Annotated in this window: 112 protein-coding genes, 2 tRNA genes and 1 pseudogene (2 of these 115 running past the window's edge); 46 read left to right on the top strand and 69 right to left on the bottom strand. The window is 64.5% G+C overall.

From position 1 onward, the window contains the following. Positions 1-413, top strand: the 3' end of a protein-coding gene (locus AAEO60_RS07445; protein WP_341673019.1) for a class I SAM-dependent methyltransferase. 502 nt of this gene lie to the left of the window's left edge; the window shows 413 of its 915 coding nt (coding positions 503-915); its start codon lies off the left edge, out of view; its stop codon occupies positions 411-413. A 141-nt stretch (positions 414-554) separates the two neighbouring features. Here the strand turns inward: AAEO60_RS07445 and AAEO60_RS07450 are convergent, their stop codons facing one another. Both AAEO60_RS07450 and AAEO60_RS07455 read right to left on the bottom strand, forming a co-directional pair. Continuing rightward, positions 555-3,443, bottom strand: coding sequence for a TonB-dependent receptor plug domain-containing protein (locus tag AAEO60_RS07450; RefSeq protein ID WP_341673020.1), 2,889 nt, complete (start codon positions 3,441-3,443; stop codon positions 555-557). 237 nt (positions 3,444-3,680) lie between these two features. Continuing rightward, positions 3,681-4,589: a CmcJ/NvfI family oxidoreductase gene (locus AAEO60_RS07455; protein ID WP_341673021.1), complete on the bottom strand. Its 909-nt coding sequence runs from the start codon at positions 4,587-4,589 to the stop codon at positions 3,681-3,683. Between the two features lie 109 nt (positions 4,590-4,698). Here AAEO60_RS07455 and AAEO60_RS07460 point away from each other — a divergent pair, with 109 nt between their 5' ends. Together AAEO60_RS07460 and AAEO60_RS07465 are read left to right on the top strand one after the other, a co-directional pair. Beyond that, positions 4,699-5,721, top strand: a complete 1,023-nt coding sequence (locus AAEO60_RS07460) for a methyltransferase (protein ID WP_341673022.1) — start codon at positions 4,699-4,701, stop codon at positions 5,719-5,721. 308 nt (positions 5,722-6,029) lie between these two features. Continuing rightward, the gene (locus AAEO60_RS07465; protein ID WP_341673023.1) at positions 6,030-6,884 is read left to right on the top strand and encodes a hypothetical protein; all 855 of its coding nucleotides are present in this window, start codon (positions 6,030-6,032) and stop codon (positions 6,882-6,884) included. A 374-nt stretch (positions 6,885-7,258) separates the two neighbouring features. Here AAEO60_RS07465 and AAEO60_RS07470 read toward each other — a convergent pair whose 3' ends face one another. The 4 genes from AAEO60_RS07470 to AAEO60_RS07485 all read right to left on the bottom strand — a co-directional run bounded on the left by AAEO60_RS07470 (position 7,259) and on the right by AAEO60_RS07485 (position 14,564). Next, on the bottom strand, positions 7,259-7,582 hold the full coding sequence (locus AAEO60_RS07470; RefSeq protein ID WP_341673024.1) for a DUF6481 family protein: 324 nt from the start codon (positions 7,580-7,582) through the stop codon (positions 7,259-7,261). Between the two features lie 101 nt (positions 7,583-7,683). Further along, complete coding sequence (gene lepA / locus AAEO60_RS07475; protein WP_341673025.1) at positions 7,684-9,501, bottom strand: translation elongation factor 4; 1,818 nt, start codon at positions 9,499-9,501, stop codon at positions 7,684-7,686. Positions 9,502-9,562: 61 nt separating this feature from the next. Then, positions 9,563-11,809, bottom strand: coding sequence for an EAL domain-containing protein (locus AAEO60_RS07480; protein ID WP_341673026.1), 2,247 nt, complete (start codon positions 11,807-11,809; stop codon positions 9,563-9,565). A gap of 115 nt (positions 11,810-11,924) precedes the next feature. Beyond that, complete coding sequence (locus AAEO60_RS07485; RefSeq protein ID WP_341673027.1) at positions 11,925-14,564, bottom strand: EAL domain-containing protein; 2,640 nt, start codon at positions 14,562-14,564, stop codon at positions 11,925-11,927. A gap of 323 nt (positions 14,565-14,887) precedes the next feature. Between AAEO60_RS07485 and AAEO60_RS07490 the strand changes: the two genes are divergently transcribed. After that, positions 14,888-16,204, top strand: coding sequence for an FAD-dependent oxidoreductase (locus AAEO60_RS07490; protein ID WP_341673028.1), 1,317 nt, complete (start codon positions 14,888-14,890; stop codon positions 16,202-16,204). Between the two features lie 430 nt (positions 16,205-16,634). Here AAEO60_RS07490 and AAEO60_RS07495 read toward each other — a convergent pair whose 3' ends face one another. The 9 genes from AAEO60_RS07495 to AAEO60_RS07535 form a co-directional block, all read right to left on the bottom strand. Beyond that, positions 16,635-17,099: a hypothetical protein gene (locus AAEO60_RS07495; RefSeq protein ID WP_341673029.1), complete on the bottom strand. Its 465-nt coding sequence runs from the start codon at positions 17,097-17,099 to the stop codon at positions 16,635-16,637. A 23-nt stretch (positions 17,100-17,122) separates the two neighbouring features. Next, positions 17,123-18,250 carry a DNA polymerase III subunit beta gene (gene dnaN / locus AAEO60_RS07500; RefSeq protein ID WP_341673030.1) on the bottom strand — a complete coding sequence of 376 codons (1,128 nt, stop codon included), beginning with the start codon at positions 18,248-18,250 and terminating at the stop codon, positions 17,123-17,125. Positions 18,251-18,414: 164 nt separating this feature from the next. Beyond that, positions 18,415-19,056: an SGNH/GDSL hydrolase family protein gene (locus tag AAEO60_RS07505; protein WP_341673031.1), complete on the bottom strand. Its 642-nt coding sequence runs from the start codon at positions 19,054-19,056 to the stop codon at positions 18,415-18,417. Between the two features lie 3 nt (positions 19,057-19,059). Then, positions 19,060-19,824 carry a 3-oxoacyl-[acyl-carrier-protein] reductase gene (gene fabG, locus AAEO60_RS07510; RefSeq protein WP_341673032.1) on the bottom strand — a complete coding sequence of 255 codons (765 nt, stop codon included), beginning with the start codon at positions 19,822-19,824 and terminating at the stop codon, positions 19,060-19,062. Between the two features lie 47 nt (positions 19,825-19,871). Continuing rightward, a complete protein-coding gene (locus AAEO60_RS07515) occupies positions 19,872-20,690 on the bottom strand; it encodes a hypothetical protein (RefSeq protein WP_341673033.1) in 819 nt (272 codons plus the stop codon). Positions 20,691-20,852: 162 nt separating this feature from the next. Then, positions 20,853-21,770: a beta-propeller domain-containing protein gene (locus tag AAEO60_RS07520; RefSeq protein WP_341673034.1), complete on the bottom strand. Its 918-nt coding sequence runs from the start codon at positions 21,768-21,770 to the stop codon at positions 20,853-20,855. Between the two features lie 89 nt (positions 21,771-21,859). Continuing rightward, complete coding sequence (locus AAEO60_RS07525; protein ID WP_341673035.1) at positions 21,860-22,447, bottom strand: hypothetical protein; 588 nt, start codon at positions 22,445-22,447, stop codon at positions 21,860-21,862. Positions 22,448-22,535: 88 nt separating this feature from the next. Continuing rightward, positions 22,536-23,471: an ACP S-malonyltransferase gene (fabD, locus tag AAEO60_RS07530; protein ID WP_341673036.1), complete on the bottom strand. Its 936-nt coding sequence runs from the start codon at positions 23,469-23,471 to the stop codon at positions 22,536-22,538. A gap of 25 nt (positions 23,472-23,496) precedes the next feature. Beyond that, positions 23,497-24,327 (bottom strand): LD-carboxypeptidase, encoded by an 831-nt coding sequence (locus AAEO60_RS07535; RefSeq protein WP_341673037.1) that lies wholly within the window; start codon positions 24,325-24,327, stop codon positions 23,497-23,499. Between the two features lie 110 nt (positions 24,328-24,437). On the opposite strand from AAEO60_RS07535, the gene AAEO60_RS07540 reads away from it, so the two are divergent. After that, positions 24,438-25,802 (top strand): glutamate ligase domain-containing protein, encoded by a 1,365-nt coding sequence (locus AAEO60_RS07540; protein ID WP_423970108.1) that lies wholly within the window; start codon positions 24,438-24,440, stop codon positions 25,800-25,802. Between the two features lie 44 nt (positions 25,803-25,846). Continuing rightward, on the top strand, positions 25,847-26,149 hold the full coding sequence (locus AAEO60_RS07545; protein WP_341673039.1) for a hypothetical protein: 303 nt from the start codon (positions 25,847-25,849) through the stop codon (positions 26,147-26,149). 10 nt (positions 26,150-26,159) lie between these two features. On the opposite strand, the gene AAEO60_RS07550 is transcribed toward AAEO60_RS07545, so the two are convergent. The 3 genes from AAEO60_RS07550 to AAEO60_RS07560 all read right to left on the bottom strand — a co-directional run bounded on the left by AAEO60_RS07550 (position 26,160) and on the right by AAEO60_RS07560 (position 28,697). Further along, the gene (locus tag AAEO60_RS07550; protein ID WP_341673040.1) at positions 26,160-27,116 is read right to left on the bottom strand and encodes a DUF808 domain-containing protein; all 957 of its coding nucleotides are present in this window, start codon (positions 27,114-27,116) and stop codon (positions 26,160-26,162) included. 68 nt (positions 27,117-27,184) lie between these two features. Beyond that, a complete protein-coding gene (locus AAEO60_RS07555; RefSeq protein ID WP_341673041.1) occupies positions 27,185-27,706 on the bottom strand; it encodes a DUF3237 domain-containing protein in 522 nt (173 codons plus the stop codon). Between the two features lie 4 nt (positions 27,707-27,710). Then, a complete protein-coding gene (locus AAEO60_RS07560; RefSeq protein WP_341673042.1) occupies positions 27,711-28,697 on the bottom strand; it encodes an amidohydrolase family protein in 987 nt (328 codons plus the stop codon). A gap of 173 nt (positions 28,698-28,870) precedes the next feature. Here AAEO60_RS07560 and rpsF point away from each other — a divergent pair, with 173 nt between their 5' ends. From rpsF to rplI, 3 genes are read left to right on the top strand one after another with little or no spacing between them, the layout of a single operon-like run. Then, complete coding sequence (rpsF, locus tag AAEO60_RS07565; RefSeq protein ID WP_341673043.1) at positions 28,871-29,236, top strand: 30S ribosomal protein S6; 366 nt, start codon at positions 28,871-28,873, stop codon at positions 29,234-29,236. Further along, the gene (gene rpsR, locus AAEO60_RS07570) at positions 29,236-29,460 is read left to right on the top strand and encodes a 30S ribosomal protein S18 (protein WP_341673044.1); all 225 of its coding nucleotides are present in this window, start codon (positions 29,236-29,238) and stop codon (positions 29,458-29,460) included. Before rpsF ends, rpsR begins: the two co-directional genes overlap by 1 nt. Positions 29,461-29,473: 13 nt before the next feature. After that, positions 29,474-30,124 (top strand): 50S ribosomal protein L9, encoded by a 651-nt coding sequence (gene rplI, locus AAEO60_RS07575; protein ID WP_341673045.1) that lies wholly within the window; start codon positions 29,474-29,476, stop codon positions 30,122-30,124. A 327-nt stretch (positions 30,125-30,451) separates the two neighbouring features. Here rplI and AAEO60_RS07580 read toward each other — a convergent pair whose 3' ends face one another. The 22 genes and pseudogenes from AAEO60_RS07580 to AAEO60_RS07685 all read right to left on the bottom strand — a co-directional run bounded on the left by AAEO60_RS07580 (position 30,452) and on the right by AAEO60_RS07685 (position 46,863). Further along, positions 30,452-32,506, bottom strand: coding sequence for a TonB-dependent receptor plug domain-containing protein (locus tag AAEO60_RS07580; RefSeq protein WP_341673046.1), 2,055 nt, complete (start codon positions 32,504-32,506; stop codon positions 30,452-30,454). A gap of 133 nt (positions 32,507-32,639) precedes the next feature. Then, positions 32,640-33,101, bottom strand: a complete 462-nt coding sequence (locus tag AAEO60_RS07585; RefSeq protein WP_341673047.1) for a hypothetical protein — start codon at positions 33,099-33,101, stop codon at positions 32,640-32,642. A gap of 118 nt (positions 33,102-33,219) precedes the next feature. Further along, positions 33,220-33,786 carry a hypothetical protein gene (locus AAEO60_RS07590; protein ID WP_341673048.1) on the bottom strand — a complete coding sequence of 189 codons (567 nt, stop codon included), beginning with the start codon at positions 33,784-33,786 and terminating at the stop codon, positions 33,220-33,222. 40 nt (positions 33,787-33,826) lie between these two features. After that, on the bottom strand, positions 33,827-34,822 hold the full coding sequence (locus tag AAEO60_RS07595) for a YncE family protein (RefSeq protein ID WP_341673049.1): 996 nt from the start codon (positions 34,820-34,822) through the stop codon (positions 33,827-33,829). 46 nt (positions 34,823-34,868) lie between these two features. Next, complete coding sequence (locus AAEO60_RS07600; protein WP_341673050.1) at positions 34,869-35,621, bottom strand: alpha/beta fold hydrolase; 753 nt, start codon at positions 35,619-35,621, stop codon at positions 34,869-34,871. 2 nt (positions 35,622-35,623) lie between these two features. Next, positions 35,624-36,358, bottom strand: a complete 735-nt coding sequence (locus tag AAEO60_RS07605; protein WP_341673051.1) for a DUF4336 domain-containing protein — start codon at positions 36,356-36,358, stop codon at positions 35,624-35,626. Positions 36,359-36,367: 9 nt separating this feature from the next. After that, the gene (locus AAEO60_RS07610) at positions 36,368-36,916 is read right to left on the bottom strand and encodes a hypothetical protein (RefSeq protein ID WP_341673052.1); all 549 of its coding nucleotides are present in this window, start codon (positions 36,914-36,916) and stop codon (positions 36,368-36,370) included. Between the two features lie 6 nt (positions 36,917-36,922). After that, positions 36,923-37,948 (bottom strand): aspartate-semialdehyde dehydrogenase, encoded by a 1,026-nt coding sequence (locus AAEO60_RS07615; RefSeq protein WP_341673053.1) that lies wholly within the window; start codon positions 37,946-37,948, stop codon positions 36,923-36,925. Positions 37,949-38,039: 91 nt separating this feature from the next. Continuing rightward, the gene (locus AAEO60_RS07620) at positions 38,040-39,242 is read right to left on the bottom strand and encodes an APC family permease (RefSeq protein WP_341673054.1); all 1,203 of its coding nucleotides are present in this window, start codon (positions 39,240-39,242) and stop codon (positions 38,040-38,042) included. A 333-nt stretch (positions 39,243-39,575) separates the two neighbouring features. Next, positions 39,576-39,947 (bottom strand): 50S ribosomal protein L19, encoded by a 372-nt coding sequence (rplS, locus tag AAEO60_RS07625; RefSeq protein WP_341673055.1) that lies wholly within the window; start codon positions 39,945-39,947, stop codon positions 39,576-39,578. Positions 39,948-39,958: 11 nt separating this feature from the next. Next, the gene (gene trmD, locus AAEO60_RS07630; RefSeq protein WP_341673056.1) at positions 39,959-40,693 is read right to left on the bottom strand and encodes a tRNA (guanosine(37)-N1)-methyltransferase TrmD; all 735 of its coding nucleotides are present in this window, start codon (positions 40,691-40,693) and stop codon (positions 39,959-39,961) included. Then, positions 40,690-41,115 carry a hypothetical protein gene (locus AAEO60_RS07635; RefSeq protein WP_341673057.1) on the bottom strand — a complete coding sequence of 142 codons (426 nt, stop codon included), beginning with the start codon at positions 41,113-41,115 and terminating at the stop codon, positions 40,690-40,692. The genes trmD and AAEO60_RS07635 overlap by 4 nt, the downstream gene beginning before the upstream one ends. Beyond that, positions 41,112-41,441, bottom strand: a complete 330-nt coding sequence (locus AAEO60_RS07640) for a hypothetical protein (protein ID WP_341673058.1) — start codon at positions 41,439-41,441, stop codon at positions 41,112-41,114. Before AAEO60_RS07640 ends, AAEO60_RS07635 begins: the two co-directional genes overlap by 4 nt. A 40-nt stretch (positions 41,442-41,481) precedes the next feature. Continuing rightward, positions 41,482-42,312, bottom strand: coding sequence for a TIGR04222 domain-containing membrane protein (locus tag AAEO60_RS07645; protein ID WP_341673059.1), 831 nt, complete (start codon positions 42,310-42,312; stop codon positions 41,482-41,484). A gap of 4 nt (positions 42,313-42,316) precedes the next feature. Then, positions 42,317-42,880, bottom strand: coding sequence for a glycine-rich domain-containing protein (locus AAEO60_RS07650; protein WP_341673060.1), 564 nt, complete (start codon positions 42,878-42,880; stop codon positions 42,317-42,319). 6 nt (positions 42,881-42,886) lie between these two features. After that, positions 42,887-43,240, bottom strand: a complete 354-nt coding sequence (locus tag AAEO60_RS07655) for a hypothetical protein (RefSeq protein WP_341673061.1) — start codon at positions 43,238-43,240, stop codon at positions 42,887-42,889. Positions 43,241-43,298: 58 nt separating this feature from the next. Then, positions 43,299-43,643, bottom strand: coding sequence for a hypothetical protein (locus AAEO60_RS07660; RefSeq protein ID WP_341673062.1), 345 nt, complete (start codon positions 43,641-43,643; stop codon positions 43,299-43,301). A 49-nt stretch (positions 43,644-43,692) separates the two neighbouring features. Then, positions 43,693-44,184: a ribosome maturation factor RimM gene (gene rimM, locus AAEO60_RS07665; RefSeq protein ID WP_341673063.1), complete on the bottom strand. Its 492-nt coding sequence runs from the start codon at positions 44,182-44,184 to the stop codon at positions 43,693-43,695. Positions 44,185-44,285: 101 nt separating this feature from the next. Next, a pseudogene (gene rpsP / locus AAEO60_RS07670) lies at positions 44,286-44,741 on the bottom strand (30S ribosomal protein S16); the annotation flags it as partial. 37 nt (positions 44,742-44,778) lie between these two features. Beyond that, entirely contained in the window at positions 44,779-46,260 is a 1,482-nt protein-coding gene (ffh, locus tag AAEO60_RS07675) for a signal recognition particle protein (RefSeq protein WP_341673065.1), read from the bottom strand. Between the two features lie 109 nt (positions 46,261-46,369). After that, positions 46,370-46,445: transfer RNA gene (locus AAEO60_RS07680), tRNA-Ala, on the bottom strand. A gap of 97 nt (positions 46,446-46,542) precedes the next feature. After that, positions 46,543-46,863, bottom strand: coding sequence for a TIGR02300 family protein (locus AAEO60_RS07685; RefSeq protein WP_341673066.1), 321 nt, complete (start codon positions 46,861-46,863; stop codon positions 46,543-46,545). A gap of 151 nt (positions 46,864-47,014) precedes the next feature. Here AAEO60_RS07685 and aroA point away from each other — a divergent pair, with 151 nt between their 5' ends. The 5 genes from aroA to AAEO60_RS07710 are packed head-to-tail and all read left to right on the top strand — an operon-like array spanning position 47,015 to position 50,734. Continuing rightward, positions 47,015-48,355 carry a 3-phosphoshikimate 1-carboxyvinyltransferase gene (gene aroA, locus AAEO60_RS07690; protein ID WP_341673067.1) on the top strand — a complete coding sequence of 447 codons (1,341 nt, stop codon included), beginning with the start codon at positions 47,015-47,017 and terminating at the stop codon, positions 48,353-48,355. A 30-nt stretch (positions 48,356-48,385) separates the two neighbouring features. Next, the gene (locus AAEO60_RS07695; RefSeq protein ID WP_341673068.1) at positions 48,386-48,832 is read left to right on the top strand and encodes a DUF411 domain-containing protein; all 447 of its coding nucleotides are present in this window, start codon (positions 48,386-48,388) and stop codon (positions 48,830-48,832) included. Between the two features lie 2 nt (positions 48,833-48,834). Continuing rightward, positions 48,835-49,095: a CBU_0592 family membrane protein gene (locus AAEO60_RS07700; protein WP_341673069.1), complete on the top strand. Its 261-nt coding sequence runs from the start codon at positions 48,835-48,837 to the stop codon at positions 49,093-49,095. Then, entirely contained in the window at positions 49,092-50,102 is a 1,011-nt protein-coding gene (locus AAEO60_RS07705) for a proline iminopeptidase-family hydrolase (RefSeq protein ID WP_341673070.1), read from the top strand. The genes AAEO60_RS07700 and AAEO60_RS07705 overlap by 4 nt, the downstream gene beginning before the upstream one ends. Further along, on the top strand, positions 50,099-50,734 hold the full coding sequence (locus AAEO60_RS07710) for a (d)CMP kinase (protein WP_341673071.1): 636 nt from the start codon (positions 50,099-50,101) through the stop codon (positions 50,732-50,734). Before AAEO60_RS07705 ends, AAEO60_RS07710 begins: the two co-directional genes overlap by 4 nt. Here the strand turns inward: AAEO60_RS07710 and AAEO60_RS07715 are convergent, their stop codons facing one another. Together AAEO60_RS07715 and AAEO60_RS07720 are read right to left on the bottom strand one after the other, a co-directional pair. After that, positions 50,735-51,229 carry an Mpo1 family 2-hydroxy fatty acid dioxygenase gene (locus AAEO60_RS07715; RefSeq protein ID WP_341673072.1) on the bottom strand — a complete coding sequence of 165 codons (495 nt, stop codon included), beginning with the start codon at positions 51,227-51,229 and terminating at the stop codon, positions 50,735-50,737. 56 nt (positions 51,230-51,285) lie between these two features. Beyond that, the gene (locus AAEO60_RS07720; protein ID WP_341673073.1) at positions 51,286-52,641 is read right to left on the bottom strand and encodes an adenylate/guanylate cyclase domain-containing protein; all 1,356 of its coding nucleotides are present in this window, start codon (positions 52,639-52,641) and stop codon (positions 51,286-51,288) included. 308 nt (positions 52,642-52,949) lie between these two features. Between AAEO60_RS07720 and rpsA the strand changes: the two genes are divergently transcribed. After that, positions 52,950-54,653 carry a 30S ribosomal protein S1 gene (gene rpsA / locus AAEO60_RS07725; protein ID WP_341673074.1) on the top strand — a complete coding sequence of 568 codons (1,704 nt, stop codon included), beginning with the start codon at positions 52,950-52,952 and terminating at the stop codon, positions 54,651-54,653. A gap of 151 nt (positions 54,654-54,804) precedes the next feature. Next, the gene (gene gloB / locus AAEO60_RS07730) at positions 54,805-55,560 is read left to right on the top strand and encodes a hydroxyacylglutathione hydrolase (RefSeq protein ID WP_341673075.1); all 756 of its coding nucleotides are present in this window, start codon (positions 54,805-54,807) and stop codon (positions 55,558-55,560) included. 15 nt (positions 55,561-55,575) lie between these two features. Here the strand turns inward: gloB and AAEO60_RS07735 are convergent, their stop codons facing one another. The 12 genes from AAEO60_RS07735 to AAEO60_RS07790 all read right to left on the bottom strand — a co-directional run bounded on the left by AAEO60_RS07735 (position 55,576) and on the right by AAEO60_RS07790 (position 64,623). After that, positions 55,576-55,779: a dodecin family protein gene (locus AAEO60_RS07735; RefSeq protein WP_341673076.1), complete on the bottom strand. Its 204-nt coding sequence runs from the start codon at positions 55,777-55,779 to the stop codon at positions 55,576-55,578. A 93-nt stretch (positions 55,780-55,872) separates the two neighbouring features. Continuing rightward, positions 55,873-56,487 carry an NAD(P)-dependent oxidoreductase gene (locus AAEO60_RS07740; RefSeq protein WP_341673077.1) on the bottom strand — a complete coding sequence of 205 codons (615 nt, stop codon included), beginning with the start codon at positions 56,485-56,487 and terminating at the stop codon, positions 55,873-55,875. 85 nt (positions 56,488-56,572) lie between these two features. Continuing rightward, positions 56,573-57,190 (bottom strand): flavodoxin family protein, encoded by a 618-nt coding sequence (locus AAEO60_RS07745; protein ID WP_341673078.1) that lies wholly within the window; start codon positions 57,188-57,190, stop codon positions 56,573-56,575. A 165-nt stretch (positions 57,191-57,355) separates the two neighbouring features. Beyond that, positions 57,356-57,934 (bottom strand): F0F1 ATP synthase subunit B family protein, encoded by a 579-nt coding sequence (locus tag AAEO60_RS07750; protein ID WP_341673079.1) that lies wholly within the window; start codon positions 57,932-57,934, stop codon positions 57,356-57,358. Continuing rightward, positions 57,927-58,421, bottom strand: coding sequence for a F0F1 ATP synthase subunit B family protein (locus AAEO60_RS07755; protein WP_341673080.1), 495 nt, complete (start codon positions 58,419-58,421; stop codon positions 57,927-57,929). The genes AAEO60_RS07750 and AAEO60_RS07755 overlap by 8 nt, the downstream gene beginning before the upstream one ends. 78 nt (positions 58,422-58,499) lie before the next feature. Beyond that, on the bottom strand, positions 58,500-58,724 hold the full coding sequence (locus AAEO60_RS07760; protein WP_048885460.1) for a F0F1 ATP synthase subunit C: 225 nt from the start codon (positions 58,722-58,724) through the stop codon (positions 58,500-58,502). Between the two features lie 50 nt (positions 58,725-58,774). Next, entirely contained in the window at positions 58,775-59,563 is a 789-nt protein-coding gene (locus AAEO60_RS07765; protein ID WP_341673081.1) for a F0F1 ATP synthase subunit A, read from the bottom strand. A 39-nt stretch (positions 59,564-59,602) separates the two neighbouring features. After that, entirely contained in the window at positions 59,603-59,920 is a 318-nt protein-coding gene (locus tag AAEO60_RS07770) for an AtpZ/AtpI family protein (RefSeq protein WP_341673082.1), read from the bottom strand. A gap of 192 nt (positions 59,921-60,112) precedes the next feature. Beyond that, on the bottom strand, positions 60,113-60,607 hold the full coding sequence (locus AAEO60_RS07775) for a hypothetical protein (RefSeq protein ID WP_341673083.1): 495 nt from the start codon (positions 60,605-60,607) through the stop codon (positions 60,113-60,115). 65 nt (positions 60,608-60,672) lie between these two features. Beyond that, a complete protein-coding gene (locus AAEO60_RS07780) occupies positions 60,673-61,059 on the bottom strand; it encodes a YdbL family probable chaperone protein (protein WP_341673084.1) in 387 nt (128 codons plus the stop codon). A gap of 22 nt (positions 61,060-61,081) precedes the next feature. Further along, entirely contained in the window at positions 61,082-61,276 is a 195-nt protein-coding gene (locus tag AAEO60_RS07785; RefSeq protein ID WP_341673085.1) for a YnbE family lipoprotein, read from the bottom strand. A 47-nt stretch (positions 61,277-61,323) separates the two neighbouring features. Beyond that, positions 61,324-64,623 (bottom strand): intermembrane phospholipid transport protein YdbH family protein, encoded by a 3,300-nt coding sequence (locus AAEO60_RS07790; protein WP_341673086.1) that lies wholly within the window; start codon positions 64,621-64,623, stop codon positions 61,324-61,326. Positions 64,624-64,674: 51 nt separating this feature from the next. On the opposite strand from AAEO60_RS07790, the gene radC reads away from it, so the two are divergent. Further along, positions 64,675-65,409 (top strand): RadC family protein, encoded by a 735-nt coding sequence (gene radC, locus AAEO60_RS07795; RefSeq protein WP_341673087.1) that lies wholly within the window; start codon positions 64,675-64,677, stop codon positions 65,407-65,409. 45 nt (positions 65,410-65,454) lie between these two features. Here the strand turns inward: radC and AAEO60_RS07800 are convergent, their stop codons facing one another. Further along, the gene (locus AAEO60_RS07800; RefSeq protein WP_341673088.1) at positions 65,455-68,247 is read right to left on the bottom strand and encodes a DUF3857 domain-containing protein; all 2,793 of its coding nucleotides are present in this window, start codon (positions 68,245-68,247) and stop codon (positions 65,455-65,457) included. 151 nt (positions 68,248-68,398) lie between these two features. On the opposite strand from AAEO60_RS07800, the gene purB reads away from it, so the two are divergent. From purB to pyrF, 3 genes are all read left to right on the top strand, one after another. Then, positions 68,399-69,712 carry an adenylosuccinate lyase gene (purB, locus tag AAEO60_RS07805; RefSeq protein WP_341673089.1) on the top strand — a complete coding sequence of 438 codons (1,314 nt, stop codon included), beginning with the start codon at positions 68,399-68,401 and terminating at the stop codon, positions 69,710-69,712. A gap of 87 nt (positions 69,713-69,799) precedes the next feature. Next, a complete protein-coding gene (locus AAEO60_RS07810; RefSeq protein WP_341673090.1) occupies positions 69,800-70,222 on the top strand; it encodes a LapA family protein in 423 nt (140 codons plus the stop codon). Further along, the gene (pyrF, locus tag AAEO60_RS07815; RefSeq protein ID WP_341673091.1) at positions 70,219-70,893 is read left to right on the top strand and encodes an orotidine-5'-phosphate decarboxylase; all 675 of its coding nucleotides are present in this window, start codon (positions 70,219-70,221) and stop codon (positions 70,891-70,893) included. Before AAEO60_RS07810 ends, pyrF begins: the two co-directional genes overlap by 4 nt. 3 nt (positions 70,894-70,896) lie before the next feature. On the opposite strand, the gene AAEO60_RS07820 is transcribed toward pyrF, so the two are convergent. Then, complete coding sequence (locus AAEO60_RS07820; RefSeq protein ID WP_341673092.1) at positions 70,897-71,355, bottom strand: hypothetical protein; 459 nt, start codon at positions 71,353-71,355, stop codon at positions 70,897-70,899. A gap of 80 nt (positions 71,356-71,435) precedes the next feature. On the opposite strand from AAEO60_RS07820, the gene AAEO60_RS07825 reads away from it, so the two are divergent. After that, on the top strand, positions 71,436-72,086 hold the full coding sequence (locus AAEO60_RS07825; protein ID WP_341673093.1) for a phosphoribosylanthranilate isomerase: 651 nt from the start codon (positions 71,436-71,438) through the stop codon (positions 72,084-72,086). A gap of 57 nt (positions 72,087-72,143) precedes the next feature. On the opposite strand, the gene AAEO60_RS07830 is transcribed toward AAEO60_RS07825, so the two are convergent. After that, complete coding sequence (locus tag AAEO60_RS07830) at positions 72,144-72,614, bottom strand: outer membrane protein (RefSeq protein WP_341673094.1); 471 nt, start codon at positions 72,612-72,614, stop codon at positions 72,144-72,146. Positions 72,615-72,809: 195 nt separating this feature from the next. Between AAEO60_RS07830 and trpB the strand changes: the two genes are divergently transcribed. From trpB to AAEO60_RS07855, 5 genes are read left to right on the top strand one after another with little or no spacing between them, the layout of a single operon-like run. After that, positions 72,810-74,024 (top strand): tryptophan synthase subunit beta, encoded by a 1,215-nt coding sequence (trpB, locus tag AAEO60_RS07835; protein WP_341673095.1) that lies wholly within the window; start codon positions 72,810-72,812, stop codon positions 74,022-74,024. Further along, entirely contained in the window at positions 74,021-74,269 is a 249-nt protein-coding gene (locus AAEO60_RS07840; protein ID WP_341673096.1) for a hypothetical protein, read from the top strand. Before trpB ends, AAEO60_RS07840 begins: the two co-directional genes overlap by 4 nt. After that, the gene (gene trpA, locus AAEO60_RS07845) at positions 74,266-75,045 is read left to right on the top strand and encodes a tryptophan synthase subunit alpha (RefSeq protein WP_341673097.1); all 780 of its coding nucleotides are present in this window, start codon (positions 74,266-74,268) and stop codon (positions 75,043-75,045) included. The genes AAEO60_RS07840 and trpA overlap by 4 nt, the downstream gene beginning before the upstream one ends. 9 nt (positions 75,046-75,054) lie before the next feature. Further along, positions 75,055-75,906: an acetyl-CoA carboxylase, carboxyltransferase subunit beta gene (accD, locus tag AAEO60_RS07850; RefSeq protein ID WP_341673098.1), complete on the top strand. Its 852-nt coding sequence runs from the start codon at positions 75,055-75,057 to the stop codon at positions 75,904-75,906. 16 nt (positions 75,907-75,922) lie between these two features. Then, positions 75,923-77,263, top strand: coding sequence for a bifunctional folylpolyglutamate synthase/dihydrofolate synthase (locus AAEO60_RS07855; RefSeq protein WP_341673099.1), 1,341 nt, complete (start codon positions 75,923-75,925; stop codon positions 77,261-77,263). A 1-nt stretch (position 77,264) separates the two neighbouring features. Here AAEO60_RS07855 and AAEO60_RS07860 read toward each other — a convergent pair whose 3' ends face one another. Continuing rightward, on the bottom strand, positions 77,265-78,998 hold the full coding sequence (locus tag AAEO60_RS07860) for an AmpG family muropeptide MFS transporter (RefSeq protein ID WP_341673100.1): 1,734 nt from the start codon (positions 78,996-78,998) through the stop codon (positions 77,265-77,267). A 67-nt stretch (positions 78,999-79,065) separates the two neighbouring features. Here AAEO60_RS07860 and AAEO60_RS07865 point away from each other — a divergent pair, with 67 nt between their 5' ends. Then, positions 79,066-79,860 carry a pseudouridine synthase gene (locus AAEO60_RS07865; protein ID WP_341673101.1) on the top strand — a complete coding sequence of 265 codons (795 nt, stop codon included), beginning with the start codon at positions 79,066-79,068 and terminating at the stop codon, positions 79,858-79,860. Further along, on the top strand, positions 79,857-80,405 hold the full coding sequence (gene rsmD, locus AAEO60_RS07870; RefSeq protein WP_341673102.1) for a 16S rRNA (guanine(966)-N(2))-methyltransferase RsmD: 549 nt from the start codon (positions 79,857-79,859) through the stop codon (positions 80,403-80,405). Before AAEO60_RS07865 ends, rsmD begins: the two co-directional genes overlap by 4 nt. 1 nt (position 80,406) lies before the next feature. Here rsmD and AAEO60_RS07875 read toward each other — a convergent pair whose 3' ends face one another. Next, on the bottom strand, positions 80,407-80,736 hold the full coding sequence (locus tag AAEO60_RS07875; RefSeq protein ID WP_341673103.1) for a hypothetical protein: 330 nt from the start codon (positions 80,734-80,736) through the stop codon (positions 80,407-80,409). Between the two features lie 109 nt (positions 80,737-80,845). Beyond that, positions 80,846-81,445, bottom strand: coding sequence for a hypothetical protein (locus tag AAEO60_RS07880; RefSeq protein ID WP_341673104.1), 600 nt, complete (start codon positions 81,443-81,445; stop codon positions 80,846-80,848). A 169-nt stretch (positions 81,446-81,614) separates the two neighbouring features. Between AAEO60_RS07880 and AAEO60_RS07885 the strand changes: the two genes are divergently transcribed. From AAEO60_RS07885 to AAEO60_RS07895, 3 genes are all read left to right on the top strand, one after another. Continuing rightward, entirely contained in the window at positions 81,615-83,891 is a 2,277-nt protein-coding gene (locus AAEO60_RS07885) for an ATP-dependent helicase (RefSeq protein ID WP_341673557.1), read from the top strand. 86 nt (positions 83,892-83,977) lie between these two features. Beyond that, positions 83,978-84,670: a hypothetical protein gene (locus AAEO60_RS07890; RefSeq protein WP_341673105.1), complete on the top strand. Its 693-nt coding sequence runs from the start codon at positions 83,978-83,980 to the stop codon at positions 84,668-84,670. Positions 84,671-85,429: 759 nt separating this feature from the next. Then, positions 85,430-85,603 (top strand): hypothetical protein, encoded by a 174-nt coding sequence (locus AAEO60_RS07895; RefSeq protein ID WP_341673106.1) that lies wholly within the window; start codon positions 85,430-85,432, stop codon positions 85,601-85,603. A gap of 68 nt (positions 85,604-85,671) precedes the next feature. On the opposite strand, the gene AAEO60_RS07900 is transcribed toward AAEO60_RS07895, so the two are convergent. The 4 genes from AAEO60_RS07900 to AAEO60_RS07915 all read right to left on the bottom strand — a co-directional run bounded on the left by AAEO60_RS07900 (position 85,672) and on the right by AAEO60_RS07915 (position 89,198). Next, complete coding sequence (locus tag AAEO60_RS07900) at positions 85,672-86,580, bottom strand: OmpA family protein (RefSeq protein ID WP_341673107.1); 909 nt, start codon at positions 86,578-86,580, stop codon at positions 85,672-85,674. A gap of 203 nt (positions 86,581-86,783) precedes the next feature. After that, positions 86,784-86,981 carry a hypothetical protein gene (locus AAEO60_RS07905; protein WP_341673108.1) on the bottom strand — a complete coding sequence of 66 codons (198 nt, stop codon included), beginning with the start codon at positions 86,979-86,981 and terminating at the stop codon, positions 86,784-86,786. 80 nt (positions 86,982-87,061) lie between these two features. Continuing rightward, positions 87,062-88,516 (bottom strand): DEAD/DEAH box helicase, encoded by a 1,455-nt coding sequence (locus AAEO60_RS07910; protein WP_341673109.1) that lies wholly within the window; start codon positions 88,514-88,516, stop codon positions 87,062-87,064. 103 nt (positions 88,517-88,619) lie between these two features. After that, positions 88,620-89,198 carry a hypothetical protein gene (locus AAEO60_RS07915; RefSeq protein WP_341673110.1) on the bottom strand — a complete coding sequence of 193 codons (579 nt, stop codon included), beginning with the start codon at positions 89,196-89,198 and terminating at the stop codon, positions 88,620-88,622. Between the two features lie 140 nt (positions 89,199-89,338). Here AAEO60_RS07915 and AAEO60_RS07920 point away from each other — a divergent pair, with 140 nt between their 5' ends. Both AAEO60_RS07920 and AAEO60_RS07925 read left to right on the top strand, forming a co-directional pair. Further along, entirely contained in the window at positions 89,339-90,787 is a 1,449-nt protein-coding gene (locus AAEO60_RS07920; RefSeq protein ID WP_341673111.1) for an FAD-binding oxidoreductase, read from the top strand. An 88-nt stretch (positions 90,788-90,875) separates the two neighbouring features. Further along, entirely contained in the window at positions 90,876-91,706 is an 831-nt protein-coding gene (locus tag AAEO60_RS07925; protein ID WP_341673112.1) for a SapC family protein, read from the top strand. Between the two features lie 237 nt (positions 91,707-91,943). Here the strand turns inward: AAEO60_RS07925 and AAEO60_RS07930 are convergent, their stop codons facing one another. Further along, positions 91,944-92,891: an N-formylglutamate amidohydrolase gene (locus tag AAEO60_RS07930; protein WP_341673113.1), complete on the bottom strand. Its 948-nt coding sequence runs from the start codon at positions 92,889-92,891 to the stop codon at positions 91,944-91,946. Positions 92,892-93,035: 144 nt separating this feature from the next. Between AAEO60_RS07930 and cpdR the strand changes: the two genes are divergently transcribed. Both cpdR and AAEO60_RS07940 read left to right on the top strand, forming a co-directional pair. Beyond that, a complete protein-coding gene (cpdR, locus tag AAEO60_RS07935; RefSeq protein ID WP_341673114.1) occupies positions 93,036-93,410 on the top strand; it encodes a cell cycle two-component system response regulator CpdR in 375 nt (124 codons plus the stop codon). 86 nt (positions 93,411-93,496) lie between these two features. After that, positions 93,497-93,571, top strand: a tRNA-Val gene (locus tag AAEO60_RS07940). Positions 93,572-93,611: 40 nt separating this feature from the next. Here the strand turns inward: AAEO60_RS07940 and AAEO60_RS07945 are convergent. Both AAEO60_RS07945 and AAEO60_RS07950 read right to left on the bottom strand, forming a co-directional pair. Continuing rightward, entirely contained in the window at positions 93,612-94,055 is a 444-nt protein-coding gene (locus AAEO60_RS07945; protein ID WP_423970111.1) for a MerR family transcriptional regulator, read from the bottom strand. Further along, the gene (locus AAEO60_RS07950) at positions 94,052-95,758 is read right to left on the bottom strand and encodes a long-chain-fatty-acid--CoA ligase (RefSeq protein ID WP_341673115.1); all 1,707 of its coding nucleotides are present in this window, start codon (positions 95,756-95,758) and stop codon (positions 94,052-94,054) included. The genes AAEO60_RS07945 and AAEO60_RS07950 overlap by 4 nt, the downstream gene beginning before the upstream one ends. A gap of 179 nt (positions 95,759-95,937) precedes the next feature. Here AAEO60_RS07950 and AAEO60_RS07955 point away from each other — a divergent pair, with 179 nt between their 5' ends. From AAEO60_RS07955 to AAEO60_RS07995, 9 genes are all read left to right on the top strand, one after another. After that, entirely contained in the window at positions 95,938-97,074 is a 1,137-nt protein-coding gene (locus tag AAEO60_RS07955; protein WP_341673116.1) for a thiolase family protein, read from the top strand. After that, positions 97,074-99,401, top strand: coding sequence for a 3-hydroxyacyl-CoA dehydrogenase/enoyl-CoA hydratase family protein (locus tag AAEO60_RS07960; protein WP_341673117.1), 2,328 nt, complete (start codon positions 97,074-97,076; stop codon positions 99,399-99,401). The genes AAEO60_RS07955 and AAEO60_RS07960 overlap by 1 nt, the downstream gene beginning before the upstream one ends. A 17-nt stretch (positions 99,402-99,418) precedes the next feature. Next, positions 99,419-101,209 carry an acyl-CoA dehydrogenase C-terminal domain-containing protein gene (locus tag AAEO60_RS07965; RefSeq protein WP_341673118.1) on the top strand — a complete coding sequence of 597 codons (1,791 nt, stop codon included), beginning with the start codon at positions 99,419-99,421 and terminating at the stop codon, positions 101,207-101,209. 50 nt (positions 101,210-101,259) lie between these two features. Further along, the gene (locus tag AAEO60_RS07970; RefSeq protein ID WP_423970140.1) at positions 101,260-102,111 is read left to right on the top strand and encodes an NAD(P)H-dependent flavin oxidoreductase; all 852 of its coding nucleotides are present in this window, start codon (positions 101,260-101,262) and stop codon (positions 102,109-102,111) included. A gap of 25 nt (positions 102,112-102,136) precedes the next feature. Further along, a complete protein-coding gene (locus tag AAEO60_RS07975; protein WP_341673120.1) occupies positions 102,137-103,207 on the top strand; it encodes a type III polyketide synthase in 1,071 nt (356 codons plus the stop codon). After that, complete coding sequence (locus tag AAEO60_RS07980) at positions 103,200-103,886, top strand: methyltransferase domain-containing protein (protein WP_341673121.1); 687 nt, start codon at positions 103,200-103,202, stop codon at positions 103,884-103,886. Before AAEO60_RS07975 ends, AAEO60_RS07980 begins: the two co-directional genes overlap by 8 nt. Then, positions 103,865-104,971 carry an NAD(P)/FAD-dependent oxidoreductase gene (locus AAEO60_RS07985; protein WP_341673122.1) on the top strand — a complete coding sequence of 369 codons (1,107 nt, stop codon included), beginning with the start codon at positions 103,865-103,867 and terminating at the stop codon, positions 104,969-104,971. The genes AAEO60_RS07980 and AAEO60_RS07985 overlap by 22 nt, the downstream gene beginning before the upstream one ends. Positions 104,972-105,030: 59 nt before the next feature. Continuing rightward, the gene (locus tag AAEO60_RS07990) at positions 105,031-106,260 is read left to right on the top strand and encodes an NADP-dependent isocitrate dehydrogenase (RefSeq protein WP_341673123.1); all 1,230 of its coding nucleotides are present in this window, start codon (positions 105,031-105,033) and stop codon (positions 106,258-106,260) included. Between the two features lie 76 nt (positions 106,261-106,336). Further along, positions 106,337-107,938: a GNAT family N-acetyltransferase gene (locus tag AAEO60_RS07995; protein WP_341673124.1), complete on the top strand. Its 1,602-nt coding sequence runs from the start codon at positions 106,337-106,339 to the stop codon at positions 107,936-107,938. On the opposite strand, the gene putP is transcribed toward AAEO60_RS07995, so the two are convergent. Continuing rightward, on the bottom strand, positions 107,935-109,392 hold the full coding sequence (putP, locus tag AAEO60_RS08000) for a sodium/proline symporter PutP (RefSeq protein WP_341673125.1): 1,458 nt from the start codon (positions 109,390-109,392) through the stop codon (positions 107,935-107,937). The genes AAEO60_RS07995 and putP overlap by 4 nt on opposite strands. Before the next feature lie 430 nt (positions 109,393-109,822). On the opposite strand from putP, the gene AAEO60_RS08005 reads away from it, so the two are divergent. Next, complete coding sequence (locus AAEO60_RS08005) at positions 109,823-111,586, top strand: cation:proton antiporter domain-containing protein (protein ID WP_341673126.1); 1,764 nt, start codon at positions 109,823-109,825, stop codon at positions 111,584-111,586. Between the two features lie 54 nt (positions 111,587-111,640). Then, positions 111,641-111,811: a hypothetical protein gene (locus AAEO60_RS08010; protein WP_341673127.1), complete on the top strand. Its 171-nt coding sequence runs from the start codon at positions 111,641-111,643 to the stop codon at positions 111,809-111,811. Between the two features lie 4 nt (positions 111,812-111,815). Here the strand turns inward: AAEO60_RS08010 and alaS are convergent, their stop codons facing one another. Beyond that, positions 111,816-112,134, bottom strand: the end of a protein-coding gene (alaS, locus tag AAEO60_RS08015) for an alanine--tRNA ligase (RefSeq protein ID WP_341673128.1). The gene runs 2,342 nt beyond the window's last position; the window shows 319 of its 2,661 coding nt (coding positions 2,343-2,661); its start codon lies off the right edge, out of view; its stop codon occupies positions 111,816-111,818.

The raw sequence follows: 112,134 nt of genomic DNA on the forward strand, positions 1-112,134 counted from the left end.
TCGACGAACAGAAGCTGCCGGAAATCGCCCGAAACAGCCTGGCCCTGCGCGAGGCCGGGATTCGGGACGTGCCGCAAGCGCTTGCCGAGGCACCGGCCAAGGGCGTGGCAGCCCATGGCGAAGGCTCCGCAGCATGGGAGATTGCGGAGGCTATCCGGCAAACGCTGGAAATGGGCCGCAACGACGCACCTGAGCGCGTGGCGGGTATTATTGCCGATATCGAAGCACAGGCCGCGAACGAGCTGGGCCGGATTGCCTCGCTGGAAAATGCCGCGGCCACGGCCAGCGATGCAGACAGGGTGATCGACGTGCTCGAAGCTGCCGGCCTCAAGTTCCGCGAGGAAGCCATGCTGACCGATGGTCGTTCGGCAGATCCCTTTGCCGATTATCGCACCTACACGCTGACCGGCTGAGCCGGCGCGCTGCCTTTGGCTACGCCCCGCTGCGACGTCAGGCTGGCCGGCACCCGCAACCAGTTTCAAGCAGACACAAAAATGGGCGGGAGACCCGAAGGTCCCCCGCCCCTTTTTTGCGATAGTCGCTAGGTGAACCGCTTAGAAGCGGAACAGAACCGATGCGAAGAAGTCACGACCCAGCACATCGTAGGTGCTCGGGTAGGTGTTCATCTGGTCGGCGTTGTTGAAGTCACCCATCAGCAGGCTGTTGGTGTCGTTGATCACCTGGCCCGCTGCGTCGAACTGCGGCGTCGACGGCAGGGTGTCGAACAGGTTCCGCACACCAACCGTCAGGGTGACGGATTCGCGGAAGTCATACGACAGAGTCAGATCCATCAGGTCGTAGGCGCTGACGCGTTCCACGAAGTTGTTCGATGTATCGTCATCGTCCTGCACAGCCGAAATGTGGCGCCAGCGGGTCGAGAAGGTCAGCGGACCATCGACATAGCTGGCACGAGCCGTCCACTTGAACGAAGGCGTCGGTTCGCCACAGATCAGACCGAATTCGCCGGCACAGGTGTCGACGTCTGCGGGGTTGCTCTGATCAGCTGCGAAGTTCGACGTTTCCGTCCAGGTACCGAGGAACGACAGGTTCAGATCGGAAGCACCGTTGCCAAGGAGCGAGAAGCCCAGGTCAATGCCGTAATCGATCTGAAGGTCGACACCCGACACTTCCAGAGCAGCGATGTTAGCGCCACCCAGGGTCGGCGGGTTGGTACGACCGAATGCACCCTGCTGGTCACGCGTACCAACGAAGTTCAGGCACTGCGGAGCACTGAGGTCCTGAACCGTGTTGAAGCACAGGTCCAGAGCCGTCTGCAGGCTGATCGTCGTGATGGCGTCTTCAACCTTGATGTTGAAGTAGTCAGCCGTGACGGTGAGGCCCGGGATGAACGACGGCTGGAGAACCACACCGACGGTCCAGCTGTCCGAGGTTTCCTCGGTCAGGTTCGGGTTACCACCGAACAGCGCTGCGATCTGGCCGTCAGGCTGGAGCACAGCGTTGTTGCCGATGTTGGCCTGCGGAACACCGTTGGCAAGGCACAGCGCCAGGAGAGCGCCGGTCGGAACCGGACCGTTGCCCGAGGTGCCGTCACCGGCACACGGGTCATTCGCACCCGGGAAGCCGATAGCCGTACCCTGGAACAGTTCACCCACGTTCGGTGCGCGAACAGCACGCTGGTACTGACCACGAATGGTCACGTCCGGGATCGGCGTGAACTGAGCGCCACCGGCGTAGGTCCACACACCGCCCACAGTGGCCAGCGAGTAGTCAGAGTAACGAGCAGCACCGTTGAGTTCGAAGCGCATGCCGCTTTCGGTTTCGAACGGAACGTTGAGCTCAGCGAAGATCTCGTTCACGTTGTAACCGCCCGAGGTCGGCTGACCGGCGTTGAAGCCGGCAACGTCGCCCGAAGCGAGGAACTCGTCAGGAATGAAGCGCGAATTCACTTCGCGGTATTCACCACCGAAAGCGAAACCAACCGGCTCAGCAGCACCCAGAGCGAAATCACCGAAGGTACCGGAGATTGCACCCGAGACGACCTGCAGGTCGGAGATGTCACCGTTCTGTGCCTGAATGCGGAACACGTCGACCATGGCCGGCGTCAGCGTACCGGCACCGAAGATGTTGATCTGCGTTGGGCCCGTGCCGTTGATTGCAGCGGTGAAACGCGAAACGGATGCGTTACCCTGCTGGATGTTGGCGTTACGGGTGCGCGAGTACATGTAGTACGCATCGTAGCTCAGGAAGTCGGTGATCGCACCGCGGGCACCGGCGAGGACGCGGAAGGAGTTACGCTCGTCGAGGTTACGACGACCGCCAGCTTCTTCCAGACGACGACGAACCTGCACGCTGACAGTACCGTCGTTGAGGTCCGCACCCGATTCCGTAGCGTCAAGCGCACGGAACTGGGCTTCGGTAGCTGCGTCGATGAAGCCGTTGGCGACCAGCGAGTCGATGTCCAGCGTCGTGTTGACGAGGATCGGCGTCGGAGCCAGCTCGGCGTCGACCTGGTTGTTGACGTAGGCAACTTCAGCATAGAGCTCGACAGCTTCGCTGATTTCGTAGCTACCATAACCGCCCAGCATGTAACGTTCCTGCGGAAGCTGCAGGTAGTTGGCCGGAGCATAGTTATAAAGGTCACGCGGCGTTTCGTAAGCGCGCAGCGAACCCGGCGAACCGAAGATGGCCAGATCGTTGTTCGTTTCGAATGCAGTGCCGGTCGTGTCGCCATCACCGCGATAGGTCAGGCGCGTTTCAGGCGGCAGGGACGAACCCAGCTGCTGCAGCGGCGAACCACCCAGTGCGAATTCGGAGAAAGTACGCTCGCCCTGGAAGATTTCCTCGCGATTGTAGTATTCACCGAACACGGTCACGTTACCGCGGCCGTCAGCAAAATCGGCGCCGATCGCGCCGTGGATCTGGTAACGTTGACCATCACCACGATCGGTGATCGAGTACTGGCCACCGAATTCCGCACCGTCGAGTTCACGAAGGCGGAAGTTCACAACGCCGGCAAGAGCGTCCGAACCGTAAACGGCCGAAGCACCACCGGTCACAACGTCAACGCTTTCCAGCAGGAACTGCGGGATGGTGTTGAGGTCGACGATCTGGTTGGTATCGTAGAACATCCAGCGGCGGCCATTGACCAGCAGCATGGTGCGGGTGGCACCCAGGCCACGCAGGTTCAGCGAGGCGGTACCGTTACCGGGGTTGTTGGAGAAGGACGTGATGCCCGGAACAACCTGCGGAAGGGCGTTCACGACGTTTTCGACGTTCACTTCACCGGCGAGCGAGAACTCTTCGCTGTCGACGACTGCGACCGGGGCAGCGGTTTCAACGTTGCGGCGCGCGATACGCGTACCGGTAACGAGGATCGTGCTGCCCTCTTCCGATGCGCCATCCTGCGCATAAGCCGGGGATGCAACCAGCGATCCGAGGATCACGGTGCTCGCCAGCAGCGAGGCCTTCTTGTTTATAAACATTGTTATGCTCCTGGTAAGTGGGAGAATTCGACGAAAAAAGGGAACCATCCGTTTGCGGCCAAGGCCAACAAACCATGTCAGGCGTTCAAGTCCCTCCTTCCTGACCTTGCCTCAAACACCATTGTTGCGCGCTGCACAATCGCCGCGTGAAAAGGTTTCAGACGGAAGCTTATTCCTGTGACATTTTGGCGACAATTTTGACCAATGGATGACGGTCACCGGAGGGGTCGCGCAAGATTATTCCCAGAATGCCACGCTTCTGCATTCGATACTTTCGCGGGGGTTCGGAGCCGCGGCGGAGGCATCGACGAAGGCCGAATGCGGACAGCGCCAGGTGCGTTCGTGATCGCTGTCGAAGAACTTGAACAGCAGCACGTCGTCGCGCTCCATTCCGGCGAAGTACCACCAGCGGTGCGAGGGGTGGTAGGAGAAGATCGTCGCCGCCAGCAGGTCCTCCTCGCCCGGCACCGGCGCCGTCAGGGCATCGCCTCGCGGGAACTCGTCGACGATCAGCAGGGTGTTCTCCTTTTCCTGCCCGCCAAAACTGGTGCGCCCGTCGCACAGCGCCAGCGGCACGTCCTGCGGCGGCGGCGAGAAGGTGCGCCAGTGGCTGGTGATGAGGAAGCGCTTGAAGCCCGGACCGTCGGGGAAGCACTGGGCATAGGTCTGCTCTGCCATCCGCTGCGCGGTGCGCGGCGCGGTATCGACATGGGCCTCGCCCGCCGGAGGCTGCAGGCCGCCGCGGTGCTGGTAGCCTTCCGACTTGTTGCTGGCATGCTCGCTCAGGTCGGCAGAGGTACGCAGCATCCAGCCGCGCGCGGCGCACTTGTCGGCACCGGTCCAGCGCAGCACGTCAGCCTCCACTTCGCGTTCGTAGAGGCGCTCTATAGAGTTGCGATCATGGAAGTCGACAATGGCACTGTCGCTCTTGCCGATCCTGAAGCCGTGGACGTCGAGTTCGAAGTGGTCGCGGATCGGCATGCCGTCGCGGATCACCACTTCATGGTCCGCATAGGTGCCGGTGTTGAGCTCCTCGCCCTGGCTGACATAGCGCCGCGTCACGAAATCGCCTTCGTCGACATAGCGCATCATTGCCCGCACCTGCCGGGCCTGGTCCTCGATGCTCTCGTCAGCCAAAGTCGCCATGGTTTCCTCTTCCCGTCGTTCCTAACGATCGTTATCGATATGCCACGACGGGCAGTTGAGCGGCAAGGCTTTCGCTATACCGTCCGCGAGAGAGAACGAGGGGAGAGTTATGGGACCGTTACCGCCAGGCACGGACGACCGCGCCATCTGGAATATCTGGCAATCGCAGTTCACCCTGCCCGCCGTTACCGTGGCGGACGAGCTGGGGCTGTTCCGGGCGATCGGCAACCGGGCGCTGGACACCGATGCGCTCGCCGCCGAACTGGCGGTGGACGCCCGCGCGCTGGGCGTGCTGCTGGGCGCGCTGGCCGCGCTCGACGTGGTGGAGAAACGCGATGATCGCTGGTCGGCCACGCCGCAGGCGCGCATGTGGCTGCATCCCGACGCCGAGGGCTACTGGGGCGGCTTCCTGTTCCGCTTCCGCGAGACGATCCCGCTGCATGCGCAACTGCTGGAGATGGTGCGCACCGGCAAGCGCCCCACCAACGAGGTCGCCGGCGGCCCCGAATGGGAACGCGGCACCATGACCGCCGAGGTCGCCAAGCGCATCTCCGACTTCATGCACGCGCATTCGATGGGCCCTGCCCGCGGCGCTGCCGTGCAGCCCGAGTTCGCCGAGGTCCGCTCGCTGCTCGACGTCGGCTGCGGCTCCGGCGTCTACGGCATCGAGATCGCGCGGGCCAACCCGGCGCTGGAAGTCACCTTGCTCGACCTCAAGGAAATGGTGGTCGAAGCCGCCAAGCATGTCGAGGCGGCCGGGCTGACGGGCCGGGTCACGACCTGCGGGCTCAACATGTTCGAGCAGGATTGGCCGGAAGGGCACGACGCGCACTTCTTTGCCAATATCTTCCACGACTGGTCGGAGGAGACCAATGCCCTGCTCGCGCAGAAGAGCTTCAAGGCGCTGGCGCCGGGCGGGCGGATTTTCCTGCACGAGATCCTGATGGACGACGACGGCCAGGGCCCCTGGCAGGCCGCCAGCTTCAGCCTGATGATGCTGATGGGTACGCTGGGCAAGCAGTACACCCTGCCCGAATTCCGCGAGATAATGGAAGCTGCCGGGTTCGAGGACGTGCGCGCCTGCCGCTCCGGCGGGGGCTACTATTCGCTGGTGAGCGCACGCAAGGCGTAGCTTCCTTGCGAAGCCGCCTCCGCGGCTTCGTCCTCGGTGCTGTTCGCTCCGCCCTTCGGGCTGCGCGGCACCTGCGATCGCGCGGTCGCGCTCGGTCGGTCGCTGGTCGCGACCGAGACAAGCACCAAATGGCAAACTCGCACCGGGAACGGTCACGATAGTGACCGCAAGGGCGACCGCCCGCCCGCAGCGGGCGCGTAGCGGAGCGAAGCGCGTCTAGCGAGGACGCGCCCACGGAGGTGGGCGCATGAAACAAACAATCCCCTCCCCCTTTCCTACAGCCCCCCGCCCCCGCCATGGCCCCGGCCATGTCGACCAAGCCCAGACGCACCCTGCCCGTGTTCACCCCCGTCCCGCGCAAGTGCCGGCGGCACGACGGGTGGACGCCCGAGCGCCAGCAGCTCTTCATCGAGGCGCTGGCCGACTACGGCTCGGTCCGCGCCGCCGCCAACAGCGTGGGGATGACGCCCGAGAGCGCCTACCACCTGCGCCGCCACCCCGATGCCGCCACCTTCCGCAAGGCGTGGGAGGCCGCGCTCGACCTCGGCGTCCAGCGGATCGAGGACGTGGCCATGGACCGCGCGCTCAACGGCATCGAGGTGCCGGTCTATTCCTACGGCAAGCTGGTCGGCACGCGCACGATCTACAACGACCGGCTGCTGATGTTCATGCTGCGCAACCGCGCGCCGAAACGCTTTGCCGAGGGCGGCGCGCGCGGATTGAGCGCGATGGACAAGCAGGCGCTTGCGCGGCTGAAGAGGGAATGGCGCAAGGACTGGGAGCAGGAGCAGCGCCTGCTGGGCGAGAAGGAGGAGGCGGACGCGCTGGACAGCCTCGCCGCCAAGTTCGACCGCGCGCACGAGGCGCACCTGCAAGCCATGAGCCCCCGCACCCGCGCCGCCTGGGACACCTACCAGCGCCTCCAGGCCGAGGACGCGGCGACCGGCTACCAATGGTGGAACGACCCCGAACACCCGGACTACGCCCTGCCGCAGGACGGAGCGGACGCGGAAGACGCCGAATGGGAAGCCCTCCCCCGCGGCCCCTCCGAGGAGATGAAGAAGGTGCTGGAAAAGCGCCACAGGGAGCCGCCCCCGGACGACGGCTGGGAAATGGTCGACTACGAGGAGGAATATGGCGGCGGGACGCACACCGATGATTGATGGCACCAAACGGACCGCCGCAGGCGGACCGCGTTGCGAAGCAGAACCGGCGAAGCCGGGACAACCAAGACCGCGCGCCGGCCGGTTAGACCGGACTCGAAGAGGGCCGAAGGCCAACCCAAGGTGGGCGGACGCCCGCCGCCCGGCGTTTGAGGGTCAAACAAATGCAGCGGGCTAGGCCCGGTCAGGTGCGGCGGATGCGGGGGCGGGATTTCTTGAAGGCCGGCGGGGTGCAGGAGCTGTGGCCGGAGAGAGTGCGGGTGGCGGAGTATCGCGAAACACAGCGGCGATGGTTTCGCGGGCGATGATCTTGCCGCCGATCGCGGCGCAAAAGCGAGCTGGGTCAAGCCGCGTCGAGCCGCCCCCCAACCAACCTACTTCTTGCGCTTCTTCCGCGCCGCATACTTCTCGTCGCGCGCGGCCTTCAACTCCGCCTCGGTCGGCTCCGGCACTGCGGCAGCCTCGGCAGCAGCCTCGGCGGCGACCTGCTTTTCGGCCTTGGCCTGCGCAATCGCAGCCTTGCGGGCGGCGCTCTTTTCGGCAGCGGCGGCGTCGCGGGCTTGCTGTGCGGCCAGGCGCTTGGCGGCCACGGCCTCGTCTACCGGGGGCTTGTTGGCGAGCTTCTTCAGCGCCTTTTCGCGGGCCTTCTGCGCCAGTGCTGTGCGTTCCTGGAAGGTGGGTTCTTTATAGCCGGCCATGGTGTCTGTTACTCTCTGTCACTTGGCCGGCGAGCGGGCCGGCGGGATATATCGTCAGGTCCGCGCGGATCGGGCCAGATCGGGTTTAGGCAGGCGTGAGCCTACTCCTCCCCCATCCGCAGCGCCGCGATAAACGCCTCCTGCGGGATGCTCACGTTCCCGTACTCGCGCATCCGCGCCTTGCCCTTCTTCTGCTTCTCCAGCAGCTTCTTCTTGCGCGAGATGTCGCCGCCATAGCACTTGGCGGTCACGTCCTTGCGCAGGGCGGCGATGGTTTCGCGGGCGATGATCTTGCCGCCGATGGCGGCCTGGATCGGGATCTTGAACAGGTGGCGCGGGATCAGGTCTTTCAGGCGCTCGCACATGCCGCGGCCGCGTTCTTCGGCCACGTTGCGGTGGACGATCAGCGATAGCGCGTCGACCGGCTCGCCGTTGACCATGATGTTCATCTTCACCAGGTCGCCCTCGCGCAGGCCGATCTGCTCGTAGTCGAAGCTGGCATAGCCGCGGCTGATCGACTTGAGGCGGTCGTAGAAGTCGAACACCACCTCGTTCAGCGGCAGCTCGTAGGTCACCTGCGCGCGGCCGCCGACATAGGTCAGGTCGGTCTGGATGCCGCGGCGGTCCTGGCACAGCTTGAGGATCGAGCCGAGGTATTCGTCGGGGGTGTAGATCGTCGCCTTGATCCACGGCTCCTCGATCATGTCGATGCGGTTCACGTCGGGCCAGTCGGCGGGGTTGTGGATGTCGACCACCGCCGCGTCCTCGTTCTTGGTGTGGGCGAGGTGGACGCGGTAGACCACGCTGGGCGCGGTGGTGATCAGGTCGAGGTCGTATTCGCGGTTGAGGCGTTCCTGGATGATCTCGAGGTGCAGCAGGCCGAGGAAGCCGGCGCGGAAGCCGAAGCCGAGCGCGGCGCTGCTCTCCATCTCGTAGGAGAAGGAGGCGTCGTTGAGGCGCAGCTTGCCGATGGATTCGCGCAGCTTCTCGAAGTCTGCCGCGTCGACCGGGAACAGGCCGCAGAACACCACCGGCTGCACTTCCTTGTAGCCCTTCAGCGGCGCGGTCGCCCCGCCCTTCACCGTGGTGATGGTGTCACCCACGCGGGCCTGCTCCACCTCCTTGATCTGCGCGGTGATGAAGCCGATCTCGCCGGGGCCGATCTCGGGCAGGTCGACGCGCTTGGGGGTGAAGGCGCCGACACGGTCGATCAGGTGCTCGGTCCCGCCCTGCATGAACTTGACGTTCAGGCCCTTCTTCAGGACGCCGTCCATCACCCGCACCAGGATCACCACGCCGAGGTAGGGATCGTACCAGCTATCGACCAGCATGGCCTTGAGCGGCGCGTCGCGGTCTCCCGTGGGCGGCGGGATCTTGGCGACCAGCGCCTCGAGCACGTCCTCGATGCCGATGCCGGACTTGGCGCTGGTCAGCACCGCCTCGCTGGCGTCGATGCCGATGATGTCCTCGATTTCCTTGCGGACCATCTCGGGCTCGGCGGCGGGCAGGTCGATCTTGTTGATGACGGGGACGATCTCGTGGTCGTGCTCGATCGACTGGTAGACGTTAGCGAGCGTCTGCGCTTCCACGCCCTGCGCCGCGTCGACCACCAGCAGCGCGCCCTCGCAGGCGGCGAGGCTGCGGCTGACCTCGTAGGCGAAGTCGACGTGGCCCGGCGTGTCCATCAGGTTGAGCTCGTAGGTCTCGCCGTTCTTCGCGGTGTAGTTGAGGCGCACGGTCTGCGCCTTGATGGTGATGCCGCGCTCTTTCTCGATGTCCATGTTATCAAGGACTTGCTCGGACATCTCGCGATCGGTGAGGCCGCCACAGACCTGGATCAGGCGGTCCGCCAGGGTGGACTTGCCATGGTCGATATGGGCGATGATGGAAAAATTGCGGATATGCGACAGTTCGGTCATTGCGCGCCTTTAGCCGCGCCTTGCGCCGAAGTCAGCAGGGATTGCGCAATGGGTGCAGGGATCAGCCCGCGCGGGTCGAGCCTACGCCGAGTTCCACCTGCATGAAGCGCGGCCGCGTGCTGGCGCCGCCAAGCCTCTTCGTGGCGACGGCCGCGAGGTGATGGCCACTGGGCAGGGCCTGCAGCGGCATACCGGCAGATGCGAGCATGTAAGGAGAAACGCGGTGCCGCGTGCACAGGCCACCTGCACCGTCAGACACCAGCGGCGTCTCGAATTCGAGCCCCTGCGTCGCGTCCTGCGAACGGCGAACTTTGCCCACCACCAGTTGTCCCTCGCCCAGATCGAGCACCAGGTCCGTCCCAACAGGTACCTCCAGCAAGCCTTCGATCTTGGCGCCCGTGCGCGAGAGATCGCGCAGCATGGCAACGTAGTGATGATCCTCGTGAACCACGCCAACACGGCGATAGACCATGCGGCGCTTGGAGCGATGCTTGGCCGGACCCACGGCCTCGTAACGGAAGTCTCCGGACTTGAGCTTTTCCAGCACCTGGTCCTGCGGCACGGCGCGCGAGAAGATGAAGCCCTGGATCAGGTCGACATCCAGTTCGGAAACGAGTGCAAGTTCATCCATGGCCTCGACGCCTTCTGCGGTCGTCTTCATGCCCAGCGCGCGTCCCAGACTGGTGATGGCGGTGATGATGGCATGGTTCGAATGATTCTTGTCGGTGCAACCGCGCACGAAACTCTGGTCGATCTTGATCTTGTCGAACGGCGCCTTCGACAGATAGGACATGGAAGAGAAGCCGGTGCCGAAATCATCGAGCGCCAGATTCACGCCAAGCTTCTTGAGCGATGCGAACATGGCATCGTTGGTGCCCATGTCTCCCATGAACACCGTTTCGGTGATCTCCAGTTCGAGCTGCGAGGGGTTGAGCCCCGACTCTTCGAGCGCCTTTTCGACGACTTGCGGCAACTTTTCGTCGAGGAATTGCCGCGCCGATACGTTGACCGCCACGACAAGCTCCCCGGGCCACTGCACAGCATCCTGGCAAGCCCTGTTGAGGACGAAGGCGCCCAGATCTTCGATCAGGTTGCTGTCTTCGGCGATGGGAATGAAAATGGAAGGAGCAATGGGTCCGTGCTCGGGATGGTCCCAGCGCACCAGCGCCTCGAACCCACGCAACTGATGGTCACCGGTCTGGACTTGCGGCTGGTAATGCACCTCGAGCTCACCAGCCTGGATGGCATCGCGCAGGTCTTCCTCGATCTCGCGGCGATCCTCGGCGGTTTCTTTCAGGTCATTCGAGTAGAAGCGGAACTGGCCGCGTCCACCCCCCTTCGCGGCATAGAGCGCAAGGTCAGCCGCCTTGACCAGTTCGTGCGCTTCAATGCCGTCATAAGGTGCAATTGCAATGCCGACAGACGTGCCGATGATTGCCCGGCTACCTTCAACCGAATAGGGCTGTGAGATCATCTGGATAATGCGGCTGCCGATCTCGCCAAGCTTGCCGCGATCATCCATGTCCGGGATAATCAGCTGGAACTCGTCACCACCCATGCGGCCGATTTCCGATCCGCCGGGCGCAATGCTTTGCAGGCGCGCAGCCACCTGCCGCAACAATTCGTCACCTGCCGGATGGCCCAGGCTATCATTCACCTGCTTGAACCGGTCGAGGTCCAGCATGATCAGTGCACAGCTGCGCTTTTCGATCTTGTAGGCGTTGAGCGACGAATCCAGTCGCCGCTTCATCCGGTGACGGTTGGCAAGACCGGTCAGGGAGTCGAATTCGACAAGACGGGAAGCCTGTCGCTGCTGTTCGTAACTGTCGGTAGTGTCCTTGGCGATGCCGCGGTAACCAATGAATTCCCTCTTGTCGTCGAATTGCGGCCGGCCAGTAAGTTGCCACCACTTGCCCCCGCCTTCTGCAGTCTTCTCGCCCAGCAACTGGATCGTCTGTTCGAAGAAGCTGGAGCGCGAGCTGACGATGTAGCTGATTGGCTTGGTCTCGGTGTGGTCCTGCGCTTCGCTGATGGTCTTGAAGACCTTGGCAATCGGCTCCCCGATTACATCTCGTTCGACAGCGAACTGGGCCAGAGCGGCAGGCGAAAGGTAAGTCAGCCGGTTCTGCGCATCGGTGGCCCAAAACCAGGCAATGTCGCTCTGCTCGAAACTGTCGAGCATCTGCAACCGGTCGCGGTCGCTGACCTTGATAGTCGCAACCTTCGCGGCAATGGCTTCGGCATCGGGCACACGAACGGGTTCGGAGGCCTTTCCGCCAAACCCTTTCCACACATCGCGAACGCCCATTGCTCGCTAGTCTCCTCTAGCCCGCGAATAATTCGGGGGCGGATCGCTCATATTTACCGCTGACGTGCTAAACGATTAGGGTTACCAAACCGCTAAATACCCGCGCCGGCTCGATTTAACTGGCCTTCCGCGTTTCCTCGCGCGGGGTTGGTGACGGTGCAGAGTCCTGTATCGCCGCAATCCGGCCAAGACAGTCACGCTGCAGGGCATTGGCAAATTCCACACCCATGTGGTCATCCTCGCACCAGCGCGTGGTGCAGGTGATCGAATGGTTTCGGGAAATCTGCATCTTGAAGATCGTACCCACGGGCACGTTCCACAGGCCTTCGATCAATGCCCCGGTGGTGGAAATGTTGCGGATCGTACCGTTGTAGAGGTGGCCATGGTGGTCCAGCACTACCTTGCGCAGTATGGTCTGCCGCTGGTCGCGGCTTGAACGCGGACCACGAGCAACCGCTTCGAGACCCGTGGACAGGCGCTGGGCGGCACTCTCCGCATCCAGTGGCTGTTCATAGATGAAGCCCTGCACGTGACTGCAACCGTGCATGCGCACCAAGTTCAGCTCGTCGTGGGTCTCCACGCCCTCTGCGGTCGTATCCATGCCCAGCGCATGGGCGAGGCTCGTGATCGAGGCGATGATAGCACCGTTGCGGCTGCCTTGTTCTGTCGCACCGTGCACGAAGCTCTGGTCGATCTTGATCTTGTCGAACGGCGCCTTCTTCAAGTAGCCGAGCGACGAATAGCCCGTACCGAAATCGTCCAGCGCCAGGCGAACACCAATGTTCTTGAGCGCGGCAAATGTCGCGTCCGTGCCGGCATCGTCCTGCAGGAAGACGCTCTCGGTAATTTCCAGCTCCAGCCGAGCAGGATCGATATCGGCGTGGGCAATGGCACTGGCGACTACTGCCGGGAACTGCACATTGGCGAACTGCAGCGGCGAGACGTTGACGGCCACACGCACTTCTTCCGGCCACTTGGCAGCTTCCTGGCATGCCTGGCGCAAGGCCCATTCGCCGATCTGCTGGATCATGCCGCTGTCTTCGGCGGTTTCGATGAAGCGCTCGGGCGAGATCCAGCCCTTTGCCGGGTGCTGCCAGCGCATCAATGCCTCGAAGCCGCAGATCCGCTCGGTCGAGGTCGAGACAACCGGCTGGTAGTACAGCTCCAGCTCGCCGCGTGCCATGGCATCGCGCAGGTCTTCCTCCATCTGCGAGCGGGCTTCGGCTTCGGCATGCAGGTCGTTGGAGTAGAAGTGAAAGCGTCCGCGTCCGCCATCCTTCGCCGCATAGAGCGCAAGGTCGGCATTCCGGATCAGTTCCTCGCTGGTGTTGCCGTCGTCCGGCGACATGGCGATACCCACGGAGGCACCGATCACCACACGCTGGCCATCAATCGAGTAGGGCTGGGAGACTGATGCGATGATCTCGCGCGCCAGTTCTTCCAGTGACTCGCGCGGCACACTGTTGGGCACGACCACCTTGAATTCGTCGCCCCCCAGGCGCCCGACCTGGCCAGCCTTGTCCACCGTGCGTTCGAGCCGTTGGGAAACCTGCTTCAGCAAGGCATCGCCCGCCGGGTGGCCCATGGTATCGTTGACCTGCTTGAAGCGGTCGAGATCGAGCAGAAAGACCGAACAGTTGCGGTTGTTTTCCTGCCGCGCGGCGAGGATCTTCTCCAGCACCTGGCTCATCTGGAAACGGTTGGCGAGCCCGGTGAGGGAATCGTAGCGGGCCAGGCGGGTAGCATGTTCCTGGCTGCGCTTGCGTTCGGTTAGGTCGGTGCCAGAACCACGGAAGCCGATGAAGTTGTTGAACTGGTCGTAGAGCGGGCGACCGGAAACCGACCACCAGCGTTCATCGCCCGTGTTGGCGGCCCGCATGGCCAGTTCCGAAAAGGCAGACCGCGCCGAGAGGTGGAACAGCAAGGTGCGTTCGCCCTCGTCCCCGGTCACGGCGAGGTTGAACAGATGGGTCAGCGGGTGGCCCAGCAGGTCTTCGGGCTTGGTGCCCAGCACCTCGGCCACGGGTGGCGAGACATAGGTCAGCTGCGAGCGGCGGTCGGTTTCCCAGAACCAGCCCTGCCCCGTTTCCTCGTAGTCGGTGAGGATGTCCTGCGCGCGGGTGGCAATGCGCGTCTGGGCCTGCAGGACGTCCTCCTCGTTCTTTTGCTGGATCAGCTGTTCATTGGTCACGAGCACCGCCACGACCAAGCCAATCAGCACGCTGGCAAGCCCCACGAGCGAGGCATTGGCAATGACGATGGCCGACCAGATCGCCAGCTGCGCGGCAAAGATCATGGCTGGCTGACGGCGCATGTAGACCATGGCAATCGAGGCCACACACAGCTGCGCGGCAATCGTCATGTCCCAGTCGATGCCTGTCTCCAGGGCCCAGCGGGTCATGCCGAAGCCGTACAAGAACAGAGGGGCAATCACGACGACAATCGCGCCGAGAACCTTTGCTGACAGGGAACGTCCGGCAACGAAATCCCAGACCCACGATACCGGCAATATCAGCACGACCGAGAGGAAGAGCATGAACGCGGCTACGGGGCTTGGCAGAGCACCCGAAACGACAAGCGCGACGACGAGCGTCGTTACCATGCCAACGATCAGGTAAGGCCAGCTGCGCGGAAAGAACTCGCGTTGGGCAAGCACCTGCCGGGGCGGTGTGACATTGCGCGACATCGTCGCTTCGCGACGCTCTGCCTCGCGGCGCTCCACCTCGGAGAATACGTCAGCACTGGAAGCTTCCACCGTTGGCGCCTTGGCGGCGGGCATCGCTTTCTGCTTTGCCGTGGCAGCTTTCTTGCCAGGGAATTGAGCCACCGGCGCAACTTCGGGCGCGCGCTCATGCGCGGGAGCGCTCTTGCGCCTGACCCTGTCGATCGCTGTTCGGCTGCCACCGCTCATGGACAGCCCATGCCTGATATCCCTTTGAAAATCGGTTAACCGCGGCGAATTGCCAGCACGGCAATTGCCAGTGCATGACGGCGGCTGGCGCATTGCCTCGAAAGGTTAATGCGAGGCATACTACAATAAGGGTGCGTGATGAGCATGTTGAGCGGGAGAAGCAGGCAATGCGGCATATCGCGATAATCGGTTCGGGGCCGGCTGGATACTATTCCGCCGAAGCCGCGCAAAAGCGCTTCGGCGAGAATGTCCGCGTCGATATTTTCGACATGTTACCAGTGCCTTACGGCCTTATCCGCACAGGCGTGGCGCCCGATCACCAGTCGATCAAGGGAGTCTCCCGTCGGTACGAAAAAACAGCGCTGACGGAAAACGTGCGCTTCGTTGGCAATGTTGCGGTGGGGCGTGATATCTCGATTCCCCAGCTGCAAGAATATTACGATGCCGTGATATTGGCGACTGGCGCCCCGAAAGATCGTGACCTCGACATTCCCGGCAAGGATCTGGCCAACGTCTTCGGCAGCGCCGCTTTTGTCGGCTGGTACAACGGCCACCCGCAATTCGCGAACCTGGACCCCGACCTTTCCGGCAACACCGCCGTGGTGATCGGCATGGGCAATGTCGCGCTCGACGTGGCGCGCATGCTGGCCAAGACCGATTGCGAATTCGACGGCAGCGACATCGTGCTCCACGCGCTGGAGGCCCTGTGTGCATCGAAGATCGAACGGATCGTGCTGCTGGGACGCCGCGGGCCGCACCAGATCATGATGACGCCCAAGGAACTGGGCGAACTGGGCCGGCTCGACAATGCCGCCCCTCACGTTGCGCGCGGAGACCTTCCGGACGAAGAAGAGGATGCCATCCTCGAACCGGGCCTGCGCAAGTCGGTCACCCTGCTGCGCGAATTTGCTGCCGTGCCCGAACACATCCGGGCGGAAAAGAAGATCGCCATCGAATTCGCCTTCTTTGTCCAACCCAAGGCGCTTATCGGAACGGACAAGGTCGAGGCCATCGAGGTCGAACGTACCGAGCTGGTGAAAGGTCGCGCGGTCGGCACCGGCGAGACCGAGCGCCTGCCGGCTGACCTGGTGGTCAGCTGCATCGGCTATCGCACCATGGCCATCCCCGGCGTGCCCTTCGACGAGCGCGCGGGCCGCTTCGCCAACGACGAAGGCCGCATCCTGCCCGGCCTCTACTGCGTCGGCTGGGCCATGCGCGGCCCGTCAGGCACCATCGGCACCAACAAGCCGGACGGTTTCGCCATCGTCGACAGGATCGCCGAGGACATCGAAAGCGGCGCCCTGGGCAGAGCAAGCAAGAAGGGCCGCGAAGCCTTCGACGCCTATGCCGCCGGTAAAGGCCTCGACCTCGTCACCTTCCGCGACTGGAAGAAGATCGAGGAAGCCGAAGCCAAGGCCGCTCGCGAAGGTGCCCCGCGCGAAAAGTTCGTGGATATCGAAGCGATGATGAAGGCCCTGGGTTAGGCCGCCCTACCCTCCTCCAGCGCTCCGCGCCTGAACCAGCGGGGCCGCAGCACCGCCATTACCAGCGCTCGCGCTCTGGCGATGACGAACTATCGGCCTCCTGGGCGAATGCTGCGCTGGATGCGAGTGCTGTCCCTGCGAGCAGGAGAGCGGCGGCAAGTTTCATAACAGGATCCCTCATGAGCTGACTTAGACCCGCTACTGCGAGTCATTTGCAGCTCCTGCTAGTGCGAGCGCTTCTCATTAGCAACCAATTTCCGGGACTTTCTCGTGGATTGCCGGACTCGGGCTTGTGCAGGGGATGCCCGGTCACTCATCGCGGGCCGTGCGGAAACCGCCTCACCGTCCCGGCGGGCGACAGGAATGGGGAATGCCACGGAACCCGGCGCCATGCATTGGCGGGATTCGCGGTGATGCAGTGGGTAGCGGGCTAGTCCCGCGGCAGGACCATCCGGCCGGCGCTCGCCTCCGCCAGCCTGCGCCCCAGCTTCTTCGTCACCATGATGTGCCCACCCTCGCCTTCTTCGCCGAACAGCAGGTCGTAGTAGTCGACGATCAGGAGCGAGCGGGTCTTCACGGAAAGCTCGTCCCACGGCACGAGGATCGGCTTGGCGAAGGGGGCCATCAGCGTCATGATCTTGAGCCGCATGCCGGTGGAGCAGGCTTCGAAGGTCAGCACGTTGCGGAAGTTGACGCTTGCCAGCGGATGCGGACCTATCGCGCCGCTCTGCCAGCCGAAGGAGCCGAGCACGGTATCCTCGCGATCCGGATAGCGTTTGGCGACCTTGGACCAGCCGCTGATCGCCATCAGCAGGCTGGTGATGCCCAACCACATCAGCGGGAAGATCAGCAGGAAGAGGCCGACGACGAGCAAGGTGATCATCGTCTGGCTCATGTCCTACCTCCCTTGATGCGGCATCACACCCGCATCGGCATCAGCACGTAAAGCGCCGGGCTGCTCTCGTCCTTGCGGATCAGTGTCGGGGCACCGGCATCGGCGAAGTGCAGTTCCACCTTGTCGGTATCCATCTGCGCAAGGATGTCCTTGAGGTAACCGGCGTTGAAGCCGATCTCCATGCTCTCCGATCCGTATTCGCCCGACACCTCTTCGGTGGCGTTGCCGTTGTCCGGGCTGGTGACAGTCAGCGTGACCTTGTCGGCATCGAGGCCCATCTTCACCGCGCGGGTCTTTTCCGTGGCGATGGTGGCCACGCGGTCGACACCGGCGAACAGGCTCTTCGGGTCGACCTTCAGCAGCTTGTCGTTCCCGGTCGGGATCACGCGGCTGTAATCGGGGAAGGTGCCGTCGATCAGCTTGGAGGTGAGAACCACACCGCCCTCGCCGCCCAGTTTGAAGCGGATCTTCGACGGCGACAGGTCGATCAGGACATTGCCCTCCATCGCCTCTTCCAGCAGCTTGCGCAGCTCGGCCACGGCTTTGCGCGGCACGATCACGTCGGGCATGCCTTCGGCGCCAGCCGGGCGCGGCAGGGTGAAGCGGGCAAGGCGGTGGCCGTCCGTGGCCGCCGCCTTCAGCACGCCGCCATCATCGTCAGCGACGTGGAAGAAGATGCCGTTGAGGTAGTAGCGGGTTTCCTCGGTGCTGATCGCAAAGCGCGTGCGGTCGATCAGTTCGGCCAGCGTCTTGGCGGGCAGTTCGAAGCTGGTCGGCAGGTCGCCTTCGACGATCACCGGGAAGTCGTCACGCGGCAGGGTCGGCAGGGTGAAGCGGCTGCGACCGGCCTTGATGACCATGCGGTTCTCGGAAGTCTCCAGCGCAACCTCGCTGCCGTCGGGCAGCTTGCGCGCGATGTCGAACAGCAGGTGGGCCGAGACGGTGATCGCGCCGCCGCTTTCGACCGAATTGGCTTCGAGGCTTTCGACCACCTGCAGGTCCAGGTCGGTCGCCATGATCTTTACATGGCCCTGCTCGTCAGCCTCGATCAGCACGTTGGACAGGATCGGAATGGTGTTGCGCCGCTCTACCACCGACTGGACGTGAGACAGGCTGCGCAGCAGTTTGGCGCGTTCGATGGTGGCCTTCATCGCAAATCATTCCCCATTGCGCGCCGCGGTGCCGGACAAGCCCGGACTCGCCCGCAAGCGCCGGTAAAAAGCTCTCTTACCCTTAGCGGAGGTGCGGATACGGGCAAGGATTCGGGGTGAGAGAACCCGATTCCTTGGGGAAAAGTGGGGTAGCGAGCGCGCTGTCAGACGAAAACGCGCGAATTCCGGCCAAAGACGCGCGAATTCGTGGCCTTGGCGTCCACGCTTCGCACGTAGTTGGCGATGGCAGCGGCGATCTTGGCTCCGCCTCGTACCGACGGCTCGATCGTATTCCCGTAATCCGCCGCCTCGTCGCAGACCAGCCGCAGGTCCAGCAGGTCAAGCCCGGCGCGGTGAACGTCGCGCGTGATCGCATCGTTGATCACGCTGATCGCTGTCGCCGTGAGTTGGCCCATGTTGGCGTCGTAGATGGTGCACACGGCAGTGGGGATGGCCAGCTGGCTCGCCCGCTGCACCATGGAGCGGTACGGCGGCTCGAACTCCGCCCGCGCCTGCATCAGCAGGGCGAGCGCCGAGGCCACGGTCGACACCTCCTTCTCCAGCATGGAGGCATGGTGGAGAATGTCGTTGCCGCCGCAGGACACCACGACATGCGTGGCATCCTCCGGGCAGAGGTCCAGCTGCCGTTCGACCTGCTCGCTTATGCTGCCGTCGACCGCCAGCAGGGTCACCCGGTCTTCGGGATCGAGCTCCGAACGCAATTGTTCCGTAACGTCCGGCCAGCCGGGCACATAGGAAGCGTTATCGAGAATCGAGTCCCCGAACAGGATAACGTGGCGCGCCATTGCTCACCCCAGCATCGCCATGCCGCCATTCACGTGCAGTGTCTGGCCGGTGACATAGCTCGCTTCCTTGCTGGCAAGGTAAGCCACGGCGGCACCGATATCGTCGCCCTCGCCCATGCGGCCCATGGGGATGCGGGCGTTGATGGCGTCCTTCTGCTTGTCGTCGAGCGCTTCGGTCATGGCCGAGCGGATGAAGCCGGGGGCCACGCAATTCACGGTGATGCCGCGCGCGGCGAGTTCCTGCGCCATCGACTTTGACATGCCCACCACGCCGGCCTTGGCGGCGCAATAGTTCATCTGGCCGGGATTGCCCGTCGCGCCCACGACGCTGGTGATGTTGATTATGCGGCCGAAGCGGGCCTTCATCATCGGGCGGGCGCTGGCGCGCATCAGGCGGAAGGTGGCCTCGAGGTTGACCTTGATGACCTGCTCCCACTCCTCGTCCTTCATGCGCATGGCGAGGTTGTCGCGGGTGATGCCGGCATTGTTGACCAGGATATCGACCTTGCCCAGCGTATCGACCGCAGCAGGCACCAGTTCTTCCACCTGGACGGTGTCGGACAGGTTGCAGGTAATCTCGACGTGGCCGTCATGGTCGTGGTGCGGCACGTCTTCGTTGAGCTGTTCGCGGAACGAGCGCAGCTTGCTGCTGTTCGAGCCGCTAAGCGCGAGGCGCGCGCCCTGCTTCGCCAGCGCATAAGCAATCGCCGAACCGATCCCGCCGCTGGCGCCGGTGACGAGCGCGGTCATGCCGTTAAGTGAAAACATCGGGGCTCTCCTGCAATACTCTTGCCGCCCCTCTCGCGCGTGTCGCGCTAGCGGTCAATGGCGGTAGAGAAATCCACCCGCCGCCTTTCCGCAATCTGTCCACCGTTCATGCGCCCTTCGACCAGTTCGTAGCCCATCAGTGCGAAGATGCGGCCCTGCATGAAGATCGGGCGGGCATTGCCGTACCAGTCGACACAGGAAGCCACGCAGGCGTCATCGCGGCCCTGCCCACCGTCGGCTTCCAGCTCGCCTGCCATGGACAAGGTGCGGTTGTCGCGGCGCAGGAAGGCGATGGCCGAGCCGCCGCCGAGGAAGGCTGGCGCGCCCGCACGGGGGTTGCGGCGAACCGGCAGGCCCAAAGTGCCGCTGTCACCGTCCGATCCGGCGTCGGGCCGGTAGAAGAAGGCCTGGCTGCGGCTCTCGCCCTCGCCCGATGCGGGCAGGAGGAAGGTGGATTCGATCTCCGGTGTTCCCGCCAGGCTAACGGCGGTGAAGCCGAGTGCGGCCTTGGCAGTGGTGCCGATGGCCACGGCATCGCGGCCCAGCACGTCGAGACGCGAGACCGAATGCGGCATGACAAGCGTGGTGACCTCGCCGCCGCCCAGCGGCACGACATGCAATTCGTTGCGCTGGCCTTCGCGGTTCCAGTGATTGGCACTGTAGAGCAGGTGCCGCCCGACAAAGCGGTTCTGCAGCGACCAGCCGTCCACCGCAGGCAGTTCACGCAAGGCACCGGCCTCGAGGTTGCCGTCGCCCACGGTGAAGGCAGCCAGCGGAACCGTCAGCAGGCCGACATCGCCGCTGGTGAACTCGCTCGCCCACATGGCATCGCCCTGGCTTTCGCCGCGCAGGACCACGCGCAGCACCTCGTCCTGCTGGTCCTCGCTGAAGGAGAACTGGTCGATGGGGCCACCAGAAACTGCGACCGCCCCAGGTGCCGAACCGTCGAGCGGCAGGCGGAACAGCTGGCCGGGCAGCGTCAGGCTGTCTTCCCGCCTCCAGAAGGGGCGGTACTGGCCGGTCCAGACTTAGACCGCGTCGCGTGAGACGTAGAAGGTGCGGCTCCAGTCGCCGAGTACGGCGTAGGCTTCGCAGGTCATCTCCTCCGCCGCGAGGTCGCAGCGGGTGACTGTATGCAACATGGCCGGGGCCGCGCCCGCATCGCGGTAGACGTTGGAGATGTGGATGTCCTCGGCCGTGGCCAGCACCACGCCCTCGTCCAGCGAGCCGTCCTGCTGCCGGGTGCGCAAGGTCGGCAGGCTTTCGCGCCAGCCCTGCCAGTTCATGTAGAGCGGGGTGTAGAACACCAGCTGGTCGCCGATCAGGCGCGAGGCGTAGTTGCTCGACGAATAATAGTCGCCCGACTTCAGGTAGTGTGTGTCGCGGTAGGTCAGCGATCCGTCGCGGCCGACGCGGAAGCGGTTCAGCTCGGTGCCGCCCGCGCTGTAGGAATAGCCGATGACGATAACCTCGCTGCCGCGCACCAGCATTTCGTCGTACCAGGCGCCGTAACCTTCCGCGCCGGGCGGAAAGGCGTCGATGGCATCGAGCGGTGCCAGCGCGTCGCCCCCCACGCGCACGGTAAACAGCCGCCCCCGCCGCAAGACGACGAGGTAGTCGCCGACGTTCTTGACGATCCCCCCCTCGTCGACGCCGGCCTCCTGCGTGTTGGTGATGCTTTCGTTGGCGGGAGGTTCAGGCTCGGCGATGTCGTACATCGCCGGGGATTCGAGGTACTCGACTTGCGACTGCGCCCGGTCATTGCGCTCGCGCAACGCGAGCATGGCCTGCGCAAACTGGTCGAGTTCCTCCTCGCTCTCGAAGCTGGAAACGGTCTCGCTGCTAGGCACCGTGCCCTGGACCGGCTCCAACGACAGGTCGGAACAGCCTGCCAACAGGACAAGCGCGCACCCTGCCGGGACATAAGCCTTTGCGAATCGGACCATCTCAACTCACCCGCTTCAATGATACAATGTTACATTGAAGCGGGTGAGTTGTGAATGCCCTGTTTATGGCGTCAGCCTGAAAGGCCTGTTCAGAGGGCTTCGAAGCGGCTGGCAGCCAGGTCGCGATTGAGCGATGTGGTCAGCCAGGTGCCGAGCCAGGCGCCGAATTCGAACTCCAGCGGAACGCCGTCCACGCGCACGACGGAATCGACCATGGCGCGGTCGGCATCGGTCGCTTCACGCGGCGTCACGCCAAAGGCACTGGTCCCGGCCACAGCCGAAAATGCCTCGATCAGCGCCACGCGATCAGCCTCTTCGTAGTTGGTCAGCAGTTCGAATTTCTGCAGCGGCTCGATCGGCATGGCCTGCAGGATGACGTCGGCGAACAGCGCCGGTCCGGCATATTGCGCCGCGGCCGCCGTGGCCTCTTCGCTCCATCCATGTTCGACCGCGCATTGGCGCACCCGTTCGCGGATCACCGCCGCAAGCTCCGGCGTGGCTGACGGGTTTCGCACACTGTCGAAATCGTAGGCTTCCCGGAACGCCCGGATCACCTCCTGCTGCGTGTCCGAGAAGCCACCGGCCACGCAGTCGAGGTTCTCCTCTGCGGCAGCCGGGGCAGCCGAAAACGCTGTTGCGAGCAATGCAGCAGGAAGCAGGATGCGGACGGAGGTCACGTCAATGCGCCCTATAGCAGCGCCATTGCAGGTACGGCGGCGAAGGGCGGCGCGAGTGCCGCCGCGGTAGCCGCACGACGCCCCAACATCAGCCGATTTCCTTTGCCAGCAGTTCGATGTCCTCCATGCCGATCACGCTGGACGTGGTCACATCAGGGGCAATCTTGCGGATCATCGGCGCCAGCACCTTGCCGCCCAGTTCGACGAAATGGGTCACGCCGGCAGCTTCCATGGCCAGCACGCTCTCGCGCCAGCGCACGCGGCCGGTGATCTGCTGCACCAGCAAATCACGCTCGCTCGCCGGGTCCGTGACTTCGGCGGCGGTGACATTGGCGTAGAGCGGCAAGCGAAAGGCCTGCGGCGGAGTGTTTTTCAGCGCCACATCCATGCGTTGCGCCGCTGGCCCCATCAGCGAGCAGTGGAAAGGTGCCGAAACCGGCAGCTTCACGGCTCGCTTGCAGCCGTATTCCTTGGCCATTTCCACCGCACGGTCGATGGCTTCGGCATGGCCGGACAGCACGACCTGCCCCGGATCGTTGTCATTGGCGACTTCGCAGACCTGGCCCTGTGCGGCGGCTTCGGCCAGCGCCTGCGCCTTTTCGAGGTCAGCCCCCAGCAGCGCACACATGGACCCAAGGCCCAGCGGCACGGCATCCTGCATGGCGATGCCGCGCGTGCGCAGCAGCTTGGCGGTGTCGGTCAGGCTGAACGCGCCGACCGATGCCAGCGCGGTATATTCGCCCAGCGAGTGACCAGCGACACAGTGGCCCTTCTCCGCCAGGTGAAAACCGCCATCCTCGAACACTTTCACTACGGCCATGGCGTTGGCCATGATCGCAGGCTGGGCATTGGCCGTCATGGTGAGTTCGCTCTCGGGACCTTCGGCCATCAGCTTGGCAAGGTTCTGGTTCAGCGCTTCGTCGACTTCGCCGAATACTTCGCGGGCGGCAGCGCTGGCTTCGGCGAGCTCGACGCCCATGCCGACCTTCTGGCTACCCTGGCCAGGGAAAACGAATGCAATCATGGAAACTCCTTCTCTGGAGGTGCGACTATGCGCCGGAAGCGCTGCACGCAACACCGAAGGGGACAATGGCATTGGCCGCATCGTGGCCGATATCGGCGCGCCCGAGATAGGGAATCCCCGTCCGCTCGCACCAGTAGCGAGCCACTTCTTCCTCGGTCATGCCGAAAGGGCGGTCGTTCTCGGGCACGTCGGAAACGCGGCCCAGCCGGATCCCCGCCACGCCGCGCAGGTTTTCGCAGATGTGGAAAAACAGCCGGTCGACGGCATAGAGGTGCTCGGCCACCTCTTCCACCAGCACGACATGGCCGGTGAGGTCAGGCATCAGTTCGGTGCCGACCAGCATGGCCAGCGTCATCAGGTTGAAAGCGACCGTCGGGCGATCATCGAGGCCCGCTTCCAGCGGCACCGCTTCGCCGGACAGGTAGCGCAGCACGCGGCGCACGGCCTCGTCGCCGCCCTTGCGCCGCACGTCGCCCGCGAGCGGCCCGTGCACCGGCTTGCCCACTCCGTGCCTGTAGAGCCCGCCAAGCAAGGTGCCCGCGTCGGAATAGCCCAGGTAGGTCTTGTCGCGCGCGGCTTCGCCCAAGGCCGCAATCGCCGGCGCGGCAATGCGGTTGGAGCCATAGCCGCCCATGGCGAACCACACGGCATCGACCTCGGGATCGTTGGCCGTTGCCACGAAGGCCGCCAGCCGTGCTTCATCATCGCCAGCGAAATGGCCATGTTCAAGGAAGCATTGCGGGTGGAAGGCCAGCTCCACCTGCGGGAACTCTGCTGCCGCCAGTGCCAGCACGGCGTCAGCGCGATCGCGCAGGATCGGTTTGCCCGGACAGACACAGGTAATGCGCGTTGTCATCGCCCCTCCCTAACATCCGCTTCACAACTTGCGAGTCCCCGCGTAACCGGTGCCACATGAGTACCCAGCAAAAGCGCTCGTATTTCTTATGTGGCATTGGCGGGTCGGGCATGTTGCCCCTCGCCCAGATTGTGAAAGGCATGGGCCACACGGTCGGCGGCTCCGACCGCTCCTATGACCAGGGCCGCACACCGGAAAAATTCGCCTGGCTGGAAAGCCACGGCTTCCAGCTGTTCCCGCAGGACGGAAGCGGCCTCACCAGCGGGGACCAGGTGCTGGTGGCCAGTGCGGCAATCGAGGACACGGTCCCCGAAGTGGCGCGCGCCAAGGCGCTGGGCTGCCCGCGCCAGACGCGCGCAGAACTGCTGTCCGAACTGTTCAATGCCGCGCCCTGCTCGCTCGCGGTCGGCGGCACCAGCGGCAAGTCGACCACCACCGCCATGCTCGGCTGGATCATGGAAGAGGCCGGCAGGCGCCCCACGATCATGAACGGCGCGGTGATGAAGAACTTCGCCGGACCCGACAATCCCTTCGCCAGCGCCGTTGTCGGCAGCGGCGAGGTATTCGTCAGCGAGGTCGACGAAAGCGACGGTTCGATCGCACTCTATCTCCCCACCGTGTCGCTGCTGCTCAATGTCAGCCTCGACCACAAGAGCATGGACGAGCTGCGCGTGCTGTTCGGCGATTTCCTCGAACGTGCCGAACGGGGGGTGGTCAACGCCGACGATATCGAGGCCTTCCGGCTGGTGGCGCGAGCGAACGAACCGCTTACCTTCGGTCTCGACAACGGCTGCGCCGCACTGGGCATTGTCGAGGGGAGTGTCGCCGAACAGCACGAGGGTCAGACGGCCACGGTCATCGACCGGCGCGATGACAGCAAGCATGCCTTGGCGCTCACCATGCCCGGCAGGCACAACCTGTCCAACGCGCTGGCAGCCATTGCCGCCGCCAATGCCGCTGGCGTGCCGGTGGCCGATGGCGTGGCGGCACTGGGCAGCTTCAAGGGCCTCGCCCGCCGTTTCGACGTGCTCGGCACCAGCAAGCGCGGCGTTACCGTGATCGACGACTTCGGCCACAACCCCGAAAAGGCCCGCGCCACCCTGCGCACGCTGAAAGCGCAGACCGGCCGCGTGATCGCCTTCTTCCAGCCGCACGGCTACGGCCCGCTGCGGCAGATGGGCAACGAACTGGCGCAGACCTTCGCCGAAGAGCTGGGCCCGGACGACCTGATCCTCATGTGCGAGCCGGTCTATTTCGGCGGCACGGTGGACCGCAGCCAGGGAAGCGAGCGGATTGTCGACCTGATCAACGCTGCAGGCGGCCCGAATGGAGTAAGGGCCGAATTCATCGAAACCCGCGAGGATTGCGGCCAGCGCATCGTCGAACTGGCGCAGAGCGGCGACCGCGTCGTGGTGATGGGCGCCCGCGACGATACGCTGACAACGTTCGCGGAAAGCCTTTTGCAACGTTTATAGGTCAGTCTTGGCCCCGGAAAGCGAAGTAACGAGGGCTTTACGTCGTGCAGAAGAGTTACCGCCAGGGCGGCATTTTGGCGCTGGATGCGCCGATCGGCACCTACCTGGTCCATGCCTATTTCGACGACAACCAGGTCGACTTGGTGAAATGCAACGTGCTCGGCTGGCAGATCGCCGCCGACCGCAAGGTCACGCCCATCGTGGTCGACCCGCGCGCGGCCGATGACGATCACTGGTACGTGATCCACCCCGATGGCCGGGTCGAATGCTCCGACGGGCGCAGCTGGGACAGCGAGGACATCTGGCTCTACGAGGAAAAGCGCCAGCGCCGCCGCGACGCGGCCTGAGCGCCCTGGCCTAATGCTCCGCCGCGGTCTCGTGACCGAGCTTGAACACCTTGTGCAGCACGAAGACTATTACCGATCCAACGGCGAGGCCGAACAGGGCTGACAGGCCGGCGAATGTCAGCCAGCCGAGCAGGCCGCCTGCAGCCCCGGCAATGGCGGAGACGCTGTCTTCGATCCCCAGCACCCAATATTCCGGACCGTGCACACCGATTGCGGCAAGGCCGTGCAGGATGATGCCGCCACCCACCCACAGCATGGCCACGGTTCCGACAACCGAAAGCAGCACCAGCAATTTCGGCATGGCCTGTACCAGCCAGCGGCCGAACTTGCGTCCCGCCGAGGTAACGCCTTCCTTCGCCAGGTGCAGCCCGACGTCGTCCATTTTCACGATCAGAGCCACGGCGCCGTAAACGACAACGGTAATCGCCACGCCGACCACCGCCAGCACCCCGGCGCGAACAAGCAGGTCTTCTGCCGCCACTTCGTTCAACGTGATGGCCATGATCTCGGCGGAGAGGATCAGGTCCGTCCGCACTGCGCCGGAAACACGCCCCTTTTCGAACTCGACCGGATCCTCGATCTCGTCTTCCAGTGTCTTGCCGTGCTTTTCGCCGCCCAGCTTCTCGACGATCTTTTCCGCGCCTTCGTAGGAGAGGTATGCGCCGCCCGCCATGAGGATCCAGACGATCGCCTGTGGCAGGAACTCGCTGAGCAGCAGGGCACCCGGCAGCAAGATCAGCAACTTGTTGATCAAACTGCCCTTGGTGATCTTCCAGATGATCGGCAATTCGCGACTGGGATCGAGCCCGGTGACATAACTGGGCGATACCGCCGCATCGTCGATCACCACCCCGGCCGCCTTGGTTCCCGCCTTGCCGGCTGCAACACCGATGTCGTCCACCGAAGCGGCGGCGGTGCGGGCAATGATCGAAATGTCGTCGAGAAGGGCTACGAGGCCGCCGGGCATGTGCTGGATTCTCCTGCGGGATCGGCCAAGCTTACGCTCGAGTGGCGCAAGTTATCCCGATTTCCCGTTCAGTTGGCGCGATAGATGGTGATCACCACATGCGGCTCGGCAACGCTCGGGTCAAACCCGAGTGTGCCGATATACCCGCCCCGTGTCAGCCAGTCGTATTCGCCGAGCGGGGCTTCGAAGGCAGGGCTGGTGCGGACCGGCTGGGGCGGCCCCTCGCCAGCAGCAGGCATGCAGAGCGTGCCGGTGTTGACAACATTAATGACTACGCCGTCATCGGTGCGCAGGAAGTAGTCCGCGACGATATCGGTGCAATTGTCTGATCGATCGAGTTGCCAGTCCCAGCCCATCGGCAGGATCTCGCCGCGCATCTCGGGGCCTTCGAAGGTTCCGCCGGTGATCGGAATGATGCGGCGCATACCGCGGGGCGTCTCTCCCACCTGGATCGCCTCGCCCAGCGTCACCACCGAACGATAGAGCAGTTCAAGCCCCGGCTCCGGCGGCGCGGCTGGCGGCCCCTCTTCCTGGGCCATGGCAGGCACCGCGAACAGCAGGCTCGCGGCAAGGATCATCGACTTTCGCATCAGGTTACTCCCGGTCGAGGCGCAGGAACCGCGCCGCATTGTTGTAGAGGATGTCTCGTTTCTGTGCTGGCGACAGGTAGTCGGCGTTCTGGATGATGGAGACCGAATAGGCCATCAGCCCAGGCCAGCTGAGCTGGTCCGTGCCGAACATCACCCGGTCGCCGAAGCCGGCATCGACCAATCGCTCGATATAGCGGTTCACTTCCTCGATCGGATAGGACCAGATCAGGCCCGCCGTGTCGACATAGACGTGGCTGTTCGCCTGCAGCAGGGCCAGCATGTTGTCGATCATCGGGTAGCCCGCGTGCATGACCTGCACCCGCAGGCGCGGATGGCGCGCCAGCATCTCTTCCAGCAGGAAGGGGTCGCCCATGGAGGCGCGATAGGTGGGCATGGTGACATTGGCGCGGCCGGAGCCGCCGGTGCCCATGTGGATCGCCACGGGGATATCGAGCCGCTCGGCCAGGGCAAAGTAGTCGTCGACGCTGGGATCGCTCGGCGACACGCCGGCATATTGCAGGCCGATCTCGCCCATCACCGCGAACCCGCCGTCGGTGAACAGCATTTCCAGCCGCTGCAATTCTGCGGCGCGGTCGGTATCGGGGCTCATCGCGAAGGAAGTGCCCGCGATCACCCGGTCCGGCGCGGCCTGCTGGTAGGCGCGCACGCTGTCGGGATCGCCGAACACGACGGCGGTGACATTGAGCCGTTCCATCTCCGCCACCACGTCGTTGAGGTATTCACCCGGTTCGGCGGCATAGAGGCGCGGCGAGCAATCCTCTCCTGACCAACCGAAGAACCCCTCTTCTCCGTCTGCCGGATCGGACGCGAGGAACTGCTGCGGATTGGGGCACAGCGGCGCGGTGCCGGGGCGGCTTTCCAGCTGTGAATGGACATGCACGTCGATGATCGGCGGCGGCGGACTATCCTCCTGTGCCAGCGCAGGTGTAGCAACGGCCAGAGCGAATCCGGCGGCGAGCAATCTATGCATGCAAGTCCTCCCTTGCCGCTCCTCCTAACTGTGCTTGCATTCGGACGCAATTTCGCTATGTGCGCCCCTTCCCTGCCACCGGACTTGCCGGACGGGGAAATCAAGAAAGCCGGAGGGGCCCCGCGATCCGCGCGGACAAGCCAGCGATCGGCATGGAGTGAAAGGAAGCGCACATGGCTCTTTACGAGCATGTTTTCCTCGCGCGTCAGGACCTGAGCCAGGCTCAGGTTGATGCGCTTGCAGCCAGCGCCACGGAAATCGTGGAAGCACAGGGCGGCAAGGTCGTGAAGACCGAGACCTGGGGCCTCAAGAGCCTCGCCTACAAGATTGACCGTAACCGCAAGGCGCATTTCGTCCTGCTCAACATCGACGGGCCCGGCTCGCTGGTGACCGAGCTGGAACGCCAGAACCGGATCAACGAAGACGTGATCCGCTGGCTGACCATCGCCGTGGAAGAGCACGAAGACGGCCCCTCGGTTATGATGCGCAAGAATGACCGCGACCGTAAGCGTCGTTCCGACCGTGAGGAGCGCAACTGATGGCCCGTCCGTTCTACCGCCGCCGCAAGTCCTGCCCGTTCTCGGGCAACGACGCTCCCGTGATCGACTACAAGGACACGCGCCTGCTACAGGGCTTCATGTCCGAACGTGGCAAGATCGTGCCCAGCCGCATCACCGCCGTTTCTGCCAAGAAGCAGCGTGAACTGGCCAAGGCCATCAAGCGCGCCCGCCACCTGGGCCTGCTGCCCTACATCGTGAAGTAAGAGGAGAAGACACATGGATATCATCCTCCTCGAACGTATCGGTGGCCTAGGGTCGATCGGTGACGTCGTCACCGTGAAGGACGGCTATGCCCGTAACTTCCTGCTGCCGCAGAAGAAGGCGCTGCGCGCCAACGAAGCGAACAAGCAGGTCTTCGAAGCGAACCGCGACAAGCTGGAAGCCGAAAACGCCGAAAAGCGTACGGCTGCAGAACAGCAGGGTACCAAGGTCGAAGGCACCGAGATCGTCCTGATCCGCGCCGCTTCCAACGCCGGCCAGCTCTACGGCTCGGTCAACGTCCGCGACGTCGCTGCCGGATTGGCCGACAAGGGCCACGACATCGACAAGAAGCAGGTCATCATGGGCGCGCCGATCAAGACGATCGGCATGTTCGAAGTGACCATACGCCTTCATCCCGAAGTCGAAGTCGCCATCAAGGCCAACGTGGCCCGCTCGGAAGACGAAGCCGAACTGCAGAGCCAGGGCGTGGACATCCTCAAGGCTGCCTTCGAAGAAGAGCACGGCGAAGCTGTCGGCTTTACCGAAGAGCTCGACCCCGACCGCGAGCTGGGCGAACTGCCCGCAGCTGAAGGCGAAGAAGCTGCTGAAGAGGCTCCGGCCGAAGAAGCTGCAGCCGACGAAGGTGAAGAAACCAGCGAAGGCTGAATGCTTCGCGCAAGCACACGAAAAGGGGCGCTGCCTTAGCTGGCAGCGCCCCTTTTTCTTTGCTCGAATTGGGATCCCCTCGGAACCGGATCACGTGCTCCCCGCCCAGCCGCGACGCGGCGCACGAACTGGCCCAGTCGTGACCGAAGACGCGAATGCCCCTGGCGCGCAGGTGCAACCCGCCGATGCTGGAGATGTGCGCAGCAGCGCGCGGAGGCGGGCAGACATCGCAGACACCATCGCGAATCAAAGTTTGCTAATATTCGCAGTTCTAATATGGAGGTTGCGGGGCCGGGTTCACGACCCGCCTGGCCCCACAAGCCTCCCCTAGAACTGCGCCAACAGGCGAATCCATCCGCTGTGACCGTAGCCGGGCAGGCGTTCGCCTAACGGCACGTCCGAAGCACCCACGCGGCTGCGTCCGGCCAGGTGCGGCTGGTATTTGGTGTCGAACAGGTTTTCCACGCCTGCTTCCAGCGTTACCTCCGGCAGCACCGCGAAGCGCCCGAAAAGGCCGACCACGGCATAGCCGTCACTCGGGCTCTCGCCGTTGGTCAGCGAGACCTCGTCCTGCGCTGCCGCCGCGAACAGCTCCGCGCCCAGCGCCACCCGCGCACCCTGCCAGACGGCGGAGAGGCGCAGGTTTGCAGGCGAGACGCGGTAGAGGTTGTCGGCAATGTCGCGGCGCTCGCCGCGCACGAAGCTGGCCGTGCCGGACAGCTCCAGGCTCTCCACCGGACGCAGTGCGAAGTCGAGATCCACGCCCCACAGCTCCGCATCGACATTGGTGAATTGCAGCGGGGTGGGATCGCCGTTCATGGCCGCGACCATCTCCACCGGCGTGTCGACCACGCCCACGGTGGCATCGTAGGGCATGCCCTGGATGTAGTCGTCCACCCGGCGGTAGAACAGCGTCGGGCGGAAGCTGGCCATGCCACCGTCGAAGTCCGCGCCGATCTCGGCGATCCACGCGGTTTCCGGGTCGAGCGCAAGGTTGCCGACGTAGATATTGCCGTCGGCAAGGCCGAAGCTGGCCTCGGTCGGCAGCCAGCCGAAGCGTTCGAGAAGGCTCGGCACCCGCTGCTTGCGCGCCAGCGTCAGGCGCGGCGTGACCGCGTCCATCGGCAGCCATGCCCGCAGCACCGCATCGAGGGTGGTCTCGTCGTAGGTCCGGTCCGCTGCGGTGAACATGGCAGCGAGGTTGCGCGGCCCCATCGGCACCGCCGAACCCAGTTCGGGCACACCTGCCGCTTGCGAGGTATGGTCCAGCCGCGCGCCCAGTTCGGCCTCAACCGCGCCAAGGCTGCCGCGCCACTGTACATAGCCACCAAAGCGGTCAGATTGCAGGTTCGGCTGGGCATCGAGGAAGAAGTCCGCATTGGTGGGATCGGTGATCCGCACGAACTTGTCGACCAGTTCCATGTCCCCGCCCGCTTCGACGTAAGCGTTGGCCGTGCCGAAGCGCAGGCTGGCCTCTGCCGTCGTGGTGCCGGCATCGGCAAAGGTCGCCCGCGCGCGCGGCGCCGGTGGCTGGCGCAGAGTCTGGTTGTCCATCAGGTGGCGCACCGCGACATGGCCGACGCGCAGGTCGAGATGCACGTTATCCGCCACGTCCCCGCGATAGCCGCCCTGCACGAAGTCGGTATCGAAGTAGATGATATCCATGGCGAAGGGCGGATTGCCCGAAGGGTCCGTCTCGCTGCGGCGGTATTCGGCCCAGAGCTCACCCTCGCCCAGACGGTAACCCGCGTGGACGCCATAGAGGTTTCGCTCGAAAGAGGTGCCGACAGCCGTACCGCCGGGGAATTCGTAGTCATCGCCCTCCTCGCGGCTGGCGATCACGCCGAGGCGCCATTGGTTGGTGGCCAGCGCCACCAGCCCGCCCAGCGCATAGCTGTCGTCCACCGTGCGGTACTGGCTGGCAAGGCGGACCTGCGCCGCGACGTCAGTGCTGCCGGTATAGTGCGCCTGCACCAGCTCGGCATTCACTGCACCGGCGAGCGAAGGCCCTTGCGCCACGGGAGCGACACCGCGCGCTACCTCGATGGCTTCGACTAGGATCGAGGGGGCATAGTGCAGCGGCGGGTCCATGGCATTGGGGCCGCCCGTGGCGAAGCGCTGGCCGTTCACGCGCCCGAGCACACGCTCGCCCGCCAGCCCGCGGTAGGAGAGTTGGCCCGACAGGGCACCATTGCCCACCAGTGCCCCGCCAGGCGTGCGGGCGGCGATGGCGGCGGCATCGGCCGGCAGGGCGATCTGCTGCGGCGGTTCGACAGAGTCGATCGCCTGCGCGTCGACGCGGGTGGAGGTGACGACGATGCGGTCGGTCAGGACCTCGTCGGCGGCTTGGGCATTGTCCTGCGCGACCGCGGTCTGGGACACGAACAGGGTGCAGGAGGCGAGCAAAGCCGCCCTGCAAAGAGGCTTGATAAACATTGCAATTTCTTTCGCTGACATGCGCGTGGGCGCGTGCGCCGGCAGTGCCGGGCAGCGCCATGGAATTACGGATTGTCGGTCAGCCCTGGCGGGGCGGCGCGCGCAGCGGTGGCCTGAGGCGGTCGGCTGGCCGGATCGCGAGATCGGGCAGTTCGGGCGTTTCAGTTGTCGCGCCATCGCTGACGGGCGCGGCGATGGCAGGCGCATCGACCCCGAGGGCGGCAGAACCCAGCGCGGAGAAGGCACAATCCTGCTTGCCCTGCGCGGTGACGGGAACGCCATCGTCCAGATCAAGGGGAGCATGGCCCATGGCGGCGTGGTCGACGCCGTGCATGGCCGTGTGCGCCTGGTCGCCCTCGTCCTCCAGCGCAGCGCGCGCCAGCGGGTGGGTGACCGGACACATGGTGACCGCCAGCCCGTGGCCGGGCGTCGCTGCCAGCATATGGCCCGTCGGGACAAGCGCGTGCAGCGCCAGTGCCGCCAGCAGCAGCACGAGCGATTTCGGCCCCTTCAGGGTGATGAGTTTGCGAAGACCCGTCATCGAACTGGCGGCCAGTTAGCGGCTCAGGCAGCGCTTGTCATTTGATCCGGCGCAAGGGGTGCCGATTTTTCATCCTCGGTTCGCATATCCGTGCCAACCACCTCTGACGCGGCTCTTGCTATTGATCGATCACGTCGCCCGGATCGATCGGTCGCGTGATGACCACGGGTTTCTTGAACGACGCGGCCTCGGCCAGGCGCGCGGCCCTTTCCTGTGCCTTGCCGGCCAACCAGTTGGCGAGAATTCGGCACCCGTAAGTCAACGCCAGAAGCAGGACAAAAAAGCCGAGCAGTTCCCATTCACCGTGGACCAGCGCCGCGATAAAGCCGATCGGCACAATACCAATCCCGAACAGAAACAGGCCCAGAATGACCGCGACAAGGCCCCAGACATCGTAGGTGAACGCCAAGGCCCAGACCCACAAGATTGCCCCGAATATGAAGGACACCAGGCCGAAGCCCATTGCCGCCAGACCGCGCGATCGCGGAATGATTGCCAATGGAACCAGCAGCAGGAGCGTTGCCCAGCACGTCGCTTCGAAGGCAGTCGGTGTCGCTTCAAGCGCCCACAGGCTCAGCTCCGCTGCCCCGTAAAGCAGGATGACCGGGACTGCGAGCAAGGCGAGGAGGAATAGGCCGCCAAGCAACGCGCCACCAGCATTCCTGAGCCTTCCGGTTACCAACATGGCTTTTCCCGCTTTCCCTCGAACATTGTCTGACTTGATTTCAATCCGTCACCGCCAGCCCGTCGCCGCCCGGCCCCGTCGGAATGCGGCGCAGGACCTCGCCGCTGGCAAAGTCTACCTCGGCGATGGTGTCGTTCGCGGTCTCCGCAGCGTAGAGACGCGCACCGTCTTCGCTGAAGACCAGCGTCACCTGCACCGCGTCGCGGCTGCCGGACACCGGTATGGTGCGCACGACTTCGTCGGTGGCGGTGTCGATCACGCTCAGGTCACCGCTGCCGAAGTTGCTGCTCACCACCCAGTCGCCCGACGGGTGCATGGCAAGCCGGATCGGCACTTGGCCGGTCGGCACTTCAGCCTGCACATCCAGCGTCATCGGATCGAGCCGGTAAGCTACGCTGTCGGCATTGGAGGAGACCCACAGGCTCGTCCCATCGGGTGACAGGGCGATAGCCTCGATCTGCTCGCCGATGGCGGCGCGAGTGACCTCGCTCATCTCGCCCGGGGTAATGTCCCACAGGACGACTTCGCCGGTCGGGATGATCGTGCCCCAAGCGAGATTGCGCTCCACGTCCACCGCCAGCAGGTGCGGCCCCACATCGCCGGTGGCAAGGTCGAAGGTGCCCATCAGGCGGCCGCCGACATCGAGCAATTGCACGATCGCCCCGCTGCCCTCTGCACCGGCGAGCACCCGGTCGTCGGCCAGCCACAGCGCCACATGCGAGCGGGCGCCTTCGCCAAGGTCCAGGTCCTCGACAGGTGCGAGATCGGCGGTCGTGTAAATCTCCGCCGTATGGCCCGAATAGCAGGCAACCATCACCCGCTCGCCGTCCGGAGAGACCGACAATTCATGCGGGTTCTCGCAAGTGTCGGCGCGGTGGGTTTCCTCGCCGGTGGCAAGGTCGATGCGTGACAGGCTGGCACCGCGCTTGTTGGCGACGAACATGGTCCCTGCGATCTCGTCCGAAGGCACGGGTTCGGCACCCGCCCCGCAAGCGGGCAAGGAGATGGCGATGGCGGCGGTCAGCAGGCGGCGCATGTCTGGCTCCTCGGTCTGTGTCCCGGCGCCAGTCTATCACCCGCGCCTACGAAAGGAAGTCGACCAGTGCGCGGCCCATGTCGGGCTTGGTGACGCTGCTCATGTGCGTGCCCGGCACCACGGCAATCGTGGCATCGGGCAAGGCATCGCGCAGCCGCTCGGGCGAGCCGTTGTCGCGGTCCTCGTCGCCGATGAGGATCAGTACGGGCATATCGAGCGCGCCGAGTTGATCCTCCCCGATGTCTTCCACTCCCTGCGTCATCAGCAGCCGCGCGGCGACACGGTCGATGCCCTGCGTCTTCATGAAGCTCTTGGCGAGGAAGGCCGGGTCGCCGCGTTCGATCTCGTCGAAGCGGTCGATCATGTCGACGAAGAAGGCAGAGCGCTTTTCCCAGTTGGTCAGCCCCTCGATGCCCATGCCCGCCAGCACCAGCTTGCGCGGGCGCAGGCCGGCGATCACCGCACTGGTGGCCGTGCGCGCGCCGAGCGAGAAACCGACGAGGTCGAAGTCCTCCAGCCCCAATGTCTCGACGATATGCAAGGCATCGCGCACCAGCACGCCGGGCGTGTAGAGCGCCGGGTCGGTGGGCGCGTCGCTGTCCCCGTGCACGCGCCAGTCGGGCATGATGCATTCGAAACCGGCATCGGCCAGCTGCTTGGCGTGGCCGAACTTGATCCAGTTGATCTCGGCGCTGGAGAACAGGCCGTGCAGCATCAGGACGGGGCGCCCTGCCCCCATGCGGTGCACGGCGATGCGGGTGCCATCTGGGGCGGTTATCGTGTCAGTCGTCAGTTCCATGGTCACTTCGGCATGGCCCATTTGAAGGCCCGTCGCAATTCGGCCGACGCATTTTCCGTGTAGGGCTTCCCATGCGTCATGGTGACTGCCTCGACAGGCCAGTCGAGCATCCTGCCGATCTGCTGGCGTACCATGTCCATCTTCGGGCGGAAGGTCAGCCGCGCGTCGTAAGGCAGGCTGCCGTTGGCGTGGAACAGCTGGATCGCCCAGCGTTGCAGCCGGTTGCGCACGCGCAGCGGTTCGAAGTTCTCGATCAGGTCGACCAACACCAGCAGCCTTGCCGATTTGACGAAGAACACCGCCTCGCTGAACACGGTGCCTGGGACCAGCAGCCAGTCGATCTCGTCCTGCCAGTCGAACCGCGCGTCCATCTCAAGCTTGCGGTCGATGCGAAAGGGGCGCTTGGCCTTCTCGTCGAGGTCCGGCACGGCCAGCGTCTCGGCGTGGGGATAGCGTTCGATCCAGTCGGCCATGTACCAGTAGTGGATAGAGTTGGGCGCGACGAGGTAGCGCACCTCGCCGAGGTCCTGCAGCGCGGCGAACAGGCCCTCGTCAGGCGCGATGGGCGAATGCAGCCACAGGCCGCCGCCCGCCAGCCGGACCACGGTCATGCGGGTAGGAAAGGGAACCTTGAAGGGGCCGAAGTCCATGCGGATTTCCGGCCCGTCGACGATCCAGACATTCTCGCCGAACGGCTTGGGGACGTTGAGCGGCTCGTACGGTTCGTAGGCGCACATGGCGAATGCCTAGCGCGCGATGCAGTTCTCGCCTGCCCACAGCGCGATGACAGCCGCGTCGTCCTCCGGCCCGCTGAACAGGCCGGAGATCACCGGCGTTTCGGCGGCACCGATGGTGAATTCCTCGCCCAGCGTGGATTCGTCGTAGAGCGCGACATTCTCGCCCGCCAGCAGCTCCGCGCGGGTGCCGATATCGGTATAGGGCGGCTCGGCGAAATAGCCGGCGAAGGCGTCGTCGCGGAACGACAGGGTGACGCCTTCGTAGGTGGTCCAGGTCAGGCCGCAATCGTTGGGATCGGCGCTCTCGTCGATCGCCTCGCCCAGCACGTTGCCCAGCGTCGCTTCGGTGGGAATGCGGCCCGATCCGAAGGGCACGGCCAGTTCCTCGAACCCGGCCTGCGCGGGGATGACGATGCCGGTGCCCTGCAGGTCCAGCGAGGCATCCGCCAGCGGGTTGGCAGCGTCGATTTCGTCGTCAGACAGCGGCGCCGCTTCATCGCCTGCCTCCCCGCAGGCAGCAAGCATGAGCGGGAGGGCGAAGAGAGCGAAACGGCGCATGAGTGACTATCCCTTTTGCAAGTGACGGCGTCCGAGCAGTTCGGCGATCTGCACGGCATTCAATGCCGCACCCTTACGCAAATTGTCGCTGACGCACCACAGGACGAGGCCGTTATCGACGGTCGGATCGTCGCGTACGCGGCTGACGTAGGTGGCGCCGTCGCCTGCGGCTTCCACCGGGGTGACGTATCCGCCGTCTTCGCGCTTGTCGACGAGCATGATGCCCGGCGCCTCGCGCAGGATATCCTGCGCCTGCTCCGCGCCCAGCTCGTTCTCGAACTCGATGTTCACCGCTTCGGAGTGGCCGACGAAGACCGGCACACGCACGCAGGTGGCGCTCAGCTTGATCTTCGGATCGAGGATCTTCTTGGTCTCGACCACCATCTTCCACTCTTCCTTGGTGGAACCGTCATCCATGAACACGTCGATGTGCGGGATGACGTTGAAGGCGATCTGCTTGGTGAACTTGCTCGGCTCGGGCTTGTCGCCGACGAAGATGGCGCGGCTCTGTTCGAACAGCTCGTCCATGCCTGCCTTGCCCGCGCCGGAGACCGACTGGTAGGTGCTCACGACCACGCGCTTGATCGTCGCGGCATCGTGCAGCGGCTTCAGCGCCACCACCAGCTGCGCGGTCGAGCAGTTGGGATTGGCGATGATGTTCTTCTTCTTGTAGCCGTCGATGGCGTCAGGGTTCACCTCGGGCACGATCAGCGGCACGTCGGGGTCCATGCGGTAGAGCGACGAGTTGTCGATCACCACGCAGCCGGCAGCCGCCGCCTTGGGGGCATAGATCCTGGTTGCCTCGCTACCGCAGGCGAACAGCGCCATGTCCCAGCCGGCAAAGTCGAAGTGCTCGATGTTCTTGCACTTTGTGGTCTTGCCGGAATCGCCGATTTCGATCTCGGTCCCGGTCGAACGCGGGCTGGCCACAGCCGCCACTTCGTCCATGGGGAATTCGCGCTCGGCCAGAATGGCGAGCATTTCGCGCCCGACATTCCCCGTCGCTCCCACAACCGCTACCCGATAACCCATTTTACGTCGCTCCAAATTGAAAGGTGCGCCTGACTAGCGCCGTCGTTCGCACTTGCAACACAAAAGGCGGTTTCAGGCGATACCGCCCGCCCTACACTATTCCGGCGAGGTAGAGCACCAGCATTGTCGCCCCGGCGAGCGAGCCGAACAGGCCGACAGCGGCGATCCAGCGCCGGCCCGCGCGGTGGTGGATCGCCAGCCAGTTGACCAGGCCGAAGACCAGCAGGAAGACGAAGCTCGCCGCCTCCACCAAACCCGCGATATTGCCGAGCAAGACCAGCGCGATAGCCACGCCGGAAATCACCAGCGTACCGAACCACGGCACGTTGCGCTTGTCGCGGCTGGCAAAGAGCCCCGGCAGTTCGCCGTCCTGCGCGGCGCTCTCGGCGAGGCGGGCGGTGGCAAAGACGGTGGCGTTGATGGCGGACCCGGCAGAGAAGGTGGCGGCAATGGAGACGGCGACAAAGCCGAACAAGCCGAGCGCTTCCTGTCCGGCCAGCGCCAGCGCGACTTCGGCCTCGTCGACGATGGCCGGTGCCCCCGCCAGCATGGTCGCGCCCAGCGCCACGACGACATAGGTCAGCGTGGTGACGATGATGGCCGCCGGCATGGCAACCGAGATGGTGCGCGGGGCATCGCGCATCTCGTCATAGTCATAGCTGAGCAGCTGGAAGCCCTCGTAGGCCATGAAGACCACCCCCATGCCCACCAGCGCCGCGCCGAAGCCGACCGGCTCCCCCGGTTGCAGGACGAGCTGCTCGGGCGCCCAGTGCCACAGGCCGATGCCCGCAAGGCCCAGCAGGATCACCAGCTTGCCCCAGACCGCGACCTTCTCCAGCAGGGTCGCCTCGGCAGCGCCCAGCAGGTTCACGCCTGCGAGCACCGTGATCGCGCCGACAGCCGCCAGCAACGCCACCCAGTGCGGCGCATCGAAGACGTTGGCGGCATAGGCTCCGAAGGTGACGGCGTAGACCGAGACGGTGAGCGTGTAGCCAAGGATCAGCACCCAGACGACGAAACGCGCCAGCCGCTTCCAGCCGGTCTCGCGCAGGTAGGCGTAGGAACCCCCGGGCTTGTCGAACTTGCGTGTGAGCGCGGAATAGGACTGGCCCGAAGCCAGGGCCACCAGTCCGCCGATCAGGAAGCTGAACCAGGTCCAGTGGCCCGCGACGGTGATGACCACGCCCATGGTCGAGAAGATCCCGCCGCCGATCATTCCGCCCACCGCCATGGCCCAGGCACCGCCGGGGCCGAGAGCATTGTCCTGGTCGGGCGACGAGGTGCGTACGGTCATGCTGCGCTCCAAGCACGTGTCGCTTGCCGCTGCAAGAAATGCCGCGTCAGACGGCCAACATGGTTAATTTGCCGCTAACCATGTTTGGTAGGGCGATGTTAACCTCGCACCTTCAACTCTTGGAAAGGTGGTGAGGGAAACCCTGGTCCCACTAACACCACCGCTCACAGCGCCCGCGGATTTTCTATCGGGCCCGAAAACGCAAAGGGGCGGCTTCCACCTTCTGGGAAGCCGCCCCTTTCTGTTCGCGGATCAAGGCCGGGTGAACAGGCACATACGAAAAAGGGCGGCCATCGCTGGCCACCCTTTCTTGTCTCGGTTCGGAGAGCCGCCTTACTTGGGCGCGTTCTCGCGGCGCTCGGCGATACGGGCGCTCTTACCGGTACGGCCGCGCAGATAGTACAGCTTGGCACGACGCACGATGCCGCGGCGGACCACGGTAATGCTGTCGATGTTCGGCGAGTAGAGCGGGAAGACACGCTCCACACCTTCGCCGAAGCTGATCTTGCGGACGGTGAAATTCGAATTGATCGAACGGTTCGAACGCGCGATCACCACGCCTTCGAAGTTCTGGACACGGGTACGCTGGCCTTCGACCACGCGCACACCGACGCGCACGGTGTCACCGGCGCGGAAGTCGGGAATTTCCTTCCCTTCGGTGAGGCCCTGAATTGCTTCGGCCTCGAGTTCCTGGATCAGACCCATGGGTCATTCCTTCATTTTTTCCGCTGCGCGCCAGAGGCAGACGGGCCCGGAGTGCCACCGTGGCGCTCCCAAAGGTCCGGCCTGCGTAACCGAGTATCGTCTTCGCTCCTTGCCTTGCGCCAAGCAGCGATCTTCGCATGATCCCCCGATCGCAGCACTTCAGGGATCGTGCGCCCTTCCCATTCCTGAGGTCGGGTATATTGCGGATATTCGAGAAGCCCGTCTTCGAAGGACTCTTCGGTACCGCTTGAAGGCGCGCCCATTACGCCGGGAAGCAGGCGAATGCAAGCGTCGAGTATGGCCAGTGCAGCAGGCTCCCCGCCCGAGAGGACGATGTCGGCGAGGCTGACCTGCTCGATCTGCGGACGGGCCTCGAACAGGCGCTCGTCAAACCCCTCGAAACGGCCGCACAGAATGATCACGCCGGGACCGCCGGCGATCTCGCGGATGCGCTCCTGCGTGATCGGCTTGCCGCGCGGGGTCATGGCCAGGATCGGCGTCTTCGGCTGGCGCGCCACGGCATGGTCTACCGCGCTGGCGAGCACGTCCGCCTTGAGCACCATGCCCGCCCCGCCGCCGGCCGGCGTATCGTCGACCGTGCGGTGCTTGTCGGTGGCGAAGTCGCGGATCTGGATCGTGTCGCACGACCACTTCTGCTCCTCCAACGCCCGGCCCGCGATGGATTGCCGCAAGGGCCCGGGAAACATCTCCGGGTAGAGGGTGAGGATGGTGGCGGCGAAGGTCATTCGAAGGTCCCGACTACTGGTTGCGGTTGTGCACGACGACGCAATCGCCGAGCCAGGAGGAGCGCGCCCAGCCACGACATGGCGAAGATAACTACAAGCACGGACCTGAATAAGGGACTGCCCAAATGAATTGCGGCAGCAGCCGCCTCGCTGAATTCCATGTTCTGGAAGATCACCAGGTTGGTAAATCGGATGGCGCCGAAGCCAGCGATCGAGCCAAATGCGGCAATGGTGGCGTTGAAGACTAACGACCGCTCATGGCCGAACCGGTGGAAAAGCCAGACGATCACCAGAGCAAGCGGCAGGAACAGTAAGCCCGCCAAACCGAATGCTGCGATTGTTTCCCAGGCAGGTGCGCGACCGCCATCCAGATATCCGAACTGATTGGTGGGAGCCTCCGAAGCAGCAGCTGCGTAAATCACTTGCCCGCCTTCTCCGCCGCCCGCCTCCGCGCATAGGCATCGCCCAGCAGGCCGACGCCAAAGCCGGTGACGGCGGTCATCACGCCCAGCACGTAGAGGCCCATGGCCCAGAGCTGCGCCATGTCGTCGCAGTCGTCGACCACGCAATTGCTTTCGCGCGTCAGCGTCACCCAGAGCGCGAAGCCGAAGAACGGCAGGCAGGCGGGGAGCGCGGCCACGGCGGCGTTCTTGAGGTTCTTGCGCTCCGGCCAGTAGTGGGCGAGCCCGAACCCGATGGGGAACGGCACCACGATGACGAGGACGAAGACGAGCAGGTTTACAAGCATGACCCTGCGTTAGGCGCGCTTGCCCTGCAGCGCAATCGCGTCAGCCCCCGCAACCGCCGCAGCCACCCCCGCCGCAGCCGCCGCCACCGTCGCCACCGTCGCCACCGTCCGCAGCGGCTCCGCCGTCACCTCCTCGCCAATGGCGCATGAAGTGCAGCGGCACGTAGGGTGTGCCGACCAGCACACCGGTGCCGAACAGGCCGACCGCCAGCCCCGCCTCACCCGATGTCGGAGTCCCGCGCAAGCGTTGAGCATTTATCGTGGCCTGATCCAAGGCCGTGTCACCCGCACGGGTACGTGGATTGCTCTTGAACAGGCGGACCAGTCCAATCATGAACGCTATGAATATCATGATCGTAAGGTATCCAACGGGCTCGCCCTCGGCGACGCCGGCCTGCCTGCGGTAAATCCCGATTGCCAAGACAAGGAGGTAAGGCACGAGAGGCAATAGCCGCAATTTCGTGCGGGCGCCGCGGGCTATCAACAGCCCCTTCGATACGAGATCGCGGTCAACGGCATGGGCGTGATCGTCCAACTGCTTTGCCGCATCGGACAAAGTGAGATCACCAGCATGGCGGAGCAAGTCCCGCTCGGCCCGTGACTCGCCTTCGACCCGCGAACCCTTGAAAAGTCGCTTGCCATCGGCTCGGAGGGCACCGCGGGCAAACAGGGCAGCTACCACGCTATCAACAAACCGCTGCTTGCCCCCGGCAAGATAGGCCAACTCATCGGGATCGTGCAGTTGCTGCTCACGCCCGTCGGGGCGCAGGAAACCGGGAATCCAGAAGCCCGCGACCATGGCAGCAACGATCAGCGCGCCATAGAAGAGCAGGAAGTCATCGGCGTCGTAGCTCGAAAAGCCCAGTTCCATCGTCCTACCCTCCCACCATGGTGCCGATTGCGAATCCGGCCGCCAACAATGCTACCGCCGAGACTATCACGACAATCCTCGCAGGCAGTCCTTTCATAACAATAACTTCGGACGGGCGCACGCGGAAGGCCAGCGGCTGTTCGCCGAACCGCTCTGCCGCAGGCGACCAGATCGCGGGCGGCGGTGCCTCGCCAAAGGCCTCTTCGTAGCTTTTGAGCGTTTCGGCGTACTGGTCGTAGTAGCGTTGCCGTTCCACCGGCCCGCCAGCCGTGGGGCCATGGTGCAGGTCGCAGCCGAGCACGTCAGGGCAAAAACGCTGCCAGTAATCGCGGCTGTAGGTGAGGTGGAGGTGCCAGGCCTGGTCGACCTGGTCGGACGGAGTGACCTCGTGCCCTGCCCGCACCGCCAGCCAGGCGAACTTGCGGTATTCGTCCATGACCTCGGCAGCGTAGCTTTCCGGCCAGCGGTTTTCGCGCGCGAGGCGCTGGACGAAGGAGAAATCGGCATCGGGCGGACCGACCTCGTAGGCGCGCAGACGCTCCCACAGGGGATCGGACGGACCCCGCACGCGCGCCTAGCCCTCGATCAGCTCGGGTTCGACGGTCTCGATAGCGGGGGGCGCCTCGTCCGACCGACCCAGCCGGGTGGTGGCGAACCAGGCGGCAGGCAGGCAGCAGACGGAGAAGACCGCCAGCGTGGTCACCGACAGGGCGGCAAGGCTGATCATGAAGTCGCTGTCGGCCACGTCAGCCTCCGACAGGAAGCCGCCAAAGGCGATGGACATGGGCAGGACGGTCGTGATGCCGGCAGCCAGCATGATCCGCCGCGCCTCGCTCTTCCCGGGGGCCAGCAGGTGCAGGCCCAGCGCGAGTCCTGCCGACATTGCCGCCAGCACCAGGAGCCCGGCCAGCACATAAAGCATCCACATCGTTAGCGATCCTTCGATAGCGTCCCGATAGGTGTATTAGCCGCATATAACGCCTGACTCAAGCGCCGCGGATCATCTCGTCTTCTTCATCCGCCCTCCGCCGCCGATGGAAGCCGATCCAGCCAATTGGCAAAGCCATCAGGTAAGGACTCGCCGCAAATATCGTCAGGATTGGCAGAACGTCCAATTTGCCGCGATCGTAGAATGCATCAGGGTTAGTTACGCTCGTGTAGACAGTCAAAGCCACGAAAGGGAGCAGTGCCGTCAGAGCTGAAACGAGGGCTCCGCACCACTTTGGCATTGAACGGTAGCTACCTGCGAGAATGCCACCGAGAACGTACGGCGCACCGCCCACGCAAAACAGAGCGAGCAAAAACAGCAGGACGAACAGGAATCCTGACAAGGCCATTACCTCAGCGAAGCGACTTACGTCTCATTTGCTACCGCAATATCTAACCGTCGGCAAAATCGTCGATTATCGTAAGTGTCACCGTATCCCAGCCGGGAACGGCCTCTTTGCGCATGGGGACCATGAAGGTCTTGCCGTCCGGCTTGCAGATCTCGATCACGTCGCCGGCGCCGAAATCGTGCACGGCGACGACCTCGCCCAGCGCGGTGCCGCTGGCGGAGATGGCGGCAAGGCCGATCAGGTCGATGTGGTAGTACTCACCCTCGCCCAGCGGCGGCAGCGCCTCGCGCGGGACGGTGAGCGTGGTGCCGCGCAGTTTCTCGGCGGCGGTGCGGTCCATGACTTCGGCGAAGCGCGCGATGGCCCCGCCCTTGTTGTCGTCGCGAACCTTCTTCAGCGTCAGCGAACCGTCGTTGAAGGCCTTGTGCGCCTTCAGCGATTCCACGCCCTCGCCGAACAGTTTCAGGCGGACCTCGCCCGTCACGCCGTGCGCGCCAATGATGGCCGCAAGGGTGACGGGCGCGGTGCCAGCCAAGATCAGCCTTCCGACTTCTCTTCTGCCGCGGCTTCCTCGGCGGGAGCTTCTTCAGCAGCCGGAGCTTCTTCAGCCGGAGCCTCTTCTGCGGCAGCTTCTGCAGCAGCCGGAGCCTCTTCTGCGGCAGCTTCTTCAGCCGGCGCTTCTTCGGTCACAGCTTCTTCAGCCGCTGCTTCTTCGGCAGGAGCTTCGGCAGCAGCCTTGGCAGCTTCCTCGGCTTCGGCAGCCTTGGCGGCCTTTTCCTCGGCGCGTTCCTTGGCGGCTTCGCCCGGCTCGGCCTTCTGCGGGTTGTTCTTCGGAGCACGCTCGAGGATGCCGGCGGCATCGAGGAAACGGTGCACGCGGTCCGACGGCTTGGCGCCGACGCCCAGCCAGTAGCGGACGCGGTCTTCGTCGAGCTTCACGCGCTCTTCCGAATCCTTCGGCAACATCGGGTTGTAGGTACCCAGCTGCTCCAGGTACTTGCCGTCACGGGCACGACGGCTGTCGGCCGCCACGATACGATAGTAGGGGCGCTTCTTCGCGCCACCACGGGCGAGACGGAGTGCAATTGCCATGTTTACTTACCTTTCCAGTCCAAACTGTTGAATTCGATTACTTTTTCTTGAGAAAATCTTGCATGTCAGCGGGCAGCTGACCACCCGGCAGTCCCGGCATGGAGCCGCCGGGCATGCCGCCGGGAAGACCCGGCGCGCCGGTGGGGGCACCACCTGCTCCGCCCATGCCGCCACCGAACATGGCAGCCAGGCCCTTGAGCCCGCCCATCCTCTTGATCTGCTTCATCGCGCGGCCCATTTCCTGGTGCATCTTGAGGATCTTGTTGACCTCCTGCACCGAGGTCCCGCTGCCGGCAGCCACGCGCTTCTTGCGCTTGGCGTTGAGCAGCTGCGGATGCGCGCGCTCCTTCCTGGTCATGGAGCTGATGATGGCATCCATGTGAACCAGAACCTTGTCGTCCATGCCCGACTGGGCCATCGCCTGCTTGGCCTTCTTCATGCCCGGCATCATGCCTGCCAGCATGCCCAGCCCGCCCATGTTCTGCATCTGCTGCAGCTGCTTGCGCAGGTCGTTCATGTCGAACTTGCCCGCCATCATGCGCTGGGCGAGTTCCTCGGCCTCTTCGGCCTTGATCGATTCCGCCGCCTTTTCGACCAGCGACACGACATCGCCCATGCCGAGGATGCGATCGGCCACGCGGGCCGGGTGGAAGCGTTCGATCGCGTCGAGCTTTTCGCCGGTACCGGCGAACTTGATCGGCTTGCCGGTGACGGCACGCATCGACAGCGCCGCACCACCGCGCGCGTCGCCGTCCATACGGGTCAGCACGACGCCGGTCAGCGGCACTTCCTCGGTGAAGCTCTGGGCGACGTTGACGGCGTCCTGGCCGGTCAGGCTGTCGACCACCAACAGCACTTCAGCCGGTTCGGAGACGGCAGCCACGGCCTTCATCTCGGCCATCAGGGCTTCGTCGACGTGCAGGCGGCCCGCGGTATCGAGCAGCAGGACGTCGACGTTCTGCAGCCTGGCCGATTCGAGCGCGCGCCTGGCAATATCGACCGGCTGCTGGCCCTGGATGATCGGCAAGGTGGCGACACCGGCCTGTTCGCCAAGGATAGCCAGCTGTTCCTGTGCTGCCGGACGGTTGACGTCGAGCGAGGCCATCAGGGCCTTCTTGCCGTTCTTGTCCTTGAGCAGCTTGGCGATCTTGGCGGTGCTGGTGGTCTTGCCCGAACCCTGCAGGCCGACCATCATCACCACGGCGGGCGGCTTGACGTCGAGGTTGAGCGGGGTCGCTTCGCCGGAGGCATCCTCGCCGCCGAGCATGGTAACCAGTTCGTCGTTGACGATCTTGATGACCTGCTGGCCGGGGGTGACCGACTTGAGCACTTCCTGGCCGACGGCGCGCTCGGTGACCCTGGCGATGAAATCGCGGGCAACCGGCAGGGCAACGTCGGCTTCGAGCAGGGCGACACGCACTTCGCGCATGGCATCGCGCACGTCCTGCTCGTTCAATGCCCCGCGACCGCGCAGGCGGTCGAAGACATTGTTCAAGCGATCGGACAGCGTATCGAACATGCGCTACTTCAACTCCAAACTTGCGTCCGACAGGAGCCAAACGCGAAAAACGCCGGCGGACGAGAACTCGTCGGCCAGCGTGGGCAATATACCCATCAATCGTCGTGAATGGTGGAGCCTAGCGGGATCGAACCGCTGACCTCAACACTGCCAGTGTTGCGCTCTCCCAGCTGAGCTAAGGCCCCGAGCCATTCATGTGGTGCACCTTATCAGGTGCGGGTTCCGGCTACCATTGCAGCGCGGAGCGAGCCCTTTATTAGCGGCTCGCTCCTGACGCAACCCTTAATTATCGTCTTCCTTGTCATCATCGGCGGTCTGCACGCCGAGATCGTCGTCGCCGCCGAGGTCGACATCGTTGTCGGGCGAATCGTCGTCGTCGTCGATGTCTTCCAGATCGTCATCGGCCAGGTCCGAATCGGTTTCCTTCTCGTCCTTCTTCTTCTCTTCCTCGAACGGAATCGGCTGCTTGGACTTGAGCACCGGCTCGGGCGTCCATTCGTTGCCGCATTCGATGCAGGTGACCGGGTCTTCCTTACCCAGGTCGTAGAAACGTTCACCGCACTTGGGGCAGGTGCGCTTGGTGCCCCATTCAGCCTTGACCATGTAACTGTCCTTAGTCTCGTCCGACCGGCCCAGTATCAGGCTTGCCGGGAAATCATTTTTCGCAATGTAGAATCACGAGCGGGCGCGCCTTGCCATAGGCCTATCGCACTGTCAAAGCACCTCGCCGACCCGAGACCAGATAGGTAGTGCCTTGAGCCATTCCAACCCGCCCTCTCCAAAGCGATTCACCAGCGGCTCCGCCCTGACCGGCCGCGTGCGCGTGCCGGGCGACAAGTCGATCAGCCACCGCTCGATCATGCTGGGCGCGCTGGCGGCAGGCGAGACGCGGGTGACGGGCCTGCTGGAAGGCGAGGACGTGCTGGCCACGGCCGCCGCCATGCGCGCCATGGGCGCCAGCGTGGAACGCGGCGATGACGGCGTGTGGAGCGTACACGGCGTGGGCGTCGGTTCGCTGCTGCAGCCGCAACAGGCGCTCGACATGGGCAATTCGGGCACCAGCACGCGGCTGCTGATGGGCGTCGTTGCCAGCCACCCGATCACCGCCATGTTCACCGGCGATGCCAGCCTGTCGAAGCGCCCGATGGGCCGCGTGATCGACCCGCTCAGCCAGATGGGCGCAACTTTCGAAGCCTCGCCCGGCGGCACCCTGCCGCTGATGCTGCGGGGGATCTCGCCCGCCGTGCCGATTACCTACCGCCTGCCCGTCGCCAGTGCACAGGTAAAGAGCGCCGTGCTGCTGGCGGGCCTCAACACTGCCGGCGTGACCACGGTGATCGAGCCCGTGCCGACGCGCGACCACTCCGAACGCATGCTGCGTGGTTTTGGTGCGCAGCTGGAAGTGGGGGAAGAGGATGGCGCGCGCGTAATCCGGATGCACGGTGAGGCGGACCTCACGCCGCAGGACATTGTCGTTCCCGGCGATCCCTCTTCCGCCGCCTTTTTCGTCGTTGCCGCCCTGCTGGTGCCGGGCAGCGACCTCGTGATCGAGAACGTCGGGCTCAACCCTACCCGCGCCGCGCTGTTCGACGTGCTGCGCGACATGGGCGGCCGGATCGAGGAACTCGACCGGCGCGAAGTCGGCGGCGAGCCGGTGGCGGACCTGCGGGTCCGGCACTCGGTGCTGACCGGCATCGAAGTCGATCCCGCCGTGGTGCCCGCCATGGTCGACGAGTTCCCGGTGCTGTTCGTGGCCGCCGCGCTGGCGCAGGGTACCACGACCACCAGCGGCCTCGACGAACTGCGCGTCAAGGAATCGGACCGTCTCACCGCCATGGCCAATGCGCTGACGCTGGCCGGTGCCAAGGTGGAGGAACGCGAGGACGGCCTCGTGATCGAGGGCAGTGCCGGCGACCCGCTTCCCGGAACGCCCGAAGACGCAGAGGTGACCACCCACCTCGACCACCGCATTGCCATGGCCATGGCCGTAGCCGGCGTCGCCAGCCGCTATGGCATCGCGGTGGACGACACCGCGCCCATTGCCACCAGCTTCCCGACCTTCGAGGCCTTGCTTGCCAGCGCGCGCAGCGCGTAACATCCAGCCACCAGACACCGGAGAAATCGCATGACCTTCCGTCGCCACTTCCTTGCTCCCGCCCTGCTCGCGCTGGCCGCCTGCTCCAGCGTGGCGCAGGCTGCCACCTACACCATGTTCAAGGACCCCAACTGCGGGTGCTGCGATCACTGGGCCGATCATGTCCGCGAGGGCATGGCAACCGAGGTCGAGGTGGTCCAGAGCGCCGACATGGCCGCGGTCAAGGACGAGCACGGCGTGCCGCAGGACCTGCGTTCGTGCCACACGCTGGTGGTCGATGGCTTCGTGATCGAAGGCCACGTGCCCGCCGCCGATATAGAGCGCCTGCTGGCCGAACGCCCCGAAGGCGTACGCGGACTGGCCGTGCCGGGCATGCCCGTCGGCTCTCCCGGCATGGAAATGGGCGACCGCGTCCAACCCTACCAGGTGATCGCTTTCGGTGACGCAGGCATCAGCGTCTACGCCACGTACAACTAGGCATGGACGCTCCGCTCGACATCTACAGCTACGTCGGCTTCGTCGGGACGGCCTGCATCATCGGCGCCTATTTCTACCTGACCGCTGCGGACAAGCCGAACCCGTTCATCCTGCACGGCACCAACCTGACGGGCGCGGCCTTGTTGACGGTGTCGCTGCTGGTGCACACGAATGTCCCCAGCCTGGTGCTGGAAGGGTTCTGGGCAGCGATTGCAATCTGGGGCCTCGCGAAAGCATGGCGCAGCAGAGAGAAGCAGGCATGAGACTTATCGCAACCTTGGCCGCCGCGCTGGCCCTTGCGGTGCCTGTGGCCGCCCAGGACCTGCCGCCCCTGCCCTCCTCGCCCGCCGACTGGTCCGAGCCCGATCGCGCGCTGATGGTGGAAGTCGAGGGCGGACACGTGTGGGTGCGCGTGAACGGCGACCTCGATGCCGATGCCGAACCCGCCATTTTCATCCACGGCGGACCGGGCGGCACGCATGTCGGCTTCGGCAACATGTTGTCGATCGCCGACGAGCGCGCCGTGATCCTTTACGACCAACTGGATTCGGGCATGTCCGCCCACCCAAGCGACCCCGCCAACTGGCGCGTCGAGCGTTTCGTCGGCGAACTCGAAGCCATCCGGCAGGAGCTGGGCGTGGAGCGCTGGCACCTTGTCGGCCACTCATGGGGCGCGGCGCTGGCGCTGGAATATGCCGCTGCCTACCCGCAGCACACCGCCTCCGCCGTACTCGGCGGCACCTATATCTCCACCCCGCACTGGATCATGGGCACCAACCTGCTGATCCGCGAACTGCCGGACGATGTGGCAGCCGATATCCTTGCCTGCGAGGGAGACACCCCGCCCGACGAGTTCACCTGCAGCCGTGCCACCAACGCCTTCTATGCGGCCTACAACGGCAGGCCGGACCGTCCTGCGGCCTCGCCGGAACAGCTGGCCTATCGCGAACGCTTCAGCGGCAGCGGCTTCAACCGCGTGCTCTACAACGCCATGTGGGGGCCGAGCGAGTTCCGCGCCTCGGGCTCGCTGGTGGGTTACGACGGCACCCCGCTGCTCTCGCGCGTCGACGGTAGCCGGGTGCTGTTCATGGTCGGCCAGCACGACGAGGCGCAGCTGGACCAGGTGCTCGACTTCGTACGCCTGACGCCGGGATCGGAACTGGCCGTGGTGCCGGGCGGCAGCCATTCCTTCATTTCGGAACGCCCTGCCGAAGCCGAAGCCCTGCTGCGGGCATGGCTTGCCCGCAAGGATGCCGAGGACACCGAATGATCATCGCCGTCGACGGACCCACCGCCTCGGGCAAGGGCACGATCGCCAAGGCATTGGCGAAGCATTTCGGCCTGCCACACCTCGACACCGGCCTGCTCTACCGCGCGGTAGGCTGGCAGGTGGCGGCGAACGGCGGAGATCCGGACGATCCGGGCGATGCGCTCGCCGCTGCCGATTTCCCGGACGGCCTGCTCGACAATCCCGAACTGCGCAGCGAGACAACGGGCGGCCTTGCCAGCCGCGTCTCGGTGCATCCCGCCGTGCGGCAAGCCCTGTTCGAGCGGCAGCGCAAGTTCGCCACCCAACCGGGCGGTGCGGTGCTCGACGGGCGCGATATCGGCACGGTCATCGCGCCGGAGGCAGAGGTGAAGCTTTACGTCACCGCGACCACGGCAGCGCGGGCAGAGCGGCGCTATCTCGAAATGCAGGACAGCGGCCGCAAGGTGTCGCTGAAGGACATCGTCGACCAGCTTGAACGCCGCGACGAACGCGACAAGGGCCGCAAGGACGCGCCGCTCGCAATAGCCAGCGATGCCTTCGTGCTGGATACGACGGAGCTGTCGAAAGAGGACGCCATCGCGCTGGCCATCACCGTGGTAGTGCAGGCGACCGGCACGGCCTCCTGTCCCTGACTAGTCGGCTTCGACCTGTCGCTTGAGGTCCTGCATCAATCCAAGTGCAAACAGCCCCTCCACCACCATGAACAGCGGCCCGACGAGGAAGCTGCGCAGGTCGTCGACGAAGGCAGGCTTGCGGCCTTCGTAGTGGTGGCCAAGGAACTGGAGGGCCCAGCCGACCACGAACAGGCCCACACCGCCGCCCAGCCACGCCGCGGTCGAGATGGACGCAATCTGCGAGCCGACGCCGAGGAACAGCGCCAGCACCAGCGTCATCAGCAGCCCCGTCTTGAGGTCGAGCCGCAGGTACCAGACCGCTGCCAGCGCAGAGGCCACGATGGCCGGCGTCAGCGCCATGCCGGCCCCGATTGCCGCGATGGGCAGTGCCGGGCGCGACAGCAGCACCTCGATCGCCAGCACGATCAGGGGGATGCCCAAGGCATGGGTCAGCACGTTGCGGTGATCGCGGTGGTATTCGCGGTAGGCAGCAAGGGCGCGCACGAGGGTCATGAGCAAGACCCTACACCTTATTCGCGCAGGCAGAAAGCGGCGCTGGCGCCCCCACCTCAGGCGGCGGTGGCTGCTTCCTCGTCGGCTTCGCCTTCCACCGCGCGGGCCTCGACCTCGATGGAGTAGACCATCGTGTCACCAACGCCCTTCAGCGTGGCTTCCTCGGGCTTGCCGAAGCCGTCCTTCAGGCGGGTGCGCAGGTAGGTCGCTTCGGACACCACCAGGCCGTTCTTGGGTGCGAGGGCTTCGAGCCGGGCTGCCACGTTCACCGTGTCGCCCCAGTAATCGTAAGCCATGCGCGTCTGGCCGATCACGCCGCCCACCACCGGTCCGCTGTGCACGCCGGCGCGCAGGCTGACGGCGTCGACGCCGCATTCCTCGCGCAGTTCCGCGATCCGCGAGATCACCTCGCGGGCAAAGTTGATCGCCGCGTCGGCGCTGTTCTTGGTGGGGATATTGCCGCCCGCCAGCGCGAGGTAGCAGTCACCCACGGTCTTCACCTTCTCCACCCCGGCCTTCTCGGCGCATTCGTCGGCGATGCGAAAGAAGGCGTTGAGCAGTTCCACCAGCTGGCCCGGCGACACGCGTCGGGCGAGCGAGGAAAAACCGACCAGGTCGATGAAGATCACGCTGACGTCGGCATAGGAATCGGCCACGAGGTTGCCCGAGCGGATCCGCTCCACCGCCGCGCGCGGCAGCATGTTGAGCACCAGCGCCTCGTTCTTCCGGCGTTCGTGGTCGAAACCTTCCGCCAGGGCAAAGGCAGCGCGGCTGGTGCGGCCGATGGCGAGGTTGATCGCCAGCATGATCGCCATGCCGCTGACATAGCTCAGCACCGCGTAGGAGGTTGCCGCGACATTGTCGATATTGGGCAGCAACTGCGACAGCCAGCCGACCATGTCGACGAACATCCATGCCATGAACAGCCGCGGGCTGCCCGCCAGCACCACGGCGGCGAAGGCGGTCAGCAGCAGGCGGTTGATGACGAAAACCGCGTGCGAATACTGGTTCATCGACATCAACTGGTCGGACAGCAGGGTGTTGAAATGGGTCACCAGCAGCGACAGCAGCATGAGTGCGGCAAAGTCGACCATCGGCTTGCGGAAGTATTCCTCCCACCAGGTGGCCGCGATGTAGAGGCCCGCAACAACCACAGACAAGCCGACGAGCATGGGCAGCTCCGGCCCCTGCCCCGGCTGCACCAGCACCGAATTGGTGAGCGAATAGGCCAGCGCCACGGCAAGGAAGATGATGCAATAAAGCCGCACGAAGGGCGTTCGCAGCGCACGCGAAGCCTCGATATAGCGGGCCTCTGTCGCCGGATCGGCGAAGTGGCTGAACACTCCCGGCTGAAGGATGTTGCCACCCTTCTTGTCGTCGTCGAAACGGCTGATAGCTTCTACCTCACCCACTGGTATTCCCCCGCTCTGGACGTCGTAAACCCCTGCAACGCCCGAACATTTGTGCGCCGACCTAGCAGCGCAGAATTAATCAAAGCATAAAGCCTCCAATCCGGCATTTTGCTTGCCATTCGCGCCGCTTTCGCCTAGGCGCGCGCCCGTTCTCTTGCGTCATTTGATGGATAGGACCCGGGCGGCGGCATTCGGCCTCGCACGGATACGGCCCTCTTGCCCCGTTAGCTCCGCAATGGTGCGGAAGGCGGGCCCAAGACCCGGGTAAAACCCGTGGCCGGTAGCAAATGTGAAGGAATATCAACCCTATGGCGACTTCTGCCAATCCCAGCCGCGACGATTTTGCGGCCCTCCTAGATGAACAACTCGGCGGCGCCGAAGGCGGCTTTGAAGGCCGCGTGGTGCACGGCACCGTTACCGCCATCGAAAACGGCATGGCCGTTATCGACGTAGGCCTGAAGAGCGAAGGCCGCGTCTCCCTGAAAGAATTTTCCCGTGGCGAAGACGACCACGGCCTCGAAGTCGGCAGCGACGTCGAAGTCTTCGTCGACCGCGTCGAGAACGCTGACGGCGAAGCCATGCTGTCGCGCGACCGCGCCCGCCGCGAAGCCGCCTGGGACAAGCTGGAAAGCGAGTTCGGCGAAGGCAAGCGCGTCGAAGGCCGCATCTTCGGCCGCGTCAAGGGCGGCTTCACCGTCGACCTCGACGGCGCCGTGGCCTTCCTGCCCGGTTCGCAGGTCGACATCCGCCCCGTGCGCGATGTCACCCCGCTGATGGACGTGCCGCAGCCGTTCCAGATCCTGAAGATGGACCGTCGTCGCGGCAACATCGTCGTTTCGCGTCGTGCCGTCCTCGAGGAAACCCGTGCCGAACAGCGCAGCGAACTGATCGAAGGTCTGGCTGAAGGCCAGGTCACCGACGGCGTCGTGAAGAACATCACCGACTACGGTGCCTTCGTCGACCTCGGCGGCATCGACGGCCTGCTGCATGTCACCGACATGAGCTACAAGCGCGTCAACCACCCCAGCGAAGTGATCGAGATCGGCCAGACCGTGACCGTCCAGATCATCCGCATCAATGCCGATACGCAGCGCATCTCGCTGGGCATGAAGCAGCTGGAAAGCGATCCGTGGGAAGGCGTCGGCGCCAAGTACCCGGTTGGTGCCAAGGTCACCGGCCAGGTCACCAACATCACCGAATACGGTGCCTTCGTGGAGCTGGAGCCGGGCATCGAAGGCCTGGTCCACGTTTCGGAAATGTCCTGGACCAAGAAGAACGTCCACCCCGGCAAGATCGTTTCGACCTCGCAGGAAGTCGAAGTCATGGTGCTGGAAGTCGATTCCGACAAGCGCCGGATCTCGCTCGGCCTCAAGCAGGCCCAGCGCAACCCGTGGGAAGAGTTCGCCGAAGCCCACCCGGTTGGCGCGACCGTTTCCGGCGAAGTCAAGAACGCTACCGAGTTCGGCCTGTTCATCGGCCTGCCGGGCGACGTGGACGGCATGGTTCACATGTCGGACATCGCCTGGGGCATCTCGGGTGAAGACGCGCTGGCGCTGCACCGCAAGGGTGAAGAGGTCAACGCGGTGGTTCTCGACGTCGACGTCGACAAGGAACGCATCTCGCTGGGTATGAAGCAGCTCGAAAAGGGCGCTCCGACCGAAGCCGGTGCTGCTGCTGCAGGCACACTGCGTCGCGGCGAAGTCGTCACCGTCACCGTCCTCGAAGTCCGCGATGGCGGCCTCGAAGTGCAGGTTGGCGACGACGGCGCGACCGGCTTCATCAAGCGTTCGGACCTGGGCCGCGACCGTGACGAACAGCGTCCCGATCGCTTCCAGACCGGCCAGAAGGTGGACGCCATGGTCACCGGCTTCGACCGTTCGAAGAAGCCCAACTTCTCGATCAAGGCGTACCAGATCGCCGAAGAGAAGCAGGCTGTCGAACAGTACGGTTCGGCCGACTCGGGTGCCTCGCTGGGCGACATCCTGGGCGAAGCCCTGAAGAAGGGCGAGTAAGCGACCGTCGTCCCGGACTTGATCCGGGACCGCTCGCGAACATGATCGAGACCCCGGATCAGGTCCGGGGTGACGAAAAAGGAAAAGGCCCGCTTGCCACACCGGCAAGCGGGCCTTTTCTATGCCTGTCCGGAAGAGTAGGCTGACAGCCATGCTAGAAGTCCACCAGTTCCCCTGCCTCTCCGACAACTACGGCTACCTGCTGCACGATCCCGCCAGCGGCGAGACCACCTGCATCGACACCCCTGATGCCGAGGAATACCTCGCGCAGGCCAAGGCCAAGGGCTGGACGATCACGCAGATCTGGAACACCCACTGGCACCCGGACCACGCCGGGGGGAACGCGGCGATCAAGGAGGCTACCGGCTGCACCATCCACGGCCCTGCCGAAGTCGGCGGGCATTTCCCGCTCGACCATGTTCTGGCCCACGACGACACGGTGCAACTGGGCAGCCACACTGCGCAGGTCATCGACGTCGGCGGCCACACCATGGGGCATATCGCCTATCACCTGCCGGACAGCACTCTCGCGTTCGTGGGAGACAGCTTGTTCGCGCTCGGCTGCGGACGCATGTTCGAAGGCACGCCGCCGCAGTTCTGGGACAGCCTCTCGCGCCTCAAGTGCCTGCCGGCTGAGACCACGCTCTACTGCGCGCACGAATATACCAAGGCCAACGCAGCCTTCGCGCTCCATGCCGATCCCGGCAACGATGCGCTGATGGAATACGCCCGCGAGATCGACGCCAAGCGCGCAGCGAAAAAGCCGACAGTCCCCTTCCCGCTGGCGCGCGAACTGGAGACCAACCCGTTCCTGCGCGCCGACGATCCCGACATGCAGGCCCGCTGGGGCGGCGACGCGCCGCACGAGACCTTCGCCGCGCTACGGGTAGCGAAGGACAGTTTCTAGGCGCGGACGCGCGCCTTAGTCGTTGAGGACGAAGGTGATCTTCAGCGTGCAACGCCATTCGGTGATGGCGTTGTCATTCACCGTGCACTTGATGTCGCTGACCCAGACACCTGAAATGCCGCTGACAGTCTTCGACGCTCGGGTAACGCCCTGCTTTACGGCATCCTCGATCCCGACAGTGGAGGAGGAAATGACTTCGGTAACCTTGGCAATGGACATGAATGTTCTCCGGTAAGGGTGGTAGGGTCCACCTATACAGGCTGTCAGGGGAGCAAAGGTTCCGAAGCGGCAGACTTCTTCGCCGCCCGCGCCTTAATAGGCCGCAGTGAACCGCGAGCGGCTGTGCTTGTGCTGCTCCAGCTCGTCGACCATGGCGATGGCATAGTCGGCATAGCTGATCCTGGAATTGCCCTCGGCATCCACCACCAGCTCGTCCCCGCCCAGGCGGAAGCTGTCGGGGCCGAGACGTTCGCCTACGAAGATCACCATGGCGGGCGAGAAGAAGGTCCAGTCGACGTCCTTCTCCTGCCGCAGTTCCTCGAGGAAGGTGATGGCGGGCTTCACGAAGGGCTTGATCTCCTCGGGGAAGCCGGGCGTGTCGTAGAGCTTGACGCCGTCGGCATTCTTGAGACTGGCAGCGCCGCCCATCACCAGCAGCCGCTCGACACCGGCTTGCTTCACCGTGCTGAGCAGCTCGTCACAAGTCAGGTCGAAATGCACGGCGCTGATGACAGCGTCGACGCCCTTGATGAGACCGGCAATCGCGTCCGTATCGTGGACGTCGCCAGCCTTGGCGGTGACACCGTCCAGCGCCGGGATGGCTTCGGGTTTGCGGGCAATGCCCAGCACCGTATGGCCGCGTGCGACCAGTTCCTTGACGATTTCCGAGCCGCCCTTGCCGCTCGCTCCCAATACCGCAACATGCATCACTGTTCCCCTGGTCCTGTCCTTTGCCGCCTATCCTAGTCTGCCGGGTTGTGGCTTGTGAAGCACAAAGCCGCCTGGCCGCCACCTAGCTGCCGACGCCGGGATAGCTGCTGTCCTTCAGCAGCCGTGCCAGGTGAACCGCATTGCTGGCGGCCATGCCAGCGACCATCGTTACCTTGTCGGGCACCTCGTCGAGGTCCTTGAAGTCGGTTGCGCCCATGGCTTCGCCAACCCAGTAGCACGCGGCATTGGCGGGGACGGTCCAGCCGGTGTCGTTGAGCGACTGGAACAGCTGTGCCGTGGACCAGTGCGCACCATCCTCGTTGCCGACGATGGCTGCCACAGCCACCTTGCCGGCGCTGGGCATGCGGCCGCGCTCGTCGGTTTCACCGAGGAAGGCGTCCATGCGCTCGAGCACACGCTTGGCGATGGAGCTGATCTGGCCCATCCAGATCGGGCCGCCGAAGACGAGGATGTCGTGTGCCAGGATCTTCTCGCGCAGCGCGGGCCAATCGTCGCCCTCGCCCTCGTCGGACGTCACGCCCGGCTTGATGTCGTAGTCGGCCATGCGCAGCGTCTCCGACAGCTCGACCCCGTGCTCGCCAAATGCCTCCGCGAGCACGGAAATCATGGCATCGGTCGAGCTGGCTTCCCCGTCGCTCGACTTGAGCGAGCAATTGATGGCGATAGCGGTGGTGGTCATGTCGAAATCTCCTTCATCTGCTGAACCAACGGTCAGCAGGGCCGATCTTTCCGCGCGTAAACCCCCGCAACCGGCCACCGCGAACGGCCCGGCGCATGTCTGCAGCACGCAAACAAAAAGCCCCCGCCGAAGCGAGGGCCTGATGTTCCGGCGCCAGGCGCAGGATCAGATGTTGGAGATCATCTCGTCCGCCAGCGCCCGGTCGGCAGCGGCATCATGGTTGGCAGCGATCAGCGCGGCAGCGGCAGCCGTCGAAGCGTCGGCGGCAGTCGCCTTGAGCTCGGCAATGGCCTGACGCTCGGCAGCAGCGATCTTGTCCTGCGCCATGCGTTCGCGGCGCGCGACCATGGCCTTGGTATCTTCCTTGGCCTTGGCGACAATGCCGTCCGCTTCGCGCTTGGCATTTTCGAGCATGGCCTCGGCGTCAGCTTCGGCGCCGGCGATCTTGGCGGCGTATTCCTCGCGCAGGGCCTCGGCTTCGGCACGCAGCTGCTTCGCCTCGTCGAGGTTGTCGCGGATGGCCTTGATCTTGTTGTCGAGGCCGCCACCGATGGTCTTGTGCACCTTGGCGCCGAAGAAGGCGACCAGCAGCAGCACGGCCATGGCAATCGAAACCCACTGGTAAGGCGCGAAGCCCAGCAGTGCGGGTTCGGCATGGGTGCCGCCGCCGTGACCGTCGGAAACCTCGATCTGGGCCTCGGTGGTGGCGAAGACTTCGGGCATTTCGGAACCTGCTTCAGCCATTGGCCATTGCCTTCTTCACGGCGCTCTTGGCGGCCGCCTTGGTGACGCTGACATTGGCGAGTCGCTTGGCGATGTCCTGCGCGGCCTCGGCGGCCACGCCTTCGATCTCCGCAGCGGCTTTGGCGCGCGACGCGGCGATGCGCGTCTCGGCCTCTTCCAGCTGCGCGTCGAGGGCAGCCTGGACCTTGGCCAGCTTCGTCTCGGTCGACTTGCCAGCCTTGGCCTTGGCATCGTTCACCAGCGCCTGCGCCGCTTCACGGTTGGCATTCTCGCGCTTGCGCCATGCCTCTTCCTGCTCGTCGGCAGCATCGCGGGCAGCCTGGGCAGCAGCCAGGTCGTCAGCGATCTGCTTGTCGCGCAGGCCCACGGTATCCATGACCTTGGGGACCATGCCCCGGCCGATCACGAAGTACACGAGGCCGAAGATGACCAGCAGCCAGAACAGCTGGCTGGACCAAATCTCGGGCAATTGGGCTATCTGTGGCATGGACGGATTCCAGCTGTCAGTTCGAGGTCAGGATCTTCCCGGCCGGACCACTGGCCCGACCGGCACATTCGTCCGGGATCAGACGAACAGGATGATCATGGCCACGACGAACGCCAGCAGGCCGAGAAGTTCGGCAGCGGCGAAGCCGATGAACAGGCGACCCTGCTGGCCGTCTGCGGCACCCGGGTTGCGCAGGGCGCTTTCGAGGAACGAGCCGAATACGTTACCCACACCCAGTGCGGCCATACCGGCACCGATTGCAGCGAGGCCGGCACCGACCATCTTTGCAGCTTCGAGATCCATGAGATTATCCTTTCAAGTGAATTCGTTTGAGAGAGAACGGGATTGAGAACCTAGTGCAGGTGCTCGGCGTCGTTGATGTACAGCGACGAGAGCAGTGCGAAAACATATGCCTGGATGCCGGCGACCAGGATTTCCAGCGCGCAGATCGCCACCATGAGCGCAAAGCTGGGAATGCTGACCACACCGGTCCAGACCAGGCCAGCATTGCCGCCGTCGATCACGAAGCTCGACAGCACTTCCAGTAGCACGTGGCCGGCCATCATGGCGACGAACAGACGCAGGCCGAGGCTGAAGGGGCGGAACATGAACGAGATGAGCTCTATCGGGGCGATGAAGATCGCCATGACCAGCGGCGTGCCGCTGGGCACGAACAGGCTGAAGAAATGCAGGCCGTGCTTCCAGAAACCAACGATCAGGACGATGGAAAAGCTCATGATCGCGAGCACACCGGTGACGGTGAAGTGGCTGGTGAAGGTGAACGGGTGCAGGCCGAACACGCCCAGCGGCATCAGGCCGAGCAGGTTGGCGAACAGGATGAACATGAACAGGCTGAAGATGTAGGGCACGTACTTGCGCCCTTCCTTGCCCACGTTGGCTTCCAGCATGTCGTCGATGAAGCCGGTGAAGGTTTCCACGGTCATCTGCCAGCGACCGGGCACCAGCTGCTGCTTCATACCGCCCAGCATGAACACCCACAGCACGACGGCCGTGATCAGCATCCACAGTGCGGAATTGGTGAAGGCAATGTTGTAACCGGCGATGTCCAGCGTTTCCGTACCGAACAGAGGTTCGATAGTGAACTGGTGCATCGGGTCGACTTTTGCCGTTTCGCCTGCCACGTCTGTTAAGCCCTTGTTCTAGCACACAAACCGGCCACCCTACTGGGGTGGTCGGTTGGAATTCCGAATGATGTTCCTGAAAGCGACCACGATCCCGAAAAGGAGGCCGGCAAGCAGGGCCCAGGGATTGGTCCCGGTGAACCAGCCAATGGTCCAACCGACAACCACTCCGCCAAGGAGCCCACCAAGCAGGTCCGCCAGCGCCCGACTGCCCGCCTTGTAGCTGGCATCGGACCCTTTGACCTGCGGCCGGTTGCGCTGTTCTTCTCGCTCGCGTGCGGCTCTCAGCCGCTTTTCGAGCGCGTCGATCCGCGCATCCTCACCGATGGGTTCCTGACCGGGTTTCTCGTCGCTCATGCCGCCTCCTGTAAGACAGGGAAATGACACGCGCAACGCGCGACCCGCCGAGGGCGCCGCCCCCTTAGCAGGGCCAAGGGACGAGTCAACACGCCGGGGCGTCTATTACCGGTGCAGAAGGCACTTGCCTTGCAGGTGTGACCGTTAAGCCGACGCAACCAGTCCGGATTTCGAGGACAGGCCTGCTCGATCCTATTCCTCCGCGTCGGCGTCAGTTTCACTGTCGTCGCCGTCGTCGCTGTCTTCGCTATCCCCGCCGGAGCCGGGATTCGGCTCCCAGTCTTCCATCTCGCAGAGCGATGCGGCTTCGGCACTGCCGCTGGCGCGCGCCTGCAGGCAGCGGCCTGCAGCTTGCGAGTAGATAACGCCCTCGACCGGCTCGGTCGGCAGGTCGCAGCCGTGGCCCTGCATCATCACCAGCACGTTGTTCAGGCGGGCTTCGTATTGCAGCATGGAAAAGCGCGCCATGTCGCCCGGATCGCCAGCCGCCGGGTCCAGCTGGCCCTGCGCCTGCATCTGCCGCATCAGCACGGCCTCGTTGAGTTCTGCCGAGTGGCGTTTCTGCAGGGTGGTGATCGCGTCATCCAGCCCTTCGCAGACAGCCAGTTCCTCTGCCGTCGGCTCGGCTTCGGTCTGGTTGCAGGCCGTCAGGACGGCAAGCGCCGCCAGGGGAAGGACATATTTCATGGGAGCGCCTTTGCTTGCTGCGGAAAATTTCCGGGTCTCGGCAGGCGCGTTAGGCTATTTGCGTCTCAGGGACAACGCGGGTCCAGCATCGGCGGGCCATTGCCGCGCTGCTGCCAGGAACCGTCGGGGGCCTGGTACATCTCGCCCGGCACGGTGCGCGAGATGAGGATACAGGCCTGCGCCGTGGCATAGTCGATCAGCGTCACACCGTTCGCCTGCGCGCGCTCGGCATAGTTGGCGCGGCGGCGGTTGTTGAGATCGTCCACCATGGCCTGCAGCGCCGGCGTCGCGTTGCCGACAATGCCGAGATAGCCGTCGGTCTTTTCGCCGACCTGGCCGCTGTCGCGCGCGGCCTGGTAGGCCGGATCGCGCTGGGCCTGCGCGGGGGCGGCGACCAGTCCGACCGACAGCAGGGCCGCAGCAGCCAGCATCAGGGTGTTACGCTTCATCATCTTGCTCACTCCAGCAGCCGCATCAGAAGATGTCGGCATTTTCCTCGATATTCTCGCGCGCATCGTCGGCGAGACGATAGATCACTTCCTGCGTGACGTTGATGTTGAGTTCGATCACGATCGGCTCGTCCGGTGCTTCAAGATTGATGCACCCGGCGAGCGGGACCAGACCCGCCACCAGCGTCACTGCGCCCCAAATGCCCCTGCCCCGCTGCATGGCGGGACTATGCGCACCTCGGGCACAATTCGTCAATTTCGCGGCTATCATGGCTCAGGCTCGCTTTCCTGTGGCTGAATGGTGGGTTCATCGGGGGCGAAAGCCTCGCGCAGGCGGCGCTCGGCTTCGGCTTCGGCAGCGGCTTCCTGCTCGTCGACCGTGTCCTGGTCGATGGCTTCGCGCAGTCGCCCGCCCTCACTCGACATCAGCCCGAGGTTGCGCGGATCGCGCACGGCGGAAGGGTCGTAGAGCGAGCGGAACGATGTCAGGAGGCGGTAGAACGGCGCGCGGACGTTGATCCGCAGCTCGATCGGCAAGTCACCGATGGCACGGCTGACGAAATTACGTTCGGCGGTATCGCCCTGCCCGATGCCTTCGAAACGCACCTGCGTCACCAGTTCGCCCGCCAGCGGGCCGTTCATGACGATTTCCATGCGGTCGTAGCGAAGGTCACGCAGGGTACGGAAGGCGTAGTTGGCGAAGAAACCCATGTCCTCGTAGGTCAGTTCACCAACATAGGCGACGTTGCCGCCGGGCGGACGCGACACCAGCTCGCCGCCGACCAGCTGGCCGTTGCCATCAGCGTCGAAGACAATGGGGATGGAGCCGTCGAAAGTGCCGGTGGCGGCAAGATTGCCCATCTCCATGTGTTCGATGAAACGCGCGGCCTCCAGCCCTTCGATGTGCAAGACATAGGTGCGGCTTTCGGCCACGCCGATATTCATCACTACCGGGTCCATCCTCAGCGTGCCGCCCATGAATGGCCATTGGCCGCCGGTCAGTTCCAGCGTCTCGCCATCGGTAAGAGTCAGGCCGATCTCGCCGCTCTGCACCTCGACGCCCGGATTGATCGAAGCGAGGTCGAGGCGCTGGTCAGGCGCGGTCGAAAGGCCCAGCAGGTCGGTGAAATGGATCGTGCCGCGCGCGCCCTGTACCGGACCGAAGGGCGCCGCGAGGTCGAGCCCGTCGCTGGTGAATGTGCCGCTGCTGGTGACGGCATCGGCATTCCAGTCGATGCGCCCGCCCCCCGTGATCGTCCCCGAAAAATCGCTCGCCACGCCCAGTGCAAGGCAGGAGAGACCCGTTTGCGGCACGCGGGCAGCCAGGTCCCCGCGCAGGCAGTGGGAGGCAGGCGGCGCAGGCTGCAGGTCGGGGCCGAAGCTAATTCCGTCGACGGCAAGGTCGGCATGACCGATGCCGCTGGTGAGGTCATGGACGATATCCACCCGGCTCAGCACCGTGTCGCTGTAGGGATGCCGTAACAGCGCGTTGGCGGTCACGATGCTGTCCGCCAACGCCAGGGTAGCGCCGCGCGCGATCAGCGGTTCGAAACGGTTCACCGCCTGGCGATCGACCAGGTCGAACGAGGCATTGTCGATGACCAGGCGATCGTCGGCGTAAGACCAGTTGCCGGCGGCATCCATCAGGTCGAGCGGCACGGCGGCAAGGAATACGTCAGCCCCGGCGAAATCTCCGCCCACGGCATCGGCCGAAAGGTCCGCGCGCAGATTGCGGACGGCGAAGCGCTGCGCCCCCTCGCCCTCTCCCAGCGTCACGCCGAGATCACGCACGGTCATGGTACCGGGATAGGCAATGCCGACAGGCCCGCTCGCGAGCGTGATCGGCGTATCCGCCAGTTCACCCGTCAGATTGAGCGCGTCGGTGGCTGCCGCAAAACGCAGGCCGGCGCTGTCGTAACGCAAGATCGGCTGGCCATCACGCGGACAGAGGGTCAGTGATTGGCGGCCCAGCGCGAGGTTGGCCGCTGCCAGCCGATCGAATCGCAGCTCGCGGCATCCGCGCCACATGGCGAGGCTGCCGTCCGCGGCAATCGAGGCGTCAATCGGCAGTTGCAGCTCGCTTACCGAGCCGCCCGGCAGCGGGCCGCTGGCTGTTGCCCGCCCGTCCAGCGCCAGCCGTCCACCGCTGCCTTGCACGATAGCGAGCTCCGGCAGGGCCAGCCGCGCGTCGCCCGCGGCATATTCGCGCATGGCGAGGCGCATCTGCAGCGCACCGTTGTCGGCCTGCTCCATGCGTCCGCTCAACTGCGGCAACCCTTCTCCGCCCGTCACGAAATTGCCCGAGAAGCGCGGAAGGCCGGCCTGGCCCATCACCAGCTGCGCGCGAGACAGCGACAGCAGCGTGGCCCCGTTGCCGCCGCGCAGGCTGGCTTGCGGGATCACCAGGCTGGAACGCTCGCCCAGCTGCCGCGCGGTGAAAGAAGCCTCCAGCGTGCTGCCGCGCATCTGCGGCCCTAGGTTCCGGCGCAACTTGGCCACCAGCGGTTCGATCAGGGTGCCCTCCCCGCCCAGTTCGGCGCTGGCCAGCAGCGCATCGATTTCCGGTCCCAACAGCAGTCCATCGCCGGTGAGGTCGCCTTCCAGCTCGACCTGTTCACCGGCTTCCAGCGCGCGCAGGCGGCCATTGATGGCCAACTCGCCGAGCATGGCATAGGGCGTCTGGGCATCGCGGGCGGCCACGTCGAACAGCAGGTTGAACTCGTTGTCGTGCCAGGTGAACTGTCCCTCGCCCGCCAGCGCGGTCTGCACCTCGGCGAACAGCACCCGTTCGGTAGCGAAGTCGATATCGCCTTCGTACTCGACGAGATTACGCTCCGCCTGAAGGTCCAGCGCCACGCCGGCGTCGCGTACGAACAGGCCGTTGGCGCAATCGAGCGAGGCGAAGCGCAACGGGCCGTGGAATTCGGGGCGCTCGGCATCGATGGAGACGGCGCCAAACAGCGTGACTTGCTCCCCGACACAGTTCCCCAGTTCCAGCCGCGGCGCGATCATGGCCAGTTCCCCGGCAAAGCCACCGCGCAGGTGACCGCCGCCCGAAAGCTTTGCCCCCACGTCACCGTGGTCGGTCTGCAACAGGGCGCGGCCATCGTCGATGGTGAGGACCATCGAAGGGAATTCGAACGGGCCTTCCGCCTCGGTGAAGATCAGCGGATCGAGCGCGCCGAAGCTGAGTTCGCCATCGCGCCAGGTGCCGAACAGGCGCGGCTGGGTCAGCCGCACGGAGGTAACGTCGGGGACACCAAAGCGGGGCGTGATCGAGACTTCCACCCGCTCGATGGTCAGGTCGGGCCGGTCCGGGTCACCGACAACCACGTTGGTCAGGACTTGTTCGCGCGGTCCGATACTCTCGATCTCGTAGCTCGCCGCCACGTCGAGATCTGCCAGCGTGCTGGTGATGAGGTCGTCTGCCAATCGCTCGCGCTGGAACCAGGCAAGCGCCAGCGCCGCCAGCAACATCAAGATGACGACGCGCAAGGCATTGCGCAGCAAGCGGCGCGTGCGCCCCTTGGGGCGGGCAGAGAGGTCCTCGTCGGCTGGCTGCGCCATTGCACCGCGACACTTGCGCGACTGCGAGCACAAAGGCAATGCACCTGTTTGATGTCACAAGGCGAATTCGAAGGTATCCGCGGCGAGCCGAGCAAGCCGGACAAGAGCGAGGCCGCCAAAGGGTCGGCAGGCCACCGCGCACGCCTTCGCGAGCGGCTGCTGGGTGGCGGCGCAGAGGCGCTGGCCGACTACGAAGTGCTCGAATACCTGTTGTTCGGTGCTCTTGCCCGCGGTGACACCAAGCCGCAGGCCAAGGCGCTACTGGCGCGCTTCGGCACCCTGGCAGGCGTCCTCAACGCCGATCCTTCCGCACTGAAGCAAGTGAAGGGCGTATCGGATGCCTGCGTCGGCCAGATCAAGATTGCCGCGCTCGTCGCGCGGCGCATGGCGCGCAGTGAAGTGCAGGCCAAGCCCGTGCTGGGCAGCTGGCAATCGCTGCTCGACTACCTCGCCATCGACATGGCGCACCTCCATCACGAGCGCGTGCGCGTGCTCTACCTCGACACCAAGAACCGGCTTGTTCGCGATCACCTGGTGGGTGACGGCACGATCGACGAGGCCGCGATCCACCCGCGCGAAGTGATCAAGCAGGGTCTGGACCTTGGCGCCTCGGCACTGATCCTGGTGCACAACCACCCCAGCGGTAGCCCCGAACCCAGCCACGCCGATATCGACATCACGCGGCGGATCGCCGAAGCGGGGCGCCTGCTCGGCATCACGGTCCACGACCACGTGATCGTGGGGCGCGAAGGACACGTCTCGCTGCGAGCGAAGGGCCTGCTCTAGGCAGGCAAGCTCTAGGCCGGGCTCTTTCGCGGGACTGTAAAGCCGTCAGCCGGGCCCGTGGATACCGTGGAAGGCGTAGAAATCCTGCAGATGCGGTGCCATCCGCAAGGCTATGGTCCGGTCTGCCTGCGCTTCCTCCTCCTGGCCCAGATGCAATTTCGCAATGCTGCGAAGATAATGCGACTCGGCCAGGCCCGGAGTAATCGCCAAGGCTTCGTCCAAGTCAGCCACCGCGCCGGCATAGTCCCCCTGCCGGAAGCGGATCAGCGCCCTACTGTCGAGTGCAGCCGAGGCATTGCTGGCGCGTTCGATCGAGCGGGTGCAAACTTCCAGCGCATCGTCCAGCCGGGTATTCCACAAGCCGCGGAACCAACAATCCGCATTCAACGCCTCGGGACTTTGCGGAGCATCGGCAACGCCTTGCGCCATATAGGCCTGCGCCTGTTCCAGATCGCCGGCAGCGGCAGCAATTGTCGCCAGCATGTCGAAATGCCACACCCGTTCGTCGTCAGCTATCGCCAGCGATTCCATCAGTTCGAACGCTTCATCGGCCTGGCCCTGATAGGCCAATTCACGGGCAACTTCGCGGGCGGTTCCGTTCTCGTATTCGAGATCGTAGGCTGACCACAGATCTGCCAGCGAGGCTGTGCGATTGCCCAGCGTCTTGTGGATCGTGGCTCGCTGCCAATAGCTCCATGCGGAGGGCCGTTCATCGATCAGCCGGTCGAAATCGGCCAGGGCAGCCTCAAAATCGTAGATCGACAACAGGAACTGCGCCCGCGCTATCAAGGGGCCGAGATTGTCCTCGTCCGCGAATTCTAGCACATCCTCGTAAGCCGCCAGCAGTGGCGCGGCGCGTTCTGCACGTTGTTCATCGGTCAGTTCCCAACGCCACACCAGCGAATCTGGCGGTACCAGTTCCAGCGTGTTGTTGGCGAGTCGCCGTGCTTCGCGGCGGGCCTGGGGCAGGGCTTCCGGGCTGATCTCGCCCAGCAGGGCAAACGTCTCGCCGATGGCATGCAGTTCGCCTGCTTCCAGCCGGGCCTCCCGTGTCAGGCGGATATTGCCGAAACCGGAATTGACGTTGCGCTCTCCTTCAAGCGTGAAGCCCTCACCCGATTGTGGCAAGACCATACGCACACCGAAAGCCTGCCGGGCAGGCCCCAAGGTGGCGACGGGAATCTCTCGCCACGACGGGCGCGACCGGTTGGGATTGAACACCTCGCCGATTTCGCCTGCTTCAACTGAGGCCCGCAGCCTGCCGTTCGACCATTCGAATTGAGAGGGGATGATGCCCTGCATGGAAATGGTGCCGACGGCGTCCTCTTCGTCATAGGTGATGGAGAAGTCCGAAATACGAATGTCCATGGAACCCTGCCCGGCCATGGAGGCGGCCATCTGGCGGATCATATCCGGATTCGCCGCATCGACCATGGCCTGCAACTGCGCCGCAGCCGGGCCGACAAACCTCAGGTCAATCTGCATCAGCGCGGGAAAATCGATGCCCGCCGAATGATCCATTGTCATGTCCACCGTCAGTTGCGGCACAGCAAGGTCGCGCTGGGCCATCTCCACCAGCCCGGAACCGCCTTCGCGCAGCGGCAAGGCATAAAAGAACGGCGGCACATCACTGATAGTGGCCAGCCGGGTGGCGGAACTGGTGCCATCAAGCCAGTAGTCTGTGCCGTCGATGACGGCGTGCACGATCATGTGATCGAAGGCAGGCAACGGCAGTAATTCCGGCACTGCGTCCCCCCCTTGGGTGTTCACCAGTACCACTTCCGATTCGATACCCATGTGCCGTAGCAGCGACAGCAGCAGCACCGACTTCGCCTTGCAGTCACCGTAGCGGATTTCCCACGTTTCCTCTGCCGATTGCGGCATATAACCGCCACCATCGAGGCCGACAAACAGGTAGCTGACCTCGTCCTGGACCAATTGCGTGGCCTGAGCCGCCCGTTCGAGCGGATCGGCGGTCCGCGCCATGATGGCCTCGGCCTCTGCGATAATGGGAGATCCTTCGGGCAGGACAGCCGCCGCTTCGAAATGCGGCGCCATTACGCGGCTGACTTCGTCCCAGTCGGCAAAACTGCCGATACGTAGGATGTCAGGCCGACGAAAGCGCGAAGGGGCGTCCGTCGGCACCGGGTCGCGTTCCGCCAGGGGCAGGTCCAGCTCCAGGAAATTATACCCATTGCGCTGCTGCAAGGCGGGCAGGTCTACGCGTTCCTCGGCGGCGTAGTACATTTCTTCGTCCACTGGCCAGCTGGCAATCACCCGGGCAGAGCCGACCTGCCATGGTTCACTCGGCAGGAACTGCAGCGCCTGCATCTCGTCGCCCAGTGCTTCTTCATCGTTGGACACGGTATAGGCCACGCGCAGGACATCGTCCTCACGTAGGCCGGGAACTGCGAGAGTCGCGGTCAGTTCGCCATCGAGCCAGCGCTGTTCCAACGCGCGTTCGCGGCGGATCACCTCGAAGGTGACGCCTTCCGCCAAGAGGTCGACCACTTCGTCATCGCGCAGAATTTCGACACGGTGGACAGTCAGATCACCATTGTCCGGCAGCCATTCGAGCGACACGGTGCCCGCCTGCATCACGGCCTGGGGGTTGTCGAGCCGCGTGGCACTTTCGGCGAAGGAATAGACCACGCCGCCTTCCAGCCGATATTGCCAGTCGAACAGCAAGGTGGCCGGCCCTTCATCCAAGTCCTGCGAATCGAGTTCTGACTCCCTGACCCATTCCGGTGCGGGGCCATAGAGAACTTCCTCACCCGCGAGGACAGGCGCGCTCCAGGCAATCGTAACGAGCGGCAGGACGGCAATAGACTTGTACATGATGTTCCCCTTGGGGTCGCCATGCAGGCGACCGTATGCAAGAGGCACTTCATCACGAAGTGAAAGCGAAAGCAACGGCCTGCACCGTTCGTCTTGCCAATTGCGGGAACAGGTCCTAGCCGCGCCGCAAACCTACCTACCGGAGTGAACAATGGTCCCCCGCTATGCCCGCCCAGCCATGACCGCGATCTGGGAGCCGGAAACGAAGTACGAAATCTGGTTCCTGATCGAAGCCCACGCGACGCAGAAGCTCGCCGAACTGGGGGTGGTGCCCGAAAGCGGGGCCAAGGCGCTGTGGGACTGGTGGGCAACCGGCCCGAAGATCGACGTCGCCGCCATCGACGCCAAGGAAGCCGTGCTCAAGCACGACGTGATCGCCTTCCTCGATTGGGTGGCTGACGAGGTCGGCCCCGAGGCGCGCTTCATGCACCAGGGCATGACCAGCAGCGACGTGCTCGACACCACGCTGGCGGTGCAGCTGGTGCGCGCGACGGACCTGCTGCTGGAAGACATGGACGCCCTGCTCGCGGCGCTGCAGCGCCGGGCGGAAGAGCACAAGTACACCGCCACCATCGGCCGCAGCCACGGCATCCATGCCGAACCGACCACCTTCGGCCTCAAGCTGGCGCAGGCCTATGCCGAGTTCGACCGCTGCCGTGACCGCCTCGTCGCCGCGCGCGCCGAGATCGCCACCTGCGCCATTTCCGGCGCGGTGGGCACCTTCGCCAATATCGATCCCTCGGTGGAGGAATATGTCGCCGAGAAGCTGGGCCTCGCGGTCGAGCCGGTATCGACGCAGGTGATCCCGCGTGATCGCCACGCCGCCTATTTCGCCACGCTGGCCGTCATCGCCTCGTCGATGGAGCGCCTCGCGGTGGAGATCCGCCACCTGCAGCGCACCGAAGTGCTGGAAGCGGAGGAATACTTCTCCCCCGGCCAGAAGGGTTCGTCGGCCATGCCGCACAAGCGCAACCCGATCCTGACCGAGAACCTTACCGGACAGGCGCGCATGATCCGGAGCTACGCCCTGCCCGCGATGGAAAACGTCGCCCTGTGGCACGAGCGCGATATCTCGCACTCCTCGGTCGAACGCTTCATCGGCCCCGACGCCACGATCACGCTCGACTTCGCCCTCGCCCGCATGACCGGCGTGGTCGACAAGCTGCTGGTCTACCCGGAGCGGATGCAGAAGAACCTCGACAAGATGGGCGGCCTTGTCCACTCGCAGCGCGTGCTGCTGGCGCTGACCCAGGCCGGGATCACCCGCGACAATGCCTACCGCCTCGTCCAGCGCAACGCCATGAAGGTGTGGGAATCGGACGGCCAACTGTCGCTGCTCGACCTGCTCAAGGGCGACGAGGAAGTGCGCGCCGCGATGAGCGAGGATGAGCTCGAGGAGAAGTTCAACCTCGACTACCATTTCAAGCACGTCGACACGATTTTCGCGCGAGTCTTCGGGAGCTAGGCCGCGCGGACAAGGCCTGCCCCCTTCCCAACCACAGGGCAAGCGCCTAGCGTGGCGGGCAAGCGAGGCAGAGAGGATCAAGAGCCGATGCAGATCATTCGCACAATAATCTGGGTACTGCTGCTGGTGGCACTGCTGCTGTTCTCGGCAGTGAACTGGGACGATGTGAAGGTCGTGCTGTGGCCCAATTCGGACCCGGCGCAAACCATTGTCGCCGATACCAAGATCCCCGTGCTGGTGCTGCTGTCCTTCCTGATCGGTTTCCTGCCCATGTGGCTCTACCACCGTGCCAGCAAGTGGGGCATGACGCGCAAGATCGCCAACCTCGAAAACGCCGCGCGCACGCAGGCGAACACGCCGGTTGCCCCTCCCTCCCCCCCTGCTCCCGAAGCGGAAGCGGCACCGCCGCCACCACCACCTCCCCCGCCCGCGTCCGAACCGGCGGCCAGCGAAGAGCGGAGCGAGCTTGGCCCGCTCACTCCCCCCGACGAGGACAGCGGCAAGGCATGAGCAACCCCGTTTACCTGGCGCTGGATGTCCCGCAGCTCGATGCGGCCAAGGCGCTGGCGGAAAAGGTTCGCGACCATGTCGGCGGCGTGAAGCTGGGGCTGGAATTCTTCTGCGCCCACGGCGTGCACGGCGTGCACGAGATCGCCCACCTCGGCCTGCCGATCTTCCTTGATCTCAAGCTGCACGACATTCCCAACACCGTGGCCGGGGCCATGCAGGCGCTGCACGTGATCGAACCGGCGATCATGACCGTCCATGCCAGCGGCGGGCGCGCAATGATGGAAGACGCCAAGGCTGCGGCGGGCGAGAACACCAAGGTCGTCGCCGTCACCATGCTCACCAGCCTCGACGAAAACGACCTCAAGCGCACCGGCGTCACCGGCACTCCGCACGACCATGTCATGCGGCTGGCCGAACTGGCCGAGGCTGCCGGCCTCGACGGTATCGTCTGTTCGGGACAGGAAGTCGGCGCGGTCCACAAGCAGTGGAAGAAGGGCTTCTTCGTCGTCCCCGGCCTGCGTCCCGGCGGCAAGGCCACCGGAGACCAGAAGCGCGTCGTCACCCCGCGCCAGGCGCGCGACGACGGGGCATCGGTGCTGGTGATCGGCCGCCCGATCAGTCGCGCCGAAGACCCGTTGCAGGCCGCCCGCGACATCGAGGCAACGCTGTAAGCATCAGACGCCGGGCTTTTCGCCCGCCGTTCCGGGAGCCGGTTCCGCCACTTCAGGTTCAGCCCAGGGTGCCGTGGAATCAATGTTCCAGTTGAGCAGCGCCATGTCGTCGCCGGTGCCGATGAAGGTGAATACCTCGTCGGCCGTTCCGTTCTCGTAGGTCGTATCGAGCGTGATCTCGGTCAGCGTCGTGCCGTTGTTGGTGTTGATGTTGAAGCCCACCTGGCTGCCGTCCTGGTACTCGCCGACGCTGGTGCGCATGCGCGACATGAAGTCGTCGAATTCGGCCCTTGTCAGCGATTCGCGGAATTCCTGCGATGCGCCGTTCCAGATCGCGTTGAAGTCGCTTTCGTTGAAGTCGGCGTGGAATTCCTCGATCAGCGTCTCCGCGCCGTCCATCTGTTCCATCGGGTTGCAGGCTGCCAGCAGAGCGACAGCCGTTACTGCAAGGATTTTCCGCATCTGCCCGTTCCCCCAAAGCAATTTGTTAAACCAGATTGCCCCACTTTCGTTCGGCTGTCGAATCACCTATCCGGACGGACATGGCTGACCAACTCATCAAGATTTGCGGACTCACCACCGAGGAAACCATCGATGCCGCTGTAGAAGCCGGCGCGACTCACATCGGCCTCGTGCATTTCGAGAAGTCGCCGCGCCACCTCTCGATTGCCGATGCGGCAAAGCTCCGCGCGCGCATTCCCGACAGCGTGAAGGCGGTGCTGCTGACGGTGAACATGGAGCCCAAGCCCACGGCAGAGGCGCTGCAGGAAGTGCAGCCCGACGTGCTGCAGCTGCACGGCAAGGAAACGCCGGAATGGCTGAGCCTGATCAAGGACAATTCCAAGCTGGAAGTGTGGAAGGCTGTCGGCATCAAGGATCGCGCCGCGCTGGAACGGGCGGAGAAGTTCAAGGATGCCGCGCACCGGCTGCTGTATGATGCGGCGGCGGGCGCCCTGCCCGGTGGCAATGGCCTCGCGCTCGACTGGCGGTTGCTGCTCAACCATCGCCACGTCATGCCCTGGGGACTGGCTGGCGGACTCGGTCCGCACAATGTCGCGGACGCCATCCGCTATACCGGCGCGCCGCTGGTCGATGCCTCGTCCGGCCTCGAAAGCGAGCCGGGCGTGAAGGACATCGGCAAGATCCGTGCCTTCTGCGAGGCAGCCCTGGCTGCGCGCAAGGCGGCGGCCTGACACAAGAAAAAGGGCGACCCCTCGGGGCCGCCCTTTCTTCTTGCGCGATGGTCGGGATCAGAAGTTGAAGCCGACGCCCACAGTTGCCGCGTTCACGTCAACGAAATCGCTGAAGAAGTGGCGGTATTCTGCCGTCAGGTAGATGCTTTCGTTCAGGTTGTGGCTGTAGCCGGCGCCGAGGTAGGGCACGTCTTCGCCTTCGCCGAAGGCATAGCCGCCAGCGGCATAGAGACGGCCAGCGTCGCCCACGCGGGTACCCACGCGGCCACCCACGCCCCAGACCACATCGGCACCGTCAGCCAGCACCTTGTCCGCCGAACCTTCGACGCCGATGAAAATGCCGTCGCCAAGGTCGAAATCGTAGCCTGCCGCCACACCGGCGACAGCTTCTTCGTAGCCGGAAGCCCAGGCGATACCGCCACGCGCTTCGACGCGGGCCGTACCGGGCGCGTCCTGCGCGGCTGCCGGGATGGCGATCAGACCGGTTGCAACGGCCAGGGCCGTCAACGTAATCCTGCGGGTATTCATTCGTTTATGTTCTCCAGGAGCCCGGGCCCCATGCCCGATGGCCTCCTGCCGCGCAGATGGTTTGGCAGGCCTTTCGTGCAAATGAACCACTCGGCCAAATGTCGATGAAATCCGACTAACGACGATACGGCCTTTCGGGACTTGGGCGCGCAGCCGCTGGACAGCCTGCCTCGCCTCTGCCAATCGGCGCGAGCGATGACCGAGAACAAGCCCAATAGCTTCATGAACCAGCCCGACGAGCGCGGGCACTTTGGCCAGTTTGGCGGACGTTACGTTGCCGAGACGCTGATGCCGCTGATCCTCGACCTCGAGCGCGAGTACACTGCCGCCAAGGCGGACCCGGCGTTCAAGGAAGAATTCGAGGACCTGCTGGAGCATTACGTCGGCCGTCCCAGCCCGCTCTATTTCGCGCCCCGCCTTACGGAAGAACTGGGCGGCGCGCAGGTGTGGTTCAAACGCGACGAGCTCAATCACACGGGCGCGCACAAGATCAACAATTGCGTGGGGCAGATTCTGCTCGCCATGCGCATGGGCAAGACTCGCATCATCGCCGAAACCGGCGCGGGCCAGCACGGCGTGGCCACGGCGACGGTCTGCGCGCGCTTCGGCCTGCCCTGCACCATTTTCATGGGCAAGACCGACGTCGAGCGGCAGGCACCCAACGTGTTCCGCATGAAGCTGCTGGGGGCCGAAGTGGTGCCGGTGACGTCCGGCGCGGCGACGCTGAAGGACGCCATGAACGAGGCGCTGCGCCACTGGGTCGCGAACGTCCACGACACCTTCTACATCATCGGCACGGCAGCGGGTCCGCACCCCTATCCGGAGCTGGTGCGCGACTTCCAGAGCGTGATCGGCCGCGAGACGCGCGAACAGATGCTGAAGCGCACCGGGAAGCTGCCCGACCTGCTGATCGCCGCCATCGGCGGCGGCTCCAACGCCATCGGCCTGTTCCACCCCTTCCTCGACGATCCCGACGTGAAGATGCTCGGCGTCGAAGCGGCGGGTCACGGGCTCGACAAGCAGCATGCGGCCAGCCTTGCAGGCGGCTTCCCCGGCATTCTCCACGGCAACAAGACCTACCTGCTGCAGGACGAGGACGGCCAGATTGCCGAGGCGCACTCGATCTCGGCGGGTCTCGACTATCCCGGCATCGGACCGGAGCACGCCTGGCTGAAGGAAACCGGCCGCGTCGAATATACCTCGGTCACCGATGACGAGGCGCTGGAAGCCTTCCAGCTGCTCTGCCGCACCGAGGGCATCATCCCCGCGCTGGAGCCCAGCCACGCACTGGCCGCCGTCACCAAGGTCGCCCCGACCATGGGCAAGGGCGAGACTATCGTGATGAATCTCTGCGGCCGCGGCGACAAGGACATCTTCACCGTGGCGGAAGCGCTGGGAGTGGAGATGTGACGTTCCAAAAGGAAAGTCTCGCACGCTGTTATCTTGAAGCAGCAGCAATCTGGTTTGGCGGCAACATCCTGATGGGATGGATATCTTATCTCTTGGCCACATTCGGTCGCGAACAGCGGCCTCGTCCTTGGGCCTTTGCCGAGTCGGTCGCCGATCCCGGCTTCTTGATTGCAAACCTACTGATGATCTTGCTCTTCGCAGCGATGTTGCGGGGTATGCGCAAACCGACTGGGAAGCCTGAGTGACCCGCCTCGCCACCACCTTTGCCAAGCCTCATCCCGCGCTCGTCTGCTTCATCACGGCGGGCGACGGTGACACGGCGGCCAATCTCGATGCCCTCGTCGCAGGCGGCGCGGACGTGATCGAGCTGGGCATGCCCTTCACCGATCCGATGGCCGATGGCCCCGCCATCCAGGAAGCCAACATCCGCTCGCTCTCTGCGGGCACCACAACCGCAGAGGTCCTGCGTCTCGCCAGCGAGTTTCGCGCGCGACATCCCGACGTGCCGCTGATCCTGATGGGTTATGCCAACCCCATGGTGCGGCGCGGCCCCGAATGGTTTGCCGATGCGGCCAAGGCGGCTGGCGTGGACGGCGTGATCTGCGTCGACCTCGCGCCCGAAGAGGACATTGACCTCGGCCCCGCCCTGCGCGCCAAGGGCATGTCGCTGATCCGCCTCGCCACCCCCACCACCGACGACCGGCGGCTGCCCATGGTGCTCGATGGCTCGTCCGGCTTCCTCTACTACGTCGCGGTGGCCGGGATCACCGGAATGCAGCAGGCAGCCATCGAATCGATCGAGGACAATGTTCGCCGCATAAAGTCGCACACCGACATTCCCATAGCGGTGGGATTCGGCGTGAGGACTCCCGAACAAGCCACTGAAATCGCGCGCGTTGCTGACGGTGTGGTGGTGGGTTCGGCACTGGTCGACCTGGTCAAGCAGCACGGCGAGGACGCACCGCAGCACCTGCGCGAGCTTACCGAAAGGCTTGCCAATGCCGTCCATTCTGCCCGATAGGCGCTGCCCATGAGCTGGCTTACCCGTGTCCGAGAGCGCTTGCCGTTCGTCAACAAGCGCGAAACGCCCGACAACCTGTGGATCAAGTGTTCCCGGTGTCAGGAGATGGTGTTCCGCACCGAGTTCGAGCAGAACATGTCGGTTTGCCCCCGCTGCGACCATCATGGCCGCATCGGTGCCGACGCGCGGCTGGACCAGATCCTCGACGATGGCACTTTCGAACTGCTGCCCGCGCCCGAGGTCACCGAGGACCCGCTGAAGTTCAAGGACAGCAAGCGCTATGCCGACCGGCTGAAGGCCGCTCGCGCCAGCAATCCGCACAACGATGCCTTTACCGCTGCCGTCGGCGCGATCGAGGGCAGGCGCGCGGTTGTCGGCGTGCAGGACTTCACCTTCATGGGCGGCTCCATGGGCATGGCCGTCGGCGATGCCTTCTGCGCCGCTGCCCAGCGCGCGCTGGACGAGAACTGCGCCTTCATCTGCGTTACCGCTGCTGGCGGTGCGCGCATGCAGGAAGGCATCCTCAGCCTGATGCAGATGCCGCGCGCCACGGTGATGACGCGCCGCCTGAAGGAGGCCGGCCTGCCCTACATCGTCGTGCTGGCGGACCCGACTACCGGCGGCGTTACCGCCAGCTATGCCATGCTGGGCGACATCCACATCGCCGAACCTGGTGCCCTGATCGGCTTCGCCGGCCAGCGGGTGATCCAGGAAACCATTCGCGAAAAGCTTCCCGAAGGCTTCCAGCGGGCGGAATACCTGCACAAGCACGGCATGGTGGACATGGTGGTGCACCGCAAGGACCTGCGCTCGACGCTGGCCCAGCTGCTCGACTACCTCACTCCCGCCAAGGCGGCCTGAGCAGCCCCTCCCCGCGATGAAGGACTTCGCGATTTCAGACAACGAGGCGGTCCAGCGCCAGCTGGACCGGCTGGGTGCCCTGTCGCTGCCGCAAGGGCGTATCGGGCTGGAGGTGATCCACCAGCTGCTGGCGCGCCTCGGCAACCCCGAGCGCAGCCTGCCGCCGGTGTTCCACGTCGCGGGCACCAACGGCAAGGGCTCAACCTGCGCCTTCCTGCGCGCCATGCTGGAGGCGCAGGGCCTGACCCTGCACGTCGCCACCAAGCCGCACCTGGTGCGCTACAACGAGCGTATCCGCGTCAGCGGCGAGCTGATCAGCGACGACATGCTGGCCAGCCTGCTGGCCGAAGTGCTGGACACGGCGGAAGACCTCTCCCCCAGCTTCTTCGAAGTCACCACGGCGGCCACCTTCCTCGCCTTCGCGCGCGAATCGGCGGATGCCTGCGTGATCGAGGTTGGCCTCGGCGGCCGCTTCGATGCGACCAATGTCATGGTACGCCCCGCCGCCTGCGGCATCGCCTCGCTGGGTGTCGATCACGACGCCTTCCTGCTCAACGAAGACCCGCTGGCACCCGATCCCAAGGCAGATCCACTGGTGCGCATCGCTTTCGAGAAAGCCGGTATCGCCCGCGCGCTGTCGCCGCTGGTGACGCAGGACTATCCGCCCGCGGTCGAGGCCCAGATCGAGAAGATCGCCGCCCTCGCCGGTGCCCCGCTGCACATGCGCGGCAAGCGCTGGCGGGCTGACACTACGGCTGGCGGCATCGCCTATCGCGACGAGTTCGGGCGGCTGGACCTGCCCTTGCCCACAATGCCCGGCGCGCACCAAGCGGACAATGCCGCACTGGCCGTGGCCATGCTGCGCCACCAGCAGGTGGTTCCGGTATCCGAAGAGGCCATGGCCGCAGGCATCCGCTCGGCCCACTGGCCCGCGCGCCTGCAGGTACTGGCTGATGGCCCCGTCACCAAATTCGCACCGCAGCGGCAGTTCCTGCTCGACGGCGGTCACAATCCCGATGCTGCCAATGCGTTGGCGCGTTACCTTGAAGGCGTCGAACAGCCGGTCGATGCACTTGTCGGGATGATGGCCGCCAAGGACGCGCGCCGCTTCCTCGCGATCATTGCGCCGCACCTCGCCAGCGTTACTGCCGTGCCCATCGCGGGCAACGACCACGTGCCGCTGGACCAGCTGGCCGACATGGCGCGCGAGGCCGGCGTGGGAGAAGTCTCTACGGCTGACAGCCTGATGGTGGGGCTTGAGAGCTTGCCGAAGCGCGATGGCGGCACCGTGCTGCTGGCAGGCTCGCTCTACCTTGCGGGCAAGGTTCTCGCGGCGAACCGCGAGTATCCCGACTAGGCTATTCTGCCGGTACCGCCTGCGGGTCCGGCGCGACGACGCCCGAGTTCGCGCCCTTGCGGGTCACGCGAATCCATTCGAACACGCAGAGCACCACGGCCACGCCGCCGATCAGCGTCGTCAGGATGAAGACGTCGAAATAGCCGCGATCCTCGATCATCTCGCCCAGCGCGCCGCGCCCCAGCGTGCCCACCAGCAGGGTGAGCGATGACAGCAGGGCGTACTGCACGGCGGAATACTTCTTCGACACGATCGAACTGAGCCAGGCGACATAGGCCGCCCCGGCGATGCCGATGGCGAGGTTTTCCCACATGATGGTGAAGGTCAGCCGCGGCAGGGCATCGGAGCCGAAGGGCGCGATGGTGCTGATGAACCAGGAGAAGCCGATGGCATCGCTGGCGGCCTGCATGTTGGCCCCGCCCACCGCCATGTCGGCATAGAGAAGGTTGGTCAGCGCGGCGATCAGCGCACCGAGGGTGAGTGTCGCCATGCGTCCGAACTTGGTGATCAGGTAGCCGCCGAAGGCGAGTCCGGCGATGATCGCGCCGACGCCGAAGAACTTGGAGGCGAAGGCCACCTCGTCGTTGGTGTACTCCAGTTCGCCAAGGTAGAACGGATAGGCGAAGGTGCCCCAGATGGCGTCGCAGATGCGATAGGTCAGCACCAGCGACAGGATCAGCACCAGCGACCAGCCCATGCGGCCGACGAATTCCACCAGCGGCATGACGAGCGCGCGGTAGAGGTGATCGAGCGGCGAGACGGCCACCTTCACCGGCAGGTCTTCGGTGAGCACGTTCTCGCCCTTGGCCTTCTGCGAGGCGAGCCAGCCGGCGATGAAGGCCGGGATCACCACCGTCGCGACGATGATCCACGGGCCGTAGGTGACGGTAAAATCGGTCGGGTTGGGCCGGTCCTCCGGCGCATAGGCCAGCGACATGTACATGAAGGTGAGCACGGTGCCGATGGCCACGGCCCACAGCAGGCCGACCGCCGCCAGTGCCCGGGTGCGCACGGCCGGCTGCAATTCGCCCTTCTTGCTCAGGCTGACGAGCAGCTCGTCGGTGATGGTGCCGTCGGCGTTCTCGCCCGCCTTGCTGTCCGGCGCGAACAGTCCCGCAATGCCGATCACGAGCAGGATCGCGCCCATCATCAGGTAGGTCTGCGGCCAGCCGATACGCGCGGCGATGATCAGGCCCAGCGCGCCGCCCACCAGGGCGGCAAGCCGGTAGCCCATCTGGTAAACGGTGGAGAGGATATCGAGCGTCGCCTCCTCGTCCGCCACGTCGATGCGCCAGGCGTTGATGGCGATGTCCTGCGTGGCGCTGGCCAGCGCGCCGATGCCCGCCAGCAGGCTGAACCAGCCGATCGCCTCGTTGGTGGGGTTCGACAGGCTGAGCGCGATCAGGATCACGCCCAGCAGGATCTGCGAGGGCACGATCCACTGCTTGCGCCGCCCCAGCTTGCTGAAACCGGGGATGGAAACCTTGTCGATCAGCGGCGACCACAGGAACTGGAAGGCATAGGCGAGGCCGATCAGCGAGAAGACGCCCATGGTCTCCAGCTCGACCTCGGCTTCGGACAGCCAGGCGTAGAGCGTGCCGAGGAACAGTGCGAACGGCAGGCCGCTGGCGAAGCCGAACAGCGCCATGTAGCCACTCTTGGGATTGCGCAGTGATCGCAGCAGCGTGCCCCAACCGGGCTTCGATTTCTTGGTTTCGGCGACGGCGTCAGCCATGCAGGTAATCTCCGCTCCTGTGCCCCTGATCTCCGTCTAGCTGTAATCCATGGCATTGGAAGGCTGGATGAACGGGCTTTACACGCCTATGGCGGCGGCCATGTCGAACGAACCGCGCCCTGAAGGCGACCGCATTGCCAAATTGCTCGCCCGTGCAGGCGTCGCCAGCCGCCGGGAGATCGAGCGGATGATTGCCGACAAGCGCATCAAGATCGGTGACGAGCTGGTGACCACACCGGCCACCTTCCTGACATCGCTCAAGGGCGTGACGGTGGACGGCAAGCCGGTATCCAAGCCCGAACGCACGCGGTTGTTCGCCTTCCACAAGCCCACCGGCCAGTTGACGGCCGAGCGCGACTTCTCCGGTCGTCCGACGATTTACGACGCGCTGCGCAATGCGCTGCCCAAGGATACCCCGCGGCTGATGCCGGTCGGGCGGCTCGACATGAATACCGAAGGTCTGCTGCTGATGACCAACGATGGCGAGTTCAAGCGGCAGATGGAGCTGCCCTCCTCCGAAATCCCGCGCACCTACCGCGCGCGCACCTTTGGCGACATTACCCAGGAGCAGCTCGAAACGCTGATCGAAGGCGTGGAAATCGAGGGCATGCGGTACGACCGCATCGACGCCAACCTCGAGCGCAGCGCCGGGGCCAACAAGTGGATCGAGCTGACGCTGACCGAAGGCAAGAACCGCGAAGTGCGCCGCGTGCTGGAACACTTCGGGCTGGAGGTCAGCCGCCTGATCCGCACCGCCTACGGCCCGTTCCACCTGGCAGACCTGCCACGCGGCGCGGCTGAGGAAATCCGCAAGGAAGATATCGAACGCTTCCGCTCCTCGCTGAAAGACCCGCGTAAATGAGGATCATCGCCGGGGAATGGAAACGCCGCCAACTGCGCGCACCTGCGGGCGATGCCACGCGCCCCACGGCAGACCGCACGCGTGAGACGCTGTTCTCCATGCTGGTGAGCCGCCTCGGTGACTTCGAAGGATTGAACGTGGCCGACATGTTCGCCGGGTCCGGCGCGCTGGGTCTGGAGGCCCTGTCGCGCGGTGCTGCCAGTTGCCTGTTCGTCGAAGAGGACGCCGCCGCGATCCGCTGCCTGCGGCAGAACATCGCCTCCCTGCGCGCGCAGCAGCAGTGCGATGTCGTGGCGGGTTCGGTAATGTCGCTGACCGCCGCCAAGGCTCCGAAAGACCTGATCCTGCTCGATCCGCCCTATGGCAGCAATGCCGGTGCGGTTGCCATCGACCGGCTGGCGCGACTCGGCTGGATCGGTCCGGCGACCTGGGTGGCGCTGGAAGTGGGCGCCAAGGACGACGTGCACCTCAAGGCGCTGGAGATCGAAACCGAGCGCAAGACCGGCCCGGCCAAGCTGGTGCTGGCGAGGATGCCGCAGGCCTAGTTCAACCCTCGTCGGGTTCGTCTGCAGGGCGTTCGGGCGGCAGGCCTTCCTCGATCTCGCTGGCAGGCTGGCCCGGCCAGTAGTCGATCGGCACCCCGCCGAAATCCAGCCCCGCCTCGCGCGGGTTGATGCAGTTGTCCTGACGGCCTTCCTGGCAGATATCGTATTCTAACTCGCCCACCCGGATGCGCGTTGCCCGGCCATCCTCGTCACGCTTGAGCACCACGGCGATGGTATCCTCGTCTTCGGCCTGCGCCTGCGGCCCGTCCTGCGGCTGAGACAAGGCAGGCGCCGCAAGCAGGGCAAGAGCAAGAGCGGCAAGGCGCTTCATGGCGGCATTTCTCCGTGGTGGCGACAGGCAGCAGCATATGCCGCGAGCGCAGATATGGAAAGGCCGCCCCGTGGCGGGACGGCCTCTCTCGGATCATCGCTTGGTCGGGTTATCCGCCGGACTGCATTTCGCTTGCCGGACGTCCCGGCCAGTAGTCGAGCGGGCGGTCAACACCCGGACCACGCTGCCCGGCAGCCCAGGCATTGATGCAATGGTCGTCATTGTCGCCCTCGCAGACCGGGTATTCATCCGGATGTGCGGGCATCGGGATGTCCTGCACCACGGCGTTGCTGACGAAGGTCATGCTGGTATCGCGCTCGGGCGCAGCCGCTTGCTGTGCCTCCAGCGTGCCGACCTGCGCGATGACGGAGTCCCAGGCGGCGTCACGAGCGGCTTCGCCCTGAACCTGGTACAGCTGGATGCGCTGCTCGTCATTCAGATACCACCAGGCGTGGCGCTGTTCGTCGTTCAGCGTGTGATAGTAGCCGCGCAGGGCGTCATTCCAGCCGAAATAGAGCGCCTGCTGGTCTTCATCCAGCGTGTCGAAGTGAATCCGGAAATCCGGGCTCATTTCGCGCAGCAGCTCTTCGTGCGCGGCGGAATAGAACGCCGGCGCATCTTCGGGCGCTTCACGTTGCTGTGCCTCTGCGGCGGCGGGAACGGCTGCCAGTGACAAGGCGCTGGCGGTGGCGAGGATAAGGTTTTTCATCATTGCTTCTCCACTGTTTCGGGATTGCGATGTGTTGCCTTAATAACGGGGTGCACAGTCCCCGTGTTCCGAGATTCCCGGGTTCCACGCCTCGTCGCAGGCCTTGCACGGCGCGCCTGCGTTCCCTAGTTGTTCACGGGTGACCGACACCCCCGAAACCAGCGATTCCCTGCCTGCGGCAGCGACCCCCGAATGGCTCGCCCACCTCAACGCGCCGCAGCGCGAGGCGGTGCTGACCACCGAAGGGCCGGTGCTGATGCTGGCCGGCGCCGGAACGGGCAAGACCGCCGCCCTCACCCACCGCCTCGCCCATATCGTGCGCGAGCGGATGGCCTGGCCGAGCGAGATCCTCTGCGTTACCTTCACCAACAAGGCCGCGCGCGAGATGCGCGAACGCGTTTCCAAGTTGACCAACGGTGCGCTGGAAGGGATGCCGTGGCTCGGCACCTTCCATTCCATCTGCGCCAAGATGCTGCGCCGTCATGCCGAACTGGTGGGGCTGGAGAGCAATTTCACCATCATCGACACCGATGACCAGCTGCGCCTGCTCAAGACGCTGATCCGCGAGGCGGACCTCGACGAGAAGCGCTGGCCGCCGCGCCAGCTGGCCGGGCTGATCGACAGCTGGAAGAACCGCGGGCTCAATCCCGCAGACCTCACCGCGGTCGACAACGAAAGCTACGCGAACGGCAAGGGGCAGGAGATGTACCGCCTCTACCAGGAACGACTGAAGAGCCTCAACGCCTGCGATTTCGGCGACCTGCTGCTGCACGTGCTCAACATTTTCCGGCAGCACCGCGACGTGCTGGAAAGCTACCAGAAGCGCTTCAAGTACGTGCTGGTCGACGAATACCAGGACACCAACGCCGTGCAGTACCTGTGGCTGCGGCTGCTGGCGCAGGAGCGCAAGAACATCTGCGTGGTGGGGGATGACGACCAGTCGATCTACTCGTGGCGCGGGGCGGAAGTCGCCAACATCCTGCGCTTCGACAAGGACTTTCCCAAGGCCAAGGTCGTGCGGCTGGAGCAGAACTATCGTTCGACACCGCAGATCCTCGCAGCGGCGTCAGGACTGATCGAAAGCAACAGCCAGCGGCTGGGCAAGACGCTGTGGACCGAACTGCCGCAGGGCGAGAAAGTGCGCGTGGTCGGTGTCTGGGATGCGCCCGAGGAAGCTCGCCGCGTGGGCGAGGAGATCGAGCGGCTCGAAAGCGAGGGGCTCAGCCTCGAACAGGTCGCCATCCTCGTGCGCGCACAATACCAGACGCGCGAGCTGGAAGACCGCTTCATCCAGATCGGCCTGTCCTACCGCATTATCGGTGGCTTCCGCTTCTACGAACGCGCCGAAGTGCGCGATGCCCTGGCCTACCTGCGGGTGATCGCCCAGCCCGCCGACGATCTCGCTTTCGAGCGCATCTACAACCAGCCCAAGCGCGGGCTCGGTGCCAAGACGCTGGAGAAGATGCATCAGCACGCGCGCGCCACCCAACAGCCGCTCGCCGCCGCCGCGCTGGAACTGGCCGACAGCGACGAGCTACCGCCGCGGGCCCGCGGCACCATCGCCGCACTGATGGGCGACTTCCTGCGCTGGCGCGAGATGGCCGAGGCGGTGACCCCGGCGGACCTGATGCGCGCCGTGCTGGAGGAAAGCGGTTACGATGCCATGCTCAAGGCAGACCGCTCTGCCGAAGGCGCAGGCCGCGCGGATAACCTCGTCGAACTGGCCCGCGCCATGGAGGAGTACGAGACCCTCGTCGACTTCATGGAACATGTCAGCCTGGTGATGGATAACGACGCCAACGACGGTGAAGAAAAGCTCACCATCATGACCATGCACGCGGCCAAGGGGCTGGAATTCGACCATGTCTTCCTGCCCGGTTGGGAGGAAGGCGTGTTCCCGTCACAGCGCTCGCTCGACGAAGGCGGGCTCGCCAGCCTCGAAGAGGAACGCCGCCTCGCCTATGTCGCGATTACCCGTGCGCGGCGCAAATGCACCATCCTGCACGCGGCCAACCGTCGCATCTACGGCCAATGGACCAGCTCCATCCCCTCGCGCTTCATCGAGGAACTGCCCGACGAGCACATCGAGGTCGAGACCACGATGAGCGGCGGCAAGTCGCTATGGCAAGCCAACTGGAGCGAGAGCGAAGACCCCTTCGCCCATGTCTCGCAAAGCCGTCCGGACCGCTCGCAGCAACGCGGCCCCGGCTGGCAACGCGCGCTCGCCACCGGTTACGAAACCAAGCCTGCCCGCGTCCGCGAGAACTCCCGCAGCGCCGCCAGCTTCGCCGCCAAGCCGCGCAGCGACATCGGCATGGGCGACCGCGTGTTCCACGAGAAGTTCGGCTATGGCGAGGTTGTCGGGCAGGAAGGCAACAAGCTGGAGATCGAGTTCGACAAGGCGGGTTCGAAGAAGGTGATCGACAGTTTTGTGAGTTTGGCTTGATGGAGTGCGAGTAGGTCTGCTTGCGACCCGGTTGCGGACGTAGCACGTCTTTTGCCAAATCGAGGCGCTCCAGTTATGGATGAGGCATGGGGGCCAAAGCCATAGTTGCGAGTAACTCACGCGAGCCATCGGTTCGTGCTGGCGACGGGACGCTGTTCGCAATTGCTGTCGGCTTGCTCGTGTTTTCCATTCTGGCTTTCAGTTTAAAAGCCACATTCAATCCCGAACGGCTGGTTCGCTACACACCGATTGTCATCGTGCATGGCATCGTGATGCTGGCGTGGTTGGTCTTGTTTGCGTCCCAAACACGCCTCGCGATGACGGGTAAGCTGCAACGCCACCGGACGTTCGGCATGGCTTCATTGCTGCTGGTTCTGGTGATGGTCCCGCTTGGTATTCACCTTTCTTGGCAATTGGGCCAAGAGACCGGCAGGATGATTGTGTTCGTGGGTAACGCAATCAACTTTCTGCAATTCGTTCCCCTCTATGCGACCGCAATCATCGCGGCCAAACGTCACCGTTTCGAGGACCACAAGCGGTTAATGCTAGTCGCCTCGATTGCATTGACAGGCCCTGCGGTCGGAAGAGTGATTGAAGTAGCGGATTTGCCCCTGCCGGTAACGATGCTCGCCTTCTTGTTGGCCATCATTGTCTTGCCACTGGCTTACGACATCAGGGTCCGGCGCAAACCTCATCGAGCCTCGGTCATAGCAATCGGCTACGTTATCCTCACTGTCGGAATATTCGGAGCATATGCAGCCAGCCTTCCTTCTTCATAAGAATTTACGGCTGATTGCCCAATTGGAGACTGATTTGCCGAGCTGGCGCTTTGCCAGGAGCGGACTAGCCGCTCACGACCCGATTCCAATCGGGAGGTTAGGACCGTTCCTCATCTTCATGGCTCGGTCGATAGGTTAGCTTTTGGGGTCTGCCTAATAGGTTATCAATCCACTCCAAAGTTTTTAGGCGCGCCGATCTCCAGCGAAAAACCGCGAGCTCTCGTCGAGCCTGAATGAAGTCATTTATGGTGTAGACAAGCATTGCGACCGCCCCGATTGAAAAAGCGATAACAACTAAGAGCAGAGGCCAATCTTCAAGCAATTTTGAAACCATAGTAAATGGCTAAGACCCTAGGTTCGTCCAGCGCAACTGGGCAGGTACTACAATGCACAGATAACGAAGCTATGGATGTCTGCTTCCCACCCAATAGCGGACATTCCATCTTCTCCTTCGCACAATCGTAACCCCGGTCGTGACCCGGGTGACGATTGGCTGGGGTTGGTGAGAAAATCACTTTCCTACACCCTCACCCCTTTGCCATCGCCCCACTCGCTCTTTCACACCGTCGTATCCCCAATCCCTCGAAGCCCCGCCACCGCGCGGGGCTTTCGCGTTCTGGCGCGTGCCCCATGGAAATTGATCCGCCGCCAGCATGTACCTCTTCAACTTGCAACATCTGCAACTCGGGCAACTTCCGCGCCGTTAACCCGATCCAGACACCAAGCGCCTAGTGCTCTCCCCGTCAGGAGACACTCCACATGAAATTCATCAGTCTCGATTCGCGCGGCGGGAACTATCTCGTCGTCGCCAGCAATATCGCCTGGCTGCGTAACGGCGAGAACGGGCAGACACTGGTGGGCATGGTGGGCAGCAGCCCGCTGCTGGTCACCGGGTCGGTCGAGCAGGTTGCCGCCCAGATCCTCGCCGCCTGAAACGCAAACAAAAACGCGGGACAGGTCAGCAGACCCGCCCCGCGCCCTTGTTGCGAAGAATCCGGCGTTTAGCCGCCCAGTCCGTCGACAGCCTTGCTGACGAGGATGTTCACCGCCACGCGGCGGTTTTGCGCGCGGCCCGCTTCGGTGGTGTTGTCTGCCGTCGGGTCGGCCTCGGCCATGCCCGTCGGGGTCAGCATCCGCCAGGGAGCCCAGCCGCAATCCTGCTGCAACACGTTGACCACGCGGCCGGCACGGCGTTCGCTCAGTTCCTGGTTGTAGTCGTAGTCACCCACGTCGTCGGTGTAGCCGACCACCAGCAACAGCGCGTTGTCGGTGTTCTCGGCCTCTTCGGCAATGCGGCACAGCTCGGCACGATCACGCGCAGAGACGGTGTGGCGCCCGGTGTCGAAGTAGACGTTGGTCGAGGCGCGGATGATGTAGTTGTCGATGTCTGCCACGCGGCCGCGCAGGGCCTCGGTAGCAGCGGCATTTTCTTCGATCGCGGTCTCGGCCGAGACGAAGCGCTGGTTGGTGCCGCCATGGATCATGGCTGCCACTTCCTGGTCCTCGTTCGAGAAGCGGACTTCGCTCGCCACCAGGCTGCTGCCCCACTGTACGGTCTGCACCGAAACCGGCAGGCCGTTCATCAGCGCATCGGCGCCGCGTTCGCTGCGACCGAGGCCGAGGAAGCCGCCACGGGCCTTGATGTCGGTTGCCGAAGACAGTCGCACCTCACTGGTGGTGCCGTCGGCCGCGGTCACCATCAGGGTGTTGCCGCGGCGCTGGGAGATCATCCCTTCGATGTCCGGGCCGGCCATCATGCCCGAAAGGTCGGACGGCACTTCGCCGTATACGTTGATGTCAGAGGAAGCCGCAGTGGGTTCCACTTCCTGCGCGGAAAGGCTGGTCGTCGCAGGCACGGCGAGCGCGGCAAACAGGCCCAAAGCAATCGGTTTGCTCGAAATGATACGCATGTATGTTACTCCTTCAAACTCTCTCTTCCGCCGACCATCGGTTAGCCGACCGGTAATCAGGCATCCGTACCTTCCGCCGGGAGGCCGCCACTGCCACAGTAGCAAATGCGCCCTACACAGCCTGATTGAATGGCCTAACCGGTGTTCAGCAGAACGGTTCCAGTCTCGAATAGCCCGAATAGGCAGAGAGGGTTAATATGAGCTCATTGCGGGACGAAGCGTTGCCATGGCAAGTCTGCGCCCTGACTTGGCGCCTGAGGAACCGGCACCTGCAGCAGCGTTTCGCGGGCCGTCTCCGCGACCCGGTCCGCTACCGTCGCGATCCCTTCATCGTTCACGGCCGTCATGGAACGCTCCCGCTTGGTCAGCAGGATCGCGCGACTTTCGCCGCGAATATCCACTCAATCGGGTTCACGTGAGGATCCGCAGGGCATAGCCCTGACCTAGCGGGCTGTTTCGACAGGTCCAGCCGTTGCGGGGCTCAATCGAAGCCGACGCCGAGGAAGCCCGGCTTGGGGCCGTTCCACTCGCCAGCGGGAACCGGTTCGTCGTCCTCGTTGCGGCGACGGTTCTGGCGCGGCTTTTCATCGCGCGGTTCGCTCTTTTCGCGGCGCGGCTTGTTCTCGGGCCTGTTCTCGGACTTGCCCTCATCCTGACGATCATCGTCACGTTTCGCACGCGAACGCTTCGGCTTCTCCCGCGGCTTTTCGTCCTGCTCGACCTCGGCAGGTTCTTCGCGCTTGGGCTTCTCAGCCTTGGGCTTCTCTGCCTTGGCCTTTTCCTGCTCGGGCTGGGCCTGGGGCAGTTCGACGCGGACGTCCTTCTTGCCGAAGACGGGTACCTTGGCGCCGGTCAGCTTCTCGACGTTGTCGATCGCTTCGGCATCTTCGGGCGCGACGAACGTGAAGGCGCGGCCCTTGGCCCCGGCGCGGCCCGTGCGGCCGATGCGGTGGACGTAGTCGTCCGGATGCCACGGCGTATCGAAGTTGAACACGTGGCTGACGCCCTTGATGTCGAGCCCGCGCGCGGCGACGTCGCTGGCGACGAGGATGTTGATCTCGCCGTCCTTGAAGCGCTGCAATTCCTTGTTGCGCTGGTTCTGGTCGATATCGCCGTGGATCTCGCCCGAAGCGAAGCCGTGGCTCTGCAGGCTCTTGTTGAGCTCGCGCACGGTGGTCTTGCGGTTGGCGAAGACAATCGCCGTTTCGACCAGGTCGTTGCGCAGCAGCCAGCGCAGCGTCTCGCCCTTCTCGCGCGTCTTTACCGGGATCTTGAAGGCGGTGATGTTCTCGTTGGTCGAGGCCGCGCGACTGACTTCGATGCGCTTGGGATTGTTGAGGAACTGCTTGGCCAACTTGGCAATGGGCGGCGGCATGGTGGCGGAAAACAGCATGGTCTGACGCTGTTCGGGCAGCTTTGAGCAGATGAACTCGATATCGGGGATAAAGCCCATGTCGAGCATGCGGTCCGCTTCGTCGATCACCACCAGTTCGCAAGCGTTGAGCATGATCTTGCCACGTTCGAACAGATCCATGAGGCGGCCCGGAGTGGCGATCAGAACGTCGACGCCCTCATTCAGCGCCTTGACCTGGTCACCCATCTGTACGCCGCCGATCAGCAGCGCCATCTTCAGGTCGTGGTTGACGCCGTACTTCTCGAAGTTCTCGGCCACCTGGGCAGCCAGTTCGCGGGTCGGCTCGAGGATCAGCGAGCGCGGCATCAGCGCGCGGCGGCGGCCACTGGCGAGCACGTCGATCATCGGCAGGACGAAGCTAGCGGTCTTGCCCGTACCGGTCTGGGCGATGCCGATGAGGTCCTTCATCATCAGCACTGCCGGAATGGCTTCTGCCTGGATCGGAGTCGGCTCGGTATAGCCAGCCGCGTCCACGGCTTTGAGCAATTCAGGTGAGAGGCCGAGATCGGCGAAAGTGGTCAATGCGTCAGGTCCGGAAATAAGGAAGGCACGAAAATCGCGCCGACAATGCTGCGCGCCCTAGGCAGGCGCGGGGCCTAGGTCAAGATTTACGGGTAAACGCGCGTTACTGGCCGACCGCCACCAGGCGGGTAAATTCGGCTACCTGGCAGCTGGCTCCGGCGCGCGACTGCAACTGGTCTCGCGCCACACAGAGCCGCCCGTCCTCGCTGCGTTCGACATAGAAGCCCGAATAGAAGGCCCGCGCGACGCAGGATTCGCCCAGCGTCGCGGCCAGCACGGTGTTGCCGCTGGTGAAGAACAGCAGGCGGTTATCACTGGTGGGCTGGATGCCGACGATTTCCGCCACCTCGATGCAGTCGCCGTATTCCTCTTCCTCGAAATTGCGCGGCAAAGGGCGGCGCGGAAGGTCCGCCATCATCTGCGTACGGGCACGCGGCGGAGCAGGCGAGACGCGCACGATCACGCGCTGTTCGATGCGCACCTGGTTCTGCGTGGCAGGACGGCGGGCATCATCGAGCAGCTCGAAAGGCGAACCCGGGTTCTGGTCGAAACCCAGCGGCAAGACAGACTGCGGCCCGTTGCGGCTGTGTGCATCCTGCGCCGACACCGGTGCCGGCAGCTGGAGCGCGAACAGCGGCACCAGCAGGGCGAGGAGTGTCAGCAAGGCTATTATGCGTTTCATGCCGGGGCTTTTCGAATGATGGCGCTGCGATCCATGGGCGTCATCTTGTCGCGGCTCTCCCTAACATGCGGCCTTGAATGGTGGCTTAACCTGTCATTCGGCCTTTGCAAGCGCGCGGGTCTGCTGGCATCAGGCGCGCCATGAGCGATACGAGCCTTTTCCTGACTGCCGCAGCCGAACTGCTGGGCGAACGCGGCTTCACCACCGACGCCGATCTGGTGAGCCCCTGGCTGACCGACTGGCGCGGCCGTTTCACCGGCAAGGCCCTTGGCCTCGCCTCCCCTGCGAACACGGCAGAGGTGGCTTCACTGGTGAAGCTGTGCGCGCAGCATGGGGTGCCTATCGTTCCGCAGGGCGGCAACTCCGGCATGTCGGGCGGCGCCACGCCCGACGACAGCGGCGAGGCCGTGGTGCTGTCGCTGCGGCGGATGGACAAGGTGCGCGCCTTCGATGTCGACGCGCGCCAGATCACCGCCGAGGCGGGCCTGATCTTGCAGACACTGCACGAAACGGTCGAACCGAAGGACCTGCGCTTCCCGCTGACGCTGGGCGGCAAGGGCTCGGCAACCATTGGCGGCCTGATTTCCACCAATGCCGGCGGAACGCAGGTGCTGCGGCACGGGTCCATGCGCGCGCAGGTGCTGGGGATCGAGGCGGTCATGGCGGACGGAACGGTGTTCGACAGCCTGCAGCCCCTGAAAAAGGACAACCGTGGCTTCGACCTCAAGCAGCTGCTGATCGGCTCCGAGGGCACGCTGGGGATCGTTACCGCCGCTACGCTACGGCTGCTGCCCGCGCAGGCGGACCGCGCCGTGCTGTGGGCGGGCCTTGGTGACATTCGCGACGCGCGCAAGCTGCTGCTGCATGCAGAGAAGGTTGCGGGCGATGCGCTGGAAGGCTTCGAAGTCATGCCGCGTCATTCGCTCGAAGCCGTGCTGGCACACAGCCCCCGCGCCCGCGCCCCCCTGGCCGAGCGTCATGCGTGGAATGCCCTGATCGAACTGTCAGCCGACGCCTCCGCTGTCGATGGCCTGCCCGACCTCGCCCAGAACCTGCTGGAAAGTGCCTTCGAGGCCGGACTGGTCGCCGACGCCACGATCGCCGCCAACGAGACGCAAGCGGAAGAGTTCTGGGCCCTGCGCGACGAGATTGCCCCCGCCGAACGTGCCATCGGCCCCGCCATGCAGCACGACATTTCCGTGCCGGTGCCGGCCATGGCGGAATTCGTTGCGGCGACCGTACCCAAGGTCGAAGCCGAGTTTCCCGGCACCCGCGCCGTGGCCTTCGGGCACCTTGGCGACGGCAACGTCCACTTCCACGTCCTTGCCCCCAAGGATGCCGTGCCGGGCGAATGGGAGCTGGGACAGGGCAAGGCAATCAGCCAGTTCGTGCACGACGAGGTTACCGCCTGGCACGGCTCGATCAGCGCCGAACATGGCATCGGCCAGCTCAAGCGCGACGAGCTGGGACGACTGGGCGATCCGGCGCAACTGGCGATCATGCGGCAAGTGAAACAGGCGCTTGACCCGCTGGGCTTGCTCAACCCCGGCAAACTTGTCCCGCTTGAAACCACTGACGAGTCGCTTTAAGGCCGCGCGCGAACTAGACGGTATCCGTTCCGGGCCTGGAAGGTTCGAATAACCCGGATACCGAAATCCAGATTGATCGGAGAGTATGATGGCCAGCGCGCCTAAAGCCAATTTGCCCGTGTTCTACAAGGACCTCATCCCCCTCAACAGCAACGAGCATGGCGACTACACCGCCCGCACGGTGGACAAGGCGGCATGGGTTGCCCATCAGCACGCCGTGCCGCTGACGGTGGAAGAGTTCCCCGCTGCCCAGCGCAACTACCCGATCGTGTTCTCGGCTGGTGACAATGCCGTGCCTTTGGCACTGATGGGCCTCAACGAAGGCGTGAACGTCTTCTTCGACGACGAAGGTACGCCGGTCGATGCGCCGACGCCCTACATCCCGGCCTATATCCGTCGCTATCCGTTCATCCTCGCCAAGCTGGACAAGAACTCGGACAACCTGTCGCTGTGCTTCGACCCGACGACTGACCTGGTCGGCAAGTTCGATGACGGCGCTGCCCTCTTCACCGATGACAAGCAGCCGACCGAACACACGCAGGGCCTGCTGCAGTTCTGCGAGAAGTTCGAACAGGCCGGTGCCCGCACCCAGGCCTTCATGAAGGAACTGAAGGACCACGACCTGCTGATGGACGGGGAAGTTGCCATCCAGCGCGCAGACGCACCGAACGATCCCTTCACCTATCGCGGCTTCCAGATGGTCAACCAGGACAAGCTGCGCGAACTGCGCGGTGACCAGCTGCGCAAGTGGAACGAGAACGGCCTGCTGCCGCTGATCGTCGCCCACCTGTTCTCGCTGGACCTGATGCGCACCGTCTTCGCTCGCCAGGTCGAGCAGGGCAAGGGCCCGATCGCAGCCGCCAACGGCGCTGCTCCGGCAGCCCCGGCAGCTGACAAGCCGAAGGCCAAGAAGTCCTGATAACCAGCGCCTTGCTGCGCTGAAAAGACAGATTCATGCGGTGGACGGCAAGGGTCGTCCGCCGCATGATACTTTATAACCTTGAAACGTGCGCGATTGGGCCTATCTTGGATTTGTCCGATCGGCGCTCCCCTCATGGCCTGATCGGATAGGTGCACTGATGTGCGCCTCCTCCCTGAACCTTGGCCGCCTCGTGCTCTTTTGCACGAGGCGGTTTTTTAGTGCGCGAACAGTGACCTATTCGGCTGCCTGGGCAAAACCGCGCGCACCGCTGGCAACTTCGTCGGCCAGTCGCCGGACGAGCCCTGCGACCACCTCGGCCACGGCATCCAGCCCCTCCCCCGGCTCGCGCAGGTGCGAGTCGAGGTAGGTCGCGCGGCACACTTCCAGCTGCATCGCAGACAGTCCGCGGGCAGGCGCACCGTGCCGGTCCAGCACGAAACCGCCGGCGTAGGGCCTGTTGTGCGTTGCCAGCTTTCCCTGCACTTCGAGATGATCCAGCGCGGCGGTAACCAGGCTGCCGCTGCACGAAGCTCCGAAGCGGTCTCCCACGACAAAGTCTGCGGCCGCGCCAATCCCGGTCTTGGGGCCAAGCGGCGGCATGGAATGCATGTCCAGCAACAGCGCGGCCCCCCAGCGATCACGCAAGGCCTCCAGCATATGCGACAGCGTGGCATGGTAGGGCGTGTGGACCTGCTCGATCCGTTCGGAAAGCTCAGCCGGTCGCAGCTTCTGTCGCCAAAGCTCACCCAGTCCGGGCAAGCGGCGCGGCACCAGCCCCAGCCCGCTGCGCGAGCGCCGACCTGCCGCGAACCGTGCCCGTACGATGGCCGAGCGCGGTCCTGACACCATTTCCCAGTCGACATCGTCAGGCGAGCGGTTGAGATCGATCATGGCGCGCGGGGCATTGGCCACCAGCAGGCTGGCTCCGGTCGCCTTGGCGACGCGCTGGGCCACCAGGTCGATGTAGCGGTCTTCGAGGCGCGGTGCCGCTTCTGCCGGATGGCGCATGCGGCCGAGCAGGCAGGCCGGATAGTCGCGCCCCGCATGCGGGACGGCGATCAGTACGGGAATTGCCGAATGGCGCGGCTTGCGCAGGACGAAAGCCGGCTGCTCGTCAGCACCGGGGATTGCTCCACCCGTTTGCAACTGCGAATCGTAAGGGCCGGATTGGTCGCTTTGCATCGCAGACATTGCTGGCCGTGAACTTATCCCGTGTCAAAGCATGGGCTGTACCAAAGCAGGTCAGGTGCGACGCGGAGGCAGATTTTTAACGCAGCTGTCCTTAAAGCCCATCGCCACACGAAACATCAGGGAAGAGACCAGGGCATGATCCGTATCCTGCTGGCCGAAGACGACAACGCGATGCGCAGCTATCTCAAGCGGGCGCTCGAACAGGCTGGCTATTCGGTCATGGCCGTTTCCTGCGGCACCGAGGCGTTGCCGCTGATCGAAACCGAAATCTACGACCTGCTGCTGTCCGACATTGTCATGCCGGAAATGGACGGCATCGAGCTGGCCCAGCGCTGCAACGAGCTGAGCCCGTCGACCAAGGTGATGTTCATCACCGGATTTGCTGCCGTTTCGCTGAAGGCGAACCGCGAATCCACCAATGCCAAGATGCTGTCGAAGCCGTTCCACCTGAAGGACCTGGTCATGGAAGTGGAACGCATGTTCGAAGACAGCGCGGCCGTCTCGCTCTGAGCCAGCAATAGGGCCTTGCACTAGGCCGAAGGCGGCGCTAGATGGCCCGCCTGCCGCTGACCCCAGCGGCACATACCGAATGGTGTGGGCGTATAGCTCAGTGGTAGAGCACTATGTTGACATCGTAGGGGTCGCAAGTTCAATCCTTGCTACGCCCACCATTCGCTTCCAGCACTGACATTTACGGATAGAAAAGGGCTCTCAGCCCCGGCCCTCATGCGCCGCGATATGGCGTTTCGACAGGGCTTCGAGGCCCTCCAGCTCGACAATCGTCTGCTCGATGGCTTCACGCTGCTGGCGCAGTTCCGCCAGCCGTTTCTGCGTCGCTTCGATCACCCGGCGGGCCTGCACGACCTGGTCCGGATCGAGGTCATAGAGGCTGAGGAATTCGCCGATCTCGCGGATCGAGAAACCCAGCTGCTTGCCGCGCAGGATCAGCTGCATGCGGGCCATCTCGCGCCGCGAATAAACGCGCATGGTGCCGACGCGCTTGGGCTCTATCAGCCCCTTGTCCTCGTAGAAGCGCAAGGTCCGCTGGGTCACGCCGAGCGCCTCGGAAGCTTCGGCAATGCTCATCAGGTCGTTCTTGCCCATCCCCTCGAACACGGGGGTATGGTCGATCTTCTCGCGGGCGGCGTCAGTCATGGCTTGTCCCCTGCTGCGGCGAGCCGCTTGGCCTTTTCCTCAGCCACCAGTTGTTTCTTTTCCAGCTTGCCGACCAGCGTCTTGGGCAGCTCGTCACGGAATTCGTAGGAATCGGGCATCTCGATGGGATTGAGCCGCATCTTGAGGAAGGCATCCAGCGTTCCCGCGTCCAGTTCCTCGCCCTCGTGCAGGGCAATGAACAGCTTCGGCGCCTCGCCGCGATAGTCGTCCGGCACGCCGATGGCGATGGCCTCTTTCACCGCCGGGTGTTCGTAGGCGGCATCCTCGATCACGCGCGGGTAGACGTTGTAACCCGAGCACAGGATCAGGTCCTTGATGCGGTCGACGATGAAGAGGTAGCCGTCCTTGTCGAGATAGCCGATGTCGCCCGTGCGCAGGGCACCGTCGACGAAGGTCTTCTCGGTTTCCTCCGGGCGGTTCCAGTAGCCCTTCATGACCTGCGGGCCGCGCGCGCAGATCTCCCCGCGCTCGCCCACGCCCTTGCAGCATTCGCCGGTATCGGGATCGCGGATCTCGATCACCGTGTGCGGGAAAGCGGGGCCGGCGGAATTGTCCTTTACCGGCTCGCGGCCGAGCAAGGGGTTGCTGGTGATGATGGGGCTCGCCTCGGTCAGGCCATAGCCTTCGGACACGGGCGAATGAGTGCGTTGCTCGTACATCTTGCGCACGTCGAGCGGCAGCGGCGCGCCGCCGGAAATGCTCGTGCGAACAGTAGACAGGTCGGGCACCTTGTCATCGGGCAGCGATCCCAGCGCGTTGTAGATCGTCGGCACGCCGAAGATCTGCGTCGGCGGCTTGCGCTTGAGGGTCTTGAGCACCTCGTCCATCTCGAAACGCGGCAGCAGCACCAGCTCGGCTGCGGTTTCGACGCCGTAGTTGAGCACACAGGTGAGCGCGAAGACGTGGAACAGCGGCAGCACGCCCAGCGTGCGCTCCTGGACATTCCGCTCCTCGCCGACGTGCAGCAACATTTGGGCGGAGTTCGCCGCAAGATTTGCATGGGTGAGCATGGCACCCTTTGGCCGCCCGGTCGTTCCTCCCGTGTACTGCAGAACCGCGACATCGTGCGGGTCCTGCTGCACGGGAGAGAGCTTGGCCGCATGGGCAGCGAGATCGCGATAGTCGGTATAGGTGACACCCCCGCGCTTCTTCGCCAGTTCGGAACGCTTGAGCGTACGCAGGCCGAGACCCGTCCAGAACGGCAGGACGTCCGCCATGGGGCACAGCACCACGCGCTCCATCGCGCCTTGTCCGAAAGCCCCGGCGACCTTGCCGTGCAGGCGTTCGAGGTCAGGGACGGCGACCATCTTGGCGCCCGAATCGACGATGAGGAATTCCAGCTCGTCCTCGGTGTAGAGCGGGTTGAGGTTCACAACGATGCCGCCGGCGCGCAGCACGGCGTAGTAGAGGATCACCGAATAGGGCGCATTGGGCAGGCACAGGCCGAAACGGTCACCCTTGCCCAACCCCAAGTCCTGCAGGCCGCTGGCGACGCGTTCGACGAGTTCGCCCACTTCGCCATAGGTCCATTCGCGGCCAAGGAAGTCGATCGCAATCCGGTCGGCGAACTGGGTGACAGCGCGGTCGAAGGCTTCGGTCAGCAGGCGCGGTCGCAGGTTGCCGTCCGCATCGAGGATCCGCGAAGGATCGAGCGGATAGGAAATCGGCGCTGCCTCTGTCATGCCACAAGCCTTCCATATCAGTCGCAGAAACGGGAGAAACTGCATCTTGATTCCACGTTGCTTAACGTATAGGTCAAGCAACAGACTTTATCGTAATCATTCGACGCCAAAGGTCAATCGACCAGTTCGGTGACTGGTTTGAAGATCAGGCGAATCGACAAAGAAAGGCAGAACGAACCATGAGTGATGTCGTCATTGCAGGCTATGTCCGGTCCCCCTTCCATCTCGCTTACAAAGGTGCCCTGGCGAAGGTTCGTCCCGATGATCTTGCTGCCAACACGATTCTGGGCCTGATCGAGAAGACCGGTGTGAAGCCGGAAGACGTCGAAGACATCGTCATGGGCTGTGCCTTCCCCGAAGGCGAACAGGGCTTCAACATTGCGCGGCTAGTCGGCCTGCTGGCAGACCTGCCGCTGTCGGTGGGCGGAATGACCGTGAACCGCTTCTGCGGCTCTTCCATGAGCGCGATCCACTATGCCGCGGGTCAGATCGCCTTGGGTGCAGGCGACGTTTTCATCTGCGCTGGTATCGAATCAATGAGCCGCGTGCCGATGACCGGTTTCAACCCCATGCCCAACCCCGCCCTCGCCGAGAAGAGCGCCGCCTACATCGGCATGGGCGACACTGCCGAGAACGTGGCCAAGAAGTACGACCTCAGCCGGGAAGATCAGGAAGCCTTCGCGCTGAAGAGCCAGGAAAAGACCGCTGCCGCCATCGAAGCGGGCAAGTACAAGGACGAGATCGTCCCCTACATCCTGCCCGACGGCACGGTGATCGACGCTGACGGCACCCCCCGCCCCGGAACCACTGCCGAAGCGCTGGCCGGCCTGAAGCTGGCCTTCGACGAGAACGGCACGGTTACCGCCGGCACCTCCTCCCCGCTCACCGACGGCGCCACCGCGGTGCTGGTCTGCAGCGAGGACTATGCCAAGGCCAACGGCCTGACGATCATGGCCAAGATCAAGTCGATGGCCATTTCCGGCTGCGCGCCCGAAATCATGGGCATCGGCCCGGTAGGGGCCAGCCAGAAGGCTCTGGAACGCGCCGGCCTGACGATCGACGACATCGACATTGTCGAGCTGAACGAAGCCTTCGCCAGCCAGTCGATCGCCACCGTGCGTGACCTCGGCATTTCCGAAGAGAAGCTCAATATCGACGGTGGCGCGATTGCCATCGGCCACCCGCTGGGTGCTACCGGCGCGCGCATCGTCGGCAAGGCGGCCCAGCTGCTGCAACGCGAAGGCAAGAAATACTCTCTCAGCACCCAGTGCATCGGCGGCGGCCAGGGCATCGCGACGATCCTGGAGGTCGCGTAATGGCTAACACCATCAACAAGGTCTGCGTCATCGGCGCCGGCACGATGGGTGCCGGTATCGCTGCACAGGTGGCAAACGCCGGCGTACCCGTGCTGCTGCTCGATATCGTCCCCAAGGAAGGTGACAACCGCAACGCGATTGCCGAAGGCGCGGTCGCCAAGATGCTCAAGACCCAGCCCGCCCCCTTCATGTCGAAGCGCGCGGCCAAGCTGGTCGAGACGGGCAATATCGAGGACCACCTCGACAAGGTTGCCGAGTGCGACTGGGTGGTCGAAGCGATCATCGAACGGCTCGACATCAAGCAGTCGCTCTACGAGAAGCTGGAAGCGGTGCGGAAGCCCGGCACGGCCGTGTCATCGAACACCTCCACCATCCCGCTGGCGCAGCTGACCGATGGCCGCAGCGACCAGTTCAAGCAGGACTTCCTGATCACCCACTTCTTCAATCCGCCGCGTTACATGCGGCTGATCGAGATCGTGGCCGGTCCGGACAGCAATGCCGACACGGTCGCCATGGTCAGCGAATTCGTCGACCGCAAGCTGGGCAAGAGCGTGGTCGATGCCGAGGACAGCCCCGGCTTCATCGCCAACCGCGTGGGCACTTTCTGGATCCAGCAGGCGGTCAATGCCGCCTTCGAGCAGGGCGTGACCGTGGAAGAGGCCGACGAGATCGGTGGTCGTCCGATGGGCGTGCCCAAGACCGGCATCTTCGGCCTGATCGACCTGATCGGCATCGACCTGATGCCGCACCTGATGAAGTCGCTCACCAGCACCCTGCCCAAGGACGATCCATACCAGGCGATCGCGCGCAGCGAGCCGCTGATCGAGACAATGATCGAGGAAGGCTACACCGGCCGCAAGGGCAAGGGTGGCTTCTACCGCATCAACCGCGAAGGCGGCGGCAAGGTGAAGGAGGCCAAGAACCTCCAGACCGGCGAATATGCCCCGGCGCGCGGTTCGCGCCTCGTGCGCGGATCGGCCGCCAAGGGCGACCTCGGCAAGCTGATCTCGCAAGAAGGCAAGGTCGGCGAATATGCCTGGGCCGTGCTCGGCCCGACACTGTCCTATGCCGCTATGATCGTCCCCGAAGCGACCAAGACGATTGTCGGCGTCGATGATGCGATGAAGCTGGGCTACAACTGGAAGTTCGGCCCCTTCGAGATGATCGACAATATCGGCGTTGCCACGCTGGTCGAACGGCTGGAGGCCGATGGCCTGCCCGTTCCCGAGATGCTGAAGGTCGCCGACGGACGCCCGTTCTACCGGGTCGAAGGCGGCAAGCGTCAGTACCTCGGCACGGACGGCGGGTACCACGACATCGTCCGTCCCGAAGGCGTGCTCAAGCTGGAAGACATCAAGCTGTCGTCCGAGCCGCTGCTCGCCAACAGCTCTGCCGCGCTGTGGGACGTGGGTGACGGCGTTGTCGCGCTGGAATTCACCGGCAAGATGAACGCGCTGGACGAGCAGGTGATGAAGCTCATCAAGAAGGCCGTCCCGCTGGTGCAGAAGAACTACAAGGCGCTCGTCGTTTACAACGAGGGCTCCAATTTCTCCGCCGGTGCCAACCTCGGCCTCGCCATGTTCGCGCTGAACATCGCGGCGTGGAGCGAAGTGGAGAAGCTCGTGAAGGGCGGCCAGGACGCCTACAAGGCGCTCAAGTACGCTCCCTTCCCCGTCGTGTCGGCTCCGTTCGGCATGGCGCTCGGCGGTGGCTGCGAGATCTGCCTCAACTCCGACGCCATCCAGGCCCATGCGGAAACCTACATCGGCCTCGTCGAGACCGGTGTCGGCATCATTCCCGGCTGGGGTGGTTGTGGCGAAATGCTCAGCCGCTGGATCAACAATCCGAAGTATCCCAAGGGCCCGATGCCAGCCGTGTCCAAGGTGTTCGAGATCGTCTCGACCGCCACGGTGGCCAAGTCGGCTGCCGAGGCCAAGGAATACGGTTTCCTGCGCCACGACGACGGCGTGACCATGAACCGCGATCGCCTGCTGTTTGACGCCAAGCAGCGCGCGCTCGCCATGGTCGACGGCTATGCTGCGCCCGAGAAACCCGAATACCGCCTGCCCGGCCCGTCCGGCGCAGCGGCACTGCAACTGGCAGTCGACAGCTTCCACAAGCAGGGCAAGGCAACCGACCATGACGTTACCGTGGCCGGCGAACTGGCCCGCGTGCTGACCGGCGGCGACACCGATCCCACCGAGATCACCACCGAGGCGGACCTGCTGAAGCTGGAAGTCGAAGGCTTCATGCGCCTGTGCCGCAACCCGAAATCGCAGGCCCGGGTCGAGCACATGCTCGAAACCGGCAAGCCGCTGCGCAACTGATAGAGAGGACCTGTACGATGCAAGTCTATGACGCTCCCATCCGTGACATGCGCTTCGTGCTCGAAGAGCTGCACACCGACGACGGGTTCGGCGATCTCGAAGGGTTCGAGGATTTCGACGGCGACATGATCTCCGCCATCCTCGAGGAAGCCAACAAGCTGTGCAAGGAAGTGCTCCTGCCGCTCAACTGGCCGGGTGACCAGGAAGGCTGCCGGATCGAAAACGGCGTCGTCCGCACACCCAAGGGCTTCCAGGAAGCCTACAAGGCCTTCTGCGAGGGCGGCTGGGCCGGTCTTGGCGTCGATCCCGAATGGGGCGGCCAGGGCGCGCCGCATGCGCTGGGCAAGATGGTGGAAGAGATGACCTGTTCCACCAACCTCAGCTTCGGCCTCTATCCGGGCCTGACCGGCGGCGCGATGGTGGCGCTGGAAGCTCATGGCAGCGACGAGCTGAAGAACTTCTACCTGCCGAAGATGGCCAACGGCGAATGGTCGGGCACCATGTGTCTCACCGAACCGCACTGCGGCACGGACCTCGGCATGCTGCGCACCAAGGCGGTGCCGCAGGACGACGGCAGCTATCTCGTCTCCGGCAACAAGATCTTCATCTCCGCCGGCGACCACGACCTGACCGACAACATCGTGCACCTCGTGCTCGCGCGCCTGCCCGATGCCCCTCCCGGCGTGAAGGGCATCAGCCTGTTCCTGGTGCCCAAGTACCTGCCAAACGAGGACGGTTCGCTGGGCAACCAGAACGGTGCCGGCCCGACCGCCATCGAGCACAAGATGGGCCTCAAGGCCTCGGCCACCTGCCAGATGACCTTCGAGGATTCAAAGGGCTGGCTGATCGGTGAGCCGCACAAGGGCCTCGCCGCCATGTTCACCATGATGAACACCGAACGCGTGGCCGTGGGTATCCAAGGCCTTGGCGTCGGCGAAATCGCCTACCAGTCGGCCGTCTGGTACGCGAAGGACCGCCTGCAGGGCCGCTCGCTGTCGGGCGTGAAGAACCCGGACGGCCCCGCCGATCCGATCATCGTCCACCCCGACGTGCGCCGCATGCTGATGACCATGCGCGCCTACAACGAAGGCTCGCGCGCCGTTTCGGCATGGGTCAGCCGTGCGCTCGACGCCGAGCATGCGGCCAAGGAACCCGAAGCCCGCGCCCGCGCGAAGGACTTCGTTGCCCTGATGACCCCGGTGGTGAAGTCGCTCTTTACCGATCTCGGCCACGAGAGCGCGCACCTCGCGGTGCAGGTCTACGGCGGCCACGGCTACATCCAGGAAAGCGGTGTCGAACAATTCGCCCGCGATGCCCGGATCGCGCAGATCTACGAAGGCACCAACGGCATCCAGGCGCTCGACTTAGTGGGCCGCAAGCTGCCGGACCGCATGGGCCGCAACCTGCGCAGCTTCTTCCACCCGGTCTCGCAGTTCATCGAGGACAATGCCGCAGACCCCGCCATTGGCAAGATGGTAGGCGGCCTGCAGCAGGCCTTCGGCGCGCTGCAATTGTCCACCGGCCACATCGCCCAGAAGGGCCTGAAGGACCCCGAAGAGGCGGCTGCCGCGGCAACCGACTACCTCAAGCTGCTGGGCTATGTCGCCATGGGCTATTGCTTCGCCAAGGCGGCCAAGATCGCCGCGGCGGCGCTGGAAGCAGGCACCGAGGACAAGGCCTTCTATGAAGCCAAGATCATCACCGCCCGCTTCTTCTTCGACCGCCTGCTGCCGCCGGTCATGGCGCAGATGATGGCGATCACCAGCGGCAAGGCGAGCATGATGGACATGCCGGAGGACGCGTTTTGACGGTCGACGAGTTCAAGGCGCGGCTGCGGGTCCCCGCCATCGTCGCGCCCATGTTTCTCGTCTCGGGGCCGGACCTTGTGGTGGAAGCCTGCAAGGCCGGCCTTTGCGGTACTTTCCCGGCACTTAACCAGCGTACCAGCGAAGGTTTCGAGGAATGGCTAGTGGAGATCAAGGACCGGCTGGGGCCGGACGATGCGCCTTTCGGCGTCAACCTGATCGTCCATCCCAGCAACCCGCGCGTGATGGCGGACCTGCAACTGTGCGTGAAACACGAGGTACCGCTGATCATCACCTCGCTGGGTGCCGTGCCGGACCTCGTAAAGGCGGTTCACGGCTATGGCGGCCTCGTCTTCCATGACGTGATCAAGCGCCGCCACGCCGAGAAGGCTGCCGAGGCCGGTGTCGACGGCATCATCGCCGTTGCGGCTGGTGCCGGCGGCCATGCCGGCACCTTCAGCCCCTTCGCCCTTACCCGTGAAATCCGCGAGTTCTGGGACGGGGCGCTCATCCTCTCGGGTTCCATGAGCCACGGCGGCCACATCGCTGCCGCGCAGATGATGGGCGCCGATTTCGGCTATTTCGGCAGCCACTTCATCGCCGCCGAGGAAAGCATGGCACCGCAAGGCCAGAAGGACATGATGATCGAGGCCAGCGCCAAGGACATCACCTACACCGACAAGGTCACCGGTGTCGGCGCCAACTTCCTCACCCCCAGCCTCGAAGCAGCCACCCTGCACGATGCGCCGGGCGAGATGTCGCTCAACGAGGAAGCCAAGGCGTGGAAGACCATCTGGTCCGCCGGCCACGGCACCGGCTCGGTCAAGGACGTGCGCCGGACGCGCGAACTGTGCGAACAGCTGATCGCTGAATACCACGACGCCAAGGCGAAATTCTGCGGCTGACCGGCACAAATCCTTGCGCGTTTCGTTGAGGAACCCGAGAAGGAGTACCGTGCAACCCCGCATCACCGCCATTGGAACCGCCACGCCGCCCTGCGACGTGCACGCCGCCTATTCCGGCTGGGCGCGCAGCCGCCTGTCCGAACCGCGGGAGGTTGCGGTGCTCGAGCGGATGCTGGCGCGCGGCGGGATCGACCATCGCCACTCGGTGCTCGCCGATGTCGAGGCGGCCATCGGCCCGGACGGCTTCTACGGCAACGGCCACGCCCCCAGCACCGCAGAGCGCATGCGCCGCTATGCCGAGGCCGCGCCCGAGCTGGCACTGGCCGCTATCGAACAGCTGCCATCGCTGGACGGCGTAACCCACCTCGTGGTGGCAAGCTGCACCGGCTTCATGGCACCCGGCCTCGACCAGGTCATCGCCCGCCGCCTTGGCCTGCCGCACGACGTGCAGCGGCTCTCGATCGGTTTCATGGGCTGCTATGCCGGGATCACCCTGCTGCGCACCGCCGGACAGATCGTGCGCGCCGAACCAGGCGCGAAGGTGCTCGCCGTCGCGGTGGAGCTGTGCACGCTGCACATGCAGGATACCGACGACCTCGAAGCCCTGCTGGCCATGGGCCAGTTCGCCGACGGCGCCGCCGCCGCCCTGGTCGCCGACGAGGGCGAAGGGCTGGCTTTGGGCGAGGCGATCTCGGCCACGCTCGACGACAGCGCGGAACTGATCACCTGGACCATTTCCGACACCGGCTTCGTCATGCACCTTTCGGGCGCCGTGCCGGGGCGCTTGGCCGAGGCTTTTGCTGCCAGCGACCTGCGCGAGACGCTGCGGCTGGGCGATACCCTCCCCACATTCGCCGTGCATCCGGGCGGCAAGTCGATCCTCGACGCCGTCGAACGCGGGCTGGAACTACCCGCCGATGCGCTCGCGCCTTCGCGCCGGGTGCTGGCGCAGTTCGGCAACATGTCCTCCGCCACGGTGATCTTTGTCCTGCAGTCGCTGATGGAGAGCCGCCCGCGGCACGGCCTCGCGCTCGCCTTCGGACCGGGCCTGGCCATGGAAGGGCTCCGCTTCGGCTGGACGGACGACAATGCTTGAGCACCGTCTCGAAGTCGAAGAGCTGATGGACAACCCCGCCTTGCCCGAAGCGACCTACCGGGAGGTGCTGACAGACCTCGCCAGGGTCAACCGGGTCACCATGGCCTATCGCCCTACCCTAACCTTCCTCGAACGCGCGCTGGTGGGGCGCAGGAGCTTCAAGCTGCTCGATGTCGGTTTCGGCAACGGCGACATGCTGCGCGAGATCGCCAGGTGGGCCGCCAGGGCGGGCAAGTCGCCGCATCTGGTGGGGGCCGATCTCAATCCCCGCAGCGAAGCCGCAGCCCGTGCCGCCACGCCGGAAGGCATGACGATCACCTACCGTACCGGCGATTATGCCGATCTGGCCGGACAGGGCTGGGATGTCGTCATTTCCAGCCTCGTCGCCCATCACATGAGCCGTGACCAGCTGCTCGCCTTCCTGCGCTTCATGGAAGCCGAGGCGCGCGTGGGCTGGTTCGTCAACGACCTGCACCGCAAGGCCTTCGCCTACCGCGGCTACCCGCTGCTGGCCGCGCTGGCGGGCTGGCATCGCATCGTCCGCCTCGACGGGCAGACCTCCATCGCCCGCTCTTTCCGCCGCGAGGACTGGCAGGGCCTGCTGGCCGAAGCCGACATTACCGAAGCGCGGATCGAACCGCGCTTCCCGTTTCGCCTGTGCGTAGCGCGGACCCGCTGATCCTCGGCGCCGGTCCCGCCGGTTGTGCGGCGGCTATTGCCCTGGCGCAGGGCGGCGCAAGCCCGCTGCTGCTCGATCGCAGGGCCGCGGTCGGCGATCCGCTCTGCGGCGGCTTCATGAGCTGGCGCACGCTGGCGCAGCTTGAGGCCATCGGCGTGCAACTGGATGACCTCGGTGGTCACCGGGTCGACGAACTGCGCCTCTTTGCCAGCGGCAACGACGCCAGCGTTCCCCTGCCCCAGCCTGCCCTCGGCCTCTCTCGCCATGCGCTCGACAGCCGCCTGCGCGAAGCGGCGCTGGCAGCGGGCGCGAGGCTGGAAGTGGACACGATCCGCGCGCTTTCACCCGGCGTGGCACTTGGCCAGCGGCAGGACTGGCAGGCGGACAGCCTGCTCCTCGCCACCGGCAAGCACGATGTGCGCGGCCAGTCCCGCCCGCGTGCAAGCGACGATCCAGCGCTGGGCCTGCGCCTGCGCTTGCCTGCCAGCCCGACCCGCGACACCCTGCTCGGCGGAGCGATCGAACTGCACCTGTTCGATGGCGGCTATGTCGGGATTGTCTTGCAGGAAGGCGGCTCCGCCAATGCCTGCATGGCCGTGCGCAAGTCGGTGCTGGCCCGGTGCGACGGCGATCCGGCAGCGCTGGTCGCGCGGCTCGGCGAGGACAGCCCCGCCCTCGCCGCACGTCTCGGCAGCGACTGGCAGCAGGCTGGGATCGAGACTATCGGCGCGGTGCCCTACGGTCATATCGCCCGGCAGACCGAAGCCGGGGTGTTCCGGCTGGGTGACCAGGCCGCCGTGATCCCCTCGCTCGCGGGTGAAGGCATGGCAATTGCCGTCGCCAGCGGCACGCTCGCGGCGCGCCATTGGCTGGACGGTGGAGCCGACGCCGCCCAGGCCTACCAGCGCGCCTTCGCGGCCCGCGCAAGCCGCCCGATCCGCCTTGCCACACTTGGCTGGCACCTCGCCGAAAGCCGGTTGGGAGGCCGCGCCGGAGTGGCCTTGGCCCGCCTTGCACCCGGAATCGTCCGCCAATTTGCCGAAATGGCCCGTATTCCTGCCACCGCCTCCCTTGCGCGCCGGTAAGGCTCTGCTAGGACGCGGGCAAAATCACCACATTGCAAGACGAGAGACAGGGAAACCCCATGGCGAAAATTCAGGTCAAGAACCCGGTCGTCGAGATCGACGGCGACGAAATGACGAAGATCATCTGGCAGTGGATCCGCGAGCGGCTGATCCTGCCTTACCTCGACGTGGACCTGAAGTATTACGACCTCTCGATCGAAAAGCGCGACGAGACGGACGACCAGATCACCATCGATTCCGCCAATGCCATCAAGAAGTACGGCGTGGGCGTGAAGTGCGCCACCATCACTCCCGACGAAGCCCGCGTGGAGGAATTCGGCCTCAAGCAGATGTGGCGCTCGCCCAACGGCACGATCCGCAACATCCTGGGTGGCACGATCTTCCGCGAACCCATCGTGATCGATAACGTGCCGCGCCTGGTGCCGGGCTGGACCGATCCCATCGTCGTGGGCCGTCACGCTTTCGGTGACCAGTACCGCGCCACCGACACGCTGATCCCCGGCGCCGGCAAGCTGCGCATGGTGTTCGAAGGCGAGAACGGCGAGAACATCGACCTGCTGGTACACACCTTCGACCAGCCGGGCGTGGCCATGACCATGTACAACCACGACGAATCGATCCGCGATTTCGCGCGTGCCAGCTTCAACTACGGCCTCGACCGTGGCTGGCCGGTCTACCTGTCGACCAAGAACACCATCATGAAGAAGTATGATGGCCGCTTCAAAGACCTGTTCCAGGAAGTGTTCGACACCGAGGGCTTCAAGGAGAAGTTCGAGGAAGCCGGCATCACCTACGAACACCGCCTGATCGACGACATGGTCGCTGCGGCGCTGAAGTGGAGCGGCAAGTTCGTCTGGGCCTGCAAGAACTACGACGGCGACGTGCAGTCCGACATCGTGGCACAGGGCTTCGGCTCGCTCGGCCTGATGACCTCCGTGCTGATGACGCCCGACGGCAAGACCGTGGAAGCCGAAGCGGCCCACGGCACCGTCACCCGCCACTATCGCCAGCACCAGCAGGGCAAGGCGACTTCGACCAACCCCATTGCCTCGATCTTCGCCTGGACGCGCGGCCTGATGTATCGCGGCCGTTTCGACAATACGCCCGACGTGGTGGCCTTCGCCGAGACGCTGGAACGCGTCTGCATCAAGTGCGTCGAAGACGGCAAGATGACCAAGGACCTCGCGCTGCTGATCGGGCCTGACCAGGCCTGGATGACCACCGAGCAGTTCTTCGAAGCCATCGTCGAAGGTCTCGAAGCCGAAATGGCAGCACAGGGCCTCGGCTGAGCCGCGGACAAGATAGAATTGGAAACGAAACCCCCGTTGCGCCATTGATCTGGCGTACCGGGGGTTTTTCTTTGCAATGACCAAAGCACGTCTCGACATCCGCCAGGCCGAAACCGGCGATATCCGCCGCATCGCGGCGCTGGCCAAGCGCGTCTACGAAGATTTTGCTCCCTACACCCAGAGCGAGATCCGCGGGCAGCTGAACAACTATCCCGAAGGGTGTTTCGTCGCCCTGCTGGATGACAAGCTGATCGGCTACTGCGCCTCCATGCGGATCAGCGGCGACAAGGCGCTGCGCCCGCATGGCTGGGACGAAATAACCGGCAACGGTTACGGCAGTCGCCACGATCCCAAGGGGGACTGGCTTTACGGCTATGAACTCTGCGTCGATCCCAAGACGCGCGGCACTCGCATCGGTCGCCGGCTGTACGAGGAACGCCGCAAGCTGGCCGAGCAGCTGGAGCTCAAAGGCATCGTCTTCGGCGGACGCATGCCCAATCTTTCGAAGAGCTGGCGCAGGGTCGATGGTCCGGAAGACTACCTGGACAAGGTTATCAGCGGGAAGATCCACGATCCCGTGGTGCGCTTCCAGCTGGCAAACGGCTTCGAGCCCATCGGCATACTCAAGAACTACCTGCCAGAGGACAAGCGCAGCCGTGCCTTCGCCACGCACATGGTGTGGCGCAATCCCTTCGTCGACCAGGAAGCAAGCCCCAAGGCCCGCGTGCCGCGCGGGGTGGAGAATGTGCGCGTCGCCACCTGCCAGATGCAGGCGCGCGCCGTTTCCGACTTCGATGAATTCATGCGGCAGGTGCGCTATTTCGTCGATGTTGCAAGCGATTACGAAGCAGACTTCATCCTGTTTCCCGAACTTTTTACGCTGATGCTTCTGAGCGCGGAGGAAGAGGAACTGTCGCCGCTGGAGTCGATCGAGCGCCTCTCCGAATACACCCCGCGCATCCGCGACGCGCTGAGCGAGATGGCGCTGAAGTACAACATCAACATCATCGGCGGCTCGCACCCCACGCGGATGGACGATGGCGACATCCACAACGTGGCGATGGTGTGCCTGCGCGACGGCTCAACCCACGAGCAGGAGAAGATCCACCCCACGCCCAACGAGGCCTATTGGTGGAATATCCGCGGCGGCGACGCAGTGGATGTGATCCAGACCGACTGCGGTCCGGTGGGCGTGCTGATCTGCTACGATGCAGAGTTTCCCGAGCTCGCGCGGCGCCTCGCCGACGAAGGCGCGCGGATCATCTTCGTGCCTTTCTGTACGGACTCGCGGCAGGGCTACATGCGCGTACGCTATTGCGCCGCCGCCCGCGCGATCGAAAACCAGTGCTACGTGGTGCTCAGCGGCAATGTCGGCAACCTGCCCAATGTCGCCAACATGGATATCCAGTACGCGCAGAGCTGCATTCTCACACCGTGCGACTTCCCCTTCGCCCGCGACGGTATCGCTGCGGAAGCCAGCGAGAATGTCGAGACACTGACGATCAGCGACGTGAACCTGGCAGACCTCGCATGGGCGCGCGCAGAGGGCACCGTACGCAACCTGGCAGACCGCCGCTTCGATCTTTACCGCATCGAGTGGGACCATCGCGAAGGCGCGACCCAGGCCGAACCGAACGGCCCGCCCCCGATGCACCGGCATGGACCCGGCGGAGGTTAGGCTTCGCTGGCCGCTGGCGCCCTTGCCGTCGCCAGGCTCACCAACCAGATCGCCAGCCATGCCGCGATAAAGCCCGGGATGATCTCGTAGACGCCAGTGCTGTCGTTCAGCCCGGTGGCGATCCACGTCATCACCACGGCTGCGCCCACGACCAAGCCTGACACAGCGCCCATGCCGGTCATCTTCTTCCAGACGAGGGACAGGATGATCAGCGGGCCGAATGCCGCGCCAAAGCCTGCCCAGGCGTTGGAGACCAGCGACAGCACGCCGCTCTCGGGGTCGCTGGCGATGATTATCGCAGCGACGGACACCAGCGCCACACAGACGCGGCCCACGTTCACCATCTCGGTCTCGCTCGCGTTCTTGCGCAGGAACAGGCGGTAGAAGTCCTCGGTCAGCGAACTGGAGGAGACCAGCAGCTGTGAGGAGATCGTGCTCATGATTGCGGCCAGCAGCGCGGCCAGCAGGAAGCCGGTCACGAACGGGTGGAACAGCGTGTTGGCCAGCAGGATGAAAATCGTCTCCGAATTCTCCAGCGTCAGTCCATTCATCTCCACGTGCGCGCGACCCGCAAGGCCAACGCCCAGCGCGCCGATCAGCGCCACGAACATCCAGCTAAGGCCGATGTTGCGCGCGGCTTTCACGCCGCCATCGCGGATCGCCATGAAGCGTACGATGATATGCGGCTGGCCGAAGTAACCTAGCCCCCAAGCCACGGCGGACAGGAAGCCGATCGTGCTCAGGCCGCCGAACCAGCTGAGGAAATTGGGGTCCACCTCGCGCAGCACCTGCGCCGTCGTGCCCCAGCCATCGCCGAACAGCACCACCAGCGGCATCACCACCAGCGCCACCACCATGATGCAGCCCTGCACGAAGTCGGTCAGGCTGACGGCAAGGAAGCCGCCCACCATGGTATAGGCCAGCACCACCAGCGCGGTGAGCAGGACGCCTGCCATGTAGGGGTTCAGCCCCATGATCGGCGTATCGATAAAGGTGCTTTCGAACAGCAGACCGCCGCCAACCAGCCCCGCTGCGGAATAGACCGCGAAGAAGATCACGATGATCACTGCAGACGTCACCCGCAAGGCAATCGCCTTGTCGGGAAAGCGGTTGGCGAGGAATTGCGGGATCGTCAGCGCATTGCCATAGCTCACCGTCTGCTCGCGCAGGCGCGGTGCGACGACGAACCAGTTGACCACGGCGCCCACGAACAGGCCGATCCCGATCCACGCCTCCACGAGACCGCTAAGGTACAGCGCGCCCGGCAAGCCCAGCAGCAACCAGCCGGACATGTCGCTGGCCCCGGCAGAAAGCGCGGCAACTGCCGGATGCAGGTTTCGGCCACCCAGCAGGTAGCCCTCGCTATCGGCGGTCGAACGCTTCCACGCGAACAGCCCGATGGCGAGCATGAGGATGAAATAGAGGGCGAGCGCAATCAGTGTGGGTGTCTGCATGGGCTGCATGCATAACGGTCTGCGCCCGCAAGTCACCCGCTGCATCGAAGTTAGCAGGGGTATTGCGCCATAGTGGCCCGCTACGCAGGATTATTGCGCACGCGCGGGTGCAGGATAGGCCTCGTCCGTCATCTCGACCCGGTCGAAACCCGTTCCGACCACCCGTCCCGGCTTGCGCCGGAACAAGGGGGACCGGTTGGCCAGCCGTAGCGGCCAGAAAGTGCGGTCGATGGGTTTGACGCGGTTGAGCAGGGATTTCGACCACGCGGTTCCGCGCGAAACGCTTCCAGAGGTGCCCGGTGGCGGTCATGAACCTGGCCGTTTTCGCCCCGAGACGGTTCCTTCCCCTGGACACTGTCACACCTTGCCGCAGGGAAATCGCGTCATTGCCCGTTGCCGCACCCCCTGCGCCTCTGTCATAGCCATTGCCATGCACGGAGCAGAAGCCATTTCGCCAGTCATGTCGGACGCCCTTGTTATCCTGGGCGCCGCCGGGATCGTCATTCCGCTGTTCGCGCGGTTCCGCGTCACCCCGATCATCGGCTTCATCCTGGTGGGGCTGCTGGTCGGCCCCTACGGCCTTGGCCGCATGGTGATGGACTATGAATGGCTCACCCACATCACCATCAGCGAACCCGAAGGACTGGAGCCGTTTGCCGAGTTCGGCATCATCCTGCTGCTGTTCGCCATCGGGCTGGAACTGAGCTTCAACCGCCTGTGGCAACTGCGCAAGCTGGTGTTCGGGCTCGGCGCACTGGAACTGCTGGTGATAGGCTCGATGCTGGCCGCCGTCCTGTCGATGATGGGCCAGTACTGGACCGGGGCCATGGCGCTCGGCCTCGCCCTCGCCTTCTCCTCCACCGCGCTGGTGCTGCCGATCTCGGGCACCCACACGCCTGTGGGCCGGGCGGCACTGTCGATGCTGCTGTTCGAAGACATCATGATCGTGCCGGTCATCTTCCTGCTCGGCGCCCTCGCCCCCTTCGCGGCGGAAGAGGGGCTGACCGGCCTGTTCGACACCCTGTTGAACGGCCTGATTGTGGTGGTGGTAATGATGGTGGCGGGCCGCCTGCTGCTGCCACGCCTGTTCGCCCAGGCGGCTCGCACCAAGAGCCCCGAGCTGTTCCTCGCCGCCAGCCTGCTGGTGGTGATCGGCGCCAGTCTCGCGACAGCCTTCGTGGGCCTCTCACCCATCGTCGGCGCGCTGATCGCCGGCCTGCTGATCGCCGAGACCGAGTATCACAACGAAGTCGAAGGGATCATGGAACCGTTCAAGGGCCTGGCCCTGGGTATTTTCCTGATCACCGTGGGCATGGGCATCGACCTGGCCGTGATCTGGGAGCACCTGTGGATGATCTTGAGCGCCGTGGTTGGCGTGCTGGTGCTGAAGGCGCTGGTAACCGGCATCCTGCTACGGCTGATGGGTGCGCGGCGCAGCACGGCGACCGAGACCGGCATCCTAATGGCCAGCCCTTCGGAGACCACGCTGATCGTGCTCGCAGCGGCCACCAATGCGCTGCTGATCCAGCCCGGAACGGCGCAGTTCTGGCAGATCGTCACTGCCATTGGCCTCACCGTCACCCCGCTGCTGGCGCTGCTGGGCCGCTATGTCGCGCGCCGGATAGAGCAGGCACCGGCTATCGAACTGGACGACAACCCGGACGATCCTCGCGTGATCATCGTCGGCTTCGGGCGGGTCGGGAAGCTCGTGGCACAGATGCTCGACAAGCACGACAAGGCCTATGTCGGGATCGATGCCGACGTGGGACTGATCGACGAGGCGCGGCACGCCGGTTACAATGTCCGCTTCGGCAATGCGATGCGAGCCGACGTGCTCGACCGACTGGGCATTGACAATGCCTCGGCAGTGATCCTCACCATGGACGAACACATCTCTGCCCAGCGCCTGGTGCGCAAGGTGCGCGATGCCCATCCCGAACTGCCAATTATCGCCCGCGCGCGCGATAGCATCCACGCGGCAGAGCTGTACCGCGCCGGCGCCAGCACGGCCGTGCCCGAGACGCTGGAAAGCTCGCTACAGTTGAGCGAAGCAGCACTGGTCGACCTTGGCGTCGCCATGGGGCCGGTGATCGCCTCGATCCACGAAAAGCGCGACGAATTCCGCGACCAGATCAAGGAACACGGCGCACTGGAGCACAAGCCCAAGCTGCGGACGAGTACGGCAGACAGCTAGCTTTTCTGGAAAGCCATTGGGTTTCGCGCGTTGCAGGGGAAAGGAGACTTTCCCATGAGCAAGACCGAAGACAAGACCAAGCCCGAGAGTGCTGACGAGAAGTTCAAGCCGGCGAATGTCGCCGACGGCAGCCCCGGCAAGGGCCGCCACGAGCGCAACATGAAGGATGTACCGCGCGGCAGTGAAGGTGACCGCCGCCGCTCCTCGGAGAACCGGACGGACTGAGCCTTCAGGCGTCGACGTCGGCCATGGCCTCGCGCACGGCTGCGAGCGCGGTATCTGCCTTGTCGCCATCCGGACCGCCGCCTTGGGCCATGTCCGGACGGCCACCGCCGCCCTTGCCGCCCAGCGCCTCGACGCCAACGCGAACGAGGTCGACCGCGCTGAAACGCCCGGTCAGGTCGTCGGTCACGGCAACGGCAAAAGCCGCCTTGCCGTCGTTCACGGCACAGATGGCGGCAACGCCCGAACCCATGCGCGCCTTCGCTTCGTCGAGCAGGCCGCGCAGTTCCTTGGGGTTCATGCCCTGCAGCACCTGGCCGGAGAAC

This window comes from Aurantiacibacter gilvus (assembly GCF_038289935.1).
In the GTDB taxonomy this organism is placed as follows: domain Bacteria; phylum Pseudomonadota; class Alphaproteobacteria; order Sphingomonadales; family Sphingomonadaceae; genus Alteraurantiacibacter; species Alteraurantiacibacter gilvus.

Excerpts from the sequence above, each read along its gene's own strand:
- AAEO60_RS07450 (WP_341673020.1), bottom strand. The coding sequence starts at position 3,443 with ATGTTTATAAACAAGAAGGCCTCGCTGCTGGCGAGCACCGTGATCCTC.
- AAEO60_RS07455 (WP_341673021.1), bottom strand. The coding sequence starts at position 4,589 with ATGGCGACTTTGGCTGACGAGAGCATCGAGGACCAGGCCCGGCAGGTG.
- AAEO60_RS07460 (WP_341673022.1), top strand. The coding sequence starts at position 4,699 with ATGGGACCGTTACCGCCAGGCACGGACGACCGCGCCATCTGGAATATC.
- AAEO60_RS07465 (WP_341673023.1), top strand. The coding sequence starts at position 6,030 with ATGTCGACCAAGCCCAGACGCACCCTGCCCGTGTTCACCCCCGTCCCG.
- AAEO60_RS07470 (WP_341673024.1), bottom strand. The coding sequence starts at position 7,582 with ATGGCCGGCTATAAAGAACCCACCTTCCAGGAACGCACAGCACTGGCG.
- lepA (WP_341673025.1), bottom strand. The coding sequence starts at position 9,501 with ATGACCGAACTGTCGCATATCCGCAATTTTTCCATCATCGCCCATATC.
- AAEO60_RS07480 (WP_341673026.1), bottom strand. The coding sequence starts at position 11,809 with ATGGGCGTTCGCGATGTGTGGAAAGGGTTTGGCGGAAAGGCCTCCGAA.
- AAEO60_RS07490 (WP_341673028.1), top strand. The coding sequence starts at position 14,888 with ATGCGGCATATCGCGATAATCGGTTCGGGGCCGGCTGGATACTATTCC.
- AAEO60_RS07495 (WP_341673029.1), bottom strand. The coding sequence starts at position 17,099 with ATGAGCCAGACGATGATCACCTTGCTCGTCGTCGGCCTCTTCCTGCTG.
- dnaN (WP_341673030.1), bottom strand. The coding sequence starts at position 18,250 with ATGAAGGCCACCATCGAACGCGCCAAACTGCTGCGCAGCCTGTCTCAC.
- AAEO60_RS07505 (WP_341673031.1), bottom strand. The coding sequence starts at position 19,056 with ATGGCGCGCCACGTTATCCTGTTCGGGGACTCGATTCTCGATAACGCT.
- fabG (WP_341673032.1), bottom strand. The coding sequence starts at position 19,824 with ATGTTTTCACTTAACGGCATGACCGCGCTCGTCACCGGCGCCAGCGGC.
- AAEO60_RS07520 (WP_341673034.1), bottom strand. The coding sequence starts at position 21,770 with ATGGTCCGATTCGCAAAGGCTTATGTCCCGGCAGGGTGCGCGCTTGTC.
- fabD (WP_341673036.1), bottom strand. The coding sequence starts at position 23,471 with ATGATTGCATTCGTTTTCCCTGGCCAGGGTAGCCAGAAGGTCGGCATG.
- AAEO60_RS07535 (WP_341673037.1), bottom strand. The coding sequence starts at position 24,327 with ATGACAACGCGCATTACCTGTGTCTGTCCGGGCAAACCGATCCTGCGC.
- AAEO60_RS07540 (WP_423970108.1), top strand. The coding sequence starts at position 24,438 with ATGTTGCCCCTCGCCCAGATTGTGAAAGGCATGGGCCACACGGTCGGC.
- AAEO60_RS07550 (WP_341673040.1), bottom strand. The coding sequence starts at position 27,116 with ATGCCCGGCGGCCTCGTAGCCCTTCTCGACGACATTTCGATCATTGCC.
- AAEO60_RS07555 (WP_341673041.1), bottom strand. The coding sequence starts at position 27,706 with ATGCGAAAGTCGATGATCCTTGCCGCGAGCCTGCTGTTCGCGGTGCCT.
- AAEO60_RS07560 (WP_341673042.1), bottom strand. The coding sequence starts at position 28,697 with ATGCATAGATTGCTCGCCGCCGGATTCGCTCTGGCCGTTGCTACACCT.
- rpsF (WP_341673043.1), top strand. The coding sequence starts at position 28,871 with ATGGCTCTTTACGAGCATGTTTTCCTCGCGCGTCAGGACCTGAGCCAG.
- rpsR (WP_341673044.1), top strand. The coding sequence starts at position 29,236 with ATGGCCCGTCCGTTCTACCGCCGCCGCAAGTCCTGCCCGTTCTCGGGC.
- rplI (WP_341673045.1), top strand. The coding sequence starts at position 29,474 with ATGGATATCATCCTCCTCGAACGTATCGGTGGCCTAGGGTCGATCGGT.
- AAEO60_RS07585 (WP_341673047.1), bottom strand. The coding sequence starts at position 33,101 with ATGACGGGTCTTCGCAAACTCATCACCCTGAAGGGGCCGAAATCGCTC.
- AAEO60_RS07590 (WP_341673048.1), bottom strand. The coding sequence starts at position 33,786 with ATGTTGGTAACCGGAAGGCTCAGGAATGCTGGTGGCGCGTTGCTTGGC.
- AAEO60_RS07595 (WP_341673049.1), bottom strand. The coding sequence starts at position 34,822 with ATGCGCCGCCTGCTGACCGCCGCCATCGCCATCTCCTTGCCCGCTTGC.
- AAEO60_RS07600 (WP_341673050.1), bottom strand. The coding sequence starts at position 35,621 with ATGGAACTGACGACTGACACGATAACCGCCCCAGATGGCACCCGCATC.
- AAEO60_RS07605 (WP_341673051.1), bottom strand. The coding sequence starts at position 36,358 with ATGTGCGCCTACGAACCGTACGAGCCGCTCAACGTCCCCAAGCCGTTC.
- AAEO60_RS07610 (WP_341673052.1), bottom strand. The coding sequence starts at position 36,916 with ATGCGCCGTTTCGCTCTCTTCGCCCTCCCGCTCATGCTTGCTGCCTGC.
- AAEO60_RS07615 (WP_341673053.1), bottom strand. The coding sequence starts at position 37,948 with ATGGGTTATCGGGTAGCGGTTGTGGGAGCGACGGGGAATGTCGGGCGC.
- AAEO60_RS07620 (WP_341673054.1), bottom strand. The coding sequence starts at position 39,242 with ATGACCGTACGCACCTCGTCGCCCGACCAGGACAATGCTCTCGGCCCC.
- rplS (WP_341673055.1), bottom strand. The coding sequence starts at position 39,947 with ATGGGTCTGATCCAGGAACTCGAGGCCGAAGCAATTCAGGGCCTCACC.
- trmD (WP_341673056.1), bottom strand. The coding sequence starts at position 40,693 with ATGACCTTCGCCGCCACCATCCTCACCCTCTACCCGGAGATGTTTCCC.
- AAEO60_RS07640 (WP_341673058.1), bottom strand. The coding sequence starts at position 41,441 with ATGCTTGTAAACCTGCTCGTCTTCGTCCTCGTCATCGTGGTGCCGTTC.
- AAEO60_RS07645 (WP_341673059.1), bottom strand. The coding sequence starts at position 42,312 with ATGGAACTGGGCTTTTCGAGCTACGACGCCGATGACTTCCTGCTCTTC.
- AAEO60_RS07655 (WP_341673061.1), bottom strand. The coding sequence starts at position 43,240 with ATGTGGATGCTTTATGTGCTGGCCGGGCTCCTGGTGCTGGCGGCAATG.
- ffh (WP_341673065.1), bottom strand. The coding sequence starts at position 46,260 with ATGTTCGATACGCTGTCCGATCGCTTGAACAATGTCTTCGACCGCCTG.
- AAEO60_RS07685 (WP_341673066.1), bottom strand. The coding sequence starts at position 46,863 with ATGGTCAAGGCTGAATGGGGCACCAAGCGCACCTGCCCCAAGTGCGGT.
- AAEO60_RS07695 (WP_341673068.1), top strand. The coding sequence starts at position 48,386 with ATGACCTTCCGTCGCCACTTCCTTGCTCCCGCCCTGCTCGCGCTGGCC.
- AAEO60_RS07700 (WP_341673069.1), top strand. The coding sequence starts at position 48,835 with ATGGACGCTCCGCTCGACATCTACAGCTACGTCGGCTTCGTCGGGACG.
- AAEO60_RS07705 (WP_341673070.1), top strand. The coding sequence starts at position 49,092 with ATGAGACTTATCGCAACCTTGGCCGCCGCGCTGGCCCTTGCGGTGCCT.
- AAEO60_RS07710 (WP_341673071.1), top strand. The coding sequence starts at position 50,099 with ATGATCATCGCCGTCGACGGACCCACCGCCTCGGGCAAGGGCACGATC.
- AAEO60_RS07715 (WP_341673072.1), bottom strand. The coding sequence starts at position 51,229 with ATGACCCTCGTGCGCGCCCTTGCTGCCTACCGCGAATACCACCGCGAT.
- rpsA (WP_341673074.1), top strand. The coding sequence starts at position 52,950 with ATGGCGACTTCTGCCAATCCCAGCCGCGACGATTTTGCGGCCCTCCTA.
- gloB (WP_341673075.1), top strand. The coding sequence starts at position 54,805 with ATGCTAGAAGTCCACCAGTTCCCCTGCCTCTCCGACAACTACGGCTAC.
- AAEO60_RS07735 (WP_341673076.1), bottom strand. The coding sequence starts at position 55,779 with ATGTCCATTGCCAAGGTTACCGAAGTCATTTCCTCCTCCACTGTCGGG.
- AAEO60_RS07740 (WP_341673077.1), bottom strand. The coding sequence starts at position 56,487 with ATGCATGTTGCGGTATTGGGAGCGAGCGGCAAGGGCGGCTCGGAAATC.
- AAEO60_RS07745 (WP_341673078.1), bottom strand. The coding sequence starts at position 57,190 with ATGACCACCACCGCTATCGCCATCAATTGCTCGCTCAAGTCGAGCGAC.
- AAEO60_RS07750 (WP_341673079.1), bottom strand. The coding sequence starts at position 57,934 with ATGGCTGAAGCAGGTTCCGAAATGCCCGAAGTCTTCGCCACCACCGAG.
- AAEO60_RS07755 (WP_341673080.1), bottom strand. The coding sequence starts at position 58,421 with ATGCCACAGATAGCCCAATTGCCCGAGATTTGGTCCAGCCAGCTGTTC.
- AAEO60_RS07760 (WP_048885460.1), bottom strand. The coding sequence starts at position 58,724 with ATGGATCTCGAAGCTGCAAAGATGGTCGGTGCCGGCCTCGCTGCAATC.
- AAEO60_RS07770 (WP_341673082.1), bottom strand. The coding sequence starts at position 59,920 with ATGAGCGACGAGAAACCCGGTCAGGAACCCATCGGTGAGGATGCGCGG.
- AAEO60_RS07775 (WP_341673083.1), bottom strand. The coding sequence starts at position 60,607 with ATGAAATATGTCCTTCCCCTGGCGGCGCTTGCCGTCCTGACGGCCTGC.
- AAEO60_RS07780 (WP_341673084.1), bottom strand. The coding sequence starts at position 61,059 with ATGATGAAGCGTAACACCCTGATGCTGGCTGCTGCGGCCCTGCTGTCG.
- AAEO60_RS07785 (WP_341673085.1), bottom strand. The coding sequence starts at position 61,276 with ATGCAGCGGGGCAGGGGCATTTGGGGCGCAGTGACGCTGGTGGCGGGT.
- AAEO60_RS07790 (WP_341673086.1), bottom strand. The coding sequence starts at position 64,623 with ATGGCGCAGCCAGCCGACGAGGACCTCTCTGCCCGCCCCAAGGGGCGC.
- radC (WP_341673087.1), top strand. The coding sequence starts at position 64,675 with ATGTCACAAGGCGAATTCGAAGGTATCCGCGGCGAGCCGAGCAAGCCG.
- AAEO60_RS07800 (WP_341673088.1), bottom strand. The coding sequence starts at position 68,247 with ATGTACAAGTCTATTGCCGTCCTGCCGCTCGTTACGATTGCCTGGAGC.
- purB (WP_341673089.1), top strand. The coding sequence starts at position 68,399 with ATGGTCCCCCGCTATGCCCGCCCAGCCATGACCGCGATCTGGGAGCCG.
- AAEO60_RS07810 (WP_341673090.1), top strand. The coding sequence starts at position 69,800 with ATGCAGATCATTCGCACAATAATCTGGGTACTGCTGCTGGTGGCACTG.
- pyrF (WP_341673091.1), top strand. The coding sequence starts at position 70,219 with ATGAGCAACCCCGTTTACCTGGCGCTGGATGTCCCGCAGCTCGATGCG.
- AAEO60_RS07820 (WP_341673092.1), bottom strand. The coding sequence starts at position 71,355 with ATGCGGAAAATCCTTGCAGTAACGGCTGTCGCTCTGCTGGCAGCCTGC.
- AAEO60_RS07825 (WP_341673093.1), top strand. The coding sequence starts at position 71,436 with ATGGCTGACCAACTCATCAAGATTTGCGGACTCACCACCGAGGAAACC.
- AAEO60_RS07830 (WP_341673094.1), bottom strand. The coding sequence starts at position 72,614 with ATGAATACCCGCAGGATTACGTTGACGGCCCTGGCCGTTGCAACCGGT.
- trpB (WP_341673095.1), top strand. The coding sequence starts at position 72,810 with ATGACCGAGAACAAGCCCAATAGCTTCATGAACCAGCCCGACGAGCGC.
- accD (WP_341673098.1), top strand. The coding sequence starts at position 75,055 with ATGAGCTGGCTTACCCGTGTCCGAGAGCGCTTGCCGTTCGTCAACAAG.
- AAEO60_RS07855 (WP_341673099.1), top strand. The coding sequence starts at position 75,923 with ATGAAGGACTTCGCGATTTCAGACAACGAGGCGGTCCAGCGCCAGCTG.
- AAEO60_RS07860 (WP_341673100.1), bottom strand. The coding sequence starts at position 78,998 with ATGGCTGACGCCGTCGCCGAAACCAAGAAATCGAAGCCCGGTTGGGGC.
- AAEO60_RS07865 (WP_341673101.1), top strand. The coding sequence starts at position 79,066 with ATGAACGGGCTTTACACGCCTATGGCGGCGGCCATGTCGAACGAACCG.
- rsmD (WP_341673102.1), top strand. The coding sequence starts at position 79,857 with ATGAGGATCATCGCCGGGGAATGGAAACGCCGCCAACTGCGCGCACCT.
- AAEO60_RS07875 (WP_341673103.1), bottom strand. The coding sequence starts at position 80,736 with ATGAAGCGCCTTGCCGCTCTTGCTCTTGCCCTGCTTGCGGCGCCTGCC.
- AAEO60_RS07880 (WP_341673104.1), bottom strand. The coding sequence starts at position 81,445 with ATGAAAAACCTTATCCTCGCCACCGCCAGCGCCTTGTCACTGGCAGCC.
- AAEO60_RS07890 (WP_341673105.1), top strand. The coding sequence starts at position 83,978 with ATGGGGGCCAAAGCCATAGTTGCGAGTAACTCACGCGAGCCATCGGTT.
- AAEO60_RS07895 (WP_341673106.1), top strand. The coding sequence starts at position 85,430 with ATGAAATTCATCAGTCTCGATTCGCGCGGCGGGAACTATCTCGTCGTC.
- AAEO60_RS07900 (WP_341673107.1), bottom strand. The coding sequence starts at position 86,580 with ATGCGTATCATTTCGAGCAAACCGATTGCTTTGGGCCTGTTTGCCGCG.
- AAEO60_RS07915 (WP_341673110.1), bottom strand. The coding sequence starts at position 89,198 with ATGAAACGCATAATAGCCTTGCTGACACTCCTCGCCCTGCTGGTGCCG.
- AAEO60_RS07920 (WP_341673111.1), top strand. The coding sequence starts at position 89,339 with ATGAGCGATACGAGCCTTTTCCTGACTGCCGCAGCCGAACTGCTGGGC.
- AAEO60_RS07925 (WP_341673112.1), top strand. The coding sequence starts at position 90,876 with ATGGCCAGCGCGCCTAAAGCCAATTTGCCCGTGTTCTACAAGGACCTC.
- AAEO60_RS07930 (WP_341673113.1), bottom strand. The coding sequence starts at position 92,891 with ATGCAAAGCGACCAATCCGGCCCTTACGATTCGCAGTTGCAAACGGGT.
- cpdR (WP_341673114.1), top strand. The coding sequence starts at position 93,036 with ATGATCCGTATCCTGCTGGCCGAAGACGACAACGCGATGCGCAGCTAT.
- AAEO60_RS07945 (WP_423970111.1), bottom strand. The coding sequence starts at position 94,055 with ATGACTGACGCCGCCCGCGAGAAGATCGACCATACCCCCGTGTTCGAG.
- AAEO60_RS07950 (WP_341673115.1), bottom strand. The coding sequence starts at position 95,758 with ATGACAGAGGCAGCGCCGATTTCCTATCCGCTCGATCCTTCGCGGATC.
- AAEO60_RS07955 (WP_341673116.1), top strand. The coding sequence starts at position 95,938 with ATGAGTGATGTCGTCATTGCAGGCTATGTCCGGTCCCCCTTCCATCTC.
- AAEO60_RS07960 (WP_341673117.1), top strand. The coding sequence starts at position 97,074 with ATGGCTAACACCATCAACAAGGTCTGCGTCATCGGCGCCGGCACGATG.
- AAEO60_RS07965 (WP_341673118.1), top strand. The coding sequence starts at position 99,419 with ATGCAAGTCTATGACGCTCCCATCCGTGACATGCGCTTCGTGCTCGAA.
- AAEO60_RS07970 (WP_423970140.1), top strand. The coding sequence starts at position 101,260 with ATGTTTCTCGTCTCGGGGCCGGACCTTGTGGTGGAAGCCTGCAAGGCC.
- AAEO60_RS07980 (WP_341673121.1), top strand. The coding sequence starts at position 103,200 with ATGCTTGAGCACCGTCTCGAAGTCGAAGAGCTGATGGACAACCCCGCC.
- AAEO60_RS07990 (WP_341673123.1), top strand. The coding sequence starts at position 105,031 with ATGGCGAAAATTCAGGTCAAGAACCCGGTCGTCGAGATCGACGGCGAC.
- AAEO60_RS07995 (WP_341673124.1), top strand. The coding sequence starts at position 106,337 with ATGACCAAAGCACGTCTCGACATCCGCCAGGCCGAAACCGGCGATATC.
- putP (WP_341673125.1), bottom strand. The coding sequence starts at position 109,392 with ATGCAGACACCCACACTGATTGCGCTCGCCCTCTATTTCATCCTCATG.
- AAEO60_RS08005 (WP_341673126.1), top strand. The coding sequence starts at position 109,823 with ATGCACGGAGCAGAAGCCATTTCGCCAGTCATGTCGGACGCCCTTGTT.
- AAEO60_RS08010 (WP_341673127.1), top strand. The coding sequence starts at position 111,641 with ATGAGCAAGACCGAAGACAAGACCAAGCCCGAGAGTGCTGACGAGAAG.